Origin of the sequence: Shewanella sp. 1CM18E (assembly GCF_023161665.1) — a bacterium.
In the GTDB taxonomy this organism is placed as follows: Bacteria; Pseudomonadota; Gammaproteobacteria; order Enterobacterales; family Shewanellaceae; genus Shewanella.
Genome location: NZ_JALNTW010000005.1, coordinates 1 through 115,343, shown reverse-complemented (window position 1 = coordinate 115,343; position 115,343 = coordinate 1). Strand labels below are relative to the sequence as shown.

Genomic DNA, 115,343 nt, shown 5'->3' with positions numbered 1-115,343 from the left:
CAACAACAGCGCTAACATCACTACCCTAAACTTCATTAAGCTCTTCTCCTAGCAATACAAGGCTAATTTAAGCTTTGTTGTCCCACATCTTGGCTGCTTGCTCATCGGCATCGCGGGCTTCAACCCAGTTTGCGCCTTTATCACCGGCTTCTAGTTTCCAAAACGGTGCTTTGGTCTTTAGAAAATCGATTAAGAACTCACAGGCAGCAAATGCCGCTTTTCGATGGGCGCTGGTCACGCCAATAAATACAATCTGCTCGCCTAACGCCATGGCGCCAACACGGTGAATAATGGTGACGTTGTTTAATGGCCAGCGCTCACGCGCCTCGGCTTCAATCTGATTCAGTACCGCTTCGGTCATGCCAGGGTAATGCTCTAATGTCAGATCGGTAACAGCGCTACCATCATTAAAATCACGCACTTTACCCACAAAAGTCACCACTGCGCCGTCGCTGTTATCTTGGCTAATTAGCTGATACTCATCGGGTACGCTGAAATCTGCAGTTTGTACACGGATCATCTTAACCTCCGGTTACTGGTGGGAAAAATGCCACTTCGTCACCATCAACAACTGGCGTATCCCACTGACTGATGGTTTGGTTTACCGCAACTAATAGCTTGTCAGATGCAAGCACTTTAGCCCATTTTTCATCAGTTGCCGCTAACGTTGCGCGTAAGCCTTCAGCTGTTTGGGTGTTTTCACCTGCTTCAACTTTTACGCCGGCTGTGCCTAGAAGCTCTCTAACTTGTGCAAAAAATAATACGTTAATCATAATCTTCTCTATACCTTAAAGTGCCCAGACTTACCGCCACGTTTCTCAGTTAAGCGAACTTGAGAAATCACCATGTCTTTTTGCACGGCTTTACACATATCGTAAATGGTTAAAGCTGCTGTAGATGCCGCCGTTAGCGCTTCCATTTCAACACCGGTTTTACCTGAAAGCTTACATAAACTGCGGATCCACACACGGTTATGTTCAGGTTGTGCTTCCAGCTCAACTTCCACCTTGGTCAACATAAGAGGATGACATAGCGGGATCAAATCAGAGGTTTTCTTTGCCGCTTGAATACCAGCGATACGAGCTGTAGCAAATACATCACCTTTATGGTGGCTGCCACTCATTATCATCTCTAGGGTTTCGCTCGCCATTTCAATGTAGGCTTCTGCACGCGCTTCACGCTCTGTTACAGACTTATCGGTCACATCTACCATGTGAGCGTTGCCATCTGCATTAATATGGGTAAAAGCATTGGTCATTAGAGTTACGCCTTTTTCTAAAAATATGGTCAAAGTACCGCAATAAAGAGCTCTTAAGAGATCTATTCGGTGATTTTTTTCACGTGCATCACAAAGTTACAAGGGCGATGTGTTGCATCAAGTTGTTCTTTAATCAGCTTATTCCAACCGGTTTTACACGCGCCTGTTGAGCCAGGTAAGCAGAAGATTGCGGTTTTATTGGCAAAACCACCAAGTGCGCGAGATTGCACAGTTGAAGTGCCCAGCTCGGTATAAGTGATGTGCCTAAACAGCTCACCAAAGCCTTCAATCTCGCGATCAAATAACGGCTTAACCGCTTCAGGGGTGTTGTCTCTGTCGGTAAAGCCTGTGCCACCTGTGGTAATAATTACCTGTACATCATCGGATGCTATCCATTGAGAAAGCACTGAGCGAATTTGATACTTATCGTCTTTAATGATCTGTCGATCTGCAAGCGTATGGCCAGCCTCTAGTAATGCTGTGGCGAGGAAAGCACCTGAAGTATCAGAAGTAAAATCTCGGGTGTCAGATAAGGTTAAAACAGCAATATTAAGCGCCGTAAACTGGCTTTGAGTGCAGTGTCCCATTATGGTCTCTTATTTATCCGAATCATTGCTGACTGAGTGTTAGTGACAATTATACCCAGCTTCTGACGCAACTAAGTTGCGTCAGATCAGAATTTAATTAGCCGCCAATTGAGGCTAAGTGCTGTGTCACACCCGTAATGCCATCATGCAGGAAGTGGGTTTCTTTTTTCTGTGCTAACTGGCCGTGCAAGCGTTCAATTAATTCCGCTTGTTGATCAGATGATTGCAGCAAATCGCGTAAATCAACGCCATTTTCGGTGAATAAGCAAAGGTGTAACTTGCCTTTAGCCGATACCCGTAGGCGGTTACAGCTGGCACAGAAATTTTTAGCATAAGGCATGATAAGGCCAATACGACCTTGATAGTCTTCATGGCTGAAGTTTTGAGCAGGGCCGTCATCCGGCGCTGGCGTATCAAATTGCCAACCCGCTTGCTCTAGCTGCTGCTTAATATCATTACCCGCTAAATGGTGAGCTTTGAAGTAGTCGTGGCCTAAACCAGTTTCCATTAATTCGATAAAGCGCAGATCTATCGGCGTGCTCTTAATCCAATGTAAAAAACGCGGTAGGTCTTTATCGTTAAGGCCTTTAAGCAGTACGGCATTGATTTTAACTCGCTCAAAGCCTGCCTCTAATGCCGCATCAACCCCACGCATTACTTCATCAAACTTATTCTCACCGGTGATCTGGTAGAACATCTTCGGATCTAAACTATCGACCGAAATATTGATGCGTCTTAGCCCTGCGTCATACCACTCTTGGGCGTGCTTAGCTAAACGATAACCGTTGGTTGTCGTGGCAATGGTGTTGATTTTATCGTTGTCGTTAACGATGCGAATGATGTCGGTAAAGTCTTTACGCAGCGAGGGCTCACCGCCAGTAATGCGGATTTTTTGAGTGCCCACTTGCGAGAAAGCCGAAACTAAATTCTCAATCTCGTTAAGATCAAGAAACTTAGGCTTACCGTCTGGGCGGTAGCCATCAGGGAGGCAATAGGTGCATTTAAAGTTACATACGTCAGTCACTGACATACGCAGATAATGAAACCGTCGACCAAAATTGTCTTGTAGTTGGGACATGATCACCTTTCCAAGTAAGGGGAGGTGAGATCATTTCTTTTCCCACCCCGGTGGCGTTATTGCCACGGCTAAAAACCCGTATCTGTCTCGACGTAGGGTAAGAAGCTCGGAGAACCGTCAACCTTGATTATAGGCGTATTTCTGTGACAAACCATACCCTCTAGACCACATTTGCCGTCAAAAAGCTGCACATATAAAGTTTTTGTGACAGTAATCACGCCATAAATCGATTAAAATATCTGCATCACAAGTGTGGAAACGCTGTGACCTTAAGCGATTTTCAGGTAAGGTGAAGCAAACATTAAAACACCCGTTTATAGTGTGGTTGATTCAATTGGCACTATTATCAGCGGGGGAATAAGAAGGAAAGGTGATCTGATGGAACGCGAATCGATGGAATTCGATGTAGTAATCGTGGGTGCAGGCCCCTCTGGGTTAGCCGCAGCATGTCGTTTGATGCAAATATCTAAAGACAGTGGCCAAGAGCTGAGTGTTTGCGTGGTAGAAAAAGGCTCCGAAGTGGGCGCGCACATTTTATCTGGCGCAGTATTCGAGCCTAAAGTACTCGATGAACTTTTTGACGATTGGCGTGATAAAGGCGCCCCGCTCAATACTGCTGTCACTCATGATGAAATCCATATGCTCAGCTCTGCTACCGATGCCAGAGCCATGCCTAATGCCCTTGTTCCCAAAACGATGCATAACCAAGGCAACTATATTATTAGTGTCGGCAATTTATGCCGCTGGTTAGCTGAACGCGCTGAAGAGTTAGGTGTAGAGGTATTCCCTGGGTTCCCTGCAAGCGAGTTGCTATTTAACGAAGATGGCAGTGTTAAAGGCATTCAAATTGGTGACATGGGCGTTGGCGAAGATGGCCAACCTAAAGACGGTTACGAGCCAGGCATGGAGCTACATGCTAAGTACACGGTATTTGGCGAAGGTTGTCGCGGCCACCTAGGCAAACAGCTTATCGAGAAGTTCCACCTTGATAATGGTAAAACCGCGCAACACTATGGTTTAGGTTTTAAAGAGATCTGGACGGTACCAAGCGAACAACATGAACTGGGTAAAGTGGTGCACACTGGTGGCTGGCCGTTAGTTGACGGTGCATCCGGCGGTGGTTTTATGTATCACCTTGAAGATAATCAAATCGCCGTGGGTTTAATTGTCGATCTAAACTACAAAAATCCACACTTGAGCCCATTTGATGAGTTCCAACGCTTCAAAACGCATCCGGTGATTGCTAAAACCCTCACTGGCGGTGAACGCATTGCCTATGGCGCACGCGCAATCACTAAGGGCGGCCTAAACTCGTTACCTAAACTGACCTTCCCTGGCGGCATGATTATTGGCTGCGATGCTGGCACACTGAACTTTGCCAAAATCAAAGGCACCCACACCGCAATGAAGAGTGGCATTTTAGCCGCTGAAACACTTGGGCAAGCTATGATGGCTGGTGTTGAGCCTGGTAAAGATCTTGATTGTCTGCAAGACCGCTTTGATCAGAGTTGGCTGAAAGAGGAGCTTTACGCTTCACGTAACTTCGGCCCTGCTATGCATAAGTTTGGCACTTACTTAGGTGGTGCGTTTAACTTTATCGACCAAAACTGGTTTGGTGGTAAGCTGCCAATCACTTTGCGCGATGATCAGCCTGATTATGCTCAAATGGCAGAAGCCAGCGCCTATAATAAAATTGATTATCCAAAACCAGATGGCAAACTCAGCTTCGATAAGCTGTCGTCAGTTTACCTTTCAAATACTTATCATGAAGAAGATCAGTTGTGTCATCTGCGTTTAAAAGATGCCCGCATTCCAATTGACGTCAACTTAGTTAAGTTTGATGAACCGGCGCAGCGCTACTGCCCTGCCGGTGTTTATGAAGTCATTGAGGAAGCTGGCGAGAAGAAGTTTGTTATCAATGGCCAAAACTGTATTCACTGTAAAACCTGTGACATTAAAGACCCAAGTCAAAATATCACTTGGGTAACGCCAGAAGGCGGCGGTGGCCCTAACTATCCAAATATGTAGTTAGCAATAAGGTAATAATGTAAACGCACACCAAAAGGTGTGCGTTTTCGGTTGCACCCAGCACAAAACATCGCCATAATCCGCCACCATAATAAAGCGTACAAATTTCAGACTGAAATTCAGATACCTACCTATATCCCCTACAAGTTATATCCTTATATATCGCCTAGCAAAAAGCCATTTTGCTGATGTGATATCGACTCTGCACTCCATTAATTCGGTCATCGTTTTGGCTGTATAGGCAATCTAATTTTTATGAAATTGAATATGCTCACCATCAAACAAAAAATTCTTCTCTGCGTCACCACAGCAGTATTGCTATCAACCGCTCTGGTAGGAGTTCTTAGTCAACAAAGTGCTAAGCAAGTCGTTGAGCAGCGTATGCTTAGCTCTGAAATGCCAAATATGCTGGCGCAGATCCGCAATAAAATCGATCTGAATATTTCGACCTTGATGCATGCCGCTGAGCAATTGGCCAGCAATAGAATGTTATTGCAGTGGCTTGAAGATGGTCGCCCAGCTAGCCATCAAGATCTGGTGGTTGATTTATTAGGTGATGTATCACGCCAATACCAATTAGCTCAGGCGTCTTTTGCCGATAGAGACACTGGCGCTTATTACACTCAAGATGGATTTTTACGTCTGCTGTCGCCAACTCAAGACGCATGGTTTTTCGATTATAAAAACAGTGGCCAAGAGAAAATGCTCAATGTGTTCACTGAACAAAATGGTGACGTTAAACTGTTTATCAATTATCAGCAGCCAAATGGCCGCGGGTTAGTTGGCCTAGCAAAATCTCTTGATGATATGGTGCAACTGTTGCGCTCATTTAAAATCGAGCAGTCAGGCTTTGTGTATTTAGTTGATAACAAGGGCCAGGTGCAATTACACCAAGATCCACAGCAAATGGGCCGTGCCAGCTTATCCAGTTTATACCGCGGCGTAGATACCTCAGGTTTAATGCAAACAAGCGATTTTAATTTGCTTAAAGCCGATGTCGACGGCCAAGCAATGCTGATTGCCAGTAGCTATATCCCGTCTATGGATTGGTACTTAATTGCCCAAGTTCCTGAAAGTGAAATCTTCGCCCTATTAGAAGAATCTGCTTATAAAATCTTAATTTGGACTGCAGTCATTGCGGCCATTTTTATTGCACTCGCTAGCCTAGTCGCTAGCTCAGTTAGTCGCCCTATTGCCCACGTTGCTGACATGCTGCAAAACATAGGTGAAGGCGAAGGCGATTTACGTCAGCGCTTACCCGTTGAAGGCAATGATGAGTTAGCCCAACTGGCTAAAGGTTTTAATAGCTTTATCAGCAAGATCCAAGCATCTGTCATTGAAGTAGGTGAAGCCAGTGCACTACTAACTGCATCGGCAAATGATGTATTACATCAAGCACAGCGCACACTTGAAGATAGCCAATTGCAAAAAGACCAAACCATCATGGTTGTAGCAGCTATCAACGAAATGGGCGCTACTGTTAACGAGATTGCAAGTAACGCTGCTCAAGCTGCCGACACTGCAAGAGCAGCCGATACTGACTCAAGCAATGGCCAAGTGGTGGTAACTCGTGCTCGCGAAACCATTAACCAGCTTTCTGACGATGTTGAGCAAGTAGGTGAAGTGGTTGAGTCATTAGCTATTCATACCAAATCTATTGAATCTATATTAGATGTGATCCGCGCAGTGTCTGAGCAAACCAATTTGCTAGCATTAAACGCAGCGATTGAAGCAGCTCGTGCTGGAGAAGCCGGTCGTGGGTTTGCCGTTGTTGCCGATGAAGTGCGTAACCTTGCTTCTCGCACCGCCACCTCAACTAACGAAGTACAGGTAATGATTGATAAGCTGCAAGCTGAAGCGACTCGCGCAGTAGAAGCTATGCAGCAAAGCCGCACACGTTCGGTTGCTGGCGTTACTGCTGTTGATGAAGCGAGCTTGTCACTCACAGGTATTAGTGAGCGTATAGGCTCTATTAGCGATATGAATATTCAGGTTGCCGCTGCAACAGAAGAGCAATCAACCGTTGTTGAAGATATTAATCGTAACGTCAGCGACATTAATGATATTACCTTGCGTACGGCTGATACTGCAGAAGATGCAGCCAAAGCCAGTCAAAGCCTGATCCAATTGGCCCACAGGCTCGACTCATTAGTCGCAAGCTTTAAGGTGTAATCCCCTAATATCCAGCCTACCGAGCTTATCGCTAGGCTGGTTTGCTACTGTATTAAACTAGATCAGCTTCTGTTCTTGGCTTAATAAAGTTAATAGTCAGCGGATACTGATAGCTTTTGCCTTCACTGGCTTTAATGGCTGCGATAACGGTAAACACGATATCGGCGATTGCCAGCAGTGCTAAAAGGATAAAGCCAATACCGATAAACATTAAAATGGCGCTAATGCTCACGTAGATAAATAGGCTGATTTTAAAGTTTAGACAGTTACGCCCACAGCTATCTACAAACGGAAATTCATCGCGCTTCATCAGCCAAACAATCAACGGCCCTAAAATACTACCAAAGGGGACGAGGTAACCTGAAAAGCTCGCAACCTGCACTATTATCCCCATGTTCTTTTCATCTTGGGTCATCACTTCTACTCCTTGAATGTATTAATTAACACTTTATTTTTGCGGCCCGTATAACCGCATTTGCCAATCTTCAATCGCCTGGTTTTCAATGCGGCGCTGTAAGCTATTCACCCAAGATCTCGCTAGTCCTTCACAGTCAGCTAAACGCTGATATTGCGCGGCATCAAACTCAGGTAAAAAATAGATATGCATAGCTTCGGCAACGCTAATATCTGTTATGCGCTTTACTAGCACTACCGAGTCCTTGGCTGAAATGTTGCCAGGGGTTAATACGCGATAAAACCAACCACAGCGACCACTTTGCTGCATGGCTAAGGCAAACTCTTGGTGACCAAATTGCAGATTTAATTTAAAGCACGGCGAGCGCGGTTGAGTCACTTGCAGCTCAACCTCACCAATTTTAATGATATCGCCGATATGCACTTGGGTTTCATCTAAACCCACAGTGCTTATGTTCTCACCCATTGCTGGCGCATCCTTAAAGCCGGTCATCATATCCCAGCGACGATATTGGCCATAATGTTCACGTGGAAAATGATGCAATACTCGATCTACTCCGCCGTGATGCTTAGGATCAGCCTGTGCATCTCCGGCTACAGCCTGAGTACCAACCTGTAATGTGCTGGCAGCGCTTTTGTGATTAATACCTGAAGTCACCCCGCCTAATGCGACGATTGCTTCACCATGATATAAGCCTGAGATCTGCTCAACGAGTACTTGCCCTGCCATCACTTTATTCCTAGCTAAAAACCTAGCCCATCCTAACATTAGCTTGCAGCATAAAGGCAGTAACAAAAGCAATCTTGTGTGAAAATTATCGATAGTCGTACTAGCACGAAAGTGGCAAAAAAATGCCCTGCTAGAATGCAGGGCAAGAGCATGTATCTTGGAAGTATTACAGTCAGAGAATTGCTGCTGAACATACTAGATAGCCAAGATGTCAGTTACATGACTTAGCGATGACAAAACCAAGACAGCAATATCTATACGCTTTTATCTGCCAAATATTGCTTAAGTGCTTTCCCCGGAATAGAGCTATCACTTGCGACGGCAAATCCTGACCAAATAGCAGCCTCCCCCATGGCATCAAGGATTGACTGATGGTTTACAAGACCATGAATGAGCCCGGCAGCATAAGCATCACCCGCACCAGTAGTATCAACGACAGTGCTTGGTACCACAGCGACATGCAGTGTTTCTGAAGCGCTATATAAAGTCGCGCCGTTCTCGCCGTCCGTCACGATAAAGAACTTCAGCCCGTCGCCAGCAATAGATTTAGCAAACTGCCACTTATCTTCACTACAGCGGCCTTGCATATCGCATAACGAGGCTATCAGCACATGACAAGGGCGTGCGCGTTGATCTTTAGCCAGTTGTGCTACCACCCAGCAATGACTCATTGCGGTTTTTGCCCAACTCGCAGCGCCCTCAGTAGAGGAGTTAATGTAAAGCGCATCAACATCTTGCCAGTTAGGTGGCAGTGGTAATTCAAACTTAGGTCGTTCAGGACGAATAATGGTGCGCTCACCATCTGGTGTCATCATCAATAACATCTCGCAGGTATTACCCGCACGTCGTTGAATCAAGCTGCAGTTAATCCCTTGGGTACTGGCTTCAGCCAATAACCAATCACCTACATCATCACGGCCAACCTGACTCACTAATGATACTTGATGCCCTGCCCACACTAGGCCAATACCAGTGTTTGCCCCACCGCCACCAAGGCGATGACCACCGTCTTGATAATGAAAACGTCCACCTGCTTTGAGGGTTTGATTGAGATTAAAAATACGATCGCAATTGAGATTTGCTACCAGCAATATATTCGCCATGAAAGCTCGATATGAAGAACGATTGCTTCGATAGTAAGAGATTTTCTAGCTTGTTCCAAGTGGCCTTGGTCAGATCCAGTTGTTTGCTACCCATTTAAACTGCCAGCATGTAAGCATTCTCTCAAGGTGATGTGAGCCCACCACACTAGCCGTTTTCCCTAGACTTATCCTATTTTATGGTAAGTTATTGAAAATAATCTCGAGTAAGCAGAGCAATTCGCTAAACATATACTATCCTTAGCTTGAACAAGCTAATACAGCGCTACGCAAGTTTAAATTTGCGAATATGATATTGGCAATATCACTAAAAGTAGTAGTGAGACAGCAAGAGGAATAGTTGAATGGACTCAATTATTGGTATGCATGAACAAATGGAATTTGGCTCAACTCCTGAGGGACAACTTGCACGCTATCGCGCATGTTTAAAGGCATTTGAGCAAATGCAGTACACAGACAATTATGTGTTACAGATAAAAGAAGATATTAAAAAGCTTGAGCTATTGATAGCATCAAGCAGCGAATCCGCAACTGTAGACTGTTAACTTAAACGGCTGAACAACAAGGCTACTGCCAGATAGCAGTAGCCAAACTTTGAGTTACATATCGCAAGCTTTTAATGGCTTACGTAATTGAGCGCGAACGTTGTCCATGCCAGAGTAAAACTCTTTCATCATCAACAGCCCCATCATCTTACCGTTATCGGTAATAATCAGGTTATCAGGATCAGTTGGATCATTCTTGATTGCACCGATGGCCTTCATCGACGTCATCTCTTTAAATAGCGCAGTGTCTAGGTTAACGCCAAAGGTTTCACGGAAGTATTTACGCGATAAACGACCTGAGAACATGCCCAGTAAGAAACGATACTGCATCACTTCTTTACGGCCGTATTGCTTCTGTTGATCGACACCCATTAGACCATTGGCGATACGCTCTTGGTACTTACGTAGTGAGAAGGTATTCACGTACAGCGTGTCATCTAGAAAGCTAAATGAACCTGAACCAACACCTAAATACTCATCAAAATCGATAACGTATTCGTCAAAACCTTCATCATTGGCTTTACCAAAAGCCCATGCCGATAGCTGGTTATATTGACCGTTAAGGCTGTTTAGAATTTGACGATACTGGCGCGCCATGTCCCCTTGAGGAGCCGCTAGCTTACCTTTAACGCTCTTACGAGTCTGATGGGTAATCATCAACGGATAAGTGGTGATCTGGCGAGGATCAAGCTTAGATGCCATATCTAAGTCATGTTGAATCACTTCGTCAGTTTGACCACGGAAACCAAAAATCAAGTCAACGTTAATAATTGGGAACAGCTCTTTCGCTGCCATGATCTTGTCGAAAGTTTGCTGGCCATTACCAAACTTCTCAATACGATCTGTCATTGCCAAAATGTCATCATTGAAGCTTTGTACGCCAATCGACATACGATCCACTAAGCCCTCAAGCTGCTTAAAGCCTGGGCTATCAAGATGCTGTGGATCTGACTCACATGAGACTTCTTTAATGCTTGGGAATAGCTTTTTAGCATGCTCAATAGTTCGAGCTAGCTCATCTTCCAATACCGTTGTAGTACCGCCACCAATGTACATAGACTCAAAGTCGTAGCCTAAAGCTTTAACCATCTCCATCTCTTTACGCAAAGAGATGAAGTAAGCGCGGGCTTTATCTTCTTTAAATAGGAAACGATGGAAGGTACAGTAGGAACACAAGGTATGACAAAAAGGCACATGCGCGTACAACATGTACTTCTTACCTTCGACTGGGTTTGGCATCATCTCTGCCGAAACCGTATCGAGTCGTAAGTTACGATCCACATAAAACTGCATGACTTTTTCCATACCGCTAATCATCCAATCAGGCGTGGTGATATTAGCGTTATAAGGTTGAGCAGTATCAGGCAGAATAATTGACGACATATAAGTTCCTATAAAATAATGCTAATCACAAAAGAATCGGAAACATTGGAATGCAATAGCAGTGTGCAAAATTAGCACTTTAAATAAGCATAAAACGTGATTAGGTTATAACTTAGCGTTTCCTATCAAAGAAATGTATGCTTTTTTGTTAAGTAAGTCATACTTTAGCCTTTGCTCATAAAACATACAATTTATCAGTCTTGTATTCTTCTCATTTAGCCCACAAGCTTTCTTGCACAAAACTCAGATAAAAAAACACCCCAGCTACGAATAGCTGAGGTGTTTAGGCATTAAGCGAAAAGAGGCTTACTCTTTGTACTTAAGGGTACCGTTAGCTTTGATTTCGTCGAACCAAAGGTTGTGGTGCTGGCTAGCCCATGTTTCATCACAGTAACCAGAAACCATACACTCCATACCACCTTCTGACATAACCGTTGCCATGAAGATATGCACGATTGAGAAAGCAGTAATAATGATGGCACTTACTGAGTGAAGTACTAGTGCGATTAAGCTAAGTGTGCGGCTAGGCTCGAACAAGTTCGGGAATAGTAGCAACATACCAGATGCAGAAATTACTAGACCGAACACAGCGAATGCCCAGAACCATAATTTCTCACCAGCGTTAGCAAAACCAGCGTCAGGGTGCTTACCTTTGAATGGACCGAAGTTGATGTAACCACCAACAACCATCATCCACTTAAGGTCATACATCTTAGGCATTTGGTTCTTAGCCCATAACGTTACCATAAGCGCCCAACCCAACATGAACGGAATCGCCATGATGTCGTGGATCTGCTTAGAAGCGTTAACTAGGCTAGCCCATAGGCCTTCACCGATGTATGGCTGAACGAAGTAACGACCAGCAATTAGCATTAAGCCTGTTAGGATCAATAGCAGACAAGGAATAGCACCTAGCCAGTGAATTGATACATCAAACTTAGACCAACGGTAAACCAGCTTGCCTGAGTAACCGCCGTGAAGTTTAGAAATACCATTCACTTTGATAAACAGAACAAAAATAATGATCATGCCGAAAAGGGCTGCCATTAATGCTGGAGCAAGAATATCGCTACGCAATTCAAGTACACGTAGGTCATACGTATTGATTGCTTGCGTGTGGAATTCACTTGTTGAAGTTGTACGACCTTCTTCGCCCGCTTTTAGCTGAGCCCAGATTTGGCCGTTGTTCACTTCAATGGTGTCACCCACTTTGTCAGTCGCATTAGCGAAAACAGACACACTGAAAAACAGTGCGATTGCTACGCCTATGTGTTTTAACCATTTGTTCATAATACGTCCTCTTTTACCACTGGGCGGCTCACGCTAGTGAACCACTCAGGGTACGCTAGAAGTTAGTCAACCTAAGTTGATTAACCCCAAGCTGCGTTTTTAGAACCACGGTATGCAACACGCTCACGGAAGATTGAAGAAACAACTTCTGCATCACCCGCTAGTAGCGCTTTAGTCGCACACAACTCAGCACACATAGGTAGCTTGCCTTCAGCGATACGGTTTGCACCGTACTTCTGATGCTCTGCCTCAGAGAAGTTCTCTTCTGGGCCACCCGCACAGAAAGTACACTTGTCCATCTTACCGCGAGCACCGAAAGCACCTGATTTAGGGAACTGTGGCGCGCCAAATGGGCAAGCGTATAGGCAGTAACCACAACCGATACAAGTATCTTTGTCGTGAAGTACGATGCCGTCTTCTGTCTTGTAGAAACAGTTTGCAGGACAAACCGCCATACAAGGTGCATCATCACAGTGCATACATGCTACTGAGATAGAAGCTTCGCCTTTAACACCGTCGTTGATTGTTACAACGCGACGACGCTGAATACCCCACTCTAGAGCAGAGTCGTTTTCGTTCTTACATGCTGTGACACAACCGTTACACTCGATGCAGCGCTTGGTATCACATAAAAATTTCATTGTAGCCATTCTGGCAATTCTCCTAGCTAATACTGCAATTAAGCTTTAGCAATCTGACAAAGTGTGGCTTTAGTTTCTTGCATCTGAGTCACAGGGTCATAACCGTAAGTCATTACCGTGTTACAAGATTCACCCACTACGTAAGGCTTAGTGCTAACTCCACCAGATTCTGGATATTGCAGATCTTCACCGTGCATAACACCCGCGAAGTGATAAGGCATCCAAGTTACACCAGCGCCAACACGTGGAGTTACCATCGCCTTGATCTTGATGCGTCCGCCTTCAGCACCTTCAACCCAAACGTCATCACCGTCACGAATGCCGCGATCTGCCGCATCAGCTGGGTTAATTTCGATGAACATTTCTTGTTGAAGTTCAGCCAACCATGGGCAAGAACGAGACTCTTCACCACCACCTTCGTACTCAACCAAACGGCCAGAAGTAGAGATTAATGGGTACTTTTTGTCTAGATCATCGCTAATAACCTTGTCTTGTAACGTCTTGTACAAGGTTGGTAGACGGTGAACTTGCATGTCGTTATGAGTTGGGTATTTCGCAATTAGATCACGACGTGCTGTGTAGATTGGCTCGCGGTGAACAGGCACTTCGTCTGGGAAAGTCCAAACGCGACAACGCGCTTTAGCGTTACCGTATGGCACCATGTTGTGTGCTAGCGCAACACGTACGATACCGCCGCCTAAGTCAGTCGCCCAAGTGCGGTTTTCAGCTAGTGCTTTCTCTTCAGCAGTTAGCTCATCCCACCAGCCAAGTTGCTTAAGCATCTTGTCATCAAATTGTGGGTAACCGTCTTGAATGTCAGCACCAACAGAAGCAGAATCTTCAGCTAGGATGCTTACGCCTTCGTGTTCAACACCAAAACGAGCACGGAAGTTACCACCACCTTGGTTAACGTTCATACCAGTGCGGTATAGAATCTGTGTACCTGGGTGCTTCTGCTCTGGAGTACCCCAACATGGCCAAGGTAGACCGTAAGTCTCACCCTTGTTCACGCCGCCAGCAGCTTCTAGCGTTTCAGAAGAGAAATCGCCCCAGTTCATAGTGTGAGCACGGATACGCTCTGGGCTCCAACCTGTGTAACCTACTGAACGCATACCTTTAGCGTATTCGCGCATGATGTCATCAGAGTCAGGCATGTTGCCATTAACCTTGATGTTCTTAGTCCATGCGTCAGCAATGCCAACATGCTTCGCTAAGCGGTACATGATCTCTAGGTCATTCTTAGAGTCGAATAATGGCTCAACAACCTGTTGACGCCACTGTGCACTACGACCAGAGTTGTTTACTGAACCTTCACACTCGTACTGAGTTGCTGCAGGTAGTAAGTAAACGCCATCTTTACGACGGTGCATAACACCAGCCATTGTTGGGTACGGATCCACAACAACTACTGTTTCTAGCTTGTCCAATGCGTCACGTACTTCCATCTGACGCGTTTCAGTGTTAACTGATTGACCCCAGAAGAATGCTAGACGTAGGTTATCTTTTTGAGCAAGTTTGTCTTTAGCTTCTAACACACCATCTTGCCAGCGAGAACATGGCATACCTGGAGTAGTCATTGGGCTACGACCTAAGTAAGGCTTTTGGTCGAAACGTGCTTTAACTGATTCGAATGGTAGATCCCATACGCGAGACCAGTGGTGCCATGCGCCTTCACCAACGCCGTAGTAGCCTGGTAAGTTGTCGAATAGCAGACCCATGTCCGTTGCGCCCTGAACGTTGTCGTGGCCACGGAAAATGTTAGTACCACCACCAGACACACCCATGTTACCTAGCACTAGCTGCAGGATAGAGTACATACGCGTGTTAGCGTTACCAACGTGATGCTGAGTACCACCCATACACCAAATTACAGTACCTGGACGGTTAGTCGCCATTTGTTTAGCAGCAGCATAAACAGCTTCGCGAGATACGCCAGTTACGTTTTCAACTTCTTCAGGAGTCCAACGCGCAGCTTCTTCACGGATCTTGTCCATGCCGTAAGCACGTGTGCGGATAAACTCTTTATCTTCCCAACCATTTTCAAAAATGTGCCACATTAGACCGTAAACCAAAGGAATATCGGTACCTGGACGTAATGGAAGGTGGATATCAGAATGCGCCATAGTGCGAGAGAAACGTGGGTCAGCAACAGTCATTGTCGCGCCGCGCTCTTTGGCGATTAAAATGTGCTGCATCGCTACTGGATGCGCCTCTGCTGGGTTTGCCCCAATCAGGAAGATATTTTTTGCGTTACGAATGTCGTTGAAAGAGTTGGTTTGTGCACCGTAACCCCAAGTGTTCGCAACACCAGCAACTGTCGTTGAGTGACAAATACGCGCTGAATGGTCAACGTTGTTTGTGCCCCACATTGCCGCTAACTTACGGTACATGTATGCACCTTCGTTAGAGAATTTCGCGCTACCCATGAAGTAAACTGAGTCAGGACCTGATGTTTGATTGATCTCAAGCATCTTATCGCCGATTTCAGATACAGCTTGTTCCCATGAAAGCTTCTTCCACTTACCGCCTTCAAGCTTCATTGGGTACTTAACACGCTTATTTGAATGCGTGTGGTAACGTAAGCTCGCGCCTTTAGCACAGTGGCCGCCAGAGTTGAATGGGTGATCGAATGCAGGCTCTTGACCTGTCCACACGCCATTTTGAACTTCTGCGTATAAACCACAACCTACCGCACAAGCACTACAAATAGTACGCTTGATTTCAGTTGGTGCGTCATGAGCAACAGTTTGCACTTTAGCTTCTGCTTTACGCATCATGCCTGTGCCTAATAAAGAAGCTGCTGCAATACCACCAGATGTGATACCTGCTTGCTTCATAAACTGACGACGGCTAATACCTAGAGTCTTTTTCTCTACAGTAGGTGCCGCGTTGGATTGGCGAGTTAACTTCATCGCTGTACTTCTCCTAGACTAGCCGCGTAAGCTATTGTAATAACTGCGAATGTGTGCAGTTTCATGATAGCCATCTACATTTTTGGTGCTGACTTTCGTTTCACTTGCTTGAGCAACACTTACGCCAGTAGCGGCGATAGCAACACTTGCAGTGCCACCAATAGTTAGTGCTTTCAGCAAAGATCTGCGGTTCAGATCAGGCTGTTGCTTTTTCATTTTCACTCCTAGTAGGAAGGAATAGTTTTGTTTATAAACACTTAAGATAGATCCAATAACGCTACGACTTGCAACGCAGGTTAACCGCCTGTTAATTAAGCGATTAACATTGTAAAAAGTGTATATTCATTAGAGCTATCCCCAATATAGCCGGCGTAATATAAAGAATTTCAACCCTCGAAAAGTTGATCTACATCCGATTAAACTGCCAATTTTGGCCAAAACCAAAAAAAAGTGTTAACTAAAGCATGTTTTACACACCAAACTGACGCACAAGTCCAAACTATTGGACATTAAACCTATTTTAGAATAATAAAAAAAAGCTAATAGTCAGCAACTTATACATTTTTAGATCAACAACACCAACCTTTAACACATGTACCAACCAAGCCGCCATTATTGACTCAAAAAAGCCAATATAGGCACTTTATGGTGTAAGTTTGTTGTTTTTTAGTGAAAAATAAGCAGGTGATTTTGTAGAGGATATTTGAGCTACGCATACTCTTAACACTCTTTAACGTTAGCGAACATAAAGCGGCTGCCAAGGTGGTGAAATCAAGTATTGAGGGCGGTTGTATATGAAGATTTAACTGAGCCGTTACATCGCTTGAATGGCTTTTATATGCCAATAAGCGTTGGCACTGAAGACTTGCGCTTAGCCTACTGCTAGCGAAAAGAGAGATGAGTATAGCTTAGATGATTGTAACCACTAGGGATAGATTGCAACTGAACACCGCTACTTCAGTGTATAACTGCATCATAGAGGCTTTGTTAGTGATAACCTCTATATCGGCATTATTCGTCGTTATAGAGTGTTCTGACAGGAACTAGATAGTTGAATAACTTTAGCAACAGACTCTGATCCCGACGCTGTTTGTCTTAAGTTATACCTATCAGTATAAGAAGTTGATCTACTCAGCGAGTTGTAGCTAAAAAAATGCCCCGACTCAGTCAGGGCATTTAACGACAATATTCAGCGAGTACTATTCTTTGTATTTAAGGGTACCGTTTGCTTTGATCTCATCAAACCAAAGGTTATGGTGCTGACTGGCCCATGTTTCATCACAGTAACCAGAAACCATACACTCCATACCACCTTCTGACATAACCGTTGCCATAAAGATATGCACGATTGAGAAAGCAGTAATAATGATGGCACTTACTGAGTGAAGTACTAGTGCGATTAAGCTAAGTGTGCGGCTAGGCTCGAACAAGTTCGGGAATAGTAGCAGCATACCTGATGCTGAAATTAATAGACCAAAGGCTGCAAATGCCCAGAACCATAATTTTTCACCCGCGTTAGCAAAACCAGCGTCAGGATGCTTACCTTTGAATGGACCGAAGTTGATGTAACCACCAACAACCATCATCCACTTAAGGTCATACATCTTAGGCATCTGGTTTTTAGCCCATAGCGTCACCATTAACGCCCAACCTAACATAAATGGAATAGCCATGATGTCGTGCACTTGCTTAGCACCGTTCACCATTGCCGCCCATACGCCTTCGCCTATGTACGGCTGGAAGAAGAAACGTCCAGCAAGCAAGGTTAAGCCAGTTAAAATCAATAGTAGACAAGGGATTGCACCTAGCCAGTGAATTGATACATCAAACTTAGACCAACGGTAAACCAGCTTGCCTGAGTAACCACCGTGCAGCTTAGAAATGCCGTTCACTTTGATAAACAGTACAAAAATAATGATCATGCCGAACAGGGCTGCCATTAATGCTGGCGCAAGAATATCACTGCGCAATTCAAGTACACGTAGATCATAGGTGTTAATTGCTTGGCCGTGGAATTCACTCTTTGAAGTGGTATAGCCTTCTTCACCCGCTTTTAGCTGGGCCCAGATTTGACCATTTACTTCGTTAGTGTCACCTACTTTAGGGGCATCGTGGGCAAATACCGACACACTAAATAACAGTGCAATTGCCACGCCTATGTGTTTGAACCATTTGTTCATGTCACCTCCTGAATGCTGCAAGCTAACTTATTAAGACAGCTTGCAGCGATTATGGACTAACTCAATATTTAGGGCTTAACCCCAAACATTTTTGTTAGAACCACGGTATGCAACACGCTCACGGAAGATGGCAGAAACAACTTCTGCGTCACCCGCTAATAGCGCCTTAGTTGCACACAACTCAGCACACATAGGTAGCTTGCCTTCAGCAATACGGTTTGCACCGTACTTCTGACGCTCTGCATCAGAGAAGTTCTCTTCTGGGCCGCCGGCACAGAAAGTACACTTATCCATCTTACCGCGAGCACCAAAAGCACCTGATTTAGGGAACTGTGGCGCACCAAATGGGCAAGCATATAGGCAGTAACCACAACCGATACAAGTATCTTTGTCGTGAAGTACGATGCCGTCTTCTGTCTTGTAGAAACAGTTTGCAGGACAAACCGCCATACAAGGTGCATCGCTACAGTGCATACATGCTACTGAGATAGATGCTTCGCCTTTAACACCGTCATTGATAGTAACAACACGACGGCGTTGGATACCCCACTCTAAAGCAGAGTCGTTTTCGTTCTTACATGCTGTGACACAACCGTTACACTCGATGCAGCGCTTGGTATCACATAAAAATTTCATTGTAGCCATTCTGGCAATTCTCCTAGCTAATTCTGCACTTAGGCTTTAGTGATCTGACAAAGCGATGCTTTGGTTTCCTGCATCTGAGTCACAGGGTCATAACCATAAGTCAATGCAGTGTTAGCTGATTCACCAATAACGTAAGGAACCGTACCTTCTGGGTAGTTAGGCGCTAAGCTTTCACCGTGCATCTCACCCGCGAAGTGGTAAGGCATCCAAGTTACACCAGGCTTAACGCGTGGAGTTACCATAGCCTTAATCTTAATACGACCACCTTCAGCACCTTCTAGCCATACTGTGTCGCCGTCACGAATGCTGCGATCAGCCGCATCAGCTGGGTTGATTTCAACAAACATCTCTTGTTGAAGTTCAGCCAACCATGGGTTTGAACGCGACTCTTCACCACCACCTTCGTACTCAACTAGACGGCCAGAAGTCAGACCTAGCGGGTACTTAGCTGCTGAGTCTATATCTTGAATAGTCTTGTACAGTGTTGGTAGACGGTGTACTTGCATGTCAGCGTATGTTGGATACTTAGACACAAGATCACGACGTGGCGTGTATAGCGGCTCACGGTGAACTGGTACTTCGTCTGGGAATGTCCAAACAATACAACGCGCTTTAGCATTACCGAATGGAATACAACCGTGCTTCATAGCCACACGCTGGATACCACCAGAAATATCTGTCTTCCAGTTCTTACCTTCAGCTTCAGCTTTTTCAGCCGCAGTTAGGTCGTCCCACCAGCCAAGTTGCTTAAGCATGTCAGCTGTGAACTCTGGGTAACCGTCTTGGATTTCAGCGCCTTTAGAGTAGCTGCCTTCAGCAAGTAGGTTCTTACCTTTATACTCAACACCGTAACGAGCACGGAAGTTACCGCCACCCTCAAGTACGTGTTTGTTTGTGTTATAAAGGATCTGTGTACCAGGGTGCTTCTGCTCTGGTGTACCCCAGCATGGCCAAGGTAGACCGTAGGTTTCACCTTTAGCAGGGCCACCAGCAGCTTCAAGAGTCGTGTTGCTGAATGTACCCCAGTTTTGCGTATGTAGCTTCAAACGCTCAGGGCTTTGACCTGACATACCAATGGTCCACATACCGCGGTTAATTTCGCGAGTAATGTCTTCAATGACTAGAACGTCATTAGCGTCTTTAGCGATACGCTTAGTGTACTCATCAGCAAAGCCAAGCTTTTGCGATAGACGGTACATGATCTCAAGGTCAGTCTTAGATTCGAATAGCGGCTGAATCACCTGCTCACGCCATTGCTGTGAACGGCCAGAGTTAGACACAGAACCTTGAGTTTCGAACTGAGTCGCTGCAGGTAATAGGTAAACACCATTCTTACGACGGTGCATTACACCCGCCATTGTTGGGAATGGATCCACAACAACTACTGTATCCATTTGATCAAGTGCATCACGTACGTCACGCTGACGAGTTTCAGTGTTAACTGATTGACCCCAGAAGAACGCCATACGAACACGATCTTTCTGTGCAAGTTTTTCAGGTGTTTCTAACACACCATCATGCCAACGAGAACAAGGGATACCCGGGGTGTTCATTGGAATGCGGCCTAGGTAAGAGTTTTGGTCGAAACGATCTTTAACCCAACCGTAATCTAGGTCCCAAACGTTACACCAGTGCTTCCAAGAACCCGTCTTAAGACCGTAGTAACCTGGTAGCGTATCGAACAATAGACCTAAGTCAGTTGCACCCTGTACGTTATCGTGACCACGGAAGATGTTAGTACCGCCACCAGACACGCCCATGTTACCTAGGGCTAGCTGAAGGATGCAGTATGCACGAGTGTTAGCATTACCTACGTGATGCTGAGTACCACCCATACACCAAACAACAGTACCTGGACGATTGTCGGCCATTAACTTAGCCGCTTGGTAAACTTCTTCTTCGGTGCAACCAGTGATGTTCTCAACTTCTTTAGGTGGGAACTTCTTCACTTCTTCACGGATAGTATCCATTTCGAATACACGTTGTTCGATAAATGTCTTATCTTCCCAACCGTTTTCGAAGATGTGCCAAAGCATACCGTAGATGAATGGAATATCCGTACCAGGACGTAGACCACAATGCAGATCTGCGTGAGCTGCTGTACGTGAGAAACGTGGGTCAACCACGATTAATTTAGCGTTGTTCTTCTCTTTAGCGATCAAGATATGCTGCATTGCAACTGGATGCGCTTCAGCAGGGTTTGCCCCGATGAAGAAGATTGCATTAGCATTTTGAATGTCGTTGAAAGAGTTAGTTTGCGCACCGTAACCCCAAGTGTTGGCAACACCGGCTACAGTGGTAGAGTGACAAATACGAGCTGAGTGGTCGACGTTGTTGGTGCCCCACATTGCTGCAAATTTACGATACATGTAGCAGCCTTCGTTCGAGAACTTAGCGCTACCCATGAAGTAAACAGAGTCAGGACCAGATTCTTTACGAATAGTCTGCATTTGGTCGCCAACTTCATTGAAAGCTTGCTCCCAAGATAGTTTTTTCCACTTGCCATCAACAAGCTTCATTGGGTACTTAAGACGCTTTTCACCGTGACCATGCTCACGCAATGCAGCACCTTTAGCACAGTGACCACCAGCGTTGAATGGATGATCGAAAGCAGGCTCTTGACCTGTCCACACGCCGTTTTGTACTTCTGCGTATAAACCACAACCTACCGCACATGCACTACATACAGTACGCTTAATTTCAGTGGGTGCATCATGTGGGATATCTTTGGCTTCAGCACGACGCATCATGCCTGTACCTAAGAAAGAAGCGGCTGCAATACCACCAGATGTGATACCGGCTTGCTTCATAAATTGACGACGACTAAGGCCTAGAGTTTTTTTCTCTACGGTTGGAGCCGCGTTGGATTTGCGAGTTAACTTCATCGCTTAAATTCTCCTAAACTATCCGCGTAAGCTGTTGTAATAACTGCGAATATGCGCAGTCTCATGATAGCCATTGTCATTCTTTGAACTGACTTTAGTTTCACTTGCTTGAGCAACACTCACGCCGGTTGCGGCGATAGCAACACTTGCGGTGCCGCCAATGGTTAGTGCTTTCAGCAAAGATCTGCGGTTCAGATCAGGCTGTTGCTTGTTCATTTTTACTCCTGGAAGAAAGGAATACTCTAATTACAGAAAAATAAGATAAGTCTAATAATGCGGTTATTTACAGTGCCTAGCGTCAGTTGTTAAGCCAATGATCCACAATGTAAAAAATGTTTACTTATTAGAGGTATCCAACAAAATTACCCGGCCAATATAAAGAAATTTACTGTAGGAAAAATTGATCTGAGATAGGTTAGATTTCGACTTTTAGGGGAGGATCGGCCAAAGTGTTAACTGGCGCATATTTAAAAGCGAAAAAACTGTGTAGTAAATCAAAATAGTACAGATGATTAGACTGTTGAGCCTCATTTAAAATTTAACAAATACAAAACATTAAAGGATTTGCTTATATAAATGCTAATTATTAACATTTGGCATTGGACGGGAATATTTTTTATACAAAATCCTATTTAAAGCCACCATCATGACTCATGCAAGCCGAGCTAGCTAACACAGGTTTATCACCAAAAAACAACAAGCTAAAAGACTATCAATATAAGCGCTAAGAGCCTAATGGAGACCTAGCTAATATAAACTACTGATAATAATGTTTTTATAGATCAATACTCACAGTGAGAGGTGAAACAGGCTAGTTTAAGTGGGGGAAATAATACTCTTGTATTGATTCTATCCAAATATGCTCTCTGGATGAGGTAACTTGCTATTGATAAGGGTTAAAACAAAAACGCCCCGACTATGTCGAGGCATTTTTATTATGAGCTTAAGCAAAGATTAGTCTTTATAAACTATGCTGTTGCTATCTCTCATTTCATCGTACCAAACGTTGTGGTGCTGGACAGCCCAATTTTCATCGCAATATCCAGATACCATACATTCCATACCACCTTCACTTAGCACTGTCGCCATCCAAATATGAACGATAGTAAATGCGATAATAATTACCGCGCTAATTGAGTGAATGAGTAGTGCAGCCATAGATGCTTCACGTGGTAGATCTAATCCCGGTAATACAAGCATAAGCCCCGATGCGGCAATAAATAAACCAAACAGAGTTAAGCTCCAAAACCATAATTTTTCACCGGCGTTAGCAAATCCGCTATCAGGATGTTGACCCTTAAATGGACCGAAGTTGACGTAACCACCAACCACTAAAAACCACTTTAAGTCATACATCTTGAACGTCTGCATTGGCATCCACTTAACTACAGATAACAGCCAAGACACGATAAAGATCGGCCCAACCCAGTCATGTATAGTTTTACTACCATAAATCAGTGCAGCCCAAAGGCCCTCTCCAATATACGGTTGCAGTACGTGCTTACCTAGCATGATGTTAAGACCCGTGAATATTAGCGCCAAACACGAAGTCGCCATTACCCAATGGATCCATAAATCTGCTTTGGTCCAACGTAGGACCATTTTGCCTGAAAAGCCTTTACTCAATTTTGAGGGGCCATTCACCAGATAAAAGAATAAGAATGCCGCAAACACACCGACAACAGTAATCCCCATCACTGGAGTTAAATACTTATTCCTTACAATTTCACCTTCGTTACCTACGACGTTAATTAAAACACCCGTCTCAACACCTTTTGCAACAGTGTAGCCAGATTCCCCTGCTTTAACCGCGCGCCAAAGATCGGCATCGCTGGTTTGTACAGCTTGCTGCTGACTCGATTGATCATCCGCCGCCATTGCTGAAGCGCTTAGTCCCAATCCCATTGATAACACCAATGGAATAACTAGCATTACAAACAGGCTGCGCAGTGACTTGATAAACATATTCACTCCTTTATTGGGCTGAAACCAAGGTGTCAGCCCTATTCAGCCTGACTAACCAGTTGTTGGGGTGTAACCCCAAATGGTACCCGGCGCGCCTCTTGCTGCAGTACGTTCGCGGAAGATATCAGATACCACACCCGCATCACCCGCTAGCAGTGCTTTGGTTGCACAAAGCTCAGCACACATAGGTAACTTGCCTTCTGCAATACGGTTTGCACCATAAAGCTTGCGCTCTGCTTCAGAGAAGTCTGGCTCTGGACCACCTGCACAGAAAGTACATTTGTCCATTTTACCGCGGCTACCAAAAGCATCCTTCTGTGGAAACTGAGGTGCGCCGAAAGGACAAGCATAGAAACAGTAACCACAACCGATACAAGTTTCTTTGTTGTGCAGCACGATGCCATCTTCAGTACGATAGAAGCAATCTGCAGGGCAAACAGCCATACAAGGTGCGTCAGTACAGTGCATACATGCCACTGAAATTGACGCTTCACCTGGCTCACCGTCATGTAGCGTAACTACGCGACGACGTTGGATCCCCCAGCCAATGGCTGAGGCGTTTTCGTTTTTACATGCTGTGACGCAACCGTTACACTCGATGCAGCGCTTGGTGTCACATAAGAATTTCATGACTGCCATAATGGCTTATCTCCTCATCAAGTTAATTAGGCTTTGCTGACCTGACACAAGCTCACTTTCGTCTCTTGCATCTGGGTCACAACATCATAACCATAGGTCATTACAGTGTTGGCAGCTTCACCAATCACGTAAGGAACTGTGCCTTCTGGGTAGTTCTTCTCAAGGCTCTTGCCTTCGAATACACCCGCGAAGTGATATGGCATGAAACATTCGCCTGGTACAACTCGTGGAATGACCATAGCCTTAACGGTGATCTTGGCACCTTCAGGACTATGAACAAACACGTCGTCACCATCACGAATACCGCGATCAGCAGCATCGGCTGGATTGATCTCGATAAACATCTCTTGCTGTAGCTCAGCAAGCCATGGATTAGAACGTGTTTCCTCACCACCACCTTCGTACTCAACCAAACGGCCAGTAGTAATAACTAATGGGAAGCCTTTACTGAAATCCTGATCCTGAATTGATTTATACAGGGTAGGAAGACGAGCAACCATACGGTCTTCATAAGTTGGGTACTTAGCAACCAAGTCACGACGAGGCGTATAAAGTGGCTCACGGTGCAATGGGATATCATCTGGGAAGTTCCACACGATACAACGCGCTTTTGCGTTACCGTAAGGAATACAACCATGATCAATCGCCACACGCTGAATACCACCAGAAATATCGGTTTTCCAGTTCTTGCCTTCAGCAGCTGCCTTTTCTTCAGCCGTTAGATCATCCCACCAACCAAGCTGCTTAAGCATCTTGTCGGTAAATTCTGGATAACCATCTTTGATCTCACTGCCTTTCGAGTAAGAGCCTTCAGCCAAAATGTTATTACCGTTATGTTCAACACCATAACGGGCACGGAAGTTACCACCACCGTTTTTAACTTCACGACCAGTACGATAAAGAATTTGCGTACCAGGGTGCTTCATCTCTGGCGTACCCCAACATGGCCAAGGTAGACCATAAGTTTCCCCTTTCGCTGGGCCACCTGGTGCTTCTAGCGATTGAATATCGAACGTGCCCCAGTTTTCTTGGTGCATCTTCAAACGCTCTGGACTTTGGCCTGTGTAACCAATGGTCCACATACCCTTGTTGTATTCGCGAGTCATATCTTCAATCAACGGCTCTTCGCCATTCACTTGAATATGCTTACAGAACTCTTTCTCGACGCCCCATTTCTTGGCTAGCTTGTACATGATCACATGGTCAGGCTTAGACTCGAATAATGGCTCAATAACTTGCGAGCGCCATTGTAGAGAACGGTTTGAAGCAGAAACCGAACCGTAGGTTTCAAACTGAGTCGCTGCAGGCAATAGATAAACGCCATCTGTACGTTCATGCATTACACCTGCCATAGTTGGGAACGGATCCACAACTACCACAGTTTTCATCTTGTTAAGTGCTTCACGCACTTCACGGCCACGGGTTTCAGTGTTAACTGACTGACCCCAGAAGAACGCCATGTGAATGTTGTCTTTCTGGGCAATCTTAGACTTGTCTTCTAGTACACCATCATGCCAGCGTGAACATGGAATACCCGTTGAAGTCATTGGATCTTGACCTAAGCGCTGCTCTTGGTCGAAGCGGCTCTTAACCCATTCATAATCCAAGTCCCACACGTTACACCAATGCTTCCAAGAACCTGTCTTGAGACCGTAGTAACCCGGTAGCGTATCGAACAATAAACCGAAGTCGGTTGCGCCCTGTACGTTATCGTGACCACGGAAAATATTAGTACCGCCACCAGAAACACCCATGTTACCTAGGGCAAGCTGCAAGATACAGTAAGCACGAGTATTGGCATTACCTACGTGATGCTGAGTACCACCCATACACCAAACAACAGTACCCGGTTTAGTTTCAGCCAGTAGCTTAGCTACGCGGAACATTTGCTCTTCAGTCGCGCCAACAATGTTAGCTACTTCAGCAGGCGGATACTTCTTCACCTCTTCACGGATACGTTCCATACCGTATACACGTTGGTCGATAAAGGTTTGATCTTCCCAACCATTTTCGAAGATGTGCCATAGCAAGCCATAAATGAAAGGAATATCCGTACCAGGACGAATATGCACGAACTCGTCAGACTTAGCTGCAGTTCGGGTGAAACGAGGGTCGACAACGATAATTTTCGCGCCGCGCTCTTTACCTTCCAAGATATGTTGCATTGCAACTGGGTGAGCTTCACATGGGTTTGAGCCGATAAACATCATCGCTTTCGCGTTACGGATATCGTTGAAAGAGTTGGTTTGCGCACCATAGCCCCAAGTGTTAGCAACACCGGCTACAGTGGTAGAGTGACAAATACGTGCTGAGTGGTCGACATTGTTAGTGCCCCACATCGCCGCAAGTTTGCGGTACATATATGCTTGTTCGTTTGAGAACTTTGCACTACCCATGAAGAATACTGAGTCAGGACCCGATTCTTTACGAATATCTAGTGCTTGTTGGCCAACTTCTTCAATTGCTTGATCCCATGAAAGACGCTTCCACTTACCGCCTTCTAGCTTCATTGGATACTTAAGACGCTTCTCACCGTGACCGTGTTCACGCAGCGCAGCACCTTTTGCACAGTGGCCACCCGCGTTAAATGGGTGATCGAATGCTGGTTCTTGGCCTGTCCATACACCGTTTTGAACTTCGGCATAAATACCACAGCCAACAGAGCAGTGAGAACAGATGGTACGTTTGGTTTCGGTGGGGGTGTCGTGGGGAATATCTTTTGCTTCTGCTTTGCGCATCATTCCTGCGCCTAGCATTGATGCCGCTGCAATACCGCCTGTCGCGAGGCTCGCGGACTTGAGGAATTGGCGACGGTTTAAACCTAAAACTGCTTTAGTGCTTGCTGCAGCTTGGTCTGTTTTGCGGGTTAATCGCATCACACTCTCCTTTAATTATTTACTGCGCAGTGTGTCGTAATAACTACGAACATGGTCAGACTCTTGGTAGCCGCTACCTTTTTTCGCAACAGGTGCGACTTCAGGTTCTGCAGCAAGAGCTTGTCCACTTGCAGTTGCAACTGCGCCAGCCGCACCACCGATGGCCAATGCTTTTAGCAATTGACGACGGCTCATGTCGGAAGCTTGCTTCTTCATAGTGTCTCCTTAGATTTACTGAAATTAAGATAAAAAGTGATAATTCGGCTCTCTATCCAGTTCTTGTTAGGCTCCAATTGAAAGGAGTCCTAGATTTGTCTACATCAGCTCAGGCTTTTTGCCATTATGGCTGCAGCACTGAGCTGACATATATTCAAACCAATACCTACAGCGATTAAGACGCTAATTCGTTGGTAGATGGCTCAATTTTTTCGACACTCTCAGCTTCACTGCCAGGGCAGTTAACTGGAATATCTAAACTTAGCTGTTCAAACTCTTTAGCTTCGATAACAAAGAACTCTTTCGCTAATTGGGCAACCGTTGCATAAAACGCTGCACTTGGTGCTTTGGCCAAGTTGTCACAGAAGCGAGCAATCCAGCTACCGATATGACGTTGGTAAAACGCTAGTTGACGGTAGCCTGGTGCCTCTAAAATCAAAATACCCATCACTTCACATAAAGCCGCAACGTGATCTTCTGGCTCTTTAACTTCTTCCTCACGCTCAAAACCTAATTGCATTAGGTCGTTACGCAGTAGCGCTAACGGCTTGTCCATTAAAGACCCTGTCATAAACCAGCTACCGTAAGGTAGGATTTCGCCACTGCCTACACCAAGGAATACATTGAAGTACTCATCTTCAAGCTGTTCTTCGCTAAATTGCTGAGCAGCCAATTTAAGGCTTACCCACGCTTTAGTCATTTCGCTGTCGTCATCGGCATCAATTTCCAAGCCTGAAAGAAACGCAAGTAGCTCTGGGCTTGGCTGACGACGCAGTAATGCAGCTAGCAACTGATAAATATCGGCTCTAAGCTGATCGTTTTCTGAAACTTCTCTTACTAATTCGGTCATGGTTAAACTCTTATCGCAATTGCTTTTCAGGATCTTGAAGAATGTCTTCAAACATGTCTTTTACTCGACAGTCACCACACATTTTTAAACGATCTGTGTTAGCACTGAAGGCACTGTGGGTTCCTACCACATCTAACATCCGTTTCACCATGGATTGAGTTGCGAACGGTGTGCCGCAAGTAATACATTCGAACGGGGCTTCCTCATGCAGGGTTTGACGCGCCTGACGCGCAGCTTTATCGAAATTAACCTGAGGCGTTAAGCTGATAACTTTCTCAGGACAGGCAGCTTCACATAAGCCACACTGCACACAATCTTGCTCTACAAAGTGCAACGCAGGGCGATCGCCGCCATCGGTTAATGCCCAAGTAGGACAAGTCGCCACACAAGACATACACAAGGTACAGTTCTCAGTGTTAACGCTAACTTGGCCGTAAGGAATATTGCTTTGCGACAAGCATGTATCTACTGATGCAGCTTGCTCATTAAGATGATCGATGGCGTTGTAAATCGTTTCACGCTTGTTGGTTGCAGCAAATTCAGCAGGCACAATTACTGGCCAGCTAGCACTGGTGATCAACAACTCTGAAAGCTCTTGCGCACCGGCTTCTGTTAAATGCGCTTCAGTGATCAAACTAATGCGTTGTGGTTGGCCCATCTCGTCTAAAATCGAGTTGGCTAATGACAATTCACCTTGCAACATTTGCGTCAGCGTAGGCGCTGTTGCATCAGTTTGCAGCACCAGAATTTGGCGTGCGCCCCATGCTAGAGCTGACATCCAGTGATCCATGCTAGCAACGGTGATTTCTTCCAATTCAATTGGAATGATTTCGCCAGCTAACGCATCAGTCACTAAATCAGCGCCTTTACCCATATCATGGAATAAAATCACAGGTGCGGTTTGCGCTTGCGAGCGGAAGCTAGTCACTAACTTTTGCAAGTAAGTGTGCATCGCTTGTGGCGTTGGTAAATCGTAGCTAATCGCCCCCGTTGGACAAGCATTGGTACAGCTACCAGCGCCATGACAAAGGTAAGGATCGATTTCAATTTTCTTTTGAACGCTAGCAATCGCATCTGCCGGGCAGAAGTTCAAACAACGTGTACAGCCTTCGTTACCGTTGCGGTTGTGAGCACATAAGTCGCTGTTTACTTTAACGTAGCGCGGCTTATCGAATGAACCAATTAGATCAGGTAACTGCTCAAGCGCGTCATCTAGCTTAGCTTGGTCTTGACCTACGTAGAAGTAGCCTGGCGGCAACATCTCTAGGTTGATACAAGGGCTCATGCTTAAATCAAGGATAAGGTCGAAATGAGCTTTACGAATCGCAACTGTGCTTAGTTCAGCGCTGCCACTTTCATGTTCAACTTTAACTTGGAACTGGCCTAAGAAACCTTTGATTTCAATTAACTTGTTGTAATAACTTTCTACGTCTTCCGCAGCAGTCATTACTTTTTCAAGGTGCTCTTCATCCTGACTAGTAATTGGCTCGTTGGCTAAAATTGCACACTTGCCCATATTAGACAATTTGTCTGCAGCCAAACGCGCCAAGTCTTCCGGACCGATAACCAGTACGTTACCCTCGGTGGTGTAGCTTACGGTCGGTGGGATCAGGTTTTGGATAACCTGAGTGCCGGCAAGGACCTTTTGACGAACCTCTTTGAGTCCGACTTGTGTTTCACTATTGCTCACATTGCGTTCCTGAACAGTTCTTTGGCTGCTTCTGTATACGAGTATCGCTGTTCTCATCATGCCTATACTGGCATCAGCTTTTTATTACCCACTAATACAGCAATTCACATACCAAATTTATGGAATTAAAAACACTCTATAGTGACGTTAAACAACTTTGCCAGTAGAGCCATCGCTATTTTCTGGTTCATTTTGGGACAAGGCGTTTTGGTGACCGTCCAAAATGTCCGATACCGGTTCTGCATCATTAACAGCTTCATTTTGAGCAGATTTTTCAGCCGCAATCATCTCATCTGATGGGGCTAATTCGTCTTGTTCTGGTGTTTCTTCGTCGTTATCTTTAACCATGTGACGGAAGACTTTTTTGGCAATCTCTGCCGACACATCTGGCGTTAACAGCGGCTGATTACTGTAATCTAGTGCGTATTCAAGCAAGCCATCTATTTCACTGTAATGCGGTTGTTTCCAGAGCGCCTTTAACGCTGCAGATTTAGCTGCAGGATCGACGTTGGCTCCCATGAAGCTAGCAAAACTACCGCCAACCTCAATTTTCTCTGGATCAGGTAAGTCTTCAGCAGTTAAGATTTTTTCTGCAGGAGCTTCAACTTGGGTTTGCTCTGTTACTTGCGGCTCTTGCTCAGCTGATTGCGTTGCGTCGGCTTGCTTTTGTGCAGCAAGCGCTTCTGCTTCTTTTTGCGCCTCAGCTTCAGCCGCAGCGACCTCAGCTTCGCCTTTCTCTTCTACTTGCTGTTTACGCAAGTTCCAGCGAGATAAAAAGCCGCTCATAATCGGTCTGCCGTATGGTCGGTGCTTGGGCCTTGATTTTTGCGGCGGTCAACGTGCTTACGACGATGGGCGCAAATTTCAACTTCGCCATGACGAGTGATAAAAGCCTCAATCCAGCAAGCGATAGCTTTTGGCATAGGTATGTTTAGCACTGGCGTATCAGCCTCTAAGCAACCCGCAGCAACATTTTGGTCTGCAGAAATAGCAACTGGCTTCCACTCACCGTCTTCAGTTTCGTCACAGACGATGTAAAGCATGGCGTTGTCCATATCGATATTGATACGGTAGCTGCCGCGCTCATCTTTATGCAGTTCAAGTAGAATTAAGTGGGCACCTGCAGGTGCGGCGTGGGTAGCAGGAAGCATTTGGTCGACTTCCCACTGTACTGAGGTCCATCTTCCGACTAGTTTCTCAATCTTCTTAAGAGAAACGTACATTGGCCATTGGCTTTCGGTATGTTGCATTCAGTCTCCGTCTTGCCTGAGGTGGTTGCTGCTATAGCAGACCAGTTAATTAAATACTCTCCCCCAATTGAAGCAATATGTGTGCCATTAGCTAAAGCCAAAATAGTTTGAACTGGATCAAACATTCCACCCAAAGACTAGGACATTTTGTCTAAATAGCAATTAGCAATAGGACATAAATGGGCGACTCTAGCCACCAAACTGTGATCTATAACAAACTTTAACTCCCTATTCATTTAGGTATAGATATTGCTTAGGACTGGAGGTAACGCTTTCTTTTAACAGATGATGAGACCTATGACTGCATACAAAAGCAATCCAAAGTTGATAAAAACCAATACCGACGTTCCGCTTACTATTGCGGTCACAGCGATCAATGAGAATGGCGAAAAAGTTGATAAGTTTATTGCGTGTGAACGCCCGCTAACGGTTTATCTAAACTGGCAACCTATTGTTACCTTAATGACCTTAGGTGCACGTGCAGAGGCTCTTTCTCTTGGATACCTTAAAAACCAAGGGTTTATCTCTGACATTACTAAACTCGAATCTGTCATTGTTGACTGGGATGTTAATTCAGCAGCCATTCTGACATCAGAGAAAATTGAAAATTTAGATGATAAGTTGTCGGAAAAAACGGTCACCACCGGCTGCGGCCAAGGCACTGTTTACGGCGACTTTATGACAGGTCTTGATGATATCGACCTGCCAAAGCCTGAATTAAAACAGAGCATGATTTATAGCCTGTTGAAAAACATTAGCGCTTACAATGAAACCTATAAAAATGCTGGTGCAGTGCATGGCTGCGGGCTATGCCATCAAGATCAAATTGTTGGTTTTGTTGAAGATGTTGGCCGTCACAATGCAGTAGATACATTGGCAGGTGAAATGTGGCTAAACCAAGATAATGGCAATGATAAGTTGTTTTATACCACTGGTCGCCTCACATCTGAAATGGTAATTAAAGTCGCCAAGATGGGCATTCCGGTGGTGTTATCTCGCAGTGGTGCAACACAGATGGGGCTAGAGCTAGCACAAAAGCTGGGGATCACCATGATTGCTCGCGCCAAAGGCCGCCATTTCTTAATTTACAATGGCGCAGAGAACATAGAATTTGATGCACTTTCTTAATCAAATAGCCTTAATTACAAGTATGACATGCGCAACAAGGAATAATAATGACTGAGCCAACTGACCTGATCTACATGAGTGCCAAGCAGGTCTCTGAGTATCTAGATCTTAATGAGAAGAAAGTCTACTCAATGGCCAACGATCGCATTCTTCCAGCGACAAAAATCACTGGTAAATGGTTGTTCCCCAAGATCTTGATCGACAGATGGGTGATGGACTCTTGCCATAGCGGTATGCTGTCTGATCGTATGCATATTACTGGTAGTGATGACCCATTACTATCTATGCTGGTTGCGCGAATGATGTCGCAAGTCGGTAAAAGTGAGCTGATCAGTTACAGCTCTACTGGCTCTCGCCTAGGTCTAGACTTACTTTCGCGCGGCTACGCCGATGTATGTACTTTGCATTGGGGCAGTGTTGAAGAGCGCAGCGTGCGTCACCCAGCACTATTACAGGGCTACGCTAACCATCAACAATGGGTAATGGTCCACGGCTATACCCGCAAACAAGGCTTGATGATGCGCCCTGATATGCATCACCGTTGCCAAGAGTTGGACAAAGTGTCGCAACAATCATGGCGCTGGGTCGCCCGTCAGGCAGGTGCAGGTAGCCAACAACATCTTGAGCAATGGTTAATGAAGCAAGGCGCTTCTTTTGAGGAATTAAACTCTAATATCGTTGCGCAAAGTGAACGTGAACTTGCTGGTTATATTGCGCGCAATAATGCAGATATAGGTTTTGGCTGTCAGTCTGTGGCACTTGAAAGCGGTTTAAGCTTTGTGCCATTAGTGACTGAGTCTTTTGACTTTGTTATGCCACAAGGTATCTACTTTAGACGTCAGTTACAGCGTTTATTTAACTTACTGGCAGAGCCGCAAACTCAGCAATTGGCTGCAACGCTTGGTGGTTATGACTTAACGGATTGTGGCAAGCTATTATGGAATGGCAACTAAGGTACAATTAAAAAGGCTTGCATGGCGTACCTTGGTGAAACACGATTTGCCAAAGTTCTCGATGCTTGCGCCAAATTGAACTGCGAATAGAAAAGCTGGTGACGTTGTCATCAGCTTTTTTTAATTTAGCCCGGTAAGTCACTTGGCAGACACCTTCAATTAGTTCGCGAACGGCAAACTGACTGGTCTCAATCGTGGGTGAACGCTCATCAGGTAGTCTTGCTAGCACTTCATCTTTGCCAAAGCTGCAACCCGTAGCCGCAAACTCAATAAAGTCGTCGCTAATTAAGCGCTCTAACTCGGTATAGGAGCTACGCACCTCAGGCTTTTGCAAGTACAGCTCTAATTCAACTAGCAAGTTTTCCAGTTTAAAATTCACAATAGTGCCCAATATAGAAAAGTAACACTCTTTTAGTCTAGAAGAGGATTAGGCATTTTTGAAATGAGTTAAAAAGTTATTTAATTGATGAACTTGCCTAGCAGTTCGCATCACGATATTGCAGCCAAAGCTCTCTTTGTTCTCCGCTCATAAAGGTCCAAGCTAATATACGGGTGGTCTTGTTACCTTGATGCATCTCGATTTCTTGCACTTCTAGCGCCTTAACTTTACTCAACAGCGCTTTAGCTGGTTTAAGGTTGTCCTTTTTAGACACTAAGGTAGTAAACCATAAACACTGAGCAGCAAACTGCTGGCTTTCATTAATCATGATGCTCAAAAACGCTTGCTCGCCGCCATCGCACCATAACTCAGCCTTTTGACCACCAAAGTTAAGCACTGTATCAGCTGCTTTAGTATCTATTTTCGCATTTGATTTAACAGTACCTTTAGCAGCTTTGTTGGCAGCAAGGTTTTGTAGCTTACGCGATGTCCCCGCGCTAGCCTCTGCCAGTGAGGCATGAAACGGTGGATTGCACAGAGTAATATCAAAACGATCGTTATCTTTAATTATGCCAGCGAATACCTGTTTTGGATTGGCTTGCAAACGAGCCGTGAACTTGTCAGTTATCGCTGGATTAGCAGCAAAGATCCGCTCGGCATTGGCAATAGAAAGCGGATCGACATCGCTAGCAACAAAATCCCAACCGTATGACTGGATCCCCAGCAATGGATAAATCGCATTCGCGCCGGTGCCGATATCTAACGCTTTAACTCGTGGACCTTTTGGCACACGCTTTTTATTGGTTTTCTTTACCGCGAGCAAATCAGCAATATAGTGAATATAATCAGCACGACCCGGAATTGGCGGACACAAAAAGCCCTGTGGAATATCCCAATGTTCAACGCCGTAATGCAGTTTTAATAAGGCGCTATTAAGCAACTTAACCGCTTGCGGGTTGGCAAAATCTATCGACAGATTACCAAAAGGATTTGGCTTAACAAACGGCTTTAGCGCAGACAAAGAAGCGACTAATGCGGGAAAATCATAGCCGTTATTATGTAAGTTTCTAGGGTGCAAACTTTTACTTGGCTGCACTTTTACAGATTTGTTATTTGCTGTTTTTTTGCTTTGACTGTTTATAGCTCGTTTAGGTGCCGAAGTCTTATTAGGCTTGTTTGCTGCAGGTTTTGATTTATAAGTCATGAGTTAACGCGTCGGCACCTAAAGCAGATCTCTAAAGTATCTGCGCTTTTGTTTAATCGTATAAATATTTGGTAAAGAGTAAATTAACCACTAAAGGCTGCCCCGTTTCCTGCTCTAAAAGCTGATTTATCTTTTCATAGCATTCGCGGCGGATCTCTTCTTTACCTGTTAATGACTTCACCTTGTCTTCAGTCTGGTTTCCCAAAATTTCGACAATAGCAGCCCTTAATAATGGATCGTGTCGCTCTAGGCTCACCAATTGCTCTGGTTTTTTCACCATCAAATCAACACTAATTCTGACGTAACCTAACTTCTTTCTGTTAGAAATATAGTTAGTCACTATCTCAGGCTCAAAGCCATAGTAAGCGTATTCTGCCAGCTCTTCTTTATCGGCGGCAGTAACACTAAAGCTACTACATAACGCAATCAGTAATACGGCGATTATTCGATTCATCTTAAAACTGATCCCCTTGTTTATATTTGATGTACTTAATCCCTTTGTTGTACTGTCTGCGCTTTTTTCATCGCTGACAATAGCTACCTGCAGCGGCATGAGCGTGCTAGACTGCTTCGGTTTGCTGTATTGTACCGAGAATTAGATGACTGTGACTAGGTTAAGCTTTCCTTATGGTGAATCAATCGAATGGTTTTCACCAGAACAAATCACCAACTTGCCCCAGCAACCTTTTCAGGACTGGTTATTGAGCACATGCAGTTTAACTAAAAAACTTAAAAAGCAATGTACTCATTTTGAGGTCAAAATCCTAGGCGAAGATACTTTAGCGCCGTTGGAACAATCTGTTACCAACCAGAAAATGTGGATCAGAGAAGTGCTGTTGATCTTAGACGGCACTCCATGGGTATTTGCTAGAACCTTAATCCCCGGCGACTTGCTTGAAAAAAAACAGCAAGAGTTTCTTGGCTTAGGGGTAAGACCGTTAGGCGAGCTACTGTATTCGGCCGATGAATTTACCCCAGGTAAAATTGAAGTCGCTCACTTTGAGGCCTGCACAAAAATTGCCAAACTCGCTAAGTCCCTCAAGCAAGAGGTCGACAAGCCACTTTGGGGACGTCGGCGCTACTTTCAGTATGAAACCGAACAACTAGTCGTAAGTGAAGTGTTTCTGCCCGCCGCGCAGCAAGCGATTGAGCAGTTAGCTTAAAGCCAAATAAAAACGCCCATTTTAATGGGCGCTTTTATTGAGTCATTACAATCCTGTGTGGCTGATATAATTTGCCACGCCATCAAGGAACATCTGTACTGAGATCATCACTAACACCATGCCCATTAGCCGCTCTACCGCAGTTAAGCCTTTCTCGCCCAACACTTTAGTAAATAGCTTGTAGAAGAGTAAAATCACCGCGCTCACTCCCCACGCAGAAACGAGTGCTATAGTCCAATCAAGCATCCGAGAGTTATCGGTATGAGCCAGTAAAATTAGCGCAGCTAAAACGGATGGACCAGCCATCAAAGGAATTGCCATTGGTACAATAAACGGTTCTTCACCTGCAGCGAGACCAACTACACCACCGGGTTGTGGAAAGATCATTCGAATGGCGATTAAGAATAAGATGATGCCGCCAGCAATACTGACGGATTCTGTGCGCAGATTTAAAAAGCTCAGTATCGCTTCACCGGCAAACAGAAACAGCATCATGATAACCAGCGCGATAACTAATTCTCTGATCAACACCATACGCCGCTTTTTGGGCTCGATATGACGCAGTATAGAAGCGAAAATTGGTAGGTTCCCCAACGGGTCCATAATAAGAAATAACATGACTGCCGCTGAAAAAGTGTCCATCGTAATTCCCATCTATCTGCCATAAACACATTATTCTATAGTGTTTTACAGCTAAACTAACAAATGGACACCAAATTGCACCCTAAAACTTCACAATACTGCTCAATTAGCTAAAACTGAATATCAATGTAAATTCAACATTGCACTCTGCTAATTAGCAACAACACTGGTATACTATGGCGTTTTTTTAGCGCTACCAGTTTAACTTTGGAATTCCATGCTGTATCTCTTAGCTAGTTGTATCGCACTATTATTAGGCCCGCTTTTTTACCGATTTTTCTCGGAAGGCAATGGTCTACAAAAAGGCCTAGACGGATTTATATTCGTATCACTGGGTGGATTAGTGCTACTCCATATTCTGCCGGAATTACTGGAGCACGGTGGCTTTTTGGCGATCGTATTCGTCATTATCGGTATTTGGGGGCCCACTCTCAGTGAGCGCCTATTCCATCGCTATTCTGAAGTCACCCACAACCTAACATTGTCGCTGGGTATTGGTGGTTTGCTGCTGCATACCATTACCGACGGTGGCGCGATGATTTTAGCCCAGCAAGAGGGCAATTCTCCTTTGCTGGCTCTAGGCATTATCTTGCATCGCCTGCCGGTTGGAGTGGCGATTTGGTGGTTACTCAAGCCGCAATTAGGCAGCCGTTGGGCCATGGCGGTACTAGCCGCAATGATGGCACTAACAGGCTTTGGTTACTTTGCTGGTGAGCAATTGCTGTCGCACTTAAGCCTAGAGAATACAGTTTACTTACAAGCGTTTGTAACAGGCTCGATTTTACATGTGGTGCTACATCAGCCTCACGGCTCGCCTGATACTGACAAACAAGGTAAGTTTGAATATCAAGCGGGTATCGGCAGCATATTCGGCATTATCTTACTCGCCTTGCTGTTGATGATGGATTCAGGCGGTCACGAGCACCACCATCATAGTCACTCAACTGAGCACTTGCTTGATTGGATGTTAACTATTGCGCCAGTGTTGTTAATTGCTTATGCAGTGGCAAGCTTACGCTTTCATTTTGGTCTAACACCGCATAACCAGGAGCTTAGCCGCTTGTGGTTACAACGTTTACTTGGCCCCGAAGCCATTGTAATTACAGGTTTATTGCTTGGACCTATGTTTGCCCTATTGCAAGCAATCTCGGTTTTAGCTATTGGCTGGCAACTAACTCGATGCCGTGTAGAACCCACAGATCCACATGACTATTTACCAGATTCGGCGTGGCGATTTGGCTTTGCCCATTTAGTTGATCGCAGTGCACCGTGGATTTTACTGAGCTTAGTGTTAGCGAATTTAATCGGTCACCCAGCGGTACCGTTATCTAGCCCACTAGTGCAAGTTATAGTGCTGTTATTGGTATTCTTACCAATGCGTTTTTGTAATTTAGGCGCGGCGGTATTGTCTTTATCATTGGCTTATAGTGGCTGGACAACCACAGCGGTCATGCTGCCACTAATTGCTGCACCGATTTTCAATTTAGCCCAGTTAAAACTGATGAATTGGAGCCAGAAGGCGAGCTTGTTTGCACTACTAATTGCATTGCTTGGTGCCATCGAGATGTTGCACCCAAAATGGCAAGCTTTAGTGCATTTACCAGCAAGCGTAAACAATATCTGCTTAATTCTTGTAGCAATCTTATTCGCCACAAGTTTACTGCGCCTTGGTCCGCGCAAGTTCTTAAGCCGCTTAATGTTAGTAAAAACAAAGCCACACCATCATGATCATGACCACGGTCATTCTCACGATCACGGCCAACATAAACATGATGAGCATAAGCACCATCATTAGCCATGGGTAGCCATTACTCCCGCTAGCTTTTCCAAGTCATGGGCATTAATCTATATCCATGACTTGGTTTTGAGTGGCGCTTATGTGCATCCTTTTTGTAGCCTTACAAACACACCCGCAATTTCCACTTATCATCTGCGCTAATCGCGACGAATTCCATCACCGCCCTACTGAACCCGCTCATTTTTGGCCTGGTCCAAATCCAATACTCGCTGGCAAAGATCTGCAAGCCGGCGGTACTTGGTTAGGGGTAAATCAGCAGGGCAAGTTTGCAGGGCTAACCAATATTCGCGCCCCAGAATTAAACCAAATTGATATGCAGAGCCGCGGCGAGTTAGTGTTAAAAGCACTAACCGAACAAAGCATTAATGAAGACTGGTTACAGCGCTACAGTCAGTTCTACAATCCGTTTAATTTACTTTTTGGTGATGAACATCAACTACAGTGCTTTGATAGCCGCAACAAGGTTATGACGCAGTTACAAGCCGGATTTCATGCAATAAGTAATGGCGCACTTGATGAGATATGGCCGAAAATGGCTCGCGGCACCCAAGCAATCGAGCGGCACATCAATAGCCATTCCACGCCTGATATCGATGCCTTACTGACGATTATGACCGACAACACCCAAGCCCCAGATAGCGAGTTACCAACCACAGGTGTAAGTGTGGAGTGGGAGCGCCACCTATCATCGATTTATATCCAACATGAAGAATATGGCACTCGCTCAACCAGTATTATTTTAAAAGATCGACAAGGAAAGGTGCATTTCACTGAAGTGAGATATGACGGCAAAGGCCGAAACTTAGGACGAGATGAGTTTGTTATCGAATCACAACAATAGCAGAGTTAGTCAAACGGTAACCGCAAACAAAAGCGTTTAACTATTACTTTAAGAGGCTGTTTTACAGGAATTGCTATCGGCTTACTTGGTATCTTTACTCTTTTCAGGCTGATTAAATTCAGCATGCTTAACCAGATATAATATACCTAAAACTAAAACAACAGCAGGAATAAGAAAAGCCATGTTATTTCCTTAAGGAATGCATAATATAAATGTATATTATCAGGGAGCGAAAATTATGCAAAACATGCGCGAAAATCTAGATATCATCTTTCTTCACGGAGTGATTATACTGCTGAACATCCTTATCTGGATCTGGTTCTTTGCAGTCGACCGCCTTGAAATTATACTGCTGCCCTCAATCTCGGCCATATATTGGTATATCGGCTATATTGGTTACCATACAGAGCATATCCATCGTGGAAAGCCGCGTTCAGTCAACGCAGCTACCCTGTACTTTTGCATATATCCAATTATGCAGCTTAGTCGCAAACTAAAGAAATAATCCTAAGCTACATAGCTTTAGTCAGACGTATGGTCATGGGTGATCACCCAGCGGTCATCAATCTTTTCTACCAATAAGGTGAACACACCATTTGGATTATCCTTTGCGCGCTCTAGCGACCAGCGACCAACAACTATCGCAGCATAGTTACTGAGCATTTTGGTTTCTTTAATAGTGAATGTCAGCGTGCCGAGGGTTGCCTTATCTGGGTAATGCTTCTTATAGGCGGCTAAGGTTTCAACCCAGCCATAACGAAATTTGCCATTAGATACGAAGCGCATTTTTTCGTTATTCCAATAACCTTGCATATAGCCGTCCAAGTCGCCACGATTCCATGCAGCTTCTTGCTCAGCCAAAATATTCGCAATTTCATCTGTTGGTACAGCGTTTACGTTAAAAGCTAAACACAACAATAGGACACTGATTGCTTTTTTAAACATTGCCACTCTCCAGTCTGGCTTTATTGCGTGTACTATAACGCAATTATTCATATGTCGTCTTGTCAGTTCTCAAAGCTAGCAATTGGCTAAAGCGACAGAAAACAGCAATACTCACAGAAAAGGCCGGAAGGTTTTCACTATATGTTTCAATTATTTTGCAAGGGGCTGTTTAAGCTCATAGGCTGGAAGATCGCTGGCGAATTGCCTAAAGACAACCAATTTATCGCCATTGTTGCGCCTCATACCAGTAACTGGGATTTTGTTATTGGCGTTATTGCCCGCGGCGTATTAGGCGTAAAGATTAACTTCTTAGGCAAGCATCAGCTGTTTATTCCACCTTGGGGTTGGTTCTTTAAAGCCATAGGCGGCACACCAGTGGATAGACGCAAAAGCAATAACCTTGTCGATGCCGTAGCAGAAATGTTTAAAACCAACCCTAATTTCAACTTAGCTTTAGCGCCTGAGGGCACTCGCAGTCCAGTCACTCGCTGGAAAACTGGTTTTTACCATATTGCTAATAAAGCCCAAGTACCAATTGTTGCGGTAGGTTTAGATTTTGGTAAAAAAACTATCGTCATAGATAAAGGCATCACCCCAAGCGGCGATATTGTGCAAGATATGCAACCGCTAGTTGAGTTTTACCGCTCCATTGAAGGTCGCCACCCTAAAGTCATTCCTGACTTTACCCATTAGCTATCTACCACGGCGATTGCCTAAATAATGACTGGCGGCTATAGTGCTGCCATTCTTTTAAAATTGTATAAAATCTTATGAGCTTCGATACTTGGCTGCTATACCTGTTTGCCATCTTATTAATTGCCGTATCACCGGGCACTATGGCGGTTTTGTCCATGGGCCATGGTATTCATTACGGTAAAAGCCGCAGTATTGCCACTGCTTTCGGTAGCGTCAGCTCAGCGTTGATTTTAATGATGGCATCGGCCGCGGGGCTTGGCGCGCTATTAAGTGCCACCGAATATGGCTTCACTATTTTAAAATGGTGTGGCGCAGCCTACCTGCTATTTTTAGGGGTAAAACTCTTACTGACGAAGGGCGATGGTAAAGGCTTAGAGCTTAACACTGCTGAGGGTAAAGGCGCGCCTAAACAGCTTTTCAAGCAAGCTTTTCTTGTCGGAATTAGTAACCCGAAAGATCTACTCTTTTTTGCCGCACTGTTCCCGCAGTTTATTGATATCAGTGCGCCACAAGGCCCCCAGCTCGCTATTTTGGCAGCCACTTGGGCTATCGTCGATTTTAGCTTTGTGATGATTTATGCCAGCATGGCTAACGTACTTGCACCGACACTAAAGTCGAGTAATAAACTGCATTGGTTTGATAGAACCAGCGGTGGTGTATTTGTCGCCTTGGCAGCTATTTTGGTCTCTCGAGAAAGCTAATAGCAATCAACATAATCAGGCGAAACAAAAATAGCCACAAAAAAGCCAGCTTAAAGCTGGCTTTCTGTTAATTTTTACCACTGAGTAATCGGTTAATGTCTTAAGCTACGGATATCTGCGCCGGTTGGACCTTGATACACACGCAAATCAAACTCTGGCAGTATCGCAAAGATATGGTCGAAAATATCCGCCTGAATTCCCTCGTAAAACTCCCAGCGGGTATCGTTAGTGAAGATATATAACTCAATAGGTACACCGAGTTCGGTTGGTGCTAGCTGGCGTACCATTAAGGTCATATCTTTACGGATCTTGTCATGCTGAGTTAAATATTCTTGGATATAAGCTCTGAATGTACCTAAGTTAGTTAAATGGCGGCTATTAACATACATATCAGCATCTTCAACTTGAGCATTATAGGTAATGATTTCTGCCGATTTTGCCGAGAAGTAATCTTTCAGGTGGTTAATTTTACTTAGACTACGCATATCGCTTTCGGTAAGAAAGCGTACCGATTGAATATCAATCTGCACTGCACGCTTGATTCTACGACCACCAGATTCTGACATGCCGCGCCAGTTTCTAAATGAGCCCGACGTTAATGAATAAGCTGGCAGCATAGTTAAGGTTTGGTCAAAGTTACGCACTTTAACAGTGGTTAACGACACTTCTTCGACCGTACCATTAGCACCAAAGTTATCCATCTCAATCCAATCGCCCGGACTCACCATACGGTTAGCTGCCAATTGAATACCTGCGACAAAGCCCAAAATGGTATCCCTAAATACCAACATAACTAAACCGGTCGCGACACCTAAACCACTTAAGAAATAGATCGGCGACTGGTCAGCTAAAACCGAGATTGAGATAATAATCGCGACGAAGAACATGAACAGTTTTGCCAACTGCACAAAGCTCTTAATCGGTAGGCGGCGGCTCACTAGGTTGTAATCGGCGATCTCATTTGCGGCATCTAATGCGCTATAAATCGCGCGGACAAACAACACCACTATTGTCACATCAAGAAATCGATCACTTAAACTACTGAGCACCTTATGATCACTCAGCGCCAAAGGCATTAAAATATTCAAGATGAGAATCGGCACCATCACCGCCATCTTTTCTAGCACCTGATGGCGCATAAAGATGTCATCCCAATGGGCTTTTGAACGTTGGATCACCAAGTTCATGGTAGTGACTACACCACGCTTAACAAAGAAATAAGCCGCAAAAGCAATGACTAGACACGCAATCACCATAATCGCACTAGAAATACCATCTGAAGGCTGAGTATCTATGCCGACTTTAGTTAACCAATGGGCAATCCCTGTTCGCAACTCCTGATCCAAAACCTTTCTCCTATACGCATTTAATTGCGCAACATGCTATTTAAGCCTTACTTACATCACGCTAAAAAGCTCAAAGCAAGACAGTTACAAATATCTATTAATTCAGGCATTTTAGCACTGTTGGTTGACTGTAAACTAAAGATTCACAACAATCTATGACCATATCTTCGCCAAGCCTAGAGTAAACCATGAACAAATTATTGATAGCTTGTTTAATAAGCCTTACCAGCTCAACTGCTATGGCCAACGATTTCTCGCTTGAAACCGACACCAAGCCCGCTCCTGTTATGGCTATAACTTTAGACTATATTCCAGCAGCAGAGGATATGTACGGCGTGACTTTTGCCCCTCGCCATTACGACAGAGATTACGCCGATTGGGGCTACTACATTGGCTATGCTCAGAGTAAAAAAGAAGATGTGTATGTTGAGCCTCCGGGAGAAGCTTACACTCAAGACTCGCTATGGCGCTTTGGCATTAGCTATAGTCTTACTGGCAACTTAAGCCTTTATGGCGGTGCAGCTGCTTATACTACTGAGTACTCGTCAACCACCAATATCGTGCCTTATGTAGTTGGTGCAGAGCCCGTTTGGGAAACTGATAAAGACACCACATGGGGAGCTGAGCTCGGCTTGAGATACGTAATTGGTAAGCATTTTATTGTGGGTGCTGGTTATAACTCTGCTACCGAATCTGCCGTAATCAGCATTGGCTACTCAATGTAAGCATGAGTACGACAGCTTCAAGCCCGCATTAAATCAATTAAAATTACTTGCTGTATCACTTTATTAAGATGCAGCAAGTGAAACTTACAGTTAGGCAATTTAAATAAGTAATATAGCTACTATCGTTATTTACCTAAGACTCAATTAAAGTAATTAAACGTTCTACAATATATAACCGAGCCTTTGGCTTGATACTTTCCCGCTTTAAAAGAAGTGAAAGGTGTATTACCGGAAAAGTTGTGTTGGGTGAAAAAGGGATTATCTACATGAACACATGATTCCGTATAGCCTGCGGTTTTAACTGCACCAATAATTATATTTATAACAACAAAAGATAGCACAAGAAAAATAGTCGTAATGATAATGCTATTTAATACTTTCATGATTCCCTTCTTTATAACGCTCTAAAAATTATAATCGCAATACTTTTATTTTATTACGTTAACTGCAGTTCAAATTTTGCAGGCAGTGTAATCGAAAGCATGGCTATCATCCAGCTAACAAAGGTGCAGTTCAGCGAAAAGACTGTTTTAACTTATGTTCAGTCTAATCATGAATTTAACACTTTTGCACGATAACCCTCTATATTGACTTCAAGTTTCAGGCTTAGCATAAATGTTTTAAATCCCCTCAGAATGAACAGATTCTTAATCTAATCGGTATTAATCCAACTACAGTTTGTCTATGCTAGAGCAATCAACTTAAATAGGTTAATGCTCATGTATAAAATGCTTCGCAACTACGCCTCAATCGCAATTTTAATGTTTTCAGTGCCAACCTTTGCCGATGAAGTGGCAAGGATCACTCTTGAAAATGGTGCCAAAGTAAAACTCAACGATGACTTTACCTGGGAATATGTCATCTTAGAGAGCCAAACACAGCCAGAACCAGCTATACCGGTAACATTACCAGCCACGGTTGGCGCAGCAACCGCTACCGCAGCAGCAACTGAAGTAGTAACTCCAGCCGTTAGCACGGCAACAACTGAAACATTAACCTCAAGTGCTATCGCGCAATCAGCATTACTTAAATCCACTGCTAAAAGCGGCGTCAAAGTTAGCTTTGCTAACAGCCAATGGGATGACGATGGTCGCTTGGGGCTGACTTTCGAGCTAAGCAGTAACAGCACAGAACATTATGTACTGATAGAGCTAGAGATCAGCTTATTTGCTGACTCTGGTGCACTAATCAAAAAAGAAGAAGTTAAAGTTTGGCAAGCTATTTTTAGAATGCCAGATACCTATTTACGTAAAGGCCAAACTCGTGACAGCCGCGTATTTTGGATTGAAGGCATAGACAAGGCTCAGTGGACAAAACAGTTAATGAGCTTAAAAATGGGTGAGATGGATTCACGTATGTAATACCAGTCCAAACACAAGCTCAACCAATAGAACAATAAAAGCCGGCTTGGTTTATCCAAGCAGGCTTTTTATATATCGCCCCCTGCCTCTAGCTATTCCATTAAATTAAAAACATTTATTTTACCAAAAAAATTACGATAAATACTCATTAGAAAAACCGACACAAAAAACAAAAAACAAAAAACAAAAAAAAGCACGCATAAGCGCACTCAAATGCCTACAAAATCAATTGCGCAACTAGACAATTTAAATATTACACATAAAATTATACAGTTGATTTAATTCTGAATTTTAATTAAAAATATTCTGGCGCTACTTTTCCGTCAGCAACAGACTTCTATCAAAGTCAGCTTAAAAAAACACCTAAGCATATTTTCACTAAGCGACAGCCAAAAAAAAGAGCCCGTAGGCTCTTTGTTGCTAATGGTTCTTATTAGCTAATTAGCCACTTACAGGCTTGGCAAGATATCTGCTGGCAAGTAAGCGTTGTAACTTGCGGTCAGCAGCAAGTCTGTTGCCGCTTCGATATCTGGACCGAAGAAACGATCCTTATCGTAGTAAGTCACTAGCTCACGTAGCTCGCCTTTAGCCTGTGCAACGGCTTTACTCGGTTGCAGTGGTGCACGGAAATCTAGGCCCTGCGCCGCCGCCAATAGCTCAACCGCCAATACACCGCGAGTGTTTTCAGACATATCACGTAAACGGCGTGCCGCAAAAGTTGCCATAGACACATGATCTTCTTGGTTAGCCGATGTTGGTAAGCTGTCTACCGATGCAGGATGAGCGTAAGTTTTATTCTCAGAAGCCAATGCCGCGGCAGTCACCTGCGCAATCATAAAGCCTGAATTTACTCCGCCATTTTCAACCAAGAACGGTGGCAGCTTAGATAAGTTTGAATCGATAAGTAGCGCGATACGACGCTCAGCAATCGAGCCTAGCTCGGCAATCGCAATCGCCAAGTTATCAGCAGCCATAGCTACAGGCTCGGCGTGGAAGTTACCGCCCGAAATAATATCGCCAGTGTCTTGGAACACTAATGGGTTATCAGTAACGCCGTTCGCTTCAGTGCCCAACACTTCTGCCGCATGACGAATTTGAGTCAAACATGCACCCAATACCTGTGGCTGACAACGCAGTGAATACGGATCTTGTACCTTTTCACAGTTAACATGATCTAGGCTGATCTCAGACTCATCGCCAAGCAAGTGACGGAACACAGCAGCTGAATCAATCTGACCTTTTTGGCCGCGAGCCGCGTGAATACGTGGATCAAACGGGCTACGACTGCCCATTGCCGCTTCAACGCTTATAGCGCCGATCACCGAGCTTGCCGCAAACAGATCTTCTGCGTTAAACAGGCCTTCCAGTGCCAATGCCGTTGACGCTTGCGTACCGTTAAGCAAGGCTAAGCCTTCTTTTGCAGCAAGTTCGATTGGCTTAAGACCGGCAATTTCTAGACCTTCAGCCGCAGTGATTAGCTCACCTTGATAGCTCATCTCGCCTTCGCCAAGTAGTGGCAAACACATGTGCGATAGCGGCGCTAAGTCGCCCGACGCCCCCACTGAACCTTTTTCTGGTACACATGGATAAACACCCGCGTTAACCAAAGCGATAAGGAAGTTGATCACCTCTAAACGAATGCCAGAGAAACCACGGCTTAGCGAGTTAATCTTTAATACCATCATCAAGCGCACAGTGGCGTCTTGCATGTATTGGCCAGTACCTGCTGCGTGCGACAATACGATTGAGCGTTGCAGCAGCTGTAAATCATCAGCAGCAATCTTAGTGTTTGCCAGTAAGCCAAAACCTGTGTTGATGCCGTAAACCGTGCGGCCTTCATCCAATACTTGCTGCACTAAGCCTGCGCTAGTGTTGATGTCGGCGATAGCGCTTTCGGCTAGTTCTAGTGTGACTTTACCGCGGCTAATTTCACGGATTTGTGCAAGGGTTAAGGTACCCGGAGTTAATACTAAATGACTCATTTAAATGCCTCTTATTGTTATACTGCTCGGTATGAGCGGCTTATAGCATTGGCAGGTCTAGACCCTGCTCTTTTGCACAATTTTTAGCGATATCGTAACCCGCATCAGCGTGACGCATTACGCCTGTTGCTGGGTCATTCCACAGCACGCGACCTAAGCGCGCTGCCGCGTCATCAGTACCATCAGCCACAATGACTACACCTGAGTGCTGACTAAAGCCCATGCCTACACCACCGCCATGATGTAACGACACCCAAGTTGCGCCACTTGCCGTATTTAGCAGGGCGTTCATTAGTGGCCAATCTGATACAGCATCAGAGCCATCAAGCATAGATTCTGTTTCACGGTTCGGGCTAGCAACAGAGCCAGAATCTAAGTGATCGCGACCAATCACTACTGGCGCAGAAAGTTCGCCACTTTTAACCATTTCGTTAAAGGCGAGTGCCAAACGAGCACGGTCTTTTAGACCTACCCAACAGATGCGCGATGGTAAACCTTGGAACGCAATGCGTTCACGTGCCATATCCAGCCAGTTATGTAGGTGCGGATTGTCAGGAATAAGCTCTTTAACTTTAGCGTCTGTCTTATAGATATCTTCAGGATCGCCAGAAAGCGCTGCCCAACGGAATGGACCAATACCTTCACAGAATAGTGGACGTACATAAGCAGGTACGAAGCCTGGGAAATCAAATGCGTTTTCAACGCCTTCTTCAAATGCCATTTGACGAATGTTGTTACCGTAATCGGTCGTCGCCGCGCCTGCTGCTTGCAGCGCTAGCATTGCCTTAACTTGTACCGCCATTGACTGCTTCGCCGCTTTTACCACAGCCGCTTCGTCAGTTTTACGCATCTCGATGGCTTGCTCTAACGTCCAACCTTGCGGCAAGTAACCGTTTAGCGGATCGTGCGCCGATGTTTGGTCAGTCACCACATCTGGGGTAATGCCGCGCTCAACTAGCTCGGCAAATACGTCAGCCGCGTTAGCTAATAGACCGACAGAAACAGGCTTGCCACTCTTATTGGCTGCGTCGATCATTGCCAACGCTTCATCAAGGGTAGTGGCTTTCTTGTCGACATAACGAGTACGTAGACGGAAATCGATGCGAGTCTCATCCACTTCACAGGTCAATACCGAGTAACCCGCCATAGTGCCAGCTAGCGGTTGCGCACCACCCATGCCACCTAAGCCGCCAGTTAAGATCCACTTGCCAGCAGATGAGCCATTAAAGTGCTGCTTAGCCATAGCTACAAAGGTCTCGTATGTGCCTTGCACAATGCCTTGTGAGCCGATATAAATCCAAGAACCCGCCGTCATCTGGCCATACATGGCCAAACCTTTTTTATCTAACTCGTTAAAGTGTTCCCAGTTAGCCCAATGCGGCACTAGGTTTGAGTTAGCGATGATTACACGTGGTGCATTACTGTGGGTTTTGAATACGCCAACCGGCTTACCAGACTGCACCATCAGCGTTTCATCTTCTTCAAGGCGTTGCAGTACTTCAACGATTTTGTCGTAGCACTCCCAGTCACGGGCCGCACGGCCAATACCACCGTAAACCACTAGATCTTCAGGACGCTCGGCCACATCAGGGTGTAGGTTGTTCATCAACATACGTAATGGGGCTTCGGTCAGCCAGCTTTTGCAGCTAAGCTCGGTTCCTGTCGGCGCGATAATGCGGCGGCTCGGATCATGTCTCTTATCCATCGGTACTACCTCGTTCAATTTGTTTTTATGTTTTTCTTATCTGCTTGTGAAGCTTTTATATTTACTGCTTTGCTCTAAGAGCTGTGCAACTGGCGCTAACTAAACGTCAGATGACCACCTAATCTAAAACGACTTCCTGGGTGCACTAAACGTGCAAAACTCACCACACCTTGGCGCGACCAAGTGCGGCGAGTGATCTGTAAACAAGGCTCAACAGCGGCAATTTCCAGCAGCGCCAGTTGAGCTACATCAGCCATTTTGGCTTCAATGGTGTGCTTTGCCTCAGTTAGCGGAGCCACCATCGACAAGTATTCGTGGGGAGTTTGCTTGGTAAAATCTTGGTCTAAATATTCAGGCACTAATCTAGGGTTAACAAAACGCTCTTCTAACTGCAGCGGTGTGCCTTGTTCGCAATGCACTAACACCGACTGAAACACTTGGCTGCCCTCTTCAAGCCCCAATGCGATTGCAATCGCGCCTGTTGCCACAGTTTGGGTAAGCAACACTTGCTGTACGCTATAACCATGGCCACGGTCTTTTATCTCATCGGCAATATTACGAATTGCCATCATTGAGGACTGAGTTTTAAGCCCTGCAACGAAAGTCCCCAAGCCTTGAGAGCGTTCTAACACACCCGACTCTGTTAACTCCGTTAATGCACGGCGTGCCGTCATGCGACTGCAACTAAATAGTTCCGACAACTGGTTTTCAGAAGGCACCCGACTGTCTTCAGCCCACTCGCCAGACTCAATTTGCGCTAAAATATATTGCTTAATTTCTTCAAATTTTGGCTTCGCCATTGGCCATCCCGTTGCAGCTAAAGCTGTCACTGACTATTTACTTGCTCAAAAACTCGGCTACAATCCTAGCTTGTATATACAAGTAAATACAAGCTAGCTCACAAATTATTTTTAGTGTTAGTATTCCTATACAGCAAAAAGCAACCAAAAAGAGAACTGCATCATGTCGTGGGATCAAGTCTGGATAGATATCAATATCGCTACAATGTCGCCAAATATTTCAGAGCCTTACGGCGCAATTACTGACGCAGCTCTTGCGGTTCAAGATGGTAAAATTGCTTGGGTAGGTAAACGCAGTGAGCTGCCTGAGTTTGATGTATTCGCCACACCAATTTACAAAGGTAAAGGCGGCTGGATCACCCCTGGCCTTATTGATGCCCACACTCATTTAGTGTTTGCCGGCAATCGAGCCAATGAATTTGAACTGCGCCTGCAAGGCGCCAGTTATGAAGAGATAGCCCGCAGCGGCGGTGGCATTATTTCTACCGTTAACGCCTGTCGTGAAGCCGATGAAGCTGAGCTATTCGAGCTTGGTCGTCAACGTCTGAACGCACTGGCTAAAGAAGGAGTTACCACGGTAGAAATCAAGTCAGGTTACGGCTTAGATATCGACACAGAACTGAAGATTTTGCGGGTTGCCCGTGAGCTAGGCAAGCATCACCATGTAGATGTGAAAACCACCTTTTTAGGCGCACATGCGATTCCACCAGAATATAAACATGATAGTGACGCCTACGTCGACTTAGTGATCAACGAGATGCTGCCGAAAGTCATTGCCGAAGATCTTGCCGATGCTGTGGATGTGTTTTGCGAAAATATCGCCTTTAACCTTGAGCAAACCGAACGCGTACTTGCAGCCGCTAAAGCCGCAGGTCTGCAAATCAAGCTGCATGCAGAGCAGTTATCTAACATGGGTGGTTCAGCGCTAGCCGCAAAGCTAGGCGCTAAGTCAGTTGATCACATTGAATACCTAGATGAAGACGGCGTAAAAGCCCTGAGCGAAAGTGGTACCTGCGCCACACTATTACCCGGCGCATTTTACTTTTTACGTGAAACCCAGCACCCGCCTATCGATTTACTGCGCAAATACAAGGTGCCTATGGTAGTTGCCAGCGATTACAACCCAGGATCATCGCCACTTTGCTCAAGCCTATTAATGCTTAATATGGCCTGTACCTTACTGCGTTTAACCCCAGAAGAAGCGTTAGCAGGCATGACCCGCAATGCCGCCAAAGCCTTGGGCATTGAAGATAACGTTGGGGTTATTGAAGTCGGCATGACAGCCGATTTCTGTATGTGGAATATCAGCACACCAGCGGAGCTAGCTTACACCTATGGTGTAGCATCCTGTGTGGATGTGGTGAAGAATGGGCACTTAGTACATCAATAGTGGGAATGCCTGAGCGATGAGGCATGCTTCATCGTTTTTGGCTTACTGTTTGGCCTCAGTGTTTACCTTTTTGGTGTGGCTTTGTGCTGCAATGTTGCGAATTCCCTCAGAGGTAACTGTCTGCATCAGATGCCGCTAATTGCCTGCAGCAGGCGTATGTGCAGACACTTCTTAGGCACGCTGCAAGTACATCCATGTAAGCTCTACGATGACATCCATGTCATCAAAGGCCTAAGCCGCATCTGCACTGGGTTAGAAAAGCACAATCATTTAGCTACGGTGGCTTCTGCCGATTAAGCACAGCTGCTTAACTGTTTCTGCTTTTTGTATCTAATCACCTCTATTGTGACTTTCTACATCTGATGCAGCCAATGACCTGCGGTCGGCACATGTGCAGATACTTCTTAGGCACGCTTTACGTCATCCATGACCGCTCTGCGAAAACATCCATGTTTTCGAAGGCCTAAGCCGCATCTACACTGGATTAGAAAAGCACAATCATTTGGCCATGGTGGCTTCTGCCGTTTAAGTACAGCAGCTTAACTGTTTCTGATTTTTGTATCTAATCACCTCTGTTGTGACTTTCTACATCTGATGCAGCCAATGACCTGCGGTCGGCGTATGTGCAGACACTTCTTAGGCACGCTTTACGTCGTCCCTGACCGCTCTGCGAAAACATCCATGTTTTCGAAGGCCTAAGCCGTATCTACACTAGGTTAGAAAAGCACAAATTTTAACCTCTGCGTTCGGCATACAAAAAGAAAAATACAAAGACACAGCACGACCAATATCAACTCAACAGTTACAGGAAACACTGGTTCCCCATCGGAGTTGCCGAGGTCATTGAAGTAAATCGCGTGAGCGAGGCATGGATGCCGAGATAGCCTCAGGTGAGCCAGGGATGGCGAATGTGAGGCGATAGCGATTTTCGAAAATGACTGAGGATCAACAACTTCGTAGGGGCGGCTAGGGTGATGCAAGAGGGGGAAGCTGTTGTCCCCCTTTTGCCCGAGTGTGAGCTGGAAGCTCACGACCTTTATCAAGCGGAGCTTGATTGCTTAAAGGTGGGCGAAGCCCATAAATAATTATCAAACGAAGTTTGATTGCATTAAGTCAGGCGTAGCCTGATAAGAACTAGTTGTTAGACAACGTCTAACCAAAAAACTCAACTATGTGGCACATAGTCAATCAAGGTATAATCAAAACATACCAAACCTAACCCTCTGATAAATGTCTAAATACCTCTGCCAACTCGTTATCATTTTCTGCAGCATAATTGCGATAACACTCGCTAGCTTCGCCAATGCTAGTAGTGTTTTAGACTTAAACGATTACGAAGACGATGTTGCAGCGCTGCTATTGGAATATCAGGGGCAAGACTCTTACTCAAGGCCAATCGTGCCATCGGTTTTGGTGTATAAAGACACCGAACAAGCCTCCACTTATGTCGACTTTAAACGAGGTTTGATCTTGGTAGAAACCCGCACTAAAGCGCAGCTTAAAGAGGCTGTGGTACAGGTGCTATTAACCCAAATTGATCCAACTGTTATTGATGCGCAAACCGCTGAAGACTTTGGCTTAATCAGCAAAAAGAAGAAGCCGTTCTTTTGGGGGCAAGTGCTCGATAGAGACGGTAAAGCCATTGAGTTTGAATGGCGCGCATCACGTTATGCAGACTACTTAGTCAGCAAGAGCAAACGCAGCAATTCACGCTTTCAAGTGGCGATCCACATGGTGAAAGAGCACACCACAATTGCCGGTAATAAGTATATTAATTACGCCCGCAGTGCCAGTCGTAAACATGGTATTAGTACCGATTTGATCATGGCAATTATCGAGACTGAAAGCTCGTTTAACCCGCTGGCGCGTTCACGCTCTAATGCGCTTGGTTTAATGCAGATTAAGGCCAATACCGCTGGGCGCGATTACTTCAATTTAATCCAAGGTTATAAACATACGCCGTCATCGGCTTACCTTTATGATCCGGCGAAAAATATTGAGGTAGGCACAGGCTATTTAAAGATCCTCTCAAGCCGTTACCTTAAGGGGATCACTCACCCTAAAAAACGCGAATATGCGGTGATCTCAAGCTATAACGGCGGTGCGGGTAACCTGTGGAAGAGCTTAGACTCGCGTGGCAATCGCACCAAAGCGTTAGCGCGAATTAATAAGATGACCGTTAGCGAGTTTTATTGGTTTCTGACTAATCGTCACAACCGAGAAGAAACTCGTAACTACTTGAAAAAGGTCAGTAGTCGACAGAAGAAGTATCTATAGCTGGGTTTAACTAAACGTAAAACGATAGCCACAAGACTATCGTTTTTGTTAGTAGCAAAGCTCTACTCTAAAAAATCAGAACCTGTTAAAACTTGCTCTGCTGCTTAAGCTTAGACAATTTCTTAGCATACTTATTCTGATAAAAAGGGTGATCGGTAATATCCAGTGCTAAGGCTTGATACTTTATCGCTAACTCCATTTCCCCCATTTTTTGGTAAGCACCTGCAACCGCATCATAGGCTGTATAGGCTTTGGCGTCGTCTGTAATCGCCACTTTATACACTTCAACCGCCTTACTAGGCTCGGTTTCAAGATAGGAGTTACCTAGCTTTATCAGTGAGCCAGTTGCAGGCACTTTAAAACCGTATTTCTGCTCAGATAAAAACTGGTAATGAGCTAAAACTGCTGCCGGTCCTTGCTTTGAAATCTCTGAATCTGCTGCTAACACTTGATGGTAATCATCAAATAAGGCTTCAATACCGTAAGCTGCAGCCAGCACCGGCTGAGTCATATAGTAACTGCCGTCAAAACGCTTGATGCGATAATCCAAAGTCTCATTGGCATTAGCTTTAACAATCGCTTCCATCTGAGCAAACGATGCGAGTTGACGCTGCTCAAAGCCGCTGTCGCTAGTACTCATAAACAAGAATCGCGGCTTACCTTGCATAGTAGCAAGCTTTTTCGGTGCATCCTTAATGACATAAGCAAAATCTTTACTGAGCACTGGGCTTGCCACAAAATAGGCATTAAACAGACTGGGACGATTGATCAAGGTATACAGGCCAAGCCCTGCATTACCGGTAAAGCCGTTTAAAATCCGAAAGCCATTAGTGCGGTATTGTTTGTCGATAGCGGGCAACAGGTCACGCTCAAAGTAATCCAATAGTTTTTGATTACCTTGCTCCTCAATAGCTAAGGTTTTTAATTCCCCTAACCCTTGATGGCCGTCAGGCGCGGTGACGATAATCGTCTCTAACCAAGGCCAATCACCGTTATGACTCATCCAGTCATGCATACCAGCAAGTAAAGCGTGGCTTCGAGGGTGAAAATCGAATAGCACTACATATTGTTTATCAGGCTTTTTGCCATAGCTAGGTGGCAAGGTCACCACAAAGTCAGCCTTTTCAATTAAGCTCGAATTGACTGTTAATAACTGCGTATTATCGGCATGCTGTTGTTGCGCGGCAAATACCTCTGCACTTATCAGTTGCAGTAGCATACTGGCTAAAATGGCTATTCTTTTCACTTTTCATTCCTTGAATTGCTAAACCAATTACACAAGCTAACAGTTGAATCTTGACTCGACAACTCTGTATCAAGTGCCAATAGTGACTTTACTGTGTATAAAAAGCTGACTTTTAAGTTATAACTCAGTAACTTTTGCCAGTATTGGTTGCAAAGCTTTATAAAGTCACTAAAAACTGAAAATTTAGTACAAACTGAGGCGCGATTACACTAGCCAAAGCGGGTAATTCAGCTTAGGATCTGAGCAATAACAGATCTCGACTAATTAGAATAACCAATCAAGTGGAATCAGTACGATTGGTACAATGTACATTGCGGAGTGAGCAAATATTATGGGTATCAGAGCCATCGTTGTAGATACAGCCGGTACGACTACCGATCTTAACTTTATTGAAGATGTACTTTTTCCTTACTCAGCAAAGGAATTAGCAAGCTTTCTTGAAGCCAATCAACACAATGTACTAGTAGATAACTGTATTTGTGATGTGCAAGATATAGCACTTGAGCCTGATGCCGATCTTGCTCGCGTGACTGAAATCTTACTACAGTGGATTGCTGAAGATCGTAAAGCCACACCACTAAAAACCTTACAAGGTTTGATCTGGAAACAAGGCTACGCTCAAGGTGAGTTTAAGGGTCATATCTTCCCTGATTTTATCGAAGCATTAGACGGTTATAAGCAACAAGGCTTACGCGTTTACAGCTTCTCATCGGGTTCTGTCGATGCGCAAAAACTACTATTTAGCCACAGCGACGCTGGCGATTTAACTGACAAATTTAACGGTCACTTTGATACTCGCACTGGTAATAAGCGCTTCAAACAAGCTTACTGCAATATCGTGAATACGATTAGCTTAAGCCCGAAGCAAATCTTGTTTGTGTCTGATGTATTAGAAGAACTGAAAGCGGCTAGCGAAGCAGGTTTAAACGTAGTGCAGATGGTACGTGATGACAGCCAGCGCACCGGTGACTTCAGAACCATTAGCAGCTTTAGTGAGCTAACTATCGATTAAGTTGATTACAATATCAGTTGATTACAATATCAGGTGATTGTAATGAATAAGGGCCTTTAAGGCCCTTTTTTGTTGCCTTGCATTAAGCTGGAAAAGCGGGAGAAATGCACTTTTTCACTTCAAAACGAAAACCATTTTTTTCGGTAGCATCGCGAAAGATCTCCACGATTTCATAGTCATTCAATTCAACGACCCTTGAGCTAATATCCTTTTGGCAGCGGGACTTACTGTCAGCTTCAAACTCAAATGCAAATAAGGCGATCATTTTCCTTACAGAGGATTGATATTTATGGCGAGTTTGCAAATACTCATCTTGAAAATCTGACTCCGCATTATCAGCATCAGCAGTAACCGTAATCAAAGGTTGCTCAATGCCGACTGAAACATCTGAAGTTAAGTTTTTCTTTAACACTTGTCCCTCAAGCTCAGGCAGGATATACAGAACTAAATGCACCAATAGGCCAGTTGCTAACATTAACCTCAGTACCCAAGTGGTTTTTCTAAAATGGGGATTTTCGGTTAACTTTGGTAACGCCACTCCCAAAGGTTTTAGCATAATAAATAGCAAAAAATAAAATGGGACTAGCATTTGCGCAGCTAAAATCAGCAACGCTGTAATAAACACAAACCATACTGGGATATACAGCAAAATCGCCAAATTATGGGTGTAAGCAAAGTGTGCGGCCGACACGCCAATAACATCATTAACAACACCACCTGCCCAGCTCAATGCAAAATTAGCCACTACAGCATAAAACAGTAACAACACAGCCTTACCCAGTAAGCTATGCCAAATACGCTCAAATAGCGGTAGTAGCTCTATTGCTAGCGCCAACACTGTTATTGCGGCTACCCAAGAAAAAGAGTCTGAGAAAATAGCGATTAGAAATGCAAATAAATAGAGGTATTGAGCAAAGGTCAATATTGACAACTTTTGAGCAAAACTCTCCATCGTTTGCTGATAAAAGCACTTAAACGAAGTCGCTATCGTTATCAGTGCCGCTGGCATTTTTATTATTTTTGTTGCCGCCATAGAAGTTGCGAGTCCATGCAATTGAAACTGCGTTTTACAATAAATGCTTTTTAACAATTTACCAACACTATCAAGGCGAGCTTTAACTTAAGAGTCCGCTTATTGAGTCAAATCATTGCTGGTTAATCTATCCCAGTTATCGCTTTGACGGTCATACTCTTGCTCGCACATTGCCGCCCTATCTTCTCTCTGCGCTGAATCCGCCAATAACCCAGCATACTTCTGAGGATCACTGCCGTAAATCAAACATAATGTTGCATGGTAGCGTTGTGCATCTAGGCTATGCTCAGCACTAAAATCATCTTCAACTAACTCGTCGATCTCTTCATCTTCAAGGGCAAACAGATCGGCTGCACTCAATGCAATTTCAGCGCCCTCTTCAAAAGCGTTTATCAATAGTAAGGTCGCTAAGGTATCGACTGCATCTTCTTCACGACCAAGCACTATCACCTCGTTGGCATAAATATAAGCGTGGCCATACTCATGCCCCAATGTATGCAGTAACGCATCTTTAGTGGCTTGCTTTGGAGTGACCCCAGTTTGTTGATATTGATCCTTGGTAAAGCGGTTCAGTACCTCGCTAACAAAATGGTAAGGCACTTGGATCTGCATCAGTTCAGGATCAAACAGCGGCCCGTCTTGCGCACCATAAACCGCAGTGAGCTTTGCTTGCATCGGCAACGCTAGATAAAGCTGCTGAATTTGCGGCTCAATCGTTTTAATCAGGCGATACGCTTGTACCTCTTGTCGAGTCTGGGGCTCAATAAACTGATTGGTTACAGCCGCTTGTGCGCTATAAGCCAAGCTCAAACCACATATAAATCCTAAAATCCTTAATACCTTGCTCATGACTTTCCTTATTTAACCTAGCTTGTTGCTGGGTAGACATGCTGTTATGCTGGCTAAAAGTTAAACACCCGTTTAAATAACTGCAAACCTACTAGAGATTATTATGGACAACTTTCTCAAGCAATTCCCGATTAACACCCAAATTGTGGTGGCATGGGGTGAAATGGATGCCCTGCAACACGTTAATAATGTGGTTTATTTTCGCTATTTTGAAACCGCACGTATCGATTTTTTCAATCAAATAAACTTACTTGATGAACTACAAAAAACCGCCGTTGGTCCAGTGATAAGCGAAAACCAAGCCCGCTATAAACGACCAGTAACTTTTCCGGATACCTTAACCGTTGGGGTGAATATCAGTGACATTAAAGATGACCGGTTTATGATGCATTACAGTGTTTATAGCCAAAGCCAGCAAGCAGTTACAACTGTGGGTAGTTCGCAGGTGGTGATGTTTAACTTTAAAACAGGCCAAAAAGCAGCCCTTACGCCTGAGCTTATTGATGCCCTAAAAACTTATGAGCAAGCTTAGGAGTCCAACATGTCAGAAGTGATTCACCTAGCAGATGAAAGCCGCTTTGTTATTAACCTCGATGGGGCTCAAGCAGTACTAGCCTACGAGCTTTATGATGATAGCTGCAACTTTAATAATACCTATGTACCGCCAGAGTTACGTGGCAAAGGCTTAGCGGAGAAGTTAGTGCGCCATGGTTTACAATGGGCTAAAGCCGCCGATTATAAAATTGAAGCAAGCTGCTGGTACGTTGAAAAGTTTTTAACTAAAGCCTAGCAGCTCGCGTTGATGTTTTAAATTAGTTACTCGCCAGTAAGCAAGGCTAGCTGAGCTTTGATTTCAGCGCTTAAAGGTTGGCTTTTTTCATTGGCGTAATCGTAATGCACCATAGTGGTTTGCGCTTCTGCAGTTTTTTTACCGTTTTGCCAGCAGCTTTGAGTCAGCTCAAAGCTGCTATTACCGATACGGCTGACCCAAGTTTTCACTTCAACATCGCTGGCAAAATAAGTCGGCGCATTAAAACCAATGGTAAAACCCGCCACAATTAAGTTCCATTTAGACAAGTCTTGCGCCGGATTAAATATCTTAAAGATTGGCTCCCGAGCGGCCTCAAACCACACAGGGATAACTGTATTATTGATGTGTCCTAGGGCGTCTGTTTCACAAAATCTTGGTTGTAGGGTTAGGTGAAATGCGGTTTCAGACATGGGGGATATCCTTATTGTTATTATTTTCAATTTGTCTTGGCTCATTCTACCGATAAATGACATACAGAGAAGCCCTTAACCCTCAATCTATCATTCACTGATGGCAGCTAATACCAATCAGTATAAACATTTAGTCACTCAGCGAGAGTTTAGCGGTTTTGAGGCAAGGTCATTAAGTGCTCCAGCTTTAATGACATTCGCTGCATCCATGCAGCTCGCAACGAGTGAAGAGCATAGTTGAACTAGGTTCAAGCTCCCTCTTTGTTTATTAAGAGTCACAGCATCAGAATCGCTAAAACTCGCCATTCTGGAACGTTTTTGGCTGCCTACTTCTGCGTTGAATAGCTTTATAAGGGAATAACCATTATTGCAGCTATTCGTCTTGAATTAGTTTGCCAAAAATCGTTCTGAGTTAATCAAATTCTTATACTGATTGGTAAAACTATTCCACTGATATAAATACCAACAGATTTCAGAAAATAAAGAACGGCATAAAAAAGGGATGCTAAGCATCCCTTTCTATCAACATCTTCAAGCCAATATTAACGGCTATACATTTTGTCGATTTCACGTGCGTACTTGTTGTAAATCACTTTACGACGAAGCTTCATAGTTGGCGTGATTAAGCCCGCTTCCATTGAAAACGCATCGGGTAACAAGGTGAACTTCTTAATCTTTTCAAAGCCAGCAAGCTCACTTTGTAGTGTTTTAAGGCGCTGCTCAAAATGTTCAACTACGTGAGAGTGGCGCAGCAATTCAATTTGCGACTCATAGCTTAAGCCTTTCTCTTTTGCCCACGCTTCTAATGATTCAAATGCCGGTACAATCAGTGCCGTTACATAGTTACGCGCATCAGCAACAATAGCCACTTGCTCGATGAATGGACAGCAGCCAACTTTACCTTCAACACGTTGCGGTGCAATGTACTTACCGTTTGAGGTTTTCATCAACTCTTTAATACGGTCGGTAATAAATAAGTTACCGTTTTCGTCCATACGACCAGCATCACCGGTCTTTAACCAGCCATCTTCAAATGCTTCAGCCGTTTCTTGTGGGCGATTGTAGTAACCACGCATGACGGTATCGCCACGCACTAGAATCTCGTTGTCTTTACCTAGCTTAATTTCCACTTCCGGAATAGCTTGGCCATTTGAGCCAGGCACTCGGTTAGCCAAAGTGTTACAAGTCGCAGTTGCTGTTGTTTCGGTCATACCGTAACCACATAAAACTGGCACATCAATGCTTTGGAAGAAAGCACTAACGTTTGGATCCAATGCAGCACCGCCACAAGGCATAAACTTAAGACGACCACCTAATACTTGCTTTAACTTACTGAATACAAGTTTGTTTGCGAGCTTCCACTGTAAGCTCAAGCCGATTGAAGCTTTATGACGACCTTGGCCAACTTCAGATTGCTTATGACCAACAGACATCGCCCAAGTAAACATCTTCTGGCGCATCTCTGGCGCTTTAATCACTTTATCCTGTACTGCGCTGTACACTTTTTCTAAAAAGCGTGGCACCACACAAAGCGTATGTGGACGCACTTGAACGATCGCTTCTTTCACTGCCATTGGGTTAGAAAGATAAACGTTATGGCCACCACGTGATAATACGTAGAAGCTCCAACCACGCTCAAATACATGACTTAATGGTAAGAATGCTAACGACACATCACCCGGTGTAAATGGCAAGAAGTTATCGTGCTGGCGCACCATAGAGGCGATATTACGATAATCCAGCATGACGCCCTTTGGATCGCCCGTGGTGCCCGAAGTATAAATAAGGGTTAGCAAGTCATCTAAATCAAACGCTGCTAGGCGCTTTTCAAGTTCAGCGTCTGCCGCTAAATCAGTTTCTTGCGCAAGCAAGTCATCGAGATAGAAATGATTTTGTGAGTCTTGTAGTTCTACAGATTTATTGAACACCACAATTTTAGTCAAGCTGTCACACTGGCTCACTAAGTCGCACGCCATCGCATAATGCTCAGCGTCACCAACAAATATCAGTTTTGCAGCCGCATCGTTAACAATGTAAGAGGCTTGCTCAATGGTGCTAGTTGGGTAAATAGGCACAACCACAGCTTTAGCTTTTAATAGGCCTAAGTCAGCACAAGTCCACTGTGGGCAGTTTTGCGACAGGATCACTGCACGATCTTGTGATTCAATACCGAACTGAATCAACACGCGTGCAATTTTAGACGTAATAACGTCAAATTGAGACCAGCTCACTTGGTGCCATGGCGCTAGCGTTTCAAATCCTTCGAGCGCAATCGCATCGCCAAGTGCTTGGCTTTGTTGTTGTATTAATCGTACTACGTGGTATTGCTCGAGCGACATAAAATAGCTACCTTTTAGCTTACAAGTGTTCCGCTTTGGCGCAAGTTTACTCGAAGAATCTATAAACACTAAGAGTTTTTGCTCTATTTCTGTTAACTAATACACAAAAAAAGGCCGTCCTGAGAGGTTGACGGCCCATATTTAACAACTAATCTTTTAAGCTAAGTATCTTAATTAAAAAACAAATAATTTATTAACAGCTGTACATTTTGACTGTGATTATTCACGCAACAATTTAGATTAATTTTTAATCATTTTGCAAAATTGCACGCTAATATCCACAATTAAACTTATCGACTCAGTAGATCTTCACGCCATAAACACTGTTTTGCGCGCCACAATAAAGCAATCGATAAGAGTAAAAATAATAGATCCCAAGCAACAAGACCCCATACTTGCGTTTGTTCTGCCGATGACATGCCAACAGAGCTCCAGCCGGATAACAAGCCAATCAAAAAGATAAGTCCTGAGATCTGTATTGAGTTACGACACATAGAGCCTAAACCTAAAGTCGCTGCACAAGCAAACAAGGTAGTTAATACCATGTGCAACCAAACAGACAAGTTAATGCTCTGATCCAACAGGCTAACGATACTCGCGGTAATTATCATGCTAATCACCAAAATAACCAGCAAACGATATTGCGCCTGCATAAACGCGTTAATCATGCCCTGCTTACCATCAAATCCCGGCAGTACATATAGGCTCTCAACCGCACGCCATCGCTGAATGCGACTCCAGTGCAACATACCACATAAAATACAGTTAAATTGCACGAGAAAAACCAGCACAGGGATCTCAACCGCATAATAATGACCAATACCAGCCAGCAGCAATGTTGTTAATGGCATAAGCAATAACAACATACTAAACACAGGACCAATAAAGTAATTAGCAGGGTGCAGACTACGTTCTATTCGGTTTAGCAAAGCCATTGAACGTGGCGATGGTAACCAAATCCAGCCCATCTCTAAGCCATTTAGGTACACTGAACGAGCCTTGTTATTCCAAGTTAATCCCATCATTTTTTGACTAACTAGCAGCATTAGCGCCAAATTTAACAGCACTAATACAATAGTTGCCCCCTGAGGCAAGGTTTGCTCTATATAAGGCAGCATTGGCAGTGAGATATACAAGAAAAACGAAAAATGAAACGCATTTTTTCTCGCTAAGCTGAAATATAAAAAGCTCAGGCCTAGTAGTAAACTTATTAACGACTCAGTAATTTTATCGAATGCGTCATAGGCAATAAAAAAGCCGCCCACCACACTCAGCATCAACAATAACAAAGCGGCAGCTTGCAGCATCACATTAAGCCGATATTGCGGCACTATGTTTGCCCATTCAGTCGCCGCTAACCGATTCATTTGCCAACCAATAGCAATACAGATAGAGCCGATAGACATATTCATCAGCAAAACTAAGGTATCGACTTTTTTCTGCGCATCAGCGGGCAATATTAAAGGTAACCCTAGCACCATGACTAAGCCAAGTAAGGCAACACCCAGAAAACTTACGCAACCAAGATCAAATAACCACAGACGTATACAGCCTTTTAACCAAGCGCCTGAGCGGATATGGGCCCAGCTCATGAATGTAACTCCATAAATAGCTGTTCTAGGTTAAGTGATTCAGCCCTAATTAAACCGGTGAAATCTTGCTTAAAATTATCCACCAGCACTTTATTGCCTTGGCTATTAAGAACCTGTAACTCCTCTGGTAACTGCGCCTCCTCAGCCAGAGTCAGCAACTTTACTTGTTCTCGCAGCGCATCTATTTCTTTAAATAGCACTAACTTGCCTTGTTTCAGCAAGGCCAAGTGACTGGCTACGCGTTCGAGATCGGAAGTGATATGAGAGGAAAACAGCACACAAGAACCTGACTCGAGGGCTAAATCAAATAGATCCGCCATAAATTTGCGACGCGCAATAGGGTCTAAGCTGGCGACAGGTTCATCTAAAATAAGCAATTTTGGCCGATATGACATCGCCATGATTAATGCGAGTGATTGGCGCTGACCAACAGATAAGCGTTGTACTTGTTGTTTGGGATCTAAGTCGAAACGTTGCAGCCACTCAGTTTCTAACGCCCTATCCCAATCAGGATAAAAGCTGCGATGCAGGTCGAGAGCTTTAACAACAGTAAAACCCTCGTAGCCAAAAGGCTGCTGAGGTACATAGCCTATTTGAGTTTTAAGCTCAGAGCTTAGCTCTTTTACGGAGCTACCGAGCACGCTTACCTCACCAACATTAGGCTCGATAATGCCTAATGCACAGCGCATCAAGGTTGATTTACCGGCACCATTTTGCCCCAATAAACCCACAACCATACCTGGGTAAAGCTGCAAACTTAGATCATCGAGTGCTGTTTGCTGTTCAAACTGCTTGCTGACCTGACTAAATGCCAAAGTCGCTGTTTGATTCATCTCCATCGAAACTTGTCCTTTCGTCTTACTTATCCTAGCGAGATCCGGCTTATTTTTGCCAGCGTTCTCCTAAAAGCTGTTTTAATCCATCGAGATCAATACCCAACTGCTGCGCTTGTTTAATTAGCGCATCGACAGGTGCGAGTAATAACTGACTACTGTTATCGGATTCATTTTGCGCTCTTTGTGCCACACGGGTTGGCTGGCCTCGGCGGCGCTCTAGCCAACCTTGCTCGACTAATTGCTGGATAGCACGCGACACCGTCATTGGGTTTACCGTTAAGTGTTCAGCCATTTGCCGTACTGACGGTAAAACCTGTTCACTTTGTAGTTGGCCACCCACAATCAAACGTACGATTTGCTCGCTTAATTGTCGATAAATGGGTTCACCGCTGCTGGGGTTGACATTTAGTAGTTCTAACATTAGCCTTTAGTCACTGTATTAATACATTGATACACCGATACAGTACAAAGTTAACATAGATACGCTAAATTGCAAAAAGGAATCAGTATCATGCTTCATGGAATGTACTCTCAATTACGCGCACAGATTTCACCTGTGCTTTGGCGCCATAAGTCCGCCAGCGCCGCCATATTAATGGCTGTGGGCATGATCCCCCTTGCAGTTCACGCCGAAGAAACCAATGCGGCCAGCACGCAACAAGCTTGTTATGTCGATGGCCTGTCAGAGCAGATGCAGTGCGGCGCTATTTCAGTGCCTGAGAACTATGCCAAGCCAGATGGTAAGCAGATCCAAATTCATTACGTGGTAATGCCTGCCACTAAGCCAAGTAACAAACAAGCGGCCCTACTCGCCATTGCTGGCGGCCCAGGTCAATCAGCGATTGAAAATGCCCAAGGCTTTGATCGCATGCTCACTAAAGTGCGCCAAACTGAAGATGTTATTCTTATCGACCAACGCGGCACCGGCCAATCAAATCCGCTGCAATGTGTCGGTGACGCATTTGACAGTGCGCTAGCAATTGATGAAAGCCTTTTTGATACCCGAGTAGAAACCCAAAAGTGTTTAGATGAGCTCGATGCCGATGTCACTCAATACGGCAGCCTAAATGCGCTAAAAGATTTTGAAGCGGTACGCGCCCATTTAGGCTACCAAAAACTGCATTTATACGGTGTGTCTTACGGTACGCGTATGGCGCAGCTTTATATGCGTCACTATCCTGAAAGCCTGGCAACCGTCACTCTTGATGGTGTCGTGCCTATGCAGCAAAGCGTATTAGCCATAGGTAACGCTATCGCTCGTGCATTCGATTTATTGATTGAAGATTGTAGTAATAACGAGTTATGCCATAAGCAGTTTCCAGACTTAAAAGCGGATCTGGATAAAGTTGATGCAGAATTAACCCAAGCGCCGCAAATTAGCCTAGTTCCCGACCCATTAACCGGTGAAGCCACTAAGCTGACAATGACCCGCAGTAAGTTCAAAGGTGCACTGCGCATGGCCTTGTATTCGCCAGCCACGCGTTCGCTTATTCCCCATGCCATCCATCAAGCAGCTAATGGCAACTTTCAACCTATCACCGGCCTGTATGCCATGAGTATGGATAATGCAGGGATCGCAATGGGTATGCATGCATCAGTGGTATGTGGTGAAGACTGGCAACGTCTAACCCCGGAACTGCGTGAGCAAACCAATCAAAGTTACTTTGGTCATGAGATGCTAAAAACTTTTGCCGAGTCTTGTGCCGTGTGGAATATGCCAGCAGTAGATGCCAATTTTAGCGATGCAATTGCCAGCGATATTCCAACCTTGTTGTTATCGGGTGAACTCGATCCCGCAACGCCACCAAGTTGGGGCGAGCTAGCCATGGAAAAGCTGACCAATGCCAAACACTTTGTAGCGCCTTATGCGACTCATGGTGTGGCTTATCAATCATGTGGTAACGACTTGATCGCCGATCTCGTCGAAACAGGCTCGGTAGTTGAGTTAGATGCAGCGTGTTTAAGTGAAGATATTCGTCGTAATTTTTATCTTAACGCCAGCACAGTAGAGGCGATCCCCAGTGATGATGCTTCAACGCCAGACGAACAAACAGCCCTGAATCAGTAAGGAAACCCAAATGATACAAGTATCGAATTTATCAAAACGCATCGGAGATGTGCAGGCGCTGAATGATTTAAGCTTTTCAGCACAAGACGGCCAAATTACCGGGCTACTCGGCCCTAATGGCGCGGGGAAAACCACCTGTTTGCGCACCATATTTGGGTTATTAAAACCAGACCAAGGTGTTGCTGAAATTGACGGAATCGATATCGCCAAATCTCCCGTTGCAGCTAAACAACAACTGGGGTTGTTCCCAGATCCATTTGGTCTGTATGAGCGTTTGACCCCGCGGGAATACATTAGCTATTTTGCCGAACTCTATGGTTTATCTCGCAAAGAGGCTAAGCTTGCCACCAGCAGCGTGATAGATAAATTGCATCTCGCTGATATTGCCGACCGCCAATGCAAAGGCTTTTCCCAAGGCCAGCGAATGAAAACCGCTTTAGCGCAAGCCATAGTGCACCAGCCAACCAATATCATTTTAGATGAGCCGACTCGCGGCTTAGATGTAATGAGCACTCGAGTGCTACGCGATATTTTGCGCGACCTCAAAAACCAAGGTCACTGCGTACTGTTTTCCAGCCATGTGATGCAAGAAGTGGCTGCGCTTTGTGATCAAGTGATTGTAATGGCTGAAGGCAAAGTGGTCGCAGTTGGCAGCCCTGATGCGCTATGCCAACAAACCGGAAAGGACTCGCTTGAAGATGCCTTTATTCAATTAATTGGTACCGACGAAGGCATTGCGGCCTAATTAGGCTGATAAAAGGATTTCAACATGAGTAATAAAATAATTTCAATGATCCGCAAAGAGCTTATCGACGCAGCTCGAGATAAACGCTCGGTAATGGCGGGATTATATTACGCGGTAGGTACACCACTATTAATGTGCGGCATGTTCTTTTTGTTGATCGGTCAGCTAACAAGCCCAGAAGATCTCAATATCAAGATTGATAATGCTAAGGGCGCACCGGATCTAGTTAAGTTTCTTTCTAGCCGCGGCATTACCCACGGCGACAGCGATGCTAAAGACACCAAGGCAATCCAACTAATTATTAGTGATGACTACGCTGCGAATATGGCAAAAGGACTCAGCGCTGAAGTCACCCTAATCGCCGATGCCTCTAATGAAAAACTGCAAAACTCTATTCGTCGTTTAGAAAGAAGTTTGCAAGCCTATAGCGGAGAAATGGGCAGTTTGCGCCTCATTGCCCGTGGTATTGACCCCCGCGTTATGCAGCCAATTAAAGTCAATGTGGAAGATGAAGCCACTCCGGACTCAAAAGCGGGCATGATTTTAGGTCTTGCCACCATGACCATGATTTATGCGGTATTTATCTCTGGGATGAACCTAGCAATCGATACCAGCGCCGGTGAACGAGAACGTAATTCATTGGCACTATTGCTAAGCCACCCGGTATCAACTTGGGAAATTGTGATTGCTAAAATCACTGCGGTAACTATTTTTGCCATGGTCGGCTTAATACTCACCTTGCTTATCTCTAAAGTCGCCTACAGCTTTGTGCCTTGGCAAGAACTCGGTTTTGCCGTGAGCGTTAACAGCAGCTTTATTGTAATGATGCTGCTTGTGGGTTTACCGGTAGCCATTATGGCAGCTTGCTTACAGCTGTTTGTATCCTTTATGGCTAAGAGCTTTAAAGAAGCGCAGTCATACATCACTATCGTGTTGATGGTACCTATGATGCTAGCCATGGCAGCCAGCTATAACATTGCCCCTGAAGCTATCCAATGGTTGCCGATCTCAGGGCAAATGCAGGCATTGATTGAATTTATTAAAGGCCGTGAACTACCACTGACTCAAATCGCAGTGTCATCAGCGTTCACATTAGCTATTGCCATTGGCCTTGCTATTGGCATGCAAAAATCACTGAAGAGCGAGAAGATTGTGTTTGGTTTGTAACTCACCAAATCGACTGAGCTTAGCGGCAGAGTCTGTGCCGCTAAGCTAACACTAGGTTATCTAACAAAGGAGCAAATTATGGATATCCCTATGATTGTACTGATTGTGGCTATTGTTGCGATTGCCACGGGAGGTGAAGCGTTTAAGCACTATTTAAAGTCACGTAAAATCACCAGCTCAGAGATCACCAACAACGAGTTAGAGCTGCTGCGTAAGCAAAACAAACGTTTAGAACAACGCGTACAAGTGCTTGAGAAAATCGTTACCGATAATAGCTATGAGCTAAAGTCGCAAATTAACGCGTTATAAATCTACACAGCCCCAATACTCATAGTGCTAACCTGATGTTAGCAGCAGTCATGAGTATTGAATTTTTGCCGATAGGCACGCGGCGTTAAACTGGTTATTTGCATAAACAATTTTCTAAACGAACTCACATCTTCATAGCCAACTAGTGCAACTATTTGTTCAACCGCCAACTCTGTAGTTTCAAGTAACCTCTTCGCCTCATCAATCCTAAGCCTTTGTATATAGCTAGCCGGTGTTTCGTTGATGGCTTTTTTAAAGCGGCGGATAAGCGTGCGTTTTCCCACAGCAAATTTATCGGCTATATCATCTAACTGCATATGACTTTGTAAGTGCAACTGCATCCAGTCTTGAATGCGTTTAACTAATTCATCTTTGTGCTTAGGGTCGGCAGCTAATGTGACAAATGCTTGTTGTGAGGTGCGATTAGGATCGATTAACAACACCTTGGCCATTTGCGTTGCTATTTGCTCGCCAGCCAGCTTATGCACTAACTGTAAAGCCAAACTCAAATTAGCGCTGGTCGCCCCCGCGGTATAAAACTCACCGTCATTCATCACAAGGTGTTCACTACAGAGTTTTACCTGAGGAAAACTGCGCTTAAACAGCTCTGCCAACCACCAAACGCAAGTGGCCTTTTTGTCATCCAGCAATCCTGATGCCGCCAGCATTAAAGTGCCAGAGCAATAAGCGGCTACCGGTTTCCCCGTGGTTGCAAACTTGCGTAGCGTATCTAAATGAGGCTTAAAGTCCTGCATATACGCATTAAACTCTTGTCGATTTGTAATGGTAGCCGATGCAACCACCACAGCATCTGCATGGCTAAGATAATGCTCAGCCTCATCATGGGGGATCACAGGCAGCACAACATGGTAGTCGCTGTTTATTGGCTTACCATTAGGCGAGATAATTGCACACTCGAATAGCACTTCGTCGGCGTTAGGATGAGTCACTTTCCAGTAAGTATTACAAAAGCTAAACACGTCCATAAAGCTTAAGATCCCACCTGCAACTGCATTATCGGCTGCCAGAACCACTATTCGCTTCATCACTTCTCCCTTTACAGTCACGCATTGCAAATACCGACTGTCATTTATCACCTTTATTTTGTCAATAATGACACTTAAAGCTCAGTTGTCCAGTTTTTATACTAATCAACATTGGAAGGATTATTGATTCGGCGCATCACTTATGTCGCAGGAATAAAGGAGTACAACAATGAGAAACAACACTCATTCAAAGGTCAGTAATAAGAAAACCGTAACCAATCGACTATTAAGCTTAGGTTACTTAGCGCTTAGCTGGAGCCTACTTGTGTGGCTAAATTTCAATATTGAACCCAATCTATTTGGTCACTTTATCGTGCTCCCTAGTCTGGGGTTATTAAGCGGCTACAGTGCGTATTTAATCGCAATTAAAAACAACAAAGCCGCGAGCATTCGCTAGCGGCTTGAGTAATCGTCGATTAACAAGCTATCGCCAGATGTTAACCAGCTGACTTGGTGTACTTAACTGAGCACTAGATTTTAAACTCCTGTACCAGTACCGATAAACGTTGGGCCATAACAGCTAAGTTCTCACCCTCTTTAGAGCTAATATTGGTGCCTTCTGCAGTTTGCTCAGCAGCATTACTAATGTTGACGATATTAGTATTAATCTCCTCAGAAACCGTGCTTTGTTCTTCTGCCGCAGTTGCAATTTGGGTATTCATGTCGGTAATCGTTGCTATTGCTTTGGCAATACTTTGCAGTACTTCGCCTGCACTGCGGGCATGACTTACACTGTCATCAACATATTGGCGACTATCAGTCATCGCATCGGCTGCTGATTTAGCACCGCCTTGCAACTTCTCAATCATGCGCTGAATTTCTTCAGTGGATTCTTGAGTGCGACTCGCTAACGTTCTGACTTCATCGGCAACCACGGCAAACCCTCGACCTTGTTCACCCGCGCGCGCAGCTTCGATTGCCGCATTTAATGCTAATAAGTTAGTTTGTTCTGCAATGCCTTTGATTACATCTAAAATAGAGCCGATTTGATTGCTGTCATCTTCAAGCTCTTTAACCACTTGCGCTGCACGCTCAATACCAACGGCTAAGCCCTCAATCGCTTGCACTGTATTATTCACTACTTGTAAACCAGCTTGAGACTGAGTGTCAGTTTGCACTGCTGCGTCTGCGGCGTCGTTAGCATTTTTAGCCACTTCCACAACTGTTGCTGTCATCTCATTCATTGCGGTGGCAACCATTTCCAACTCATCTCGCTGGGTCTGAACAGATATAGCCGCATCAGCGGTAGTTACAGCCATACCGCGAGAAGAATCAGCCAATGAGCTAGACGTTTCAGCCACGCTTAATAGACTCGTTTGAAACTTATCTAACATCAGGTTAAATGAACGTGAAAGCTGGCCCAATTCATCTTTACTCGTAATATCAATTCTACGGGTAAGGTCTGAATCGGCCTGAATAGTGACGATAGACTGCTTCATGCTTTCGATTGAACTTAAAATGGCACGCGACACAAAGAATAGAATCAAACCACCAAGAGAAAACGCGAAGAAGGTAATCGCAAATAGCTGCATACGCATAGAAGCTAGTGCATCAAGCGCTTCTGCTTGGATATGAGTACGCAATACCTGTTCGGCATCGGTTAAATCGCGGAAAGTGCGTCTTGCTTCATTAGCAAATGGGCTAGCGCCTTTGCTGTATTCAACCCAAGCGACTTGCAATACTTCAGGAGTACGATCAACCGACTTTAGCGCTAACATGCGTTGACGGCCATCTTCCAAGAATGCCTCGGTTGCTTGCTGAGATAGGTCGGCTCGCTGACGAATATTCTGACGTTCTGCCTGATTATTAATTGCGTTAATGGCTAAGTCTAAGCCTTCAAAATGGCTATAAATATCTTGAATACGGGTTTCGAGTAAGCCGTAGTTTTTAGCGAAATCATCACCGAGCATGATGCTGCGTGATAGTCGTGATACGTAATTCATATCGCGGTTAATTGAGAGCAAATATTTCTGGCTGTTTACCGCCGCCTGATCATATTCATCGAAACGTTGTTCTACATCTTGAGTGCTGTACACAACATCAACCAAAATCGCACATGCCGCCATACCAAATACTAGCATTACCGCCATTAGCTTTCGTTTAATACTTAATGAAGCTAGCCAATCCATTTTACTACTCCGAATACTTTACCAATGCACAAGCACAAATTTGCCCCAGAATAGAACATAAGTTGTTAAATTATTGAGATATTCATACCTGAGCGATATAAAAGTTTGTGAAAAAATATAAAAGGCTAATAAAGCGTTATTTGGCGATAGTTCACACTAAGAAAAAAGCTCAAATTGGTGAAAGGATTTATATCTCTTTAGTCATAAAAGCCCAAAGAATAACCAAAATAACCGAATCCACTTTGGATTACCCAAGGGCAAAGCCAAAATGACTCAAAAGTCCAAGAATGTTAAACACCTAATAACTATAAAAATGCTTATGATTAAATTGCGAATTCTGACAAAGACTAGATAGGCATAGTGCCAAGTTAGATACCCAATTCGCGCTGAATTAGCAGTAAAATCTAGCGGGATTTCAGGCACAAAAAAACGTGCCGAAACACGTTTTTTATGGCTGCCTAGAGAGTGCATCCAAACACTCTCTATCGAGCTCAAGCTAAGTAAATAGCTTACTTAGCTTTAGGTCTAAACGGCTTAATAACTGATTCGTCGCACTCTAAGAATGGGCCATCCATTAGATCGATACAGTATGGAATAGCAGGGAACACTGCGTCTAAACATTCACGAATAGACTTTGGCTTGCCAGGCAAGTTTACGATGAGTGAGTCACCACGTAGGCCAGCTGTTTGACGTGACAAAATAGCCGTTGGTACAAACTTTAATGATTCAGCGCGCATTAGCTCACCAAAACCTGGCATCATGCGATCACACACAGCTTCAGTCGCTTCAGGTGTTACATCACGCTTAGCTGGGCCTGTGCCGCCAGTTGTGACGATAAGGCTACAATTTTGCTCGTCAGCCATCTTAATTAAGGTTGCTGAAATCACGTCCTGCTCATCAGGGATCACCTCATAGATAGGCTCCCACTCAGATGTCAGGTATTCGTTCAGCACATCGATAATTGCCTTACCAGAAATATCTTCGTAAACACCAGCGCTGGCTCTATCACTTACCGTTACAATACCGATTCTAGCTTTGCTCATTTCTCTTCCTTCAATCTGATCTTAGATAAACTGCTTAATTGAGAGTTTATCGTCAACGTTAGCGTCTCTATAGTCTGGCTTTAAAGTAGCATAAAGTTAACTATTTGGATTTGATTATTGTGGTGTTCTCAGTAAAAACCAATCACAGGCTATTTTATGATTATTTGCTAACCAACCAAGCCTGCCTGTGCAAAAAACACACTGAACTGGCGACATTTGCTGCAAACGCGATATAGCTCGCATTTTTTTTGAAGTTCCGGCCGTTAGCAACACTTGTTTTCGACAAATTCTGCCGTACTCTTGCGTCTTCTCGAATTCAGCTTAATTCGCACCATGTCAGGGGACAATAATTGAACAGCACATCAGGCTTATGGCAAGCAAGCTTAGCCGTAATCGCAATGCTTTTTTCAACGACGAGTATTGCCACTTCAAGTCAGCAAAACTTACCAACCAAAAGCAGTGAACAGCCTTTTTTCAGCAGCCAACAGCAAGCCGAAGAACGCAGTAAAGCTTACGATGATGCAATTGAAGAACTCGACGCTCAACAAGATAACTGCGCCACAGAGCAGGTTTGTGATGAGCTTGACGCTGCAATCACTGATCTTGAGTACGGCAAGCACAATCATATCGCTAAAAATGGCCTGGCCATGTTCGATATTTTAGGCGGCCCAGCCTTTACCCCTGAAAACGGTATGATGATGGCACTTGGCGGCCTGTACTCCTTTAAAACCGAGCGCGAACAAACAGAGTTACAACGCTCGAGCGTGTCACTATTCGGTATTGTAAATAAAGGCGACGGCGATGTGGGTTATAGCATTCGCTCAAAACAGAACCTGTTTTTTGCTAACGATGATATTCGCTACAACGGCCTATTTGTATTAGCGGATCAGAGCGAAAACTTTTGGGGAGTCGGTTACAACGCAGGTAAGCAACAGCCTGCATCTGATGACACTTTGTTGAACAAAACGTCACTGAGTTACCACGCCAATTTAGACTTTAAGAGTGACTACGGTTTCTACTTTGGTCCTGCGCTGCGCTTAAACTACTTTAAGCCAGATCAAACTAGCCTGCCGCAAAGTGCGATTGATGATGAAAACTTCCAGCAATACAAAGATAAACCTTTGTCTATTGGTTTAGGCTTTTCGGTTAGCTACGACAGTCGTGATGTGGCGGTTAACGCATGGCAAGGCCAATTCCTTAACCTAGAGTACATCAACTACAACCCAAGTTTTGGCAGCGATAATCGCTATCAAAAAGCACTTATCGACCATAGATATTACTTACCATTGGCATTAGGCAAGGTTTTAGCATTTTACAATGCTTACCAGTGGAGTGACGGTGATGTACCTTACTATGATCTACCGACTCTAGGCGGCCAAACATCGCTGCGCGGCCTTTATCAAGGGCGTTACCGCGACGGTGAAGCAATTGAACACACGCTTGAATATCGCCATACCTTTTTACGCCATAACGGCGAATTATCGGCTCATGGCATGACCTTGTGGACAGGTGTTGGCTCTATTGCCGGCACAGATACTCAGCTTTACGAAAAACTTTTATATAGCTACGGCGTTGGTTACCGCTACGAGTTGCAGCCAAGAATGAACGTGCGCGTTGATCTTGGTTTAAGTGACGGCGACAGCGGGTTTTACCTGACCTTTACCGAAGCCTTTTAATTAATACCTTGAGAAAACCTAAATGAACAAACACTTTGTAATTGCAATGCTATTGGCGACTATTAGCCTAAACGCGTGGGCAGATGACAGTAGCGACACCAGTGATATTGAGCGCAAGCAACCAGCTCATTGGAGTCACCTGCCGATTTGGGGCGACAAAGCGCGCGAGTTAGGTTATGAGCTGCCTATTCCTGTCGGTTTTAATATTTATTACAACAAGCAGTCAGTCGCTTACGATGCGAAAGACAACTTCAACCTAGGATTAACGGGTAGCGGTTGGCTAAATAATATTAATGCCAATGTGGTGATCCCGGCTGATGACGTGATCATTACCGGTGAAGATGAAAGCATTCAACTAAGAGCCGATGCTTGGGTATTACCCTTCCTTAATATCTATGGACTTGCAGGCTACACCAAGGGCCATAAAGATATTTTGGCAGACCTAAGTAATGCCGAAGGTTTAGGCCCTAATGGTATCGATATGGTGCTACCGATTCCTATCGAGTACACCGCCTACAACTTAGGTTTAGGTGCTGTACTTGCTGGCCAAGCAGAAGTTATTCCGGGGATGCATCCGTTTATTTTTACGGGTGTGGCGGCGTTTACTAACTCATGGACCACCACCACTGACAGCACGATACAGACCTATATTGGCTCTATCCGTATGGGACAAAGATACGATGTTGGCGGCGATAAGTTGGCTTTCTTGTTAGGTTATAACTACCAGATGATCAACCAGAAAATCGGTGGTAGTTACGACTTCAATATTCCACTCTTTAACAAGCCTGGCGGCCTTGCTATCGATTATGACGTGCACTTGGTCAGCGCAGAAAGCCACAATATGTCGGTGAGTATGGTGTATGACTTTGGCCCTAAAAATGAGTGGAATATCTTTGTTGAGTACGGTTTCTTAAATTGGGACCAAGTATTGTTATCTGTCGGTCGCCGCTTCTAATCGACTTGTAACCTCAAGGTGCTCATTGGCACCTTGAGAGCCTTCTTTAAGGTCTTCTCGACAACCAATATTTTTGTTTCCAATAGCTATTATTCAAGCTTGAGATCATCACCCCTTGGCTAGTCGAGGCATGTAAAAACTGCGAATCACCAAGATAAATCCCCACATGGCGCGTACTCCAGCCAGTTTTAAAGAATACTAGATCCCCTGCTCGCAACTGACTTTTGCTCACGCTGCTACCGATATTTTTCTGTTGCTCTGTGGTTCTTGGTAACTGCCTGCCAAACTGATTTTGAAAGGTAAGCAGCACAAAACCAGAACAGTCGATACCCGACTTACTGTTGCCACCTAAACGATAAGGTACGCCCTGCCACTCTCGATGCATTTGTAATAACTGACTTTTTGTTTGGGCAGAGTTAGATAAAGAGTGCTTACCCGAACCACGACTCGGTTCTGTTGGCACACTTGAGCAGGCGGTTAATAACGCACTCAAAAACACAATAATTAAAAACTTCATCTGCATTCCAATATTAAAATCACTAACTAGCTTCGCCATAAAACTTTAAAAGTAGCTTAATTAACAAAAATAAATACTCAAAGTGGCTATCAAATCCATGTATTTAAACTATACCTAAATATACGCGCTAGTTAATGACAGGATCCGCCCATGGAGAAATTTTTATTTGGTCATCATCACCATAATCAATTTGCTGTTTCTAAACTTGAAGATGAAGAATCTACAGTGGTAGAGGAACATGCCAGCACTGAGGAGCAAGAGGAAGAAAATTGCAGTTATATTCTTGGCTACAATTGATAAAAACGCCGCTGCTAATCTGTTTTTTATTAGCGCGGCGATACACCGAAACATTCACCACGCTATTTCATTCTAATTATATTTTAAGCAACCTAAATCTATTTCAAGCAATCCATTCAATTAAAACATCTGTTTATTTAACTTTATTCCGCAGTGACTCAACTAAAAAAAGTCTACCGCCGTAACGATTGATTAAATAATAAAAAATCCTTTTCCCCTCCTAGCTAGAATAATATTTATGCACTTAAAAATCCGTATAAATGGTTATTAATCGGTTATACAAAATATAAATTCATAAGTAACTGGCTTAACCTAGGTTCTTTTTAAACCGTAACGACGCCACGATTAAGCCAATAATAGTGAAAATAGCCAGCCAAGTAACATCGTAAGTCATGTCGATAATTTCCACATCCCGCAGCACAACTCCGCGAATAAGGCGCATGAAATGAGTGGCAGGTAGCGCCTCGGCAATATATTGCGCCGCAATCGGCATTCCCTCGTAAGGGAACATAAATCCAGATAACAGAATAGACGGCAGCAATACAAAAATGGTCATTTGCATCGACTGCAACTGGCTTTTCGCAATCGTTGAGATCACCAATCCCAAGGTCAAACTGGCCATAATAAACAGCAATGTTGCCCCGGCTAACTGCAGCAAGCTGCCATTGATTGGCACATTGAACACGCTATAACCCAACCCCAGAATAATGGCTACCTGCACAATACCAATCAGCATATAAGGGATAATTTTACCCAACATTAACTCGATTGAACGGATGGGTGTGGTAATTAGCATCTCTAAGTTACCGCGCTCTCGCTCACGCACAATCGCAGCAGAGGTAAACATAATCATGGTCATTGTTAAGATTACGCCCACCAGCCCCGGTACAATATTCACTGCGGTGCGCTGCTCAGGGTTATAAAACAATGCCACCTCAAAGGTCGGCGTTATCCGATTTGCAGGCAGTCCGAGCAGCTCAGTTAATGGCATTGCCCGCAGTCCCTTAATAGCCGCGGCGATCATGGTATCTGAGCCATCAACAATCCATTGAGCGACTGGACGGCTGGTTTCCTCATCGCTGGATGCAGGTGTACCAAGGCCGACCGTTTTATGCCGTACTAAACGTTGACTAACATCTTTAGGGATCACCATTACCGCGCGCACTTCACCTCGCGCAATGGCCGCATGAGCCGACTCAACATCATAAAAATGCTCGGTAAATTCCACCACTTGGGTGGCGGTAACGGTTTGAATTAACACCCGACTTAAGGCTGTTTGGCTTTGATCGACGACCCCTACCGGAATATCACGAATGTTAGTGTTAATGGCAAAGCCAAATAGCATCAGCTGGATCAGCGGGATCATAATCACCATGCCAAAGGTCATTCGGTCTCGCTTAAGCTGGGTGAGTTCCTTGCTGACTATCGCCTGCAATCGGTAAAGTGTTTTCATTGTCGCCCCTTACCTGTACAAGTCACAAATACATCTTCAAGACTGGGTCGCACTAAAGTTAAAGCCGATTTATCTAGCCTCGTTTGCTGAGCGAGAAATCCCAGCGGATCATCACAACTGTCTTTGACTAATACTCGTAACCTTGAGCCAAGTTGCGCTGCGCTAATGACTTCTGGCAGCACAATGAGTTGCTGTTTGAGTTGGCGTAATTGGTTGGACTCAATCTCGACCACTTGTGCGCCCATGTTTTGCATCAGTTCATCGGGTGAACCATCGGCACGCTTTACTCCGGCCTCTAGAATCGCCAACTTATGGCAGCGCTCCGCTTCATCCATATAGTGAGTCGACACTAAAATAGTGGTGCCTTGTTCACACAGGTCGAAAAGCTTCTCCCAAAAATTACGTCTATTCTCAGGATCCACAGCCGAAGTAGGTTCGTCTAAAAACAATAATTCAGGTTTATGCATAGTCGCCGCCGCCAAGCCAAGACGTTGCTTTTGGCCTCCGCTCATGCTGCCTGCAAGCTGATCAGCCTTTTGATCTAAGCCGTACGTCTCCAGTAACTCAGCTATTCGCGATTGTTGTTCACTGCGAGATAAGCCATAAATTTTGGCGATAAACTTGAGGTTTTCTTTTACGGTAAGATCATCGTAAAGCGAAAATTTTTGCGTCATATAGCCGATTTTCAGGCGCAGCTTTTCAGCATCTCGCGGCAAGGTTAGCCCTAAGATCTCTATCTCACCCGATGTTGGCAACAATAAGCCTGTCAGCATACGAATCGCCGTAGTTTTACCGCAACCATTCGGCCCAAGAAAGCCATAAATTTGGCCTTTGCCGACTTCAAAATCGAGATTTTCAATCGCCTTTAGGCTACCAAAGTGGCGACATAAACCTTTAGTTTTGATAACCGACTGTTGATTGACTGATTGGCTCATGGCATTTCTACCTGAGCAGGAACACCACTTGGCAATTGGGCAGCGCTATCAGGCAATTGCACTTCGGCTAAGTACATCAAGCGAGCACGTTCTTCTTGATTAAGCGCGTAATATGGCGTGAAAGCCGGTTCATTAGAGATCCAGCGAACTTTGCCCTCGATAGGTTGCTCGACGCCATCAACATGCACCATCAAAGCATCACCCACGCTCACTTTGACTCGGTAAGGTTCAGGTACATACACTCGAGCAAATGGCGCTTTACCCGCTAATACCACAGCTAATGGGCTGCCTTGTGTTACACGCTCGCCTAAGTTCCAAGGTAAATTATCTAAAATGCCGTCACGGGTTGCGCGAATAGTTAGATCTGCGAGCTTTTTCTGTTCACCTGCAAGTACAGCCTCTGTAGCATCGAGGTTTGCCAGTGCAAAACGAATATCTTCTTCTCGCGAGCCAGCAACTAATTCGCGTAACTGCTCTTGGGCACTGTCTAAGTTGGCCACACCTGAGTCACGGTTAGCTAAGGCGCGGTCTAAATTAGCCTTACTCGCCAAATTATCTTTCGCCATGCTGGCGATACGGCGGTAGTTGGCCTCACTTTCTTGCAAGGTGGCTTTAGCGCCAGAAACTTTAGCTCTAGCGGCGGCAATCTCCTCTTCACGCGCGCCTTTTAATAGCTTTTCATAATTGGCTGTTGCCTGAGCCACATCGGCTAACGCTTTAGCCACATTGGCTTTTTGCAACGTATCGTCAAGCTGCACCAGCACAGTGCCTTGGGTAACTTGGCTTCCTTGCGCCACAGGTAGAGAAACCACCACTTCATTGCTGGTTGCGGTCAATGCAATTCGTTGCCTTTCAAGGCTACCCAACGCCATTGGTGTTGAGCCGCTATCGCATGCAGTTATAATAAGACTACAAAAGATAATGATTAATATGCGCACAATTACCATCCTTAGGAATCATCAAAAGCCGATGTTTATTTAAGCACAATAGAACTTTTTAAACACTAACCCATTGATCTATTCCCTAGTGAGCAAGGTTATTTTGAAAACTTTTGAAATTATTTGAATCCACTTTATTAACTGCTCAATTGCCATATTTTTATACTAATTCTATTTAAGCTTGATGACCCTCAACGCAAACAAGCATCCGATTATTTTGACAAGAAAAGGAGTTCCTATGTCAATTAAAGCCTACCCGCGTGCTCGACGCACTATATGCTCTTTATTCCTAATCAGCTTTCTCAGTGCTTGCAGTAGTGACGACAATGACAATGTAGAGATTGAACAACCCGTAACCCAACCAGTAACGACACCAAGTGAATCAGGCGTGTTTCTCGATAGTCCTGTAATCGGCATAGGTTATAAAACAGAAACGTTATCAGGGGTGACCGATGCCGAAGGGCGTTACAACTATGTGGATGGCGAAACTGTCACTTTCTTTATTGGCGATCTTGAATTCCCGGCAACAACAGCCTCTGGCGTAGTAACACCACTCGATATAGCCAGCACAGAGGATATTACTGACGATAAGGTCGTCAATATGGCTAGGTTACTGCAAACTTTAGATCAAGATGGCGACCCAAATAACGGTATTACAATCACCCAAACAGCCATTGACACTGCCGAACCGGTAGACTTCGGCCTCTCTACCACTGAATTTGCGGCCACTGATGCGGTAAAAAGTACTATCGCAAACGGCGGTCAAGATAACCAAACTTCAGAACTTATCAGTGAAGAGTCAGCCCTTGCTCATCTAGCAGAGCAACTCGATGAAAATGAGATCCAACTAGGTATTGTTGGTAGCTGGTCTATTACCAATAGTGAAACTGACCTGCTAAGTATCACCTTCTTTAACAACGGAACTTATGTGTTATTTGAAGTCGAAGATGCTAACTCATTAGGCGATGCAGGAATGGAATGGGGAACTTATGAACGTGATAGCGAAACGAATCGCGTTTACGCCATCCAAGACTTTGATGGCAATGGCGATATCGGTCTCAATGACTTTGACAAAACGGCTGGTAACCCACAACTTTTCGCTACGATTATCGAAGGTCAGCTAAATCTTAATGTTGATGAAGATGCCGATGGCACAATAGATGAAACGCTCATCTTTGCAGCATTAGCAACCACGGCAGAACTTGGACCTTGGCTAGTAAGAGATATTGATGGCGAGCCAGATGAAAACGACCTGCTTATGTTTGTATTTTATGAAGATGGAACATATGTCCACGCCGAAGTTGATTACAGTGACCAAGATGAAAAGTCGGGTATGGAATGGGGTAACTACAGTATTAGCTCGGATACTAATAAGGTCACAATAAAAATCATTTTTGATGCTAACGGTGATACAGGCTTAACCGATTTTACACTCGACCCCAGCCTAGGTTTATTTCTATCGGTTAGCGACGAGGTTTTAAGCTTAGGAGTTGATGAAAATGATGATAGCGAAATAGATGAAACCCTCTATTTCACTAGACCTTAAACAAGTTAGTTTAAATAAACCAACAAGGCGGTTTAGCCGCCTTGTTGTTTTACCGAGACTATTTCAACTCAAGTGCCTGACTAATTTCACTCCAAGGTACCCACTTAAAGTTTTGATTTTGATCTGGCATGCGATTACGGCCATCTTGCACCACCATCATGCCTTGTGCCCAACGACCACTGCCAACGGCTTTTGTGGTCACATCTAAACCATCTGTTTCTGCACTACCATCAAAACCTTTAGCAGCATTCACGCCTATACGAAAGCGACCAACATAGTCGTAAGGTGCTTGGCTTTGGTATAGCAAATAGCTGTCGTTACCTTGGCTAGACACAACTAAATAATCCTGGTCATCGGTTTGATATAAAGCAACGCCTTCAATATCTGCCACCAATGGTCCACCGGCTTGAATAATCATCTCACCGTTAATTTGCGGATGACTAGCAGAGGTATCGCCAGCAAGATCAAACAGCCAAATACCACGATTTTCTTCACCTAGAAATAACCGCTGTTGCTTGTCGTCGGCCACACACCCTTCTGGCTGGCTCGGCACTGTTAGACGACGAACTTCGGTTGCCGTTAATTGATTACCTTGCCAGCGTAGCGCCATTTGACTGACTTCTCCGGCCTTATTATTAACAAAAGCATATAGCTCATCAGCCTGTGGTTGATACAAACATAGGCCATAGATGTCAGTTAACGGCGTAGCTTGCTCAGCTAATTGAGTCAATTTTCCCTCAGCGTTTAGCTCAAACAAACTCAAGCTATTACGGTCTCTATTGCTTGCCACTGCAATATCTCTAAGCTTGCCACCTAAGTTAACACCTTGGCGAATATCAACATTATTCACCCGACCAACTCCCAAGGCTTGAACTTGTTCGCCTTGCATATTAAAACTGAGTAAGCCCCAACGCTTGTTGGTACCTAAAATTAGGCTTTTTTCTGGTGCCGTTGGATGAACCCAAATTGCCGGATCGTCCATGGTATCGCCCGCTCTATCTGCGATAGCGCTTTCAACCGCGGTCGGTATTTCTTTAATGATGTCTTTACTCGGCGACTCTGCTTGATGTGAGCCTTGCAGCTGCGTTTGATCAAACTGACCAAGGTAAAAACTGCCATCCTCATCGGAATACGCCTGCGTTTGATTACCTGCGATATACAGGCTCTCTAAGGCTAAACCTTGGGTAAAGGGGGAAGCTAGATCTTGCCCCTGCGCACTATAAAGCTGGCCTGACTCATCAAGCATCACTGGTTGATCTGCAACCATTGCCAGCCCAGTTAACTCGTTACCTGGTAAGCTTGTAACTAGCTCCGATTCATCTGGGCTATGAGGCGCTGCGGCATAGCGCCATAAACCTTGCCCTTGGTCGATGACATAAAGCTGTTCATCACTGTCTACACGGCACTTTAATGCGCCCATAACCACAGACATTGTGCGCACTAATTGTGGCTGCCATTGCTCATTGCTGGTTAATAACCATTGCTCAGCGCGGCCAGCTTCATCACCTATCCACGCATAGAGGTTGCCATCAGCAAGGCGCGGCTGTAAGCAAAGCCATTCAACTTGAAAGCTGCGCTTTGGTAGTAATGGCAATCGCTGCATATTATTGATATCCAGCTTTATTCCTTGAACTTGGTCGACCTGAGTGTCGTAAGTTAAGGCGATATTGTTGTGCACGGCTAAATATTCAAATTGCCCTGGCACTGCGGTTTTAAGCGTACCTTTATCTGTTAGTAATAGCCCTTGCTGCTCGCTGGCGTATAGCCAGTGGCCTTGCCATTTTGCCACTTCACTGCCACCAGCGGGACTAGGCTGCACAACGGCAGCAGTTTGGGCTTGAACGGTAATTAACGCCGAACTTAACAGGCTTAATCCTAGCGCCGAACTCGCGCAAATATGTTTAAAAGTCATTAGCAGGATCCTTAAAAGTTAATGTACTGGATACCCAGCTGGAAAGTACGCCCGTATTCTTCATACTGCGCGTTGTAACGGTTTTGGCCGGTATAGGCATAAAATGGCTCATCACTCAGATTGATTGCTTTAAAGTAGACGGTAAGATCTTCCGTGATAAAGCCCTTAGCAACAAAGTCATATTGAGTATGTGCATCTTGATAGATATCGAACGCGGCATCATCAAGCTCGGCAACTTCTAATAAATATTCTGATTTATAAGCTGCTGAAAAACGAAAGCTAACATAGGCATTTTCATAACCAAATGATGCATTGGCAGATACTTCTGACTGGCTAGGCAACGGAATATCGCGAGTTTGGGTGCCATCGTCCTGCCAGTTAATTTCAGCCGTTGAATCACTTAAGGTAAGGTTGGTGGTAAAAATCAGCCCACGCCAGCCCTCAGGCATAAAGCCAAACTCTTGCACATATGCCAGCTCCATACCGAGAATATTGGCATCGTCGCCATTGACGAAGGTTTCGGCCTTATCAAAATCTTGATATTTGCCGTAACCACCTAGGTCTGCTTCATAGATAAAGTTGCTAATATCTTTGTAGAAACCGCTGACTGAGACCACACCTAAACCGCCCATGTAGTGCTCAACACTCACGTCCCAGTTCATGGATTCCAGCGCTTTTAGATCTGGGTTACCAAACGCCGCTTCGAGTTCATCGTCGCTCTGCTCAATTAAATAACCCGGTGCAAGTTGACCAAATGTCGGCCTAACAATGGTGTTGTTCCACGATGCTCTAACGACGGTTTTATCACCCCATTTATAGTTAAGGTGTAAACCCGGTAACCAATGTTGATAATCCCTGTCGTAAGTGGTGGCAAAGAAATCATCTTGGCTTTCATCAAAGCCGGTGCCTTTAGAATACATGTCTGTGTGCTCAAAGCGCACACCAGCCAATATGCGTAAATTGTCGATATCAATGTGGCCCATTACATAAGCGGCGGCAATATCTTCATCAATATCAAAATCGTTAATTTGCGACTCAATATCATCAATGGCAGCATCACTGTCTAAGCTATTAACCAGAGCCCACACAGCATCAGCATTAATTGATGGCCCAAAGCGACCTAGATTGTAGTCAGGCTCATTGCCAGCAAATGCAGCCATGCTTAATTGCTCTTCGGTAAAGCCCAACTCATCAAAATCTTTGTAGATCCATACGTCTTCGCGGTTAGTTTTTTCACGGCTACTGTATTTCGCGCCAAACTTAACTTCTAACGGACGCTCAGCAAGTAGCATGGTTTTACTAGCATCAAATTTACCCGACATCATATTATCAACAGTGCTTGAATCAGCGATTTCTATCTTAGCGAGTTGATACTCATCAACGCTGTAAAAGGCATCGTCAGCTATAATTTTTGGCACTTGAGAGTCTTGATAACCTACTTCATCAAAGCCTGCTTCAAAGTCAGCTTTACCGATATACATTGGCTTGTCTGCCTTGGCGCGGCTCCAACTTGCTTGGTAATTTAAAATCCATTTATCAAAACGTGATTCACCACCAAACACTAAAGATGTTATTGACTGATCCTCCTCTCGAGACTTGAGAGAACGGGTCGCTTCTGCTGGACTTAGCTGATCAGCTAAGGCGGCTTCATCCCACTTTATTTGGTTAGAATTACGGGTTTCAGTATCAATAAAGCTGCTATATAAGGTGCGTAAATACAGATCATTATTGTCGTTGGGACGAAAATCGAAGTTGGCGCCAATACCCACCCGCTCACGGTTAATGTCGTAATCTCTTTGCTCAACTTCTTCTAAACGTGCTGGCTCATCAAAACTCCACTTGCCGCCCGTTTCTACATTGTCTGAGCCAAAGTCCCTGTCGTACCAACTTGCTGCAAGTGCCACACCGAATTTTTCTTGGTAAATGTCGCTAAAACTGGCGGCTAACTTAGGGTTGGAACTTTCGGTCATCGCATCATAACTGCCCTCAGCACTAACATTAACGTACCTTTCATCACGGTCAAATGCTGATAGGCTTTTCACTTCAATCGCGCCGCCAAGTGAGTCTGCATCCATATCTGGCGTTAAGGTTTTAGTCACCTCAACCGATTGCAACAAATCAGCAGGCACAACATCTAAGGCAACCGCACGGCGGTCACTATCTGGTGATGGTAAGCGCGTGCCGTTCATCGACACCGAGTTATAATCTGGCGCCATGCCACGCACACGCACAAAGCGGCCTTCACCTTGGTCGCGCTCAATCGACACACCCGGCACTCGCTGCAGCGCCTCACTAATATTGGTGTCAGGGAAGTTACCCAGCGCATCGGCACTTAGTACACTGACTAAGTTGTCAGCTGCGCGTTGTCGGTTTAACGATTTACTTAAAGCGCCGCGCTGGCCTATCACTTGAATATGTTCAACGCCATCGCCACTCAGCTCAATTGCGGTTTGCGTTAGGCTGATCTCACCGACTTGGATCTGCTCTTTATAGGTTTGGCCGCCAAGATATTGAGCCACTAAGGTGTAACGACCTTCTGGCACTTCCTGAAAGAAAAAGCGCCCGTCTCGATTAGATTCTTGCTTTAAGTTAAGCTCTTCGATGCTAATCATGGCTCCCTCTAACGGGATCTGGGTAGTAACATCTTTAATTGAGCCTTCCACTCTCCCTGCCCATGAGGTGTTAGGTATGCACAAGCTTGACGCAAAGAGCGCTAAGTAAAGCGGTGAAAGCGAGCCGAGCTGCTTCATGGTGTTGGTTCCTATTCTGCTAAAGGTGATTTGCAGGCAAAGCTAGAATAGGTAGATGACATTTACATGACGACAAAATCCAACAGTAATAAAATTCAATAACTTAGAGCGTAACTGCGCTACTTTTGAGCCAATTTACCTGCCCATTGGCAACGATTTGAGTGTTATTCCACCAATATAAAGCCAACCCGCTAAATAATATAACCCATTGTTTTAATGTAAATTAAAAGCAAATCACCAAATGCTGAATCAACAGCAATTGCAGTTTTATCTGCAATTATTCTCACGCTAGCCACAGATCCACTGAGCTAATTTGACTGTTTTTACATCATAAATCCGTCATCAAAAACAGGTAGCGTGTTCATTTTATTGCAACAATATTGATATCGACGCGCACAAAAACCGGCGCTAAGAGGACTTAATGGCTAACGGAAAAATCTATCGGGCAGCATGCGCTATCGCCATCACTTTTAGCCTTTTACTGAGTTTTAGTCTGATGCAGGCGCAGCTCAAACCCAGTAGCAACATAGATCTATTTGATATCGCCACAGAAGGTGCACTGCTAGTGCTAGGGCTGAGTTGGTTAACTATGGTGCTGCAAGCCAGACCTGACGGCAATGTTACTCGGCTACTCATCATTGGCTTACTCGGCTATAGCTTAGGCTGCTATATGGATTTACTGGATGAGTTTTTTATCAATAGCAGTTTACCGGTCTGGTTTAGCTGGCTAGAAAAACTGCCAACTCCAATAGGCTTACTCACGCTAACCCTAGGTTTATGGTTATGGCGCGAAGAACAAAAAACGGTCAATGAGCAGCTGCGCACCAGAGAGCAATTTTTCCGCCAGCATCAATTAGTTGATCGGGTAACCAAAATCTATGATGCCCGTGCCATTCGCCATCAATTAGACATACATATCAAACGCGATAAACAGCTTGGGCTAGTCATGTTGGATATGGATAATTTTAGCGATATTAACCGACAACAAGGCTTTAAAGAAGGCGATATCTTACTGACTAATATTGCTCAGCTCTTATCTAGCCAACTACGCTCGCAAGATTTGGTATGTCGCTATGCTGGCGACAGTTTTATCGTATTACTGCCCAATGCCTCCAACACTTTTACCCGCGCCATGGCCAACGAGCTCAAGCAGGCTATTAATCAACTAAACTGCCAAGCAAGTTGCGCCTCGGTGCATTATCACGCACATAACGCTCAACATGAGCCTGAAGCAAATGATTTAATTAGCCAGCTAAATAATGAGATGAAACAAATCAAACTGGCTCGGCCAATTGCAAAGGTCAGCTAAGCATGCAACGCATCGCTTATGCTCAAGATAAATGTATCGACAGTTCATTGTTGGTGGCCAGCTTGATCAGCTTGTTTGAGTATCGACAACTCAATATTCATCAACTGCTGATCGGTACCGGGATTTTTGAGCAAGACCTTCGCCGTTTAAACCACAAAATAAGCCCACTACAACTCTGCCAACTTATCGACAACGCACTCAGTTTATGGCCCGGTGACGATCTAGCATTTTTGTTAGGTCAACAGTGGCTACCAAGCCAAAGTGGCAACCTGACTAACGGCCTATTATGCAGCGCAAACTTCAGAGAGATGCAAAATCTGTGGCAACAATATCACTGGCAAACTCAACCTTGGTTGCAAGGTTGGCGCTGGCAAACAGAGCAACAGCAGCACTTAATATTACAACTGGACATTGCAACGGCTAAGCAGCAACAGTTCTTTATTGAGCTAACCCTTTCCAGCTTAGTGGCATCCTTTAAGCGCTTAGCCAATCAAGCTTGGCAAGGACACTTCTACTTACCCTACGCTAAGCCCAAACATATCGACCAGTATCATAAATACTTAGGCGACAAGCTTAGTTTTGCTCAGCCGTTATGCGTGATCAGCTACGATTTAGCCTTAAATAGCGTGCCATTTCAAATGGCAGATAAGCAGGGATTTAGGCTGGCAGAATTACAAGTACAGCAACAACAAAAGCAAACCGAATTTACCATAGGATTGCCAGCAATGATCCGCCGCCAGCTAACCAAAGAGCAGCATAACGCTTTGCCTGATGTTGCCCACAAACTAGGCTTAAGTCCAGCAACATTAAAGCGCCGTTTAAAACCTTTTAATGTCAGCTTTCAGCAGCTGCAAGACCAAGCGAATCTGTACAATGCCATCTACTTATTAGCAGTAACGGGTGAAACTAATTTGCAAGTTGCTCAGCAACTTAAATTTGCCGATAGCAATAACTTCAGGCGCTCTTTTAAACGCTGGACTGGACAATTACCTAGCCAATTTAGGTACTGGTTAAATCAAACATAAAAAATCGGCGACACATCTGCATGTGTCGCCGACTTTAAACTTTATACCGATTGATATTGGCTTAAAACTAGTTACTGCGCTCAGAAGTATAGATATTCCACATCATCGCAGTGCCAGACTCTTGCCATGTAGCCACTGCAACTAGGCGGTGTTCTCGACCTGACACAGCTTGAGGAATATGGTTTTGCTTATAATAAACTTCTTCTTTAATCGCATCGGCGGGAAAACCTTGCTCTACGGCAAGTTGAGTAATGTAGTCCACCCGGCGTTTGGCCAGCGCGTGGTTATAATCTTCACTGCCCTCTACGCTCGTATCACCCACTAAGTAGAGTGACGGCGACTGCTTTTGCGCTAAACGGCGGATAATACCGCGCCATTTATCAGCTTGCAGGGCATCTAAGGTATCTCTATCGAAACCAAACATAATCACTCTAAAGTCTTCTTTCACCGTTACATTTGGGCTTGGGCAACCATCATTATCAATGATTGCGCCTTTAGTCGTTGCGGCGCACTTATCACGGGCATTAATCACCCCGTCGATATCATTATCAAGCAGGTCGCGAGTTTGCGGTGCAACTGCAAATGGCTCAGCAGTTTCAGCGCAGCCTTGTAACAACAGCAAGCCAATAAGTATTGATTGAGTCAGCAAAGTGCGCATGTTATTTCTCCTCCGTCCAAGCTTCTGGGGTATCCACTCGGAATGACTCCATCAAATAACCTGTCGCGTTAATGAGACGGTAAGCAGCAATGTTGTAGTTATAATGGGCGGTGATGTAGTGCTTGCGCGCTAAAAATACTTCTACTTTGGCGTCTAACACATCAAGCAATGAGCGACGCCCAAGCTCAAACTGCTTGTTATAGCCTTGCTCAGCCTTAACCGCTTGGTCGACGTTTTCACGGTAGAAACCGCGTTGTTGACCGATAAACTCATAAGCATTCCAAGCTAAACGGGTGCCCTCTTCAACTTGCTTTTGAGTATTTTTACGAATAGCTAAAGATTGCTGATAGCGCCAAGAGGCCGCCTCTGTGCGATCGGTTGTTGAGCCACCGCTAAATAGGTCATAGCTCAGCATCAACATGGCGCGAGCATCTTCATCCGGCCCTTCAATGCCGCCTATGTTGTCGTTTTTATTCGCTTGCAGCTCTAACGATAAGGTTGGCCAAAAGTCGCTTTTTTCACGCTCGTGTTGAGCATTAGCAGCTTGAGTATCTAAAATCGCTGCATCAATTTCGGGGTGATTATCTAGTGCTAATCTAATCGCATCAGGCAGGCTAGTTGGTACATAATTAAAATCAGGCTGGGGATCATGTAAGTCTTTCGGCAGCTGACCGACTAAATCATAATAGCGCGCCTGCTTATCCATTTGATTGTTGCGTGCCGATAAATAGCCCGACTGACTAGTTGCTAGACGCGCTCGCACCTGCGCCACATCAGAATCACTGCTCAAGCCTTTATCTTTACGTGATTCAATATTTTTCAGCACTTCTTGGTGCTCTTTAATATTGCGCTCCGATAGCTCTACAATTTTATTAGCCATCGATAACTCAAGGTAAATTCGGCTGACCTCAAGGCTGAGATTTTCTGCATCGGACAATAAACCTAATCTTTCTGCTTCTTTTTCAAAATCTAGGCGATCTATTTCTGATGTCGTTCTAAAACCGTCGAAAATTAACTGCGAGACTCGCACGCCTATCTCGGTACGGTCTAATTCAGTATCGACACGTTGGCCACTGTTATAACGCACGTTCTCATAGCCAACACCGCCATACAGTTTAACTTGCGGCAGATAATCGCCCACGGCAGCCCGTTTATATCTTACAGCCGCTTCAAAACTGGCATATTTTTGCTGAATCGTAGGGTGATGATTAATCGCCTCAGCCACAGATTCTTCAAGCGTAAGAGCCTGACTTGGGGCTGACAATATTAGTATGGGTATAAGTAGCAGTCGTCGCATCGTATCCTTACCTTATGGTTCGCGAAGTGCATTCGCTTTAGCGCGTAATAGAGGCTTTAGCCAATAATTTAAAACAGTTTTCTCACCGGTTAGTATGTCGGTACTGGCTTGCATACCCGAGATAATCGGCCAGCCATTAAGTACGTTTTCTTCGGTTTTAACATGGGCTTCAAAGTAGGTAGTGCCGTCATCTAGCTGCTGAGCGTCCGAGCTCACATAAATAACTTCACCTTTTAGCCCACCGTAAATAACAAAATCATAAGCGGTAAATTTAACGGTCGCCTTGAGTCCTGTGTGTACAAATGCAATATCTTTGGGGGCGATGCGGGTCTCTACAATCAATGCGCCATCTTGAGGAACCACCTCCATAATCGACTCGCCAGGTTCTACTACCGCTCCTATTGAGCGTAATAATATATTGGTTATATTGCCATTTATTGGCGAAACAATTTTTGTACGCGCTAAACGGTCGGCCAGTGTTTTAATACTTTCGGTCAACGCATTTAGCTCATTGACCACCTCATTTCGCTCGGCCTCAGCACGACTCAAAAAGTCTAGTGCTACAGTCAAGTACTCAGCTTCAGCTTGGCTTTGTGCCGCTTGCAACTGACGGCCATTGGCCTTTGACGCCGACAACTCACCTTTAAGGCGAATTTCATCTCGCTCTAGCTTTAATAACTCTAATTCTGCCACCGCGCCATCGCGCACCGCAGCGCGAGTCATGACGATTTCTTGCTTAACCAATTTAAGGCCACTTAACTGCGCCTGTGTAGTAATCCTAGCCTCTTCAATGGCTTGTATTTTTTGCTCTATCACCTGTGCAGATTGCTCTAATTGCGAAGACAACTGCGACAAACGCGATCTAAATATGGCTTTTGAACGACTGCTCACCGCGACATCGGTAGCACTAATTGCCACAACATCAATCGATACCTTATCTCGCCAAAAATCGGCAGCGTCATCAATCACCACAGTGGCAATTTCAGCATCTAAACGCGCCTTTTGTCTTTGCAATGCCGCAGACTGAATACTGGCTTCATCAAAAGCGGAGGCAAAGCGTAGCTCATCTAAAATAAGTAATGGTTGGCCAGCCTTAACGGTTTCACCCTCTTTAACTAAAACTTGTTTTAAGATCCCGCCATCTAGACTTTCGATTTGCTGTACAGCTTGGGTTGGCACCACTCTGCCCTCGCCAACAACCACCTCTTCAAGTTTGGCAAAAGACGCCCAAACAATGGTGACCACGATCAGTGCTGCTACCAGCAAAATCACTTGATTTGCCCGTTTGGCGCCCTCTAGATGTTTGATGTGCAAACGCCCGCTCATTTGGCATCCCCTTTTTGGCGCACATTGACCACTTTAATACGGCTTTTCCCACGCTGATTCATTTCAGCGGGTGTTTGCTCCATAGTGATACGGCCTTTATCTACCACTAAAATCCTATCGCATAGGCTAAGAAGTCTTGGGTTGTGGGAAGCGATCACCATTGAGGTTTCAACTTGCGATAAACACGCGATAATTTGATTTTCAGAGCGTTCATCCATTGCGCTGGTTGGCTCATCGAGTAGCAGTAACTTGGGTTGGCGTAATAACACTCGAGCAAGAGCGATAGCTTGGCGCTGACCACCTGATAACTGGCGACCAAACTCACCCACTTGGCTGTCGAGCCCACTGCCTAAACGATCCATAAGTTTGTCGATACCAGAGCTAATAATGGTATTGGCGAGCAAGTTTTCATCGATGCCTTTTAAGCCGAATAACAAGTTATCTAACACGCTGCCGTAGACCAAAGTCGGTTGCTGCGACATCCAAGCTACATGCTCACGAATATCGCTCACCGACCACTGACGCGCTTCTAAGCTGTTGTAAAACAGCTGACCACTGCTTAGCTGATATTGCCCAGCAAGGATTGATAACAAACTCGATTTACCCGCACCCGCTGGCCCCAGCAAACCTATTTTCTCGCCGGGTTTTATCTCTAAATTCACTTCGGTAAACGCTGGTAGTGGCTGGTCTGGATAAGTAAAGCTGGCATCACGCAGCGACACTGAGCCATTAAAACCAACAGCTGTGCTTGGCTGACTTGCAAAATACTGCTCTTGTGGAAGTTCAAGAATAGAACTCACCGCCGTCATGGCTGATTGTGTTTGTTTAAACTTAAGTAGCAACATTGAAATTTGATTAATAGCGTTGCCTGCTCGACCGCTCAGCATCACGATGGCAATCAAGCCCCCCATGCTTAAATTACCCGCATGGATCTGATAAACACCTGTGATAATTAGGCCTATGGTGACGAGTTGCTGACTATTCATCACACTATGGTTTAAAGTGTTTGAAGCAATACGCGATTCGTTTTGCCAGTCAGCCAAACTACTTACTGTGTCATCCCAAATTCGCTGTGCTTTAGCTTCACCGTTGTTTTGCTTGGTTTCTACTAGCAAATTTAAGGTTTCGATTAGGTGAGCTTGGCGCTGAGTAGCAAGCTGTGAAGTCTGCTCAATCGTTGCCATCAGCTTTTTCTGCATCACAAAACTTATGATTAACAGCAATAGCATGCAGGCTAAAGGTACTAAAACCATGTAACCGCCTAGCCAAGCAATTAAGGCTAAAAACAGTAAGGTAAAGGGGAGATCTACGGCGGTAACTAAAGTCGCTGAGGTAATAAAATCGCGAATACTATCGAACTCTTGCAGTTGTTTAGCAAAAGCCCCCGCTGAGGCGGGCCGATTTTCTAGCCGCATACCGAGCACTTTAGCAAACAAGATATTCGACATCTTTATATCAACTTGCTTACCCGCTACATCGGCTAAACGAGTACGGGCTTGCTTAAGTAGCCAGTCAAAAAGAATAGCTAAACTGGCTCCCGTTGCTAACACCCAAAGCGTGTCTATAGCTTGATTGGGCACAACGCGGTCGTACACATTCATGGTAAACAGTGGCGTGACCAGCGCTAAAATATTAATGGCCAATGAGCCCAGCAAAAAACTGCCGTAAAATGGTTTAACCTCATCAAAAGCGCTTAATAACCAATGACGCTTAACACTAAAATGATGTTCTTCGCTTCGAGCATCTGTAACCAGTTTACGCTTAACGTGCCAACTATCTTGATGATAGTCAGCCTTAAACTCTGCCGAACTAATAATGGTTTGCTGACCATCACCGCTCAATAACAGCCATTCACCCGCGGCATTTTTATCTAATAAAGCCGGCACATCTAGCTTGGAAAATACGATGGCTGGTAAGGCCATTTTAGCGAGTGTTAACTTTTGCTCTATCGCCTCAATACCTACATTATTACAGGCTTGTACCAATTCACTACTGGTTAGTCCGCCAGGTTTAGCCAGCAATTGGCTAAATAGCATCTGCTCAGAGCATGCTAGCCCTAGGCGCTGACAAAGTTCCGTAATAACGTTAGCAAGCACATCGATCTTATTATTCATCATGGCTGCTGACTCAGTAACGCCATATCTTCTTCAAGGCGAGATATCGCATCATTAGGCAGGCTGCCGTATTCATATTCTGAATGTTGATTAGACGCTAACGGCTGTGGCTCATTATTCTGCTCAAGGCTTTGTTTGATGGCATTAGCCAGCATGGCTTCTCTAAAGTTTTCTTTATGCTCAAACATCTCCTCCATTCGCATTTCATCTTCTAAACTAAACGCTCTTATCGCTGTGAAAGGTGAGAAGAAGGTTGGCATGGCATCAACGGTTACGGTGATCACTTCAACGTCACCTGCTGCAGTATCGGTACCCAACACAGCGGTTGGATCTAAGGTTAAATCAAATGAATCTCCATCTTGAGCACCTATAATTTTTAAGGAGCCAACATCAATGAAATTAACCACCCATTTATCACCACTTTGGCTACCAGCGGATAGCGTCATCCCATCAGGTACACCGTAAATCGTGAGTATTCCTGACTCGTTCATCGCCGGATTTTGTAAACTTATGCCTAAATTTAAGGCGACGTTATTAACGTCATTCGCAGTGATATCGCCAATTTGAGTCCACACTGGCGCATCCACCTCAGGCGTAATTTCAACTTCAAAATTAAGCACTTCTGCAGTGCTCGTAGCTGTTTCAACACTACCAAGCACCACAGCTGTGTCGATAGAGGTAAGTTCCAGTTGCACATCTAAAGTGCCAAAAGCTAAATCGCCAGGAAAAATCTGTAACTGTGTAACAGGGCTCACGGCTGTCACCACAGCAAAATAGTTGTTATTGGCAGCATCGTATTGCAATGACACCAAACTACTGCCAATTTTAATACTTTCAAGCCCAACGAGTGCCGAGGCATCTGCCGAGCTGATAATGACTTTGACCGAGATAAGCTCTGTAGCATCGAACTCATTAATTTTGGCATTAAGGTCGATGTTAATGACTTCATCTTCAAGGCTTGTGTATTGGCTTTCGGGCGCAGTAATCACTTCAATACCATCGGCAACAGGCGACACGCCAACAACGATGTCTGCACTTGAAGTAACAAAATCAGCGGTCCCCAACTCTTGAGTAATGGCTTGAATCGATAGTGGAATATCACCACTGAAATCTAATGGAGCTTGCAGCACCAGTCCTGCGAGCTGAGCTGGGGTGACAGCCCAAGAAAAGGTAGGCGAACCGTTAAAGCTGCCACCATCTTTACCTTCGTTAGGCAGTTGCACTAAGTTGGCACCATCTTGAAAATACAACACAGCACCAGTCGGTACACCTTGAATCGTAAGGTAAATAACCTCTGAGCCATCTTGGTCAATCAAACCGAGACTGCTCATATCCAATCCCGATAGCGCAATCAAGCTGTCCTCTTGACCAGTAAAGAGTTGCGTATCACTGGGTAAGTTTGCCGCATCGGTAACAGGAGTAACCTCTATCGTAAAGGTACTTTCAAATGGAGATTGGTCAGTAACATCTACGCCATTGATGCTTGCTGTATCTAGGCTTGTTGCTGACAACTTGAGCCTAAAATCACCGCTTAAATGCTCTGTTGGCACAAACTCTAACAAGCCTAGAGACAAGTTCAACGCGGCCATAGTGCTGCCGGTAAACTCCCATATGTCGGTAGTACCAGCCTTTAATGACCAAAGCCCGGTTATATCATTTATTGCACCGCCATCAAGCAAGGTAATAGTGATAGGGTTATTGCTGTCACCAAATAGAATTTGCTCTGAGCCACCCGTTGTTGGGCTTGCATCAGGGTCATCAAATACCAAGCTAATGCCCAATGGGATAGGTGCATCTTCTTGCATCACCCTATTGGCTACGATGAGTTCAACGCCGTCTGCGACAGGTGTAATCTCGACTTCTAGGCTTTGGCTGTCATCAATTTTGGTGTCGCCGCTTACGGTGTCGGTGGCGATAATTCGAATAGGAATAGTCAACTCACCAGCATAATCTTCGCTGATATTGTGGAGTTTCAAATTGCCGAGCGAAGCGGAAGTAAACACAAACTCGATAATATTTTCGCCGCTGGCATCATAAACAGCGGTAACATCGCTACCGGTAAAATAGCCACCCTCAGGTAAATCTGACGCCAGCACTCTAAAACTAATCAGATCGTTGTTATCACCACTAAGCACTTGGTTTAGGTGACCAGAAAAATCGATAGTGGTGTCTTCAATAGCATCTGCTGGGTTAATCTGTAATTGACCAACTGCCGTCGCCTGACTCGTGCCAGCGCCTTGAGTAAACTGCACCTCAAAACTAGTGCTGATGATCTCGGCATCGTCACGGTCTAGTACTCTAGCCTCTACCGTTATTTGCTCTACACCTGTGGCAAATTCACTAATGATTGTGGCACCTGCAAGCAGATCTAACGCGTACTCCTGCACGGTATCACTCGTCATGCCATTTACAGGAATAATCCAACGCCCATCGCCGTCATCAATTGCCCCGTTTGGATGATAGACATACCAACCGTCACCACTTGGCACGGTAATAACCACATAATCTAATACTTCAGAACCATCAATATCACCATCAAAGAACAAGCCTTGACCCGTTAAATCAATCGCATTGCCATCGGTGCTAATCAACAACCCTTGCTCACTTTGCAAATGGGTAGTTAAGTCAACCACAGCATCCACTACTACCGTTATTTCAGTAGCAATGTATTCACTCACCACAGTGCCGGTTTCTGAGGTATCGGTGATTTGATAACTAATTGTAAAAGAGAAGCTGCCATCGGCATCTTGTGGCGGCACCGCCGCTAAACGACCGGAGTTAAGTAGTGCTTCTAAAGTGGGGCTGGTACTATCGAGCAAGGTTGTAACATCTAAGCCACCTGCTGGTATGCTTACTTGCGCTCCATCCAAGGTTAAAATGAATCCATCGGCACCTTGGAAAGGAATAATCAACCCGGTAACGGTTTCGCTACCGTCTAAGTCAGCATTTAAATTAGGCGTAAAATCGAGAGGAATGGCTTGATCTTCATAACCGTAACTGACTGTGGCTAAAGAAGTTGCATTGGCATCGATGACAGGAGCGATATCAATATTTAACGTTAGTTCGTAATCAGCAGAGTCACCGTCGAGCTCTGTGCTTTGCACGAATATACTCAGGCTAATCTGGCCACTAAAGTCACTCGCTGGTTGTAAACTTAAGGTGGCCAGCAGTGAAGCTGACACGCCATATACTGGCTGATTATTAATAAAATCAACTACCGGAAGGTTAACCGCGTTACCTGCTGAATCGACAAAGATAACCCCTTCAGGTAAACCTGTTATGCGCAAGTCTAGCGACTCTGACCCATCGTCATCAGAACTTACAATGGTAAAGTCTAGTGCGATATTTTCATCTTCATTAAATGCCACCACATTTGAGATAACCCCAGTAGCACTGTCTATCGCCCATATACTGGCATCTGCATTAATTACTGGCTGGTCATTCGCCACTCCCGTTAAGGTTACAGTAACTGTACTTACATCACTGTACCTAGGGTTAGGATGAATAACGCCATCGGCAGGATCAACACCATCTTGTGATGTTTCAGTTGCGAAGCTTTTAACCGAAATAGAGAATGGACCTAAATTAGCCGAGCTTACGTCATCTGCGGGGATAAGCTTGGCCGCACCGCTATCAACCTCTGAGGCCAACACAGTCCAGACACTGCCATTAAAGCTGGCTGAAGGCGCATCTATCGACCAACCATCGGGCAAGGTAAATTCAAAGCTTAAGAACTCTGAACCAGAAGTATCAGTTAGTGTTCCAGAAACGACAGAACTAAGCAGGATGGGAGCATCTTCATCACTACGAATATTTTGGGTTGTCAGGGTTGGCTTATCAGCAATCGGCACAACGGCAATTGTCACCGTCTCAACACTACTTAGTGCGCTATCTTTATTATCACTTTCTGTGGTTTTTGCTTGCACAGTAAAGCTAAATTTTCCTGCTAGATTGTCACCCACTTTAGCCACTAGGTTATCTAGTTGCATTTGGCTAATAGTCATTCCTGAAGTTATTGTTACTCCAATTGCGCTCAGTGTTAAGCCAGCGGTGATATTGTCGATAATATAGCTAACAGTTTCAGAGCCCTGAGGATCAACACCAGTCTCATCGACAGAACTTGCACTCACATTGATATTGAAGCTATCGGCGTCTTCATTAACGCTATAACTAAATTCACTGTCGGCATCCCAAGTTGGCGTATCAGCCACAGATTCCACAGTAATTGGGACTGTAGTGGTGATCGGCGGCTTACCGGTAATATTTACCGTTATGACAAATGCCGCACTGGCTGTTGCATCTGAGCCATCCTCTATTGGCTGATAACTTAAATCGCCGTTAGGAATTGCCACCCGCGTCAAAAGGTCTTCAGTTAACAGTCCATTTAAAATAGACAAGATATAATTGCCATCGGCGTCCTTCGGCACCTCTACGCCATCCAGCATTAATATACCGCCCTGTAACGCAGCGGCATCGAATATCATGCTGACAACAAATTCGCTTTCGTCGATGTCTCCCGGTCTAGCTTCAACACCAAAAATGGTATTGGCGTCTTCAATAAATTGTGTATTAAAGACCTCGACAGAGCCCTCAGCATCTTTGGCAATTATGGTTAGGGTGTCTGTTGCTATATCACCATCAGCATCGGTAATTTGTAGCAATACATCTTCATTAAATTGCTGTTCATTGTAAGCAAACTCAAAAGTGGTCACCGTTGCGAGACCATTCTCATCTACCACCAGCTCACCATATTTAACCGCTACAGGATTAGCGTCAGTGAATAATTCGATTGTCGCGCCAACGGCATAAGCAACGCCTTTGTATGTAATCCCTGTAACCTTAGCGCCATCAGCACCTTGCTGTGCTACCGAGAACATTTGTACGCTATATACATCGCCATTGCTTTCAAAGAACTCTAATGTTTTGGCGGTATCTTCTGGAATATCATCCTTAACTGTCACAGTGATAGTTTGCGCTGCAGACTTATCGTTATCAGCATCAATTGCATTAACTTCAAATACTAAGTCTAATGAGTTTTCGCCATTAGCATTGGCGTGATCCAGCGCCTTAAACTGCCTAAATTCAACTTTGCCATTAGCATTGAAACGGATCTGAAATACCTTATCGCCGCCAGTTTCAGTTGTCGCCACATACCAACCGTTACTGTTTGCCGTTGTATTAAGAATGACTTTTTCACCGCCGCTAAAGACGCTGCCAAAACTAAAACTATCGGTCAGGGTAATTTCGGTTATTTTGTCACTACCTGAAGACGTTGAAAGCACTTCACTTGTGGAGATAGGATTGGCTGTGGTCAGGTTACCTTCGTTAATATTAAGCTGTAGCGCATTGGGTAGGATTGCATTTTGACCATCGTAGATAGCTACTGAGACCTCTGCTGATGACACGGTATTATCGCTATCGCGAATATTTACCATCACGTTTAGAGTATCTAAGACGTCAGCCGCACCTAAATGATCAATAGCGCTAACTAATTTAAAATCGAGCTCAACAGTGCCACTGGTCTCAGCACTAATATCAATATTGGTTGGTAACCTCATGGTAAAGACCAATACCCCGTCTGCAGTTACCGCATCAAGCGAGGCGCCGCCATCTTTCACCACCCAGTAAAGCGCTGAACCATTTTGAGTTAAGGTTATACCCGCCGCATTTTTTACTTCACTGCCATCAGTAACATTAAAGCTAATATCGATAATAGGATCTTTACTCGCAGTAATATTAAAAGAGCCCGTTGCAGTATTATCGAATGCGGTAATACTTGGGATCTCACTAACGCTTAAATTGATATCGTTTATCGTTGCGGCGTCAGCATCTTGTACGGTAACCGTTAAGGTTGCATTCGATGAGTCACCATCAAAATCTGCCACCGACAGGGTAAAGTCGATATCTTCACTTAAGGTTTGGTCAAACGCTTTATACAGGGTGAAGCTATAAGCTTGATTAATACTGTCGCTAGTTGCGCTCCATGTTTCACTTAGCTCAATAACAAACACAGGTGAATTAACATCGCCGGTATGCCCTGTCAGCGTTAAACCATCAGCACTGATTTGGTATTGAATAGTCTCGCCACCAGCCGTTAACTTTGGCTGTAGCCCCAAAGCGGCAAAACCAACAGAAGCAACAGCATCACTGCCCACCAGTACATCAAAGCTGCCATTTTTAACAATGGCACTGCCGATTAAGTTATTTTCATCGAAAGTAAGCTGACTAATGTTGGCTAATGCAGGTGAATTTCCATCGCTTACCTGCCAAGTTAGATTGCCCTGAGTGATATCAGTACCGTCTAAATCGGTGGCGGTAACTTGAGTGATAATTTCAATCAGATCATTAGATAAATGATCCAACGGTGCTGACTGACTAAAGACTGCATCCACGCTTAAGTCATCACCAGTATTGCTAGCCGATAACGTAATGCTAAATACTACCGTAGCTGCTGCATTATCTGTTTTCGCGGTTAAGGTTTTACCGTTATTCGACAATTCAAATTTAAGTGCAACCCCGTTGCTCATTAAACCAAGATTCGCTAATTGGAACGGCGTTAATGCGGTGAATCGAATAGAATCGGCGATTAAAGTGTCTGAACCTGCTGTAACGGTGAACGTCTTCGAAGTGCTTTGCACCCCAGCATCAATATCAGCTTCAGTATTCGCCCCTATTACATCAGCCATACTACCGGCAGCACCATCGGCAACCGTGAATGTGGCATTGGCACTAGCGCTACTACCATCCACGTCAACCACGGTATAGACCAGCTCAACTTCTTGTAATACCGAATTATTCAGGTTATCAGCGACACTAAAGCTCCAACTACCATTAGGCTGAATGGTAATCACCCCTTGCGGAGTATTAATCACCGCAGCTGCGCCAGCCGTCACGGGATAGTCGATGCCATTATAGTTTATTGAGGTAACGGTAAGCGGCCCCTCTACGGTGTAGTCATTACCCAATAAAGAACCAACAGCAACAGTATCTTCGACCACAAACGCATGATCATCAAAAGCAAAGGCTCTTGAATCGCGAATATTCAACACTGCGTAGGTAATGATTTGTTCTGAGGTACCGTCTGCATCGATTTGCAGCCCGCTTAGACGGATATAACTAAGTACATTTTTATTGTTGAGTTCATCCATTGGCTGGAACAAACGAACATTCAAGTCTGTGCCTGACAAACTCGCTGTCATCACCACTTTACCGTCACCATCACGGGTAAGCACGAATGACTGGCCATCGGCAGCAACATTAATACTGAGTGCTTGACCTTCTGAAGTCAGCAGCAATAAGCGACTTTGCTCAGCAGTAATGCTGATATCGGCATCAAAAATATCAATCGGCACCACAACACTGGTACTAGAGCTTACGTTAAGCAGGACCTCATAAAGCGAGGCGATATCCGGCACCAACAGCGTTGGCATGTTATCGGTTGCACTATTGCCCGCAAGATCGGTAGCGGTAACCTCTAGACTCCAAGATGCCCGACGGTTTAATCCCGCCACGTCCATATTATCAAATAGCCAACTACCATCAGCAGCTACAACTGCGCTAAAGCTTAGAGTATTGACGCCATCAGAAAGGTTTAAAACGACTGTCTGCCCTGCCTCGACTCCGGTTGTCGTCCCGCTCAGTGATTTTTGTACACCATATATAAACAATGCAGCATCAAATCCATCTGCACCTGTATCGATATCAATGCTAATTTGCGTATCTAAAACTGCAGTATTATTTGCAATCGCGGGGTTACCAGCCAGATCTGAACTAGTTGCTTGTAACGATAGCTGACCGTCTGCAAATACTGATAAATCGACATTTTCAACCTGCCAAGCTCCGTTAACTACCACGCTGTTAAAGGTTACGGTTTTGCCATTGATATCAGTAACAGTAATCACTACGGGGCGACCATTTTCAATATTAATCACTGTGCCAGCTAAAGTTGCATCTTTTGACTCTGCAGTATTTATAAGGCCGTTATCATCAACAATTTCAACTGCAATACTGGCTAAGCTATCTTTATCCGCACTGGTTGTCGCATCAACCACATTGCCCGCCACATCGGCTGCACTGGCTGAAAAGGTTAACGCTCCATCGCTTAGACTCGACAGATCTGCATCATCAATCTGCCAACCCGCTCCCACGACCATGGTAGTGAAAGTTAAGGTTTTACCATTAATATCAGTGACAGTTACCCTAACCGCTTGCCCCGCCTCAATATCAGTAACTATGCCCGATAGATCAACGAGCCCCATCTCGGCAGCGTTTATCACCGCATCCGTTCCGGTATCAACCTCAATGGTAATTGAGGCCAGAATATCCACCGCGATAGTATCTGTAGCTGTGGCTTGGTTACCTGCGGTATCAGCAACCGATACCACTGCTGTTAAACTGCCATCAGCAAAGCCTGATAGATCTAGACCTGATAGTTGCCATGCTCCGGCAACTACAACCGTTGTAAAGCTACGATCGTTGCCTGAGCCGTCACTGAATATAACTGTAACCGTCTGACCATCTTCGATATTACTGACCGTACCACGCACCGTAACAGCTTGCTGCTCTTGGCTATTTATCACCTGATCATTATCGACAATTTCAATCGTGACCGAGGCTAAGGTATCTTTCAGCACCGTGTTTGTACTGGTGCCAATATTGCCCTCAAAATCTGAAGTTATCGCTCTAAGGGTTAATTCGCCTTCCGCCAGCGACGACAGGTCTAATCCATCTAACAACCAAGTGCCGTTGCGGGTAATGCTATTAAACACCAAGGTTTTGCCGTTAATGTCGGTAACAAACACTTCAACAGGACGACCATCTTCGACGTTGTAAACAAAGCCACCAAGCACTGACTGACCGACTTCGCTTTGATTAAGTACGCCATCATTATCAATAGCGGTAATTGTTATCGCAGCTTGGCTTTCTTTGTAGGCATCATCGGTAGCACTTGCTGTATTACCTGCTTGATCGGTGACGCTAGCGCTAAAAGTCAGTGGACCATCAGCGAGCCTAGATAGGTCTTTATCTTGCAGTTGCCAGCGACCATTAATCACAATCGCCATAAACTGTAATTGCAGGCCCGCATTATCAGTGACAGTAATTGATACTCTTTGACCATCTTCAATGTCTGTCACTTCACCAGACATATCGACTCGCAGCATTTCTCGTGCATTGAGAACTGTGTCATTGCCGGTATCAACATCAATAGTAATCGAGGCAAGAATATCAACATTAATGGTATCTGTAGCCGTTGCTTGATTACCTGCGGCATCTGCAACCGATACTGTTGCGGTTAGGCTGCCATCAGCAAAGCCTGTTAAATCTAAACCTGATAGTTGCCATTCCCCAGCAACCACAACCGTTGTGAAGCTCCGCTCACTGCCTGAGCCATCACTGAGTTTGACTATAACAGTCTGGCCATCTTCAATATTACTGACCGTGCCGCGCACTGTTACCGATTGCTGCTCTAGGCTATTAATCACCGCATCATTATCGATAATCTCAACCGTGATACTGGCTAAGCTATCTTTATCCGCACTCGTGGTAGCATCAACCACGTTACCCGCCACATCGGCTGCACTGGCTGAAAAGGTTAACGCTCCATCGCTTAGACTCGACAGATCTGCATCATCAATCTGCCAACCCGATCCCACGACCATGGTGGTGAAAGTTAAGGTTTTACCATCAATATCGGTGACTGTTACCGTAACCGTTTGCCCCGCCTCAATATCAGTAACCGTACCTGATAGGTCAACCATTGCCATCTCAGCAGCATTAATCACCGCATCGGTTCCGGTATCCACATCAATGGTAATCGAGGCAAGAATATCCACTGCGATGGTATCTGTAGCCGTTGCGAGATTACCCGCGGCATCTTCAACCGAGACCGTTGCGGTTAAACTGCCATCGGCAAAGCCTATTAGGTCTAAACCTGATAGTTGCCATGCTCCGGCAACTACAACCGTTGTAAAGCTACGCTCATTGCCTAAGCCATCACTGAGTACCACGGTTATAGCCTGACCGTCTTCAACATTACTGACCGTGCCGCGCACCGTAACAGCTTGCTGCTCTTGGCTATTTATCACCGCATCATTATCGACAATTTCAATAGTGACTGAGGCTAAGGTATCTTTCAGCACCGTGTTTGTACTGGTGCCAATATTGCCCTCAAAGTCTGAGGTTATCGCTCTAAGGGTTAACTCGCCTTCAGCCAGCGACGACAGGTCTAATCCATCTAAAAGCCAAGTGCCGTTGCGGGTAATGCTATTAAACACCAAGGTTTTGCCGTTAATGTCGGTAACAAACACCTCGACTGGACGACCATCTTCGACGTTGTAAACAAAGCCACCAAGGACTGACTGACCGACTTCGGTTTGATTAAGAACACCGTCATTATCAATGGCGGTAATCGTTATCGCAGCTTGGCTTTCTTTATAGGCATCATCGGTGGCACTTGCTGTATTACCAGCGAGATCGGTGGCGGTTGCGCTAAAAGTCAGTGGACCATCAGCAAGACTAGATAGGTCTTTATCTTGCAGTTGCCAGCGACCATTAATCACAGTCGCCATAAACTGTAATTGCTGGCCCGTATTGTCAATGACGATGATTGTCACCACTTGGCCATCTTCAATGTCTGTCACTTCACCAGACATATCGACGCGCAGCATTTCGCGCGCATTGAGCACCGTATCATTGCCGGTATCAACATCGATGGTGATTGAAGCGAAGATATCCACCGAGATAGTATCTGTAGCCGTTGCTTGGTTACCTGCTGCATCTGCAACCGATACTGTTGCGGTTAGACTACCATCAGCAAATCCAGTTAAATCAATATCAGTAAGCAGCCATTCCCCAGCTACAACCATTGTTGTGAAGCTGCGCTCGTTCCCAAGACTATCAGTTAAAACAACTGTTATAGTCTGACCGTCTTCAATGTTACTGACCGTGCCTTGCACCTTAACAGCTTGCAGCTCTTGGCTATTTATCACCGCATCATTATCAACTATCTCAACAGTGACAGAGGCTAAGGTATCTTTCAGCACCGTGTTTGTACTGGTGCCAATATTGCCCTCAAAGTCTGAGGTTATCGCCCTAAGGGTTAGCTCACCTTCCGCTAGTGACGACAGGTCTAATCCATCTAACAGCCAAGTGCCATTGCGGGTGATGCTATTAAATACCAAGGTTTTGCCATTAATGTCGGTAACAAATACTTCAACTGGGCGACCATCTTCAACATTACGCACAACACCTGCCAGTACTGATTGTCCTGCTTCAACTTGATTGAGTACACCATCGCTATCGATAGCGGCGATAGTAATCGCTGCTTGGCTCTCTTTATAAGCTTCATCTAGCCCATTTGCAGGGTTACCTGCCACATCAATACTATCGGCAGTAAATTGCAATGGACCTTCTGCTAAGCTAGAAAGGTCTTTATTTTCAAGTTGCCACAAGCCATTTAATACACTTGTGGTGAAGGTGAGCTGCAGTCCATTAATATCAGTTACCGTAATAGTCACGGTTTGCCCATCTTCGATATTCTTGGCAACACCTTCCATATCGACCCGCTTAATCTCGCGAGCATTAAGCACAGTGTCGTTACCAGTATCAACTTCGATAGAGATCTCAGCTAATGTGTCTTTGATACTACTATCTGTATCACTGGTTACTTCACCAGGATAAGTTGCAGCAGTAATAACAGCGTTAAGCTCTCCTTCTGCAAATGACTGCAAATCAACAGCATCAAGCTGCCACTGTTGATTAAAAGCTGTCACGCTAAAGCTTTGAGACAAACCAAGACTATCAGTAATGGTTAGCTCTAGAATTTGGCCATCTGCAGCATTAATAGCGCTACCAGATAAAATGACTTTAGGTACTTCAAACTGATTGAGGTAACCGTCGATATCAATAAATTCAACGGTTAAAGTGATAGGAATAAATGTGTCTAGCTGATTCGCAGTAAACTGGTTATTACCTTGGGATGTAAGTTGATCTCCTTGGGTAGCAAAACCGGAGTCAGCAATAACGCTGTCGTTATCAGATTGAACAACTTGATAAATTAAGTTCAATCCCTCTTGCTGTTCACTCGCTGAATCACTTTGATTACGACTGTCCTGCTGATCTTGTTCTTGCTGATCAGCATTATTTTCTATCGTGCTTAACTGAGTAACATTCTGAGGGATAATAACTTTTATGCCATCAATAAAGCTATATTCACTGCCATTATCATCGACTTGGATAGCCTCTGATTGTAGGTTATGGACTGGTATATCCGTTTGCAACTGATGCGGTAAAATCATCACCCACTGGCCATCAGCGGTCACAGCCCAATACGTATCATCAAGCTTTACATAATAAATAACCACGGCACCAAGAGTTGTCATCAGTAAATATCCTTTTAACTTCAGCCACTAAAAGCAGTCGCACAACTAATCGACAGTAAACACAGTATTGATCCACAACCTTGCTATTTACAAGTTAAGAACACTTGAACAACATTAATAATAAGAAAAATATTAAGACATGGGCTAAATCAAGAGCCACAAGTTAGGAAAATCTAACAAAAAACAAATTGGGAGTTTGCACAAGAGTATTTATTTAACAGCTACAATTGAATATTTAGCTATACTTATTGGCAGAGCTTATTAAGCAGAAGAATATAAAGAAAAGACCAATTAAAGGATGAACTTCAATTGGCCTAAAAATTTGAAAACGCAATTATTTGAATTATGCAGCTTGCCCTGCAGCCACGCCAGAGCTCCAAGCCCACTGAAAATTAAACCCACCTAACCAACCACTTACGTCCATAACTTCGCCAACAAAGTACAAACCTGAAACGGTTTTAGCTTCCATGGTTTTTGAAGATAGCTCGTTAGTGTCTACACCGCCTAAAGTGACTTCTGCTGTGCGGTAACCTTCGGTGCCGTTCATCACTAGACTCCAAGATTCAAGATCTACCGCCAGCTTTTCTAACTCTGCATGAACTAACTGGTTAAGCGCTTTGTTCAATAATGACTCTGCAAATAGCACTTCAACTAGACGCTTAGGTAACCATTGCGACAAGGCATTACGCAAACTCTGCTTTGGGCTATTCACTAACACAAATTGCAGCTTTGCACGCACATCTTCACCCGGTAGCAAGTTAATGCTGATGACTTCACCTGGATTCCAATAATTTGAGATCTGCAAAATAGCAGGCCCTGAAAGACCACGATGGGTAAATAACAGCGCTTCGCTAAACTGGGTGCCATCTTTAGCGGTGATAGTGCTTGGTACCGCAATGCCAGATAGTGGCTCAAAGCGTTGCTTTTGATCGCTGTGCCAAGTAAACGGCACTAAACCTGCGTGAGTAGGCAACACCTTTAAACCAAACTGCTCAGCAATGTGATAACCATAAGGCGATGCGCCTAGCTTTGGCATAGACAAGCCACCAGTGGCAATCACTAACGACTCACAAGTGTAATGCTCTTTGTCAGTAACTAACTCAAACAAACCATCAGCATTTTTGCTGATGTCACTAATTTCAGTACGTAATTTAATTTGCGCGCCAGCCCACTCACACTCGGTAAGCAGCATAGTGACGATCTCTTTAGCGGAGTCGTTACAAAATAACTGGCCATGATCACGCTCGTGATATTCGATGCCATGACGCTCCACCAATTCGATAAAGTCACTTGAGCGATAGCGCGCTAAGGCTGACTTAACAAAATGACTATTACCGCAGATAAAGTTCGCAGGTTCGACTTTTTGATTAGTGAAGTTACAGCGACCGCCGCCACTGATAAGAATTTTACGCCCCGCTTGTTTGGCGTTATCTAGCACTAATACATCACGGCCTCGGTAACCAGCAGAGGCGGCGCACATAAGGCCTGCCGCTCCGGCTCCAATAATGATGACGTCATGATGTTTCACTCGATAACTCCTAAAAACGTAGCTAGCCTCAAAAACTGGGGTAAGTTTTGAGCATAAAAGGGGCGCTATTTTAACACTGTTATTTGTACATGGAAGTACTTATGCCTGTAGCTCAATACTGCAAAAACAAAAAACCGAAGCTAGGCTTCGGTTTTAATTAACTGTATTAGTTATTCAGTTTAATAGCTGAAATACTATTCTGCCGACGATGTCTCTGACTTTTGCTCACGGCTAAGTAGCTCTTTAGCTGCATCAACCGGTGACTTGCCTTTATACAAGACTTGATAAACCTGTTCAGTGATTGGCATCTCGACGCCTAAACGCTTAGCGAGCGTGTAGACTTCTTTGGTATTGCGATAGCCTTCAACCACTTGGCCGATTTCATCTTGTGCCGTTTCAACATCACAACCTTTACCAAGCGCTAAACCAAAGCGACGGTTACGCGACTGATTGTCGGTACAGGTCAGTACCAAATCACCTAGACCAGCCATACCCATAAAGGTTGAGCCTTGAGCGCCAAGCGCTTCGCCTAGTCGAGTTAACTCAACTAAACCACGGGTAATCAGTGCTGTTCTGGCGTTGGCGCCAAATCCAATACCGTCAGAAAGACCTGCACCAATGGCGATAACGTTTTTAACTGCGCCACCAAGTTGCAGACCAATAAAGTCGTCGTTAGCGTAAACACGTAAACGTTTAGGGCTATGCAGCAATTCAACTAAGTCTTTAGTGAACTGTGGATCGGTACCCGCAATCGAAATTGCAGTAGGCATACCAGCAGCAAGCTCTTTAGCGAAAGTTGGCCCAGATAGCACAGCTAACGGGAACTCATCGCCAATCACTTCACGCGCAACATCTTGAATTAAACGGCCCGTTTCGGGCTCTAAGCCTTTAGTTGCCCATACAATTCGCGAATCTTTACGCAATAGCGGTTTTGCTTGAGTCAGTACCAATCCAAAAACATGGCTTGGCACCACCACTAGCACATTGTTAGATGCGGCCAGTGCTGTTGCTAAATCAGCTTCAGGGATTAGTAAGTCTGGTAATGGAATACCCGGTAAAAATGCTTCGTTAGACTTGTCATTTTTCAGGTTTTCAATGTGCTCGGGTTCATGGCCCCAAAGCATGGTTCTGTGGCCATTGCTTGCTAAAGAAATGGCAAGGGCGGTCCCGTAAGAGCCCGCCCCCAGTACCGTAATGTCGGCAGTGTTTTTCATGCTATTAAGCGTTAGCTTCTTCTGCTGGTGCTTCAGCTGCAGCAGCTTGACGCTGTTGAACATACTGAGCAAATAGTGCGTCAAAGTTAACTGGAGCTAGGTTTAGTTGTGGGAAAGTACCACGGCTTACTAGGCTACCAATTGCTTCACGAGCGTATGGGAAAAGAACGTTAGGGCAGTATGCACCTAAAGAGTGAGCTAGCTGCTGTTCAGTTAGGCCAGCGATAGCGAAGATACCCGCTTGCTGAACTTCACATAGGAATGCAGTTTCTTCGCCGTTCTTAGCAGTAACAGTCAAAGACAGAACTACTTCATATACGTCGTCAGATAGTTTGTTGCTGCGAGTATCTAGATCAAGCTTAACTTCTGGGTTCCACTCTTTTTGGAAAACAGCTGGGCTGTTTGGTGTTTCAAAAGAGATGTCTTTTGTGTAAACACGTTGAATGTTGAATTGTGGACCTTGTTGTTCGTTGTTTGCTACTTCAGCCATACTATCCTACCTTTAAAAAATGTTAATGAGGCTACTTCAAAAGAGCCAGTCTCAGGGCTTGGCAAACTTGGGCAATCCAATTTGCGCTCCCGGTTTTTGATTTATTTAGTCAACAGACGCTTTTTGGGAGGGAACTCGTCCCTCAGTTCAATGCCGGTAACCACAATAAGTTAAGCGTTAACACTCTAATCAATTACTCAACAAAAAATCAATGGCCAGGCTAACACTTCTATCTTTTACTTTTTGAAACAGGCAAGTTATTTGACTGCCATTCACCCATACCACCTTTCAAGTTATTCACGTTTTCAAAACCATGATTAACCATCAGCTGAGCAGCTTGAGATGAAGTCATTCCAGCGTTGCATACCATTATAATGGGACTCGCTTTTGCGTTTTCAAGGTTACCAAGCTGATTATTTTTTATATCTGCTAGTGGTAAATTGATTGCACCAACGATGTGGCCCTTCTTAAACTCTTCTTTACCGCGTACATCAACGACTTTGGCGTCTTGTTTGTTGATCATCAAAGTAGCTTCTTGATGATTAACATTTTTCACTTTAGACACACTAGACTTAAATACCACAACGATAAGTCCGACAAACAAACCAACCCAAGCAATACTTAGCATCGGGTTCGCTTTAAAAAATTCCATATATTCTTGCATCGTTAACTGCCTACTTTTCTGGGCCAAATATAATGAGGGCACAGAGTATACCATCGCTTGGTGCAGAATACAGAATGTTAGTCACGCTAGGCGCTTTCCAACACCTCTCAAATAACATCAATAGGGCAATTCGATAAGCCTAATCTTGGTAAATGTCTTTATGCACCATGCTAATTGGTAGTAATATTTAACCAATTCCGATTTCAAACTTAATTTTTTAAACTTAAAGGTACTACCATGACGACACGCAAACGCCCGTTGGCATTGCTGATCCTCGATGGCTGGGGTTACCGTGAAAACACGCAAAAAAATGCGGTTTTCCACGCAAAAACGCCGGTTTTAGATCAGTTAAATGCAAAATATCCAAACAGTTTAATCTCAGGTTCTGGCTTAGATGTAGGCCTACCTGATGGCCAAATGGGTAACTCTGAAGTCGGACATATCAACATTGGCTCAGGCCGAATTGTCTACCAAGAGTTAACGAGAATTGGCAAATCTATTGAAGACGGTGAGTTCAACAGTAATCCTGCACTAACTGCTGCCGTTGATGCGGCAATTAAAGCCGATGGCGCCGTGCATATTATGGGATTACTATCTCCAGGTGGCGTACATAGTCATCAAGACCACATTGAAGCCATGTGCAAACTAGCCGTAAGTCGTGGCGCGAAAAAAGTTTACCTGCATGCTTTCCTTGATGGTCGCGATACACCGCCACGCAGCGCTAAGTCTGGTTTAGCTCATTTCGACGAATTGTTTAAAAACCTAGGTACCGGCCAAATTGCCTCACTTATCGGTCGCTACTATGCAATGGACCGTGACAACCGCTGGGATCGCGTATCACAAGCTTACGAGCTAATTACCGAAGGTAAGAGCTTGCATCAAGCGGCGAACGCAGTAGAAGCAATTGAAGCGGCTTATAGTCGCGATGAAAATGACGAGTTTGTTGCCAGCACTGCAATTCCTGATGCTGCAGGCAACATCGCTAAACTAGAAGATAATGACGCACTGATTTTCATGAACTTCCGTGCTGACCGTGCTCGCCAAATTACTCGTAGCTTTGTTGATGCCGACTTTGCTGGTTTTGAACGCAAGGTTACGCCTCAAGTTAACTTTGTGATGCTGACTGAATATGCAGCAGATATCGATACTGCAATTGCTTACCCTTCAAGTGATTTAATTAATACCTTAGGTGAAACGCTGCAGAACCGCGATCTGACTCAGTTACGTATTTCTGAAACTGAAAAATATGCACACGTAACCTTTTTCTTTAACGGCGGTAAAGAAGATCCGTTTAAAGGTGAAGACCGCATTCTGATCCAATCACCAAAAGTCGCCACTTATGACTTACAGCCTGAAATGAGCTCAGCAGAACTCACTGATAAGTTAGTCGCCGCTATTGAGTCAACTAATTACGATGTGATTATCTGTAATTATCCAAATGGCGACATGGTTGGTCACACTGGTAATTTCGATGCGGCAGTAAAGGCTTGTGAAGCAGTGGATAGCTGTATTGGTCGCGTTGTTGAAGCGTTAGAAAAAGTGGGCGGCGAGTGTTTAATAACTGCCGATCACGGTAACGCTGAGCAAATGACCGACGAATCTACTGGGCAAGCGCACACTGCGCACACCAGCGAATTAGTGCCGCTAATCTATGTTGGACGTGACGCAGAAATCGAAAATGGCGGCCGTTTAAGTGATTTAGCGCCGACTATGTTAACCTTGATGGGACAAGACGTACCTGCAGAGATGACAGGCCGTTCGATAATTAAACTCAAAGAGTAATAGTTAACAATTGAACATTCGATTTTTTATTAAAGCCAGCATAATTGCTGGCTTTCTATCACTTCCTTTAGCGGTTAACGCCACGGATCTCGAGCGTCGTCAATCTGAGCTTAAATCAATTCAAGCGCAGATTAACAAGCAACAATCTGAGGTGAAAAACACCAATAAGCAAAGGGAAAGATTAGTCTCGCTTCTAAAAGAGGATGAAAAAGCGATCGCGCAAGCGGCAACTCGAGTTAATCGCACCAAACAAGACTTAAGTCAGACCGATAAAAAAATTACTGAGCTAGAAAGTAAGCAAGTGCAATTGAACAAACTCAAGTCTGCACAGCAAAAATCGTTATCGAATCAGTTACAAAGCGCCTATTTATCCGGTAATCACGATTACAGCAAAATGCTGTTAAATCAACAATCACCTGCAAGTATCGAGCGACTACTGGCCTATTATCAATATTTAAACAACGCCCGTATCGACTCAATTAACCAATTACAAACCACACTAAAAGAGCTTGATGAAATTCAAGTCGAGCAACGAGAGCAGCAAAGCAAACTCAACAAGCTTGTACTTGAACAACAGCAGCAGGCTAAAAAGTTAAACCAAGAGCAGTCTCAGCGACAAAATACCCTTACTCAGCTGCAACGCACACTAAACAGCAGCGGTGCAATGCTGGAACAGTTACAAATCGAAGAAGCCAGTCTTAAGCAAGTCATCAAGCAAGCATTGGCGGCTGCAAAGAATAATCCTTCTTTTGATGGCTTATCGAGCCGACATAAACTCAAGTGGCCAACTAAAGGGCGAATAAAATCAGCCTTTGGTAGTAGACGTTCAGGTCAAGTAAAGTGGAAAGGTGTCACCATATCCGCAGCTGAAGGGCAAAATGTAAATGCCATTGCTGGCGGAAAGGTTATTTATGCAGATTGGCTGCGTGGTTTCGGTATGGTTTTAGTTGTCGACCATGGTAAAGGATATATGAGCCTTTATGGTCACGCACAAGCGTTACTTAAAAATGCTGGCGACACCGTAAGCAAAGGTGAATCGATAGCTTTAGTCGGTCGTTCAGGTGGACAGACTCAGCCTGGCCTATACTTTGAAGTAAGGCACAAGGGGCAAGCTGTCGATCCTGCAAGGTATTGCAAACGTTAGACCAAGTAACCCCTTATAAAGCAAGGGGTTACCATGACACAATATATACGCTATTTTTGCTGCGTTTTCGCGGGGTTAGCACTAGGCATATCGCTAACCTTAGTTGGCCAAGAGCATAGCCAACAATATAAACAACGTATCAATTACCCTATGCTGCTGGACGTTATCGACACTATTGAGACCTATTATGTCGATAAGATTTCCGAAGAAGAGTTAATAGAAGGCGCCATAGAAGGCATTTTTCTTAAGCTCGACCCCTATTCAAGCTTCCTCGACAAGCAGAGCTTTACCAGCGTACAAGAATCAAATAACGGTGAGTACTTCGGCTTTGGGGTCGAGATAGCAACCGATAATGATCAGATTACCATCGTCACGCCTTTTGCTGAATCTCCAGCAGCAGCTGCAGGAATTAAACCCGGTGACCGTGTCATTAAGCTGAATGACCAATTAGTGACAGCAGAGAAATTAGAAAGTCTGCTAAAACAAATTAAGCAGCACAGCTATGACAAGCTCCCCATTGAGCTAGAAATGCTTAGAGCCAATAGCAAAGATACCTACACGGTCACTTTGCAGCCTAGTATCATAGCGATTAATTCAGTTGAAGCTGCAATTTTAGATAATAAAATAGGCTACATTCGCCTATCCAGCTTTCAAGAAAACACCACTCCGAAACTTGTTAAACAATTATCAGCATGGCAATCAACAGAGCTTAACGGCATTATTCTCGACCTGAGAAACAACCCTGGAGGACTGCTTGACCAAGCGATTACCATAGCAGATCTGTTTCTCGATAAAGGCCGCATTGTTGCTACCGAAGGTCGATTCTTCGATGCAAACTCAGATTACTACGCATCACCGCAAACCATGGCGGCAAACATCCCTATTACAGTATTAATCAACAAAGGCTCGGCATCAGCATCTGAAGTATTGGCAGCGGCACTGCAAGATAATGGACGCGCAACTGTTATCGGCCAAACCAGTTTTGGTAAAGGTACCATTCAAAGTCTGATTCCAACCCTAATGGATGGCAATGCAATAAAGCTCACTATTGCAAAATACACCACGCCTAATGGTAAAGATATTCACTCGAAAGGTATTGAACCAGATATAAAAATTGAAATCGAAGCTGTATCAGATGAAGAAAGTATGCCTATAATCGCAACAAATTCACTCCGTGAGTCTGTTGCTCAAGATAAGTTGGTCAGCTCGGCAATTGCATGGATTAAGGCAGAAAACTAAATACCAGTGCGTTATTTTTTACTATTAATATTATTCTTGTTACCAAGCACTAGTGTGTTCGCCAGCAAAATTGCCATCATTATTGACGATATCGGATATCGTCAATCAGACAAGGCTGTACTTACTTTGCCTGCCAATATTACCTTATCAATATTACCGCACACGCCTTTAGGTAAAACCCTAGCCTCAAAAGCTTATCAACAAGGGAATGAAATTTTAGTGCATCTACCAATGCAGGCACTAAACGGCAAAGCCATTGGCCCCGGCGGGCTCACCAATGCCATGAGCGAAACCGAGCTAAAAACACAGATAGCCAACGCTATCAAAAGTGTTCCTCATGTGACCGGTGCAAACAACCATATGGGCAGCTTATTAACCCAATTAGATACACCTATGCGCTGGGTCATGGAGTCGCTGCGACAGCATGACATTTACTTTATAGACAGTAGAACTACGAAATATACCCAAGCAGGCGTTATTGCACGTTCAGTGGGTGTACCTTCATTGAAAAGAGAAATATTTCTAGATAATGATAAGTCAAAGGCAGGTTTAGAAAAGCAATTCAAACAAGCAATTGCACTCGCAAAAACCAAAGAGCAAATAGTGGTTATCGCGCACCCTTACCCTGAAACGATAGCATTTTTGACCACAAACTTATTCAGGTTGAATGCTGAGAACATCCAATTGGTGCACGCATCAAACTTGCTGCCACAACCAAGTGTTGCCACAGCAGCAGAAGAAACTAGATTATTGCAGGATTGAGATCGAAAGATCAGGCAGTAAAGCTTTAAGCTCTGGCTTATTAGCCACAATCATCTCTAAAGTGTAGCCATCTAACACGGCTAAATACGCATTAACCGCCTCACCTAATACGCCTTTAAGCTTACAAGCAGGGGTGAACAAACAGTAAGGTTTAGTGCAGTCAATCGGTGCCAAAGAGTTTTCAAGTGAGCGTACCACCTGACCAATATTTATTTCAGACGCAGGCTTAGCTAACTTAAAGCCGCCACTCTTGCCACGCACAGTTTGTAGATAGCCCAATTTACCTAAGTGATGAACCACTTTCGATATATGGTTAGCAGACAGATCGAATACTTCAGTTATCTCAGAGATACGAAACAGTGATTCTCTTTCAGAGTTTAACGCTAAGTACATCAGCGTTCTTAAACCATAATCTGTATAACGAGTTAATTGCATTAATCGACAATCCGTAAAATAAATATTAGATAAAGCTCTATACTAAGCTTTCATTAATTTGTTGCGGCTTCTAACGTAGTTATTAGCCATAGTGCTTCAGAATCTGTTTTGCCACATACATCATCAGTTGCAGCAAAGAGACCACACACAGCAGGCCTTTCAGCTTTACCAAATAGCTTGCACAAGTTTTGCTCATTGAGCTGAATACAGCGTACTCCGGCTGGTTTACCATCGGGCATACCAGGAATAGGTGTAGTAATAGAAGGCGCAATGCAGCAAGCACCACAACCTAAACGGCAATCCATCTTATAAACCTTTTTACATTCGAGCCGTATTATAGCTCTATAAAGCAACAGAGAGTTGTGCGAAGTCACATACTATACAGCAAGTGACACAGGATATTGTAGAAGCGTGATCAGTGTATACAATTTACCAACCGCAGATAACTGCATAAAAACTCAATCAAGAAGAGCTTATCGCTGTATATTACTAAATTACAGACACGAAAAAGCCCTGCTATTGCTAGCAGGGCTTATCGTAATGTTGGCGGAGCGGACGGGACTCGAACCCGCGACCCCCGGCGTGACAGGCCGGTATTCTAACCAACTGAACTACCGCTCCTTTAGCAAAGTGCTTACGCATGATGCTAAATGCTTTTAAAGTCGCTAGCTTGTCAGGGCTAGGAGACTCGATTTTCGATGAAAATCTAAATAGGCGCCTGGAAATGACCTACTCTCACATGGGGAGACCCCACACTACCATCGGCGATATTGCGTTTCACTTCTGAGTTCGGAATGGATTCAGGTGGTGCCACAACTCTATGGTTTCCAGACAAATTGGGTAAATTCGGAAAGCTTGAAATTCTTTATTGAGTCCACACTACATTAAGTGCTTCATTCTAATTCTGGTTTCTACAAGAAACATAGTTAACTCATAAAACCCATCAGGGTTGTATGGTTAAGCCTCACGAGTCATTAGTACAAGTTAGCTCA

95 protein-coding genes, 1 tRNA gene, 1 rRNA gene and 1 riboswitch (1 of these 98 running past the window's edge) are annotated in these 115,343 nt (G+C 44.6%); of the genes, 32 read left to right on the top strand and 65 right to left on the bottom strand.

What is annotated here, in order from left to right:
- The 6 genes from modA to moaA form a co-directional block, all read right to left on the bottom strand.
- Positions 1-36: the beginning of a molybdate ABC transporter substrate-binding protein gene (gene modA / locus MSG37_RS09325; RefSeq protein WP_248470359.1), read on the bottom strand. It extends 744 nt beyond the left edge of the window; 36 of the gene's 780 nt are visible here — the first part of the coding sequence; the start codon lies at positions 34-36; its stop codon lies off the left edge, out of view.
- Positions 37-67: 31 nt separating this feature from the next.
- Positions 68-520: a molybdopterin synthase catalytic subunit MoaE gene (gene moaE, locus MSG37_RS09320; RefSeq protein WP_248470358.1), complete on the bottom strand. Its 453-nt coding sequence runs from the start codon at positions 518-520 to the stop codon at positions 68-70.
- Position 521: 1 nt separating this feature from the next.
- On the bottom strand, positions 522-773 hold the full coding sequence (gene moaD / locus MSG37_RS09315) for a molybdopterin synthase sulfur carrier subunit (RefSeq protein ID WP_248470357.1): 252 nt from the start codon (positions 771-773) through the stop codon (positions 522-524).
- Positions 774-781: 8 nt separating this feature from the next.
- Complete coding sequence (gene moaC, locus MSG37_RS09310; protein WP_041411171.1) at positions 782-1,258, bottom strand: cyclic pyranopterin monophosphate synthase MoaC; 477 nt, start codon at positions 1,256-1,258, stop codon at positions 782-784.
- Positions 1,259-1,320: 62 nt separating this feature from the next.
- Positions 1,321-1,845 carry a molybdenum cofactor biosynthesis protein B gene (gene moaB, locus MSG37_RS09305; protein WP_248470356.1) on the bottom strand — a complete coding sequence of 175 codons (525 nt, stop codon included), beginning with the start codon at positions 1,843-1,845 and terminating at the stop codon, positions 1,321-1,323.
- Positions 1,846-1,942: 97 nt separating this feature from the next.
- Entirely contained in the window at positions 1,943-2,923 is a 981-nt protein-coding gene (gene moaA / locus MSG37_RS09300; RefSeq protein ID WP_248470355.1) for a GTP 3',8-cyclase MoaA, read from the bottom strand.
- Positions 2,911-3,047, bottom strand: a riboswitch (molybdenum cofactor riboswitch). (Overlaps the previous gene by 13 nt.)
- Before the next feature lie 254 nt (positions 3,048-3,301).
- On the opposite strand from moaA, the gene MSG37_RS09295 reads away from it, so the two are divergent.
- Positions 3,302-4,951, top strand: a complete 1,650-nt coding sequence (locus MSG37_RS09295; RefSeq protein WP_248470354.1) for an electron transfer flavoprotein-ubiquinone oxidoreductase — start codon at positions 3,302-3,304, stop codon at positions 4,949-4,951.
- A gap of 255 nt (positions 4,952-5,206) precedes the next feature.
- Positions 5,207-7,123, top strand: coding sequence for a methyl-accepting chemotaxis protein (locus MSG37_RS09290; protein ID WP_248470353.1), 1,917 nt, complete (start codon positions 5,207-5,209; stop codon positions 7,121-7,123).
- 52 nt (positions 7,124-7,175) lie between these two features.
- Here the strand turns inward: MSG37_RS09290 and MSG37_RS09285 are convergent, their stop codons facing one another.
- From MSG37_RS09285 to MSG37_RS09275, 3 genes are all read right to left on the bottom strand, one after another.
- Positions 7,176-7,538 (bottom strand): DUF4870 domain-containing protein, encoded by a 363-nt coding sequence (locus MSG37_RS09285; protein ID WP_248470493.1) that lies wholly within the window; start codon positions 7,536-7,538, stop codon positions 7,176-7,178.
- Between the two features lie 33 nt (positions 7,539-7,571).
- Positions 7,572-8,267, bottom strand: a complete 696-nt coding sequence (locus MSG37_RS09280; protein ID WP_248470352.1) for an MOSC domain-containing protein — start codon at positions 8,265-8,267, stop codon at positions 7,572-7,574.
- Between the two features lie 254 nt (positions 8,268-8,521).
- Positions 8,522-9,370: a PfkB family carbohydrate kinase gene (locus tag MSG37_RS09275; protein WP_248470351.1), complete on the bottom strand. Its 849-nt coding sequence runs from the start codon at positions 9,368-9,370 to the stop codon at positions 8,522-8,524.
- Between the two features lie 341 nt (positions 9,371-9,711).
- Between MSG37_RS09275 and MSG37_RS09270 the strand changes: the two genes are divergently transcribed.
- Positions 9,712-9,912, top strand: a complete 201-nt coding sequence (locus MSG37_RS09270) for a hypothetical protein (protein WP_248470350.1) — start codon at positions 9,712-9,714, stop codon at positions 9,910-9,912.
- A gap of 54 nt (positions 9,913-9,966) precedes the next feature.
- Here MSG37_RS09270 and MSG37_RS09265 read toward each other — a convergent pair whose 3' ends face one another.
- From MSG37_RS09265 to MSG37_RS09185, 17 genes are all read right to left on the bottom strand, one after another.
- Positions 9,967-11,295 carry a coproporphyrinogen III oxidase family protein gene (locus tag MSG37_RS09265; protein ID WP_248470349.1) on the bottom strand — a complete coding sequence of 443 codons (1,329 nt, stop codon included), beginning with the start codon at positions 11,293-11,295 and terminating at the stop codon, positions 9,967-9,969.
- 306 nt (positions 11,296-11,601) lie between these two features.
- Positions 11,602-12,585 carry a formate dehydrogenase subunit gamma gene (locus MSG37_RS09260; protein WP_248470347.1) on the bottom strand — a complete coding sequence of 328 codons (984 nt, stop codon included), beginning with the start codon at positions 12,583-12,585 and terminating at the stop codon, positions 11,602-11,604.
- Positions 12,586-12,665: 80 nt separating this feature from the next.
- Entirely contained in the window at positions 12,666-13,235 is a 570-nt protein-coding gene (gene fdh3B / locus MSG37_RS09255) for a formate dehydrogenase FDH3 subunit beta (RefSeq protein ID WP_248470346.1), read from the bottom strand.
- Positions 13,236-13,264: 29 nt separating this feature from the next.
- On the bottom strand, positions 13,265-16,138 hold the full coding sequence (locus MSG37_RS09250; protein WP_248470345.1) for a formate dehydrogenase subunit alpha: 2,874 nt from the start codon (positions 16,136-16,138) through the stop codon (positions 13,265-13,267).
- Between the two features lie 18 nt (positions 16,139-16,156).
- Positions 16,157-16,354: a twin-arginine translocation signal domain-containing protein gene (locus tag MSG37_RS09245; RefSeq protein WP_028766715.1), complete on the bottom strand. Its 198-nt coding sequence runs from the start codon at positions 16,352-16,354 to the stop codon at positions 16,157-16,159.
- 983 nt (positions 16,355-17,337) lie between these two features.
- The gene (locus MSG37_RS09240) at positions 17,338-18,318 is read right to left on the bottom strand and encodes a formate dehydrogenase subunit gamma (protein WP_220779773.1); all 981 of its coding nucleotides are present in this window, start codon (positions 18,316-18,318) and stop codon (positions 17,338-17,340) included.
- A 75-nt stretch (positions 18,319-18,393) separates the two neighbouring features.
- Positions 18,394-18,963 carry a formate dehydrogenase FDH3 subunit beta gene (fdh3B, locus tag MSG37_RS09235; protein ID WP_248470344.1) on the bottom strand — a complete coding sequence of 190 codons (570 nt, stop codon included), beginning with the start codon at positions 18,961-18,963 and terminating at the stop codon, positions 18,394-18,396.
- A gap of 29 nt (positions 18,964-18,992) precedes the next feature.
- Positions 18,993-21,848 carry a formate dehydrogenase subunit alpha gene (locus tag MSG37_RS09230; RefSeq protein ID WP_248470343.1) on the bottom strand — a complete coding sequence of 952 codons (2,856 nt, stop codon included), beginning with the start codon at positions 21,846-21,848 and terminating at the stop codon, positions 18,993-18,995.
- An 18-nt stretch (positions 21,849-21,866) separates the two neighbouring features.
- Positions 21,867-22,064 (bottom strand): twin-arginine translocation signal domain-containing protein, encoded by a 198-nt coding sequence (locus MSG37_RS09225; protein WP_220762260.1) that lies wholly within the window; start codon positions 22,062-22,064, stop codon positions 21,867-21,869.
- Positions 22,065-22,802: 738 nt separating this feature from the next.
- Positions 22,803-23,813, bottom strand: a complete 1,011-nt coding sequence (locus MSG37_RS09220) for a formate dehydrogenase subunit gamma (RefSeq protein WP_248470342.1) — start codon at positions 23,811-23,813, stop codon at positions 22,803-22,805.
- Positions 23,814-23,864: 51 nt separating this feature from the next.
- Positions 23,865-24,452 carry a formate dehydrogenase FDH3 subunit beta gene (gene fdh3B, locus MSG37_RS09215; RefSeq protein WP_248470340.1) on the bottom strand — a complete coding sequence of 196 codons (588 nt, stop codon included), beginning with the start codon at positions 24,450-24,452 and terminating at the stop codon, positions 23,865-23,867.
- A 26-nt stretch (positions 24,453-24,478) separates the two neighbouring features.
- Positions 24,479-27,328 carry a formate dehydrogenase subunit alpha gene (locus tag MSG37_RS09210; RefSeq protein ID WP_248470339.1) on the bottom strand — a complete coding sequence of 950 codons (2,850 nt, stop codon included), beginning with the start codon at positions 27,326-27,328 and terminating at the stop codon, positions 24,479-24,481.
- 15 nt (positions 27,329-27,343) lie between these two features.
- A complete protein-coding gene (locus tag MSG37_RS09205) occupies positions 27,344-27,544 on the bottom strand; it encodes a twin-arginine translocation signal domain-containing protein (RefSeq protein WP_248470338.1) in 201 nt (66 codons plus the stop codon).
- A 175-nt stretch (positions 27,545-27,719) separates the two neighbouring features.
- Entirely contained in the window at positions 27,720-28,394 is a 675-nt protein-coding gene (locus MSG37_RS09200) for a molecular chaperone TorD family protein (RefSeq protein WP_248470337.1), read from the bottom strand.
- A gap of 10 nt (positions 28,395-28,404) precedes the next feature.
- Complete coding sequence (locus MSG37_RS09195) at positions 28,405-30,084, bottom strand: 4Fe-4S dicluster domain-containing protein (protein WP_248470336.1); 1,680 nt, start codon at positions 30,082-30,084, stop codon at positions 28,405-28,407.
- A 147-nt stretch (positions 30,085-30,231) separates the two neighbouring features.
- Positions 30,232-30,870 (bottom strand): DUF3306 domain-containing protein, encoded by a 639-nt coding sequence (locus MSG37_RS09190; RefSeq protein WP_248470335.1) that lies wholly within the window; start codon positions 30,868-30,870, stop codon positions 30,232-30,234.
- Entirely contained in the window at positions 30,867-31,334 is a 468-nt protein-coding gene (locus MSG37_RS09185; protein ID WP_248470334.1) for a DUF3305 domain-containing protein, read from the bottom strand. Before MSG37_RS09185 ends, MSG37_RS09190 begins: the two co-directional genes overlap by 4 nt.
- A gap of 297 nt (positions 31,335-31,631) precedes the next feature.
- Between MSG37_RS09185 and MSG37_RS09180 the strand changes: the two genes are divergently transcribed.
- Both MSG37_RS09180 and MSG37_RS09175 read left to right on the top strand, forming a co-directional pair.
- On the top strand, positions 31,632-32,462 hold the full coding sequence (locus MSG37_RS09180) for a formate dehydrogenase accessory sulfurtransferase FdhD (RefSeq protein ID WP_248470332.1): 831 nt from the start codon (positions 31,632-31,634) through the stop codon (positions 32,460-32,462).
- A gap of 47 nt (positions 32,463-32,509) precedes the next feature.
- Complete coding sequence (locus MSG37_RS09175) at positions 32,510-33,415, top strand: helix-turn-helix transcriptional regulator (RefSeq protein WP_028766702.1); 906 nt, start codon at positions 32,510-32,512, stop codon at positions 33,413-33,415.
- Positions 33,416-33,422: 7 nt separating this feature from the next.
- Here the strand turns inward: MSG37_RS09175 and MSG37_RS09170 are convergent, their stop codons facing one another.
- The 3 genes from MSG37_RS09170 to MSG37_RS09160 form a co-directional block, all read right to left on the bottom strand.
- A complete protein-coding gene (locus MSG37_RS09170; protein WP_248470331.1) occupies positions 33,423-33,794 on the bottom strand; it encodes a DUF4440 domain-containing protein in 372 nt (123 codons plus the stop codon).
- Positions 33,795-33,891: 97 nt separating this feature from the next.
- Positions 33,892-34,998: a 23S rRNA (adenine(1618)-N(6))-methyltransferase RlmF gene (rlmF, locus tag MSG37_RS09165; protein WP_248470330.1), complete on the bottom strand. Its 1,107-nt coding sequence runs from the start codon at positions 34,996-34,998 to the stop codon at positions 33,892-33,894.
- Positions 34,999-35,050: 52 nt separating this feature from the next.
- Positions 35,051-35,452, bottom strand: coding sequence for a flagellar basal body-associated protein FliL (locus tag MSG37_RS09160; protein WP_248470329.1), 402 nt, complete (start codon positions 35,450-35,452; stop codon positions 35,051-35,053).
- Between the two features lie 145 nt (positions 35,453-35,597).
- Between MSG37_RS09160 and MSG37_RS09155 the strand changes: the two genes are divergently transcribed.
- The gene (locus MSG37_RS09155) at positions 35,598-36,161 is read left to right on the top strand and encodes a chorismate lyase (protein WP_248470328.1); all 564 of its coding nucleotides are present in this window, start codon (positions 35,598-35,600) and stop codon (positions 36,159-36,161) included.
- 45 nt (positions 36,162-36,206) lie between these two features.
- Here MSG37_RS09155 and MSG37_RS09150 read toward each other — a convergent pair whose 3' ends face one another.
- The gene (locus MSG37_RS09150; RefSeq protein WP_248470326.1) at positions 36,207-36,803 is read right to left on the bottom strand and encodes a YhgN family NAAT transporter; all 597 of its coding nucleotides are present in this window, start codon (positions 36,801-36,803) and stop codon (positions 36,207-36,209) included.
- A gap of 217 nt (positions 36,804-37,020) precedes the next feature.
- On the opposite strand from MSG37_RS09150, the gene MSG37_RS09145 reads away from it, so the two are divergent.
- Positions 37,021-38,598: a metal transporter gene (locus MSG37_RS09145; RefSeq protein ID WP_248470325.1), complete on the top strand. Its 1,578-nt coding sequence runs from the start codon at positions 37,021-37,023 to the stop codon at positions 38,596-38,598.
- 82 nt (positions 38,599-38,680) lie between these two features.
- Positions 38,681-39,442: an NRDE family protein gene (locus MSG37_RS09140; protein ID WP_248470324.1), complete on the top strand. Its 762-nt coding sequence runs from the start codon at positions 38,681-38,683 to the stop codon at positions 39,440-39,442.
- 522 nt (positions 39,443-39,964) lie between these two features.
- Here the strand turns inward: MSG37_RS09140 and MSG37_RS09135 are convergent.
- A complete protein-coding gene (locus tag MSG37_RS09135) occupies positions 39,965-40,387 on the bottom strand; it encodes a DUF4440 domain-containing protein (RefSeq protein ID WP_248470323.1) in 423 nt (140 codons plus the stop codon).
- A 141-nt stretch (positions 40,388-40,528) separates the two neighbouring features.
- Here MSG37_RS09135 and MSG37_RS09130 point away from each other — a divergent pair, with 141 nt between their 5' ends.
- On the top strand, positions 40,529-41,080 hold the full coding sequence (locus tag MSG37_RS09130) for a lysophospholipid acyltransferase family protein (RefSeq protein ID WP_248470322.1): 552 nt from the start codon (positions 40,529-40,531) through the stop codon (positions 41,078-41,080).
- A 77-nt stretch (positions 41,081-41,157) separates the two neighbouring features.
- On the top strand, positions 41,158-41,784 hold the full coding sequence (locus MSG37_RS09125; RefSeq protein ID WP_248470321.1) for a LysE family transporter: 627 nt from the start codon (positions 41,158-41,160) through the stop codon (positions 41,782-41,784).
- Positions 41,785-41,876: 92 nt separating this feature from the next.
- On the opposite strand, the gene MSG37_RS09120 is transcribed toward MSG37_RS09125, so the two are convergent.
- Entirely contained in the window at positions 41,877-43,130 is a 1,254-nt protein-coding gene (locus tag MSG37_RS09120; protein ID WP_248470319.1) for a mechanosensitive ion channel domain-containing protein, read from the bottom strand.
- A gap of 188 nt (positions 43,131-43,318) precedes the next feature.
- Between MSG37_RS09120 and MSG37_RS09115 the strand changes: the two genes are divergently transcribed.
- Positions 43,319-43,855, top strand: coding sequence for a TonB-dependent receptor (locus tag MSG37_RS09115; RefSeq protein ID WP_248470318.1), 537 nt, complete (start codon positions 43,319-43,321; stop codon positions 43,853-43,855).
- 719 nt (positions 43,856-44,574) lie between these two features.
- Complete coding sequence (locus tag MSG37_RS09110; protein ID WP_248470317.1) at positions 44,575-45,216, top strand: DUF3157 family protein; 642 nt, start codon at positions 44,575-44,577, stop codon at positions 45,214-45,216.
- Positions 45,217-45,665: 449 nt separating this feature from the next.
- Here the strand turns inward: MSG37_RS09110 and hutH are convergent, their stop codons facing one another.
- The 3 genes from hutH to hutC form a co-directional block, all read right to left on the bottom strand.
- The gene (gene hutH, locus MSG37_RS09105) at positions 45,666-47,198 is read right to left on the bottom strand and encodes a histidine ammonia-lyase (protein WP_248470316.1); all 1,533 of its coding nucleotides are present in this window, start codon (positions 47,196-47,198) and stop codon (positions 45,666-45,668) included.
- Positions 47,199-47,238: 40 nt separating this feature from the next.
- Positions 47,239-48,903 (bottom strand): urocanate hydratase, encoded by a 1,665-nt coding sequence (hutU, locus tag MSG37_RS09100; protein WP_248470315.1) that lies wholly within the window; start codon positions 48,901-48,903, stop codon positions 47,239-47,241.
- A gap of 95 nt (positions 48,904-48,998) precedes the next feature.
- Complete coding sequence (gene hutC / locus MSG37_RS09095) at positions 48,999-49,703, bottom strand: histidine utilization repressor (protein ID WP_248470314.1); 705 nt, start codon at positions 49,701-49,703, stop codon at positions 48,999-49,001.
- A gap of 163 nt (positions 49,704-49,866) precedes the next feature.
- On the opposite strand from hutC, the gene hutI reads away from it, so the two are divergent.
- Both hutI and MSG37_RS09085 read left to right on the top strand, forming a co-directional pair.
- Positions 49,867-51,093 carry an imidazolonepropionase gene (gene hutI, locus MSG37_RS09090; protein ID WP_248470312.1) on the top strand — a complete coding sequence of 409 codons (1,227 nt, stop codon included), beginning with the start codon at positions 49,867-49,869 and terminating at the stop codon, positions 51,091-51,093.
- A gap of 1,230 nt (positions 51,094-52,323) precedes the next feature.
- Positions 52,324-53,370 (top strand): murein transglycosylase domain-containing protein, encoded by a 1,047-nt coding sequence (locus tag MSG37_RS09085; protein WP_248470311.1) that lies wholly within the window; start codon positions 52,324-52,326, stop codon positions 53,368-53,370.
- A gap of 85 nt (positions 53,371-53,455) precedes the next feature.
- Here the strand turns inward: MSG37_RS09085 and MSG37_RS09080 are convergent, their stop codons facing one another.
- Entirely contained in the window at positions 53,456-54,616 is a 1,161-nt protein-coding gene (locus tag MSG37_RS09080; protein WP_248470310.1) for an alpha/beta hydrolase-fold protein, read from the bottom strand.
- Positions 54,617-54,947: 331 nt separating this feature from the next.
- On the opposite strand from MSG37_RS09080, the gene mtnC reads away from it, so the two are divergent.
- The gene (mtnC, locus tag MSG37_RS09075) at positions 54,948-55,628 is read left to right on the top strand and encodes an acireductone synthase (protein ID WP_248470309.1); all 681 of its coding nucleotides are present in this window, start codon (positions 54,948-54,950) and stop codon (positions 55,626-55,628) included.
- 82 nt (positions 55,629-55,710) lie between these two features.
- On the opposite strand, the gene MSG37_RS09070 is transcribed toward mtnC, so the two are convergent.
- Complete coding sequence (locus tag MSG37_RS09070) at positions 55,711-56,661, bottom strand: hypothetical protein (protein WP_248470308.1); 951 nt, start codon at positions 56,659-56,661, stop codon at positions 55,711-55,713.
- 99 nt (positions 56,662-56,760) lie between these two features.
- Complete coding sequence (locus MSG37_RS09065) at positions 56,761-57,510, bottom strand: DUF4344 domain-containing metallopeptidase (RefSeq protein ID WP_248470306.1); 750 nt, start codon at positions 57,508-57,510, stop codon at positions 56,761-56,763.
- Positions 57,511-57,613: 103 nt separating this feature from the next.
- Between MSG37_RS09065 and MSG37_RS09060 the strand changes: the two genes are divergently transcribed.
- Positions 57,614-58,042 carry a thioesterase family protein gene (locus tag MSG37_RS09060; protein WP_248470304.1) on the top strand — a complete coding sequence of 143 codons (429 nt, stop codon included), beginning with the start codon at positions 57,614-57,616 and terminating at the stop codon, positions 58,040-58,042.
- Positions 58,043-58,051: 9 nt separating this feature from the next.
- Positions 58,052-58,300: a GNAT family N-acetyltransferase gene (locus MSG37_RS09055; protein WP_248470302.1), complete on the top strand. Its 249-nt coding sequence runs from the start codon at positions 58,052-58,054 to the stop codon at positions 58,298-58,300.
- A 26-nt stretch (positions 58,301-58,326) separates the two neighbouring features.
- On the opposite strand, the gene MSG37_RS09050 is transcribed toward MSG37_RS09055, so the two are convergent.
- The 5 genes from MSG37_RS09050 to MSG37_RS09030 all read right to left on the bottom strand — a co-directional run bounded on the left by MSG37_RS09050 (position 58,327) and on the right by MSG37_RS09030 (position 63,919).
- On the bottom strand, positions 58,327-58,731 hold the full coding sequence (locus tag MSG37_RS09050) for a thioesterase family protein (RefSeq protein ID WP_248470301.1): 405 nt from the start codon (positions 58,729-58,731) through the stop codon (positions 58,327-58,329).
- A 542-nt stretch (positions 58,732-59,273) separates the two neighbouring features.
- Entirely contained in the window at positions 59,274-61,070 is a 1,797-nt protein-coding gene (locus tag MSG37_RS09045; RefSeq protein WP_248470300.1) for a long-chain fatty acid--CoA ligase, read from the bottom strand.
- 290 nt (positions 61,071-61,360) lie between these two features.
- Positions 61,361-62,662 (bottom strand): hypothetical protein, encoded by a 1,302-nt coding sequence (locus MSG37_RS09040; RefSeq protein WP_248470299.1) that lies wholly within the window; start codon positions 62,660-62,662, stop codon positions 61,361-61,363.
- Positions 62,659-63,501, bottom strand: coding sequence for an ABC transporter ATP-binding protein (locus MSG37_RS09035; RefSeq protein ID WP_248470297.1), 843 nt, complete (start codon positions 63,499-63,501; stop codon positions 62,659-62,661). Before MSG37_RS09035 ends, MSG37_RS09040 begins: the two co-directional genes overlap by 4 nt.
- A 43-nt stretch (positions 63,502-63,544) precedes the next feature.
- On the bottom strand, positions 63,545-63,919 hold the full coding sequence (locus MSG37_RS09030) for a GntR family transcriptional regulator (protein ID WP_248470296.1): 375 nt from the start codon (positions 63,917-63,919) through the stop codon (positions 63,545-63,547).
- A 90-nt stretch (positions 63,920-64,009) separates the two neighbouring features.
- Between MSG37_RS09030 and MSG37_RS09025 the strand changes: the two genes are divergently transcribed.
- From MSG37_RS09025 to MSG37_RS09010, 4 genes are all read left to right on the top strand, one after another.
- Complete coding sequence (locus tag MSG37_RS09025; RefSeq protein WP_248470295.1) at positions 64,010-65,566, top strand: alpha/beta fold hydrolase; 1,557 nt, start codon at positions 64,010-64,012, stop codon at positions 65,564-65,566.
- Between the two features lie 10 nt (positions 65,567-65,576).
- On the top strand, positions 65,577-66,311 hold the full coding sequence (locus tag MSG37_RS09020; RefSeq protein ID WP_248470294.1) for an ATP-binding cassette domain-containing protein: 735 nt from the start codon (positions 65,577-65,579) through the stop codon (positions 66,309-66,311).
- 24 nt (positions 66,312-66,335) lie between these two features.
- Complete coding sequence (locus MSG37_RS09015; protein ID WP_248470293.1) at positions 66,336-67,478, top strand: ABC transporter permease; 1,143 nt, start codon at positions 66,336-66,338, stop codon at positions 67,476-67,478.
- A gap of 78 nt (positions 67,479-67,556) precedes the next feature.
- Positions 67,557-67,787: a hypothetical protein gene (locus MSG37_RS09010; RefSeq protein ID WP_248470292.1), complete on the top strand. Its 231-nt coding sequence runs from the start codon at positions 67,557-67,559 to the stop codon at positions 67,785-67,787.
- A 38-nt stretch (positions 67,788-67,825) separates the two neighbouring features.
- Here the strand turns inward: MSG37_RS09010 and MSG37_RS09005 are convergent, their stop codons facing one another.
- The gene (locus tag MSG37_RS09005; RefSeq protein WP_248470290.1) at positions 67,826-68,833 is read right to left on the bottom strand and encodes a helix-turn-helix domain-containing protein; all 1,008 of its coding nucleotides are present in this window, start codon (positions 68,831-68,833) and stop codon (positions 67,826-67,828) included.
- 169 nt (positions 68,834-69,002) lie between these two features.
- Here MSG37_RS09005 and MSG37_RS09000 point away from each other — a divergent pair, with 169 nt between their 5' ends.
- Positions 69,003-69,230 carry a hypothetical protein gene (locus tag MSG37_RS09000; protein ID WP_248470289.1) on the top strand — a complete coding sequence of 76 codons (228 nt, stop codon included), beginning with the start codon at positions 69,003-69,005 and terminating at the stop codon, positions 69,228-69,230.
- Positions 69,231-69,303: 73 nt separating this feature from the next.
- Here MSG37_RS09000 and MSG37_RS08995 read toward each other — a convergent pair whose 3' ends face one another.
- Together MSG37_RS08995 and mog are read right to left on the bottom strand one after the other, a co-directional pair.
- Positions 69,304-70,962, bottom strand: a complete 1,659-nt coding sequence (locus MSG37_RS08995; RefSeq protein ID WP_248470288.1) for a methyl-accepting chemotaxis protein — start codon at positions 70,960-70,962, stop codon at positions 69,304-69,306.
- A 509-nt stretch (positions 70,963-71,471) separates the two neighbouring features.
- Entirely contained in the window at positions 71,472-72,005 is a 534-nt protein-coding gene (gene mog / locus MSG37_RS08990) for a molybdopterin adenylyltransferase (RefSeq protein ID WP_220781571.1), read from the bottom strand.
- 350 nt (positions 72,006-72,355) lie between these two features.
- Here mog and MSG37_RS08985 point away from each other — a divergent pair, with 350 nt between their 5' ends.
- Positions 72,356-73,681, top strand: a complete 1,326-nt coding sequence (locus MSG37_RS08985) for a BamA/TamA family outer membrane protein (protein ID WP_248470286.1) — start codon at positions 72,356-72,358, stop codon at positions 73,679-73,681.
- A 22-nt stretch (positions 73,682-73,703) separates the two neighbouring features.
- Positions 73,704-74,636 (top strand): hypothetical protein, encoded by a 933-nt coding sequence (locus tag MSG37_RS08980; protein ID WP_248470285.1) that lies wholly within the window; start codon positions 73,704-73,706, stop codon positions 74,634-74,636.
- A gap of 46 nt (positions 74,637-74,682) precedes the next feature.
- Here the strand turns inward: MSG37_RS08980 and MSG37_RS08975 are convergent, their stop codons facing one another.
- The gene (locus MSG37_RS08975; RefSeq protein ID WP_248470284.1) at positions 74,683-75,153 is read right to left on the bottom strand and encodes an NlpC/P60 family protein; all 471 of its coding nucleotides are present in this window, start codon (positions 75,151-75,153) and stop codon (positions 74,683-74,685) included.
- Positions 75,154-75,303: 150 nt separating this feature from the next.
- Between MSG37_RS08975 and MSG37_RS08970 the strand changes: the two genes are divergently transcribed.
- A complete protein-coding gene (locus MSG37_RS08970) occupies positions 75,304-75,450 on the top strand; it encodes a hypothetical protein (protein ID WP_248470283.1) in 147 nt (48 codons plus the stop codon).
- A 307-nt stretch (positions 75,451-75,757) separates the two neighbouring features.
- Here the strand turns inward: MSG37_RS08970 and MSG37_RS08965 are convergent, their stop codons facing one another.
- The 3 genes from MSG37_RS08965 to MSG37_RS08955 are packed head-to-tail and all read right to left on the bottom strand — an operon-like array spanning position 75,758 to position 78,785.
- Positions 75,758-76,903: an ABC transporter permease gene (locus MSG37_RS08965; protein ID WP_248470282.1), complete on the bottom strand. Its 1,146-nt coding sequence runs from the start codon at positions 76,901-76,903 to the stop codon at positions 75,758-75,760.
- A complete protein-coding gene (locus tag MSG37_RS08960) occupies positions 76,900-77,838 on the bottom strand; it encodes an ABC transporter ATP-binding protein (RefSeq protein WP_248470281.1) in 939 nt (312 codons plus the stop codon). The genes MSG37_RS08965 and MSG37_RS08960 overlap by 4 nt, the downstream gene beginning before the upstream one ends.
- Positions 77,835-78,785, bottom strand: coding sequence for an HlyD family efflux transporter periplasmic adaptor subunit (locus MSG37_RS08955; RefSeq protein ID WP_248470279.1), 951 nt, complete (start codon positions 78,783-78,785; stop codon positions 77,835-77,837). Before MSG37_RS08955 ends, MSG37_RS08960 begins: the two co-directional genes overlap by 4 nt.
- A 229-nt stretch (positions 78,786-79,014) precedes the next feature.
- Here MSG37_RS08955 and MSG37_RS08950 point away from each other — a divergent pair, with 229 nt between their 5' ends.
- Complete coding sequence (locus MSG37_RS08950) at positions 79,015-80,322, top strand: hypothetical protein (RefSeq protein ID WP_248470278.1); 1,308 nt, start codon at positions 79,015-79,017, stop codon at positions 80,320-80,322.
- Between the two features lie 58 nt (positions 80,323-80,380).
- Here the strand turns inward: MSG37_RS08950 and MSG37_RS08945 are convergent, their stop codons facing one another.
- Together MSG37_RS08945 and MSG37_RS08940 are read right to left on the bottom strand one after the other, a co-directional pair.
- Complete coding sequence (locus MSG37_RS08945) at positions 80,381-82,234, bottom strand: phytase (RefSeq protein WP_248470277.1); 1,854 nt, start codon at positions 82,232-82,234, stop codon at positions 80,381-80,383.
- Positions 82,235-82,245: 11 nt separating this feature from the next.
- Positions 82,246-84,984 (bottom strand): TonB-dependent receptor, encoded by a 2,739-nt coding sequence (locus MSG37_RS08940; protein WP_248470276.1) that lies wholly within the window; start codon positions 84,982-84,984, stop codon positions 82,246-82,248.
- 421 nt (positions 84,985-85,405) lie between these two features.
- On the opposite strand from MSG37_RS08940, the gene MSG37_RS08935 reads away from it, so the two are divergent.
- Together MSG37_RS08935 and MSG37_RS08930 are read left to right on the top strand one after the other, a co-directional pair.
- Positions 85,406-86,293 (top strand): diguanylate cyclase, encoded by an 888-nt coding sequence (locus tag MSG37_RS08935; protein ID WP_248470275.1) that lies wholly within the window; start codon positions 85,406-85,408, stop codon positions 86,291-86,293.
- Positions 86,294-86,295: 2 nt separating this feature from the next.
- On the top strand, positions 86,296-87,318 hold the full coding sequence (locus MSG37_RS08930; protein WP_248470274.1) for an AraC family transcriptional regulator: 1,023 nt from the start codon (positions 86,296-86,298) through the stop codon (positions 87,316-87,318).
- 67 nt (positions 87,319-87,385) lie between these two features.
- Here the strand turns inward: MSG37_RS08930 and MSG37_RS08925 are convergent, their stop codons facing one another.
- From MSG37_RS08925 to MSG37_RS08885, 9 genes are all read right to left on the bottom strand, one after another.
- Positions 87,386-87,976 carry a hypothetical protein gene (locus MSG37_RS08925; RefSeq protein WP_248470273.1) on the bottom strand — a complete coding sequence of 197 codons (591 nt, stop codon included), beginning with the start codon at positions 87,974-87,976 and terminating at the stop codon, positions 87,386-87,388.
- Between the two features lies 1 nt (position 87,977).
- Positions 87,978-89,273 carry a TolC family outer membrane protein gene (locus tag MSG37_RS08920; protein WP_248470271.1) on the bottom strand — a complete coding sequence of 432 codons (1,296 nt, stop codon included), beginning with the start codon at positions 89,271-89,273 and terminating at the stop codon, positions 87,978-87,980.
- Between the two features lie 12 nt (positions 89,274-89,285).
- A complete protein-coding gene (locus MSG37_RS08915; protein ID WP_248470270.1) occupies positions 89,286-90,599 on the bottom strand; it encodes an HlyD family type I secretion periplasmic adaptor subunit in 1,314 nt (437 codons plus the stop codon).
- Complete coding sequence (locus MSG37_RS08910; protein ID WP_248470269.1) at positions 90,596-92,713, bottom strand: type I secretion system permease/ATPase; 2,118 nt, start codon at positions 92,711-92,713, stop codon at positions 90,596-90,598. The genes MSG37_RS08915 and MSG37_RS08910 overlap by 4 nt, the downstream gene beginning before the upstream one ends.
- Positions 92,713-105,093 (bottom strand): adhesin, encoded by a 12,381-nt coding sequence (locus tag MSG37_RS08905; protein ID WP_248470268.1) that lies wholly within the window; start codon positions 105,091-105,093, stop codon positions 92,713-92,715. The genes MSG37_RS08910 and MSG37_RS08905 overlap by 1 nt, the downstream gene beginning before the upstream one ends.
- Before the next feature lie 343 nt (positions 105,094-105,436).
- Positions 105,437-106,621, bottom strand: coding sequence for an NAD(P)/FAD-dependent oxidoreductase (locus MSG37_RS08900; RefSeq protein ID WP_248470267.1), 1,185 nt, complete (start codon positions 106,619-106,621; stop codon positions 105,437-105,439).
- A gap of 194 nt (positions 106,622-106,815) precedes the next feature.
- Positions 106,816-107,835 (bottom strand): NAD(P)H-dependent glycerol-3-phosphate dehydrogenase, encoded by a 1,020-nt coding sequence (gpsA, locus tag MSG37_RS08895; RefSeq protein ID WP_248470265.1) that lies wholly within the window; start codon positions 107,833-107,835, stop codon positions 106,816-106,818.
- A gap of 4 nt (positions 107,836-107,839) precedes the next feature.
- A complete protein-coding gene (secB, locus tag MSG37_RS08890; protein ID WP_012157402.1) occupies positions 107,840-108,325 on the bottom strand; it encodes a protein-export chaperone SecB in 486 nt (161 codons plus the stop codon).
- Between the two features lie 229 nt (positions 108,326-108,554).
- The gene (locus MSG37_RS08885; protein WP_028766646.1) at positions 108,555-108,989 is read right to left on the bottom strand and encodes a rhodanese-like domain-containing protein; all 435 of its coding nucleotides are present in this window, start codon (positions 108,987-108,989) and stop codon (positions 108,555-108,557) included.
- 237 nt (positions 108,990-109,226) lie between these two features.
- Here MSG37_RS08885 and gpmM point away from each other — a divergent pair, with 237 nt between their 5' ends.
- Genes gpmM through MSG37_RS08865 form a run of 4 tightly spaced genes read left to right on the top strand, consistent with a single transcriptional unit; the run spans position 109,227 to position 113,916 of the window.
- Entirely contained in the window at positions 109,227-110,771 is a 1,545-nt protein-coding gene (gpmM, locus tag MSG37_RS08880) for a 2,3-bisphosphoglycerate-independent phosphoglycerate mutase (RefSeq protein ID WP_248470264.1), read from the top strand.
- Positions 110,772-110,781: 10 nt separating this feature from the next.
- A complete protein-coding gene (locus tag MSG37_RS08875) occupies positions 110,782-111,915 on the top strand; it encodes a peptidoglycan DD-metalloendopeptidase family protein (RefSeq protein WP_248470263.1) in 1,134 nt (377 codons plus the stop codon).
- Between the two features lie 33 nt (positions 111,916-111,948).
- The gene (locus tag MSG37_RS08870; protein ID WP_248470262.1) at positions 111,949-113,154 is read left to right on the top strand and encodes a S41 family peptidase; all 1,206 of its coding nucleotides are present in this window, start codon (positions 111,949-111,951) and stop codon (positions 113,152-113,154) included.
- Positions 113,155-113,208: 54 nt separating this feature from the next.
- Positions 113,209-113,916, top strand: coding sequence for a divergent polysaccharide deacetylase family protein (locus MSG37_RS08865; RefSeq protein WP_248470261.1), 708 nt, complete (start codon positions 113,209-113,211; stop codon positions 113,914-113,916).
- Here the strand turns inward: MSG37_RS08865 and MSG37_RS08860 are convergent.
- From MSG37_RS08860 to rrf, 4 genes are all read right to left on the bottom strand, one after another.
- The gene (locus MSG37_RS08860; protein ID WP_248470259.1) at positions 113,902-114,351 is read right to left on the bottom strand and encodes an Rrf2 family transcriptional regulator; all 450 of its coding nucleotides are present in this window, start codon (positions 114,349-114,351) and stop codon (positions 113,902-113,904) included. The two genes, MSG37_RS08865 and MSG37_RS08860, sit on opposite strands and share 15 nt — an antisense overlap.
- Positions 114,352-114,404: 53 nt before the next feature.
- Entirely contained in the window at positions 114,405-114,656 is a 252-nt protein-coding gene (locus MSG37_RS08855) for a YkgJ family cysteine cluster protein (RefSeq protein ID WP_248470257.1), read from the bottom strand.
- Between the two features lie 239 nt (positions 114,657-114,895).
- Positions 114,896-114,972, bottom strand: a tRNA-Asp gene (locus tag MSG37_RS08850).
- 95 nt (positions 114,973-115,067) lie between these two features.
- Positions 115,068-115,183: ribosomal RNA gene (rrf, locus tag MSG37_RS08845) — 5S ribosomal RNA — on the bottom strand.
- Positions 115,184-115,343 lie beyond the last annotated feature (160 nt).

Excerpts from the sequence above, each read along its gene's own strand:
- hutI (WP_248470312.1), top strand. The coding sequence starts at position 49,867 with ATGTCGTGGGATCAAGTCTGGATAGATATCAATATCGCTACAATGTCG.
- moaA (WP_248470355.1), bottom strand. The coding sequence starts at position 2,923 with ATGTCCCAACTACAAGACAATTTTGGTCGACGGTTTCATTATCTGCGT.
- MSG37_RS08870 (WP_248470262.1), top strand. The coding sequence starts at position 111,949 with ATGACACAATATATACGCTATTTTTGCTGCGTTTTCGCGGGGTTAGCA.
- MSG37_RS09140 (WP_248470324.1), top strand. The coding sequence starts at position 38,681 with ATGTGCATCCTTTTTGTAGCCTTACAAACACACCCGCAATTTCCACTT.
- MSG37_RS09115 (WP_248470318.1), top strand. The coding sequence starts at position 43,319 with ATGAACAAATTATTGATAGCTTGTTTAATAAGCCTTACCAGCTCAACT.
- hutC (WP_248470314.1), bottom strand. The coding sequence starts at position 49,703 with ATGGCGAAGCCAAAATTTGAAGAAATTAAGCAATATATTTTAGCGCAA.
- MSG37_RS08925 (WP_248470273.1), bottom strand. The coding sequence starts at position 87,976 with ATGCGCACTTTGCTGACTCAATCAATACTTATTGGCTTGCTGTTGTTA.
- MSG37_RS09230 (WP_248470343.1), bottom strand. The coding sequence starts at position 21,848 with ATGAAGTTAACTCGCAAATCCAACGCGGCTCCAACCGTAGAGAAAAAA.
- MSG37_RS09000 (WP_248470289.1), top strand. The coding sequence starts at position 69,003 with ATGAGAAACAACACTCATTCAAAGGTCAGTAATAAGAAAACCGTAACC.
- gpmM (WP_248470264.1), top strand. The coding sequence starts at position 109,227 with ATGACGACACGCAAACGCCCGTTGGCATTGCTGATCCTCGATGGCTGG.
- MSG37_RS08920 (WP_248470271.1), bottom strand. The coding sequence starts at position 89,273 with ATGCGACGACTGCTACTTATACCCATACTAATATTGTCAGCCCCAAGT.
- MSG37_RS09270 (WP_248470350.1), top strand. The coding sequence starts at position 9,712 with ATGGACTCAATTATTGGTATGCATGAACAAATGGAATTTGGCTCAACT.
- MSG37_RS08930 (WP_248470274.1), top strand. The coding sequence starts at position 86,296 with ATGCAACGCATCGCTTATGCTCAAGATAAATGTATCGACAGTTCATTG.
- MSG37_RS09050 (WP_248470301.1), bottom strand. The coding sequence starts at position 58,731 with ATGTCTGAAACCGCATTTCACCTAACCCTACAACCAAGATTTTGTGAA.
- moaB (WP_248470356.1), bottom strand. The coding sequence starts at position 1,845 with ATGGGACACTGCACTCAAAGCCAGTTTACGGCGCTTAATATTGCTGTT.
- MSG37_RS08970 (WP_248470283.1), top strand. The coding sequence starts at position 75,304 with ATGGAGAAATTTTTATTTGGTCATCATCACCATAATCAATTTGCTGTT.
- MSG37_RS09175 (WP_028766702.1), top strand. The coding sequence starts at position 32,510 with ATGACTGAGCCAACTGACCTGATCTACATGAGTGCCAAGCAGGTCTCT.
- MSG37_RS08960 (WP_248470281.1), bottom strand. The coding sequence starts at position 77,838 with ATGAGCCAATCAGTCAATCAACAGTCGGTTATCAAAACTAAAGGTTTA.
- MSG37_RS09295 (WP_248470354.1), top strand. The coding sequence starts at position 3,302 with ATGGAACGCGAATCGATGGAATTCGATGTAGTAATCGTGGGTGCAGGC.
- hutU (WP_248470315.1), bottom strand. The coding sequence starts at position 48,903 with ATGGATAAGAGACATGATCCGAGCCGCCGCATTATCGCGCCGACAGGA.
- MSG37_RS09025 (WP_248470295.1), top strand. The coding sequence starts at position 64,010 with ATGCTTCATGGAATGTACTCTCAATTACGCGCACAGATTTCACCTGTG.
- MSG37_RS09135 (WP_248470323.1), bottom strand. The coding sequence starts at position 40,387 with ATGTTTAAAAAAGCAATCAGTGTCCTATTGTTGTGTTTAGCTTTTAAC.
- MSG37_RS09055 (WP_248470302.1), top strand. The coding sequence starts at position 58,052 with ATGTCAGAAGTGATTCACCTAGCAGATGAAAGCCGCTTTGTTATTAAC.
- fdh3B (WP_248470344.1), bottom strand. The coding sequence starts at position 18,963 with ATGGCTACAATGAAATTTTTATGTGATACCAAGCGCTGCATCGAGTGT.
- mtnC (WP_248470309.1), top strand. The coding sequence starts at position 54,948 with ATGGGTATCAGAGCCATCGTTGTAGATACAGCCGGTACGACTACCGAT.
- MSG37_RS08905 (WP_248470268.1), bottom strand. The coding sequence starts at position 105,093 with ATGACAACTCTTGGTGCCGTGGTTATTTATTATGTAAAGCTTGATGAT.
- MSG37_RS09225 (WP_220762260.1), bottom strand. The coding sequence starts at position 22,064 with ATGAACAAGCAACAGCCTGATCTGAACCGCAGATCTTTGCTGAAAGCA.
- MSG37_RS08965 (WP_248470282.1), bottom strand. The coding sequence starts at position 76,903 with ATGAAAACACTTTACCGATTGCAGGCGATAGTCAGCAAGGAACTCACC.
- MSG37_RS08860 (WP_248470259.1), bottom strand. The coding sequence starts at position 114,351 with ATGCAATTAACTCGTTATACAGATTATGGTTTAAGAACGCTGATGTAC.
- MSG37_RS09160 (WP_248470329.1), bottom strand. The coding sequence starts at position 35,452 with ATGAATCGAATAATCGCCGTATTACTGATTGCGTTATGTAGTAGCTTT.
- MSG37_RS09030 (WP_248470296.1), bottom strand. The coding sequence starts at position 63,919 with ATGTTAGAACTACTAAATGTCAACCCCAGCAGCGGTGAACCCATTTAT.
- MSG37_RS09005 (WP_248470290.1), bottom strand. The coding sequence starts at position 68,833 with ATGAAGCGAATAGTGGTTCTGGCAGCCGATAATGCAGTTGCAGGTGGG.
- gpsA (WP_248470265.1), bottom strand. The coding sequence starts at position 107,835 with ATGAAAAACACTGCCGACATTACGGTACTGGGGGCGGGCTCTTACGGG.
- mog (WP_220781571.1), bottom strand. The coding sequence starts at position 72,005 with ATGAGCAAAGCTAGAATCGGTATTGTAACGGTAAGTGATAGAGCCAGC.
- MSG37_RS08975 (WP_248470284.1), bottom strand. The coding sequence starts at position 75,153 with ATGAAGTTTTTAATTATTGTGTTTTTGAGTGCGTTATTAACCGCCTGC.
- MSG37_RS09260 (WP_248470347.1), bottom strand. The coding sequence starts at position 12,585 with ATGAACAAATGGTTAAAACACATAGGCGTAGCAATCGCACTGTTTTTC.
- MSG37_RS08855 (WP_248470257.1), bottom strand. The coding sequence starts at position 114,656 with ATGGATTGCCGTTTAGGTTGTGGTGCTTGCTGCATTGCGCCTTCTATT.
- moaC (WP_041411171.1), bottom strand. The coding sequence starts at position 1,258 with ATGACCAATGCTTTTACCCATATTAATGCAGATGGCAACGCTCACATG.
- MSG37_RS08980 (WP_248470285.1), top strand. The coding sequence starts at position 73,704 with ATGAACAAACACTTTGTAATTGCAATGCTATTGGCGACTATTAGCCTA.
- MSG37_RS09145 (WP_248470325.1), top strand. The coding sequence starts at position 37,021 with ATGCTGTATCTCTTAGCTAGTTGTATCGCACTATTATTAGGCCCGCTT.
- MSG37_RS09015 (WP_248470293.1), top strand. The coding sequence starts at position 66,336 with ATGAGTAATAAAATAATTTCAATGATCCGCAAAGAGCTTATCGACGCA.
- MSG37_RS09010 (WP_248470292.1), top strand. The coding sequence starts at position 67,557 with ATGGATATCCCTATGATTGTACTGATTGTGGCTATTGTTGCGATTGCC.
- moaE (WP_248470358.1), bottom strand. The coding sequence starts at position 520 with ATGATCCGTGTACAAACTGCAGATTTCAGCGTACCCGATGAGTATCAG.
- MSG37_RS08945 (WP_248470277.1), bottom strand. The coding sequence starts at position 82,234 with ATGACTTTTAAACATATTTGCGCGAGTTCGGCGCTAGGATTAAGCCTG.
- MSG37_RS09045 (WP_248470300.1), bottom strand. The coding sequence starts at position 61,070 with ATGTCGCTCGAGCAATACCACGTAGTACGATTAATACAACAACAAAGC.
- hutH (WP_248470316.1), bottom strand. The coding sequence starts at position 47,198 with ATGAGTCATTTAGTATTAACTCCGGGTACCTTAACCCTTGCACAAATC.
- MSG37_RS09190 (WP_248470335.1), bottom strand. The coding sequence starts at position 30,870 with ATGAGCGGCTTTTTATCTCGCTGGAACTTGCGTAAACAGCAAGTAGAA.
- secB (WP_012157402.1), bottom strand. The coding sequence starts at position 108,325 with ATGGCTGAAGTAGCAAACAACGAACAACAAGGTCCACAATTCAACATT.
- MSG37_RS08995 (WP_248470288.1), bottom strand. The coding sequence starts at position 70,962 with ATGGATTGGCTAGCTTCATTAAGTATTAAACGAAAGCTAATGGCGGTA.
- MSG37_RS09040 (WP_248470299.1), bottom strand. The coding sequence starts at position 62,662 with ATGAGCTGGGCCCATATCCGCTCAGGCGCTTGGTTAAAAGGCTGTATA.
- MSG37_RS09285 (WP_248470493.1), bottom strand. The coding sequence starts at position 7,538 with ATGACCCAAGATGAAAAGAACATGGGGATAATAGTGCAGGTTGCGAGC.
- MSG37_RS09250 (WP_248470345.1), bottom strand. The coding sequence starts at position 16,138 with ATGAAGTTAACTCGCCAATCCAACGCGGCACCTACTGTAGAGAAAAAG.
- MSG37_RS09210 (WP_248470339.1), bottom strand. The coding sequence starts at position 27,328 with ATGCGATTAACCCGCAAAACAGACCAAGCTGCAGCAAGCACTAAAGCA.
- MSG37_RS08955 (WP_248470279.1), bottom strand. The coding sequence starts at position 78,785 with ATGGTAATTGTGCGCATATTAATCATTATCTTTTGTAGTCTTATTATA.
- MSG37_RS09205 (WP_248470338.1), bottom strand. The coding sequence starts at position 27,544 with ATGAAGAAGCAAGCTTCCGACATGAGCCGTCGTCAATTGCTAAAAGCA.
- MSG37_RS08910 (WP_248470269.1), bottom strand. The coding sequence starts at position 92,713 with ATGAATAATAAGATCGATGTGCTTGCTAACGTTATTACGGAACTTTGT.
- MSG37_RS09155 (WP_248470328.1), top strand. The coding sequence starts at position 35,598 with ATGACTGTGACTAGGTTAAGCTTTCCTTATGGTGAATCAATCGAATGG.
- MSG37_RS09020 (WP_248470294.1), top strand. The coding sequence starts at position 65,577 with ATGATACAAGTATCGAATTTATCAAAACGCATCGGAGATGTGCAGGCG.
- MSG37_RS09150 (WP_248470326.1), bottom strand. The coding sequence starts at position 36,803 with ATGGACACTTTTTCAGCGGCAGTCATGTTATTTCTTATTATGGACCCG.
- MSG37_RS08940 (WP_248470276.1), bottom strand. The coding sequence starts at position 84,984 with ATGAAGCAGCTCGGCTCGCTTTCACCGCTTTACTTAGCGCTCTTTGCG.
- MSG37_RS09240 (WP_220779773.1), bottom strand. The coding sequence starts at position 18,318 with ATGAACAAATGGTTCAAACACATAGGCGTGGCAATTGCACTGTTATTT.
- MSG37_RS09265 (WP_248470349.1), bottom strand. The coding sequence starts at position 11,295 with ATGTCGTCAATTATTCTGCCTGATACTGCTCAACCTTATAACGCTAAT.
- MSG37_RS09070 (WP_248470308.1), bottom strand. The coding sequence starts at position 56,661 with ATGGCGGCAACAAAAATAATAAAAATGCCAGCGGCACTGATAACGATA.
- rlmF (WP_248470330.1), bottom strand. The coding sequence starts at position 34,998 with ATGACTTATAAATCAAAACCTGCAGCAAACAAGCCTAATAAGACTTCG.
- MSG37_RS09125 (WP_248470321.1), top strand. The coding sequence starts at position 41,158 with ATGAGCTTCGATACTTGGCTGCTATACCTGTTTGCCATCTTATTAATT.
- MSG37_RS09280 (WP_248470352.1), bottom strand. The coding sequence starts at position 8,267 with ATGGCAGGGCAAGTACTCGTTGAGCAGATCTCAGGCTTATATCATGGT.
- moaD (WP_248470357.1), bottom strand. The coding sequence starts at position 773 with ATGATTAACGTATTATTTTTTGCACAAGTTAGAGAGCTTCTAGGCACA.
- MSG37_RS09180 (WP_248470332.1), top strand. The coding sequence starts at position 31,632 with ATGACTGCATACAAAAGCAATCCAAAGTTGATAAAAACCAATACCGAC.
- MSG37_RS08885 (WP_028766646.1), bottom strand. The coding sequence starts at position 108,989 with ATGCAAGAATATATGGAATTTTTTAAAGCGAACCCGATGCTAAGTATT.
- MSG37_RS09085 (WP_248470311.1), top strand. The coding sequence starts at position 52,324 with ATGTCTAAATACCTCTGCCAACTCGTTATCATTTTCTGCAGCATAATT.
- MSG37_RS09290 (WP_248470353.1), top strand. The coding sequence starts at position 5,207 with ATGAAATTGAATATGCTCACCATCAAACAAAAAATTCTTCTCTGCGTC.
- MSG37_RS09060 (WP_248470304.1), top strand. The coding sequence starts at position 57,614 with ATGGACAACTTTCTCAAGCAATTCCCGATTAACACCCAAATTGTGGTG.
- MSG37_RS09275 (WP_248470351.1), bottom strand. The coding sequence starts at position 9,370 with ATGGCGAATATATTGCTGGTAGCAAATCTCAATTGCGATCGTATTTTT.
- fdh3B (WP_248470346.1), bottom strand. The coding sequence starts at position 13,235 with ATGGCTACAATGAAATTTTTATGTGATACCAAGCGCTGCATCGAGTGT.
- MSG37_RS08950 (WP_248470278.1), top strand. The coding sequence starts at position 79,015 with ATGTCAATTAAAGCCTACCCGCGTGCTCGACGCACTATATGCTCTTTA.
- MSG37_RS09130 (WP_248470322.1), top strand. The coding sequence starts at position 40,529 with ATGTTTCAATTATTTTGCAAGGGGCTGTTTAAGCTCATAGGCTGGAAG.
- MSG37_RS09185 (WP_248470334.1), bottom strand. The coding sequence starts at position 31,334 with ATGCAACATACCGAAAGCCAATGGCCAATGTACGTTTCTCTTAAGAAG.
- MSG37_RS09110 (WP_248470317.1), top strand. The coding sequence starts at position 44,575 with ATGTATAAAATGCTTCGCAACTACGCCTCAATCGCAATTTTAATGTTT.
- MSG37_RS09065 (WP_248470306.1), bottom strand. The coding sequence starts at position 57,510 with ATGAGCAAGGTATTAAGGATTTTAGGATTTATATGTGGTTTGAGCTTG.
- MSG37_RS09220 (WP_248470342.1), bottom strand. The coding sequence starts at position 23,813 with ATGTTTATCAAGTCACTGCGCAGCCTGTTTGTAATGCTAGTTATTCCA.
- MSG37_RS08935 (WP_248470275.1), top strand. The coding sequence starts at position 85,406 with ATGGCTAACGGAAAAATCTATCGGGCAGCATGCGCTATCGCCATCACT.
- MSG37_RS09245 (WP_028766715.1), bottom strand. The coding sequence starts at position 16,354 with ATGAAAAAGCAACAGCCTGATCTGAACCGCAGATCTTTGCTGAAAGCA.
- MSG37_RS09200 (WP_248470337.1), bottom strand. The coding sequence starts at position 28,394 with ATGACCGAATTAGTAAGAGAAGTTTCAGAAAACGATCAGCTTAGAGCC.
- MSG37_RS08915 (WP_248470270.1), bottom strand. The coding sequence starts at position 90,599 with ATGAGCGGGCGTTTGCACATCAAACATCTAGAGGGCGCCAAACGGGCA.
- MSG37_RS09035 (WP_248470297.1), bottom strand. The coding sequence starts at position 63,501 with ATGGAGATGAATCAAACAGCGACTTTGGCATTTAGTCAGGTCAGCAAG.
- fdh3B (WP_248470340.1), bottom strand. The coding sequence starts at position 24,452 with ATGGCAGTCATGAAATTCTTATGTGACACCAAGCGCTGCATCGAGTGT.